101 protein-coding genes (2 of these 101 only partly in view) are annotated in these 115343 nt (G+C 71.7%); 61 read left to right on the top strand and 40 right to left on the bottom strand.

Annotated elements, in window-relative coordinates; all coding sequences use genetic code 11:
* On the top strand, window positions 1-582 hold the final stretch of the coding sequence (locus F4558_RS11965) for a glycoside hydrolase family 10 protein (protein WP_053653789.1). 828 nt of this gene lie to the left of the window's left edge; the window shows 582 of its 1410 coding nt (coding positions 829-1410); its start codon lies off the left edge, out of view; the stop codon is at window positions 580-582.
* A gap of 53 nt (window positions 583-635) precedes the next feature.
* Here F4558_RS11965 and F4558_RS11960 read toward each other — a convergent pair whose 3' ends face one another.
* From F4558_RS11960 to F4558_RS11925, 8 genes are all read right to left on the bottom strand, one after another.
* Window positions 636-2105: a hypothetical protein gene (locus tag F4558_RS11960; RefSeq protein WP_167944044.1), complete on the bottom strand. Its 1470-nt coding sequence runs from the start codon at window positions 2103-2105 to the stop codon at window positions 636-638.
* Window positions 2106-2122: 17 nt separating this feature from the next.
* Window positions 2123-2707 carry a hypothetical protein gene (locus tag F4558_RS11955; RefSeq protein WP_167944043.1) on the bottom strand — a complete coding sequence of 195 codons (585 nt, stop codon included), beginning with the start codon at window positions 2705-2707 and terminating at the stop codon, window positions 2123-2125.
* A 46-nt stretch (window positions 2708-2753) separates the two neighbouring features.
* Window positions 2754-3275, bottom strand: coding sequence for a hypothetical protein (locus F4558_RS11950; protein WP_053653794.1), 522 nt, complete (start codon window positions 3273-3275; stop codon window positions 2754-2756).
* A complete protein-coding gene (locus tag F4558_RS11945; RefSeq protein WP_053653796.1) occupies window positions 3272-3556 on the bottom strand; it encodes a hypothetical protein in 285 nt (94 codons plus the stop codon). The genes F4558_RS11950 and F4558_RS11945 overlap by 4 nt, the downstream gene beginning before the upstream one ends.
* A gap of 46 nt (window positions 3557-3602) precedes the next feature.
* A complete protein-coding gene (locus F4558_RS11940) occupies window positions 3603-6350 on the bottom strand; it encodes an AAA family ATPase (protein ID WP_167944042.1) in 2748 nt (915 codons plus the stop codon).
* Between the two features lie 88 nt (window positions 6351-6438).
* Entirely contained in the window at window positions 6439-7842 is a 1404-nt protein-coding gene (sthA, locus tag F4558_RS11935) for a Si-specific NAD(P)(+) transhydrogenase (RefSeq protein WP_053653800.1), read from the bottom strand.
* A gap of 107 nt (window positions 7843-7949) precedes the next feature.
* A complete protein-coding gene (locus tag F4558_RS11930; protein ID WP_053653802.1) occupies window positions 7950-8588 on the bottom strand; it encodes a response regulator in 639 nt (212 codons plus the stop codon).
* Window positions 8585-9784, bottom strand: a complete 1200-nt coding sequence (locus F4558_RS11925) for a sensor histidine kinase (protein ID WP_053653804.1) — start codon at window positions 9782-9784, stop codon at window positions 8585-8587. The genes F4558_RS11930 and F4558_RS11925 overlap by 4 nt, the downstream gene beginning before the upstream one ends.
* Window positions 9785-9930: 146 nt before the next feature.
* Between F4558_RS11925 and F4558_RS11920 the strand changes: the two genes are divergently transcribed.
* Complete coding sequence (locus tag F4558_RS11920; protein ID WP_053653806.1) at window positions 9931-10689, top strand: ABC transporter ATP-binding protein; 759 nt, start codon at window positions 9931-9933, stop codon at window positions 10687-10689.
* The gene (locus F4558_RS11915; protein WP_053653808.1) at window positions 10686-13217 is read left to right on the top strand and encodes an FtsX-like permease family protein; all 2532 of its coding nucleotides are present in this window, start codon (window positions 10686-10688) and stop codon (window positions 13215-13217) included. Before F4558_RS11920 ends, F4558_RS11915 begins: the two co-directional genes overlap by 4 nt.
* Before the next feature lie 55 nt (window positions 13218-13272).
* Here the strand turns inward: F4558_RS11915 and F4558_RS31235 are convergent, their stop codons facing one another.
* The gene (locus F4558_RS31235) at window positions 13273-13695 is read right to left on the bottom strand and encodes a DUF2000 domain-containing protein (protein WP_053653810.1); all 423 of its coding nucleotides are present in this window, start codon (window positions 13693-13695) and stop codon (window positions 13273-13275) included.
* A 49-nt stretch (window positions 13696-13744) separates the two neighbouring features.
* Between F4558_RS31235 and F4558_RS31230 the strand changes: the two genes are divergently transcribed.
* Window positions 13745-14548, top strand: a complete 804-nt coding sequence (locus F4558_RS31230; RefSeq protein WP_312877317.1) for a helix-turn-helix transcriptional regulator — start codon at window positions 13745-13747, stop codon at window positions 14546-14548.
* Window positions 14549-14593: 45 nt separating this feature from the next.
* Here the strand turns inward: F4558_RS31230 and F4558_RS11900 are convergent, their stop codons facing one another.
* Together F4558_RS11900 and F4558_RS11895 are read right to left on the bottom strand one after the other, a co-directional pair.
* Window positions 14594-15427 carry a helix-turn-helix transcriptional regulator gene (locus F4558_RS11900; protein WP_167944039.1) on the bottom strand — a complete coding sequence of 278 codons (834 nt, stop codon included), beginning with the start codon at window positions 15425-15427 and terminating at the stop codon, window positions 14594-14596.
* A 94-nt stretch (window positions 15428-15521) separates the two neighbouring features.
* Window positions 15522-16946: an aldehyde dehydrogenase family protein gene (locus F4558_RS11895; protein WP_167944038.1), complete on the bottom strand. Its 1425-nt coding sequence runs from the start codon at window positions 16944-16946 to the stop codon at window positions 15522-15524.
* Window positions 16947-17286: 340 nt separating this feature from the next.
* On the opposite strand from F4558_RS11895, the gene F4558_RS11890 reads away from it, so the two are divergent.
* Window positions 17287-18861, top strand: a complete 1575-nt coding sequence (locus F4558_RS11890; RefSeq protein ID WP_053653812.1) for a DHA2 family efflux MFS transporter permease subunit — start codon at window positions 17287-17289, stop codon at window positions 18859-18861.
* 58 nt (window positions 18862-18919) lie between these two features.
* On the opposite strand, the gene F4558_RS11885 is transcribed toward F4558_RS11890, so the two are convergent.
* Both F4558_RS11885 and F4558_RS11880 read right to left on the bottom strand, forming a co-directional pair.
* Entirely contained in the window at window positions 18920-19798 is an 879-nt protein-coding gene (locus F4558_RS11885) for an alpha/beta fold hydrolase (RefSeq protein WP_053653814.1), read from the bottom strand.
* A 113-nt stretch (window positions 19799-19911) separates the two neighbouring features.
* The gene (locus F4558_RS11880) at window positions 19912-20856 is read right to left on the bottom strand and encodes an RNA polymerase sigma factor (protein ID WP_167944037.1); all 945 of its coding nucleotides are present in this window, start codon (window positions 20854-20856) and stop codon (window positions 19912-19914) included.
* A gap of 193 nt (window positions 20857-21049) precedes the next feature.
* Between F4558_RS11880 and F4558_RS11875 the strand changes: the two genes are divergently transcribed.
* Both F4558_RS11875 and F4558_RS11870 read left to right on the top strand, forming a co-directional pair.
* Entirely contained in the window at window positions 21050-22210 is a 1161-nt protein-coding gene (locus F4558_RS11875) for a winged helix DNA-binding domain-containing protein (RefSeq protein WP_053653818.1), read from the top strand.
* 37 nt (window positions 22211-22247) lie between these two features.
* Complete coding sequence (locus F4558_RS11870) at window positions 22248-22994, top strand: YqjF family protein (protein ID WP_053653820.1); 747 nt, start codon at window positions 22248-22250, stop codon at window positions 22992-22994.
* 68 nt (window positions 22995-23062) lie between these two features.
* Here the strand turns inward: F4558_RS11870 and F4558_RS11865 are convergent, their stop codons facing one another.
* Window positions 23063-24040 (bottom strand): aldo/keto reductase, encoded by a 978-nt coding sequence (locus F4558_RS11865; protein ID WP_053653822.1) that lies wholly within the window; start codon window positions 24038-24040, stop codon window positions 23063-23065.
* A 106-nt stretch (window positions 24041-24146) separates the two neighbouring features.
* Between F4558_RS11865 and F4558_RS11860 the strand changes: the two genes are divergently transcribed.
* From F4558_RS11860 to F4558_RS11825, 8 genes are all read left to right on the top strand, one after another.
* On the top strand, window positions 24147-24497 hold the full coding sequence (locus F4558_RS11860) for an ArsR/SmtB family transcription factor (RefSeq protein ID WP_053653824.1): 351 nt from the start codon (window positions 24147-24149) through the stop codon (window positions 24495-24497).
* Window positions 24494-24976 carry an SRPBCC family protein gene (locus tag F4558_RS11855; RefSeq protein WP_053653826.1) on the top strand — a complete coding sequence of 161 codons (483 nt, stop codon included), beginning with the start codon at window positions 24494-24496 and terminating at the stop codon, window positions 24974-24976. The genes F4558_RS11860 and F4558_RS11855 overlap by 4 nt, the downstream gene beginning before the upstream one ends.
* 137 nt (window positions 24977-25113) lie before the next feature.
* Window positions 25114-26499, top strand: a complete 1386-nt coding sequence (locus F4558_RS11850; protein WP_053653828.1) for a cellulase family glycosylhydrolase — start codon at window positions 25114-25116, stop codon at window positions 26497-26499.
* A gap of 297 nt (window positions 26500-26796) precedes the next feature.
* Complete coding sequence (locus F4558_RS11845) at window positions 26797-29466, top strand: carboxylate--amine ligase/circularly permuted type 2 ATP-grasp protein (RefSeq protein WP_197281481.1); 2670 nt, start codon at window positions 26797-26799, stop codon at window positions 29464-29466.
* Window positions 29467-29562: 96 nt separating this feature from the next.
* Entirely contained in the window at window positions 29563-31341 is a 1779-nt protein-coding gene (locus F4558_RS11840; protein WP_053653830.1) for an N-acetylglutaminylglutamine amidotransferase, read from the top strand.
* On the top strand, window positions 31342-33186 hold the full coding sequence (locus tag F4558_RS11835) for a S9 family peptidase (protein ID WP_053653832.1): 1845 nt from the start codon (window positions 31342-31344) through the stop codon (window positions 33184-33186).
* Window positions 33187-33286: 100 nt separating this feature from the next.
* Complete coding sequence (locus F4558_RS11830) at window positions 33287-33841, top strand: hypothetical protein (protein WP_053653834.1); 555 nt, start codon at window positions 33287-33289, stop codon at window positions 33839-33841.
* 71 nt (window positions 33842-33912) lie between these two features.
* Window positions 33913-34467 carry a dihydrofolate reductase family protein gene (locus tag F4558_RS11825; protein ID WP_053653837.1) on the top strand — a complete coding sequence of 185 codons (555 nt, stop codon included), beginning with the start codon at window positions 33913-33915 and terminating at the stop codon, window positions 34465-34467.
* 8 nt (window positions 34468-34475) lie between these two features.
* Here the strand turns inward: F4558_RS11825 and F4558_RS11820 are convergent, their stop codons facing one another.
* Window positions 34476-37511 (bottom strand): AfsR/SARP family transcriptional regulator, encoded by a 3036-nt coding sequence (locus F4558_RS11820; RefSeq protein WP_209273262.1) that lies wholly within the window; start codon window positions 37509-37511, stop codon window positions 34476-34478.
* A gap of 354 nt (window positions 37512-37865) precedes the next feature.
* Here F4558_RS11820 and F4558_RS11815 point away from each other — a divergent pair, with 354 nt between their 5' ends.
* Window positions 37866-39719: a pectate lyase-like domain-containing protein gene (locus F4558_RS11815; protein WP_167944036.1), complete on the top strand. Its 1854-nt coding sequence runs from the start codon at window positions 37866-37868 to the stop codon at window positions 39717-39719.
* Between the two features lie 187 nt (window positions 39720-39906).
* Entirely contained in the window at window positions 39907-41490 is a 1584-nt protein-coding gene (locus F4558_RS11810; protein WP_312877316.1) for a glycoside hydrolase family 99 protein, read from the top strand.
* 158 nt (window positions 41491-41648) lie between these two features.
* Here F4558_RS11810 and F4558_RS11805 read toward each other — a convergent pair whose 3' ends face one another.
* A complete protein-coding gene (locus F4558_RS11805) occupies window positions 41649-42515 on the bottom strand; it encodes a metallophosphoesterase family protein (RefSeq protein ID WP_167944035.1) in 867 nt (288 codons plus the stop codon).
* A 139-nt stretch (window positions 42516-42654) separates the two neighbouring features.
* Here F4558_RS11805 and F4558_RS11800 point away from each other — a divergent pair, with 139 nt between their 5' ends.
* Window positions 42655-43506, top strand: a complete 852-nt coding sequence (locus tag F4558_RS11800) for an alpha/beta fold hydrolase (RefSeq protein ID WP_053659619.1) — start codon at window positions 42655-42657, stop codon at window positions 43504-43506.
* 106 nt (window positions 43507-43612) lie between these two features.
* On the opposite strand, the gene F4558_RS11795 is transcribed toward F4558_RS11800, so the two are convergent.
* The 5 genes from F4558_RS11795 to F4558_RS11775 are packed head-to-tail and all read right to left on the bottom strand — an operon-like array spanning window position 43613 to window position 48175.
* Window positions 43613-44242: a hypothetical protein gene (locus tag F4558_RS11795; protein ID WP_053659621.1), complete on the bottom strand. Its 630-nt coding sequence runs from the start codon at window positions 44240-44242 to the stop codon at window positions 43613-43615.
* Window positions 44239-45645 (bottom strand): selenium-binding family protein, encoded by a 1407-nt coding sequence (locus tag F4558_RS11790; RefSeq protein ID WP_167944034.1) that lies wholly within the window; start codon window positions 45643-45645, stop codon window positions 44239-44241. The genes F4558_RS11795 and F4558_RS11790 overlap by 4 nt, the downstream gene beginning before the upstream one ends.
* A 15-nt stretch (window positions 45646-45660) precedes the next feature.
* Window positions 45661-46392 (bottom strand): ABC transporter ATP-binding protein, encoded by a 732-nt coding sequence (locus tag F4558_RS11785; RefSeq protein WP_167944033.1) that lies wholly within the window; start codon window positions 46390-46392, stop codon window positions 45661-45663.
* Complete coding sequence (locus F4558_RS32125) at window positions 46365-47198, bottom strand: ABC transporter permease (protein WP_053659627.1); 834 nt, start codon at window positions 47196-47198, stop codon at window positions 46365-46367. The genes F4558_RS11785 and F4558_RS32125 overlap by 28 nt, the downstream gene beginning before the upstream one ends.
* Complete coding sequence (locus tag F4558_RS11775; RefSeq protein ID WP_053660027.1) at window positions 47195-48175, bottom strand: aliphatic sulfonate ABC transporter substrate-binding protein; 981 nt, start codon at window positions 48173-48175, stop codon at window positions 47195-47197. Before F4558_RS11775 ends, F4558_RS32125 begins: the two co-directional genes overlap by 4 nt.
* 180 nt (window positions 48176-48355) lie before the next feature.
* On the opposite strand from F4558_RS11775, the gene F4558_RS11770 reads away from it, so the two are divergent.
* Window positions 48356-49540 carry an LLM class flavin-dependent oxidoreductase gene (locus F4558_RS11770; protein WP_053659629.1) on the top strand — a complete coding sequence of 395 codons (1185 nt, stop codon included), beginning with the start codon at window positions 48356-48358 and terminating at the stop codon, window positions 49538-49540.
* A gap of 111 nt (window positions 49541-49651) precedes the next feature.
* Here F4558_RS11770 and F4558_RS11765 read toward each other — a convergent pair whose 3' ends face one another.
* The gene (locus F4558_RS11765; protein ID WP_053659631.1) at window positions 49652-50047 is read right to left on the bottom strand and encodes a hypothetical protein; all 396 of its coding nucleotides are present in this window, start codon (window positions 50045-50047) and stop codon (window positions 49652-49654) included.
* A gap of 334 nt (window positions 50048-50381) precedes the next feature.
* Between F4558_RS11765 and F4558_RS11760 the strand changes: the two genes are divergently transcribed.
* The 6 genes from F4558_RS11760 to F4558_RS11735 are packed head-to-tail and all read left to right on the top strand — an operon-like array spanning window position 50382 to window position 54932.
* Window positions 50382-50684, top strand: coding sequence for an urease subunit gamma (locus tag F4558_RS11760; RefSeq protein WP_167944032.1), 303 nt, complete (start codon window positions 50382-50384; stop codon window positions 50682-50684).
* Window positions 50681-51022, top strand: coding sequence for an urease subunit beta (locus F4558_RS11755; protein ID WP_053659635.1), 342 nt, complete (start codon window positions 50681-50683; stop codon window positions 51020-51022). The genes F4558_RS11760 and F4558_RS11755 overlap by 4 nt, the downstream gene beginning before the upstream one ends.
* Window positions 51019-52722, top strand: coding sequence for an urease subunit alpha (locus F4558_RS11750; protein WP_053660030.1), 1704 nt, complete (start codon window positions 51019-51021; stop codon window positions 52720-52722). Before F4558_RS11755 ends, F4558_RS11750 begins: the two co-directional genes overlap by 4 nt.
* Window positions 52722-53423, top strand: a complete 702-nt coding sequence (locus F4558_RS11745) for an urease accessory protein UreF (protein ID WP_053659637.1) — start codon at window positions 52722-52724, stop codon at window positions 53421-53423. The genes F4558_RS11750 and F4558_RS11745 overlap by 1 nt, the downstream gene beginning before the upstream one ends.
* A complete protein-coding gene (gene ureG / locus F4558_RS11740; protein ID WP_082377661.1) occupies window positions 53413-54177 on the top strand; it encodes an urease accessory protein UreG in 765 nt (254 codons plus the stop codon). The genes F4558_RS11745 and ureG overlap by 11 nt, the downstream gene beginning before the upstream one ends.
* A complete protein-coding gene (locus F4558_RS11735; protein WP_167944031.1) occupies window positions 54177-54932 on the top strand; it encodes an urease accessory protein UreD in 756 nt (251 codons plus the stop codon). Before ureG ends, F4558_RS11735 begins: the two co-directional genes overlap by 1 nt.
* 697 nt (window positions 54933-55629) lie before the next feature.
* On the opposite strand, the gene F4558_RS11730 is transcribed toward F4558_RS11735, so the two are convergent.
* Complete coding sequence (locus F4558_RS11730) at window positions 55630-56133, bottom strand: MarR family winged helix-turn-helix transcriptional regulator (RefSeq protein ID WP_082377662.1); 504 nt, start codon at window positions 56131-56133, stop codon at window positions 55630-55632.
* 96 nt (window positions 56134-56229) lie between these two features.
* Here F4558_RS11730 and F4558_RS11725 point away from each other — a divergent pair, with 96 nt between their 5' ends.
* From F4558_RS11725 to F4558_RS11695, 7 genes are all read left to right on the top strand, one after another.
* Window positions 56230-57312 (top strand): substrate-binding domain-containing protein, encoded by a 1083-nt coding sequence (locus F4558_RS11725; RefSeq protein ID WP_053660032.1) that lies wholly within the window; start codon window positions 56230-56232, stop codon window positions 57310-57312.
* Between the two features lie 505 nt (window positions 57313-57817).
* Window positions 57818-59062 carry an urea ABC transporter substrate-binding protein gene (gene urtA, locus F4558_RS11720; RefSeq protein ID WP_082377684.1) on the top strand — a complete coding sequence of 415 codons (1245 nt, stop codon included), beginning with the start codon at window positions 57818-57820 and terminating at the stop codon, window positions 59060-59062.
* Between the two features lie 75 nt (window positions 59063-59137).
* Complete coding sequence (urtB, locus tag F4558_RS11715; RefSeq protein ID WP_053660036.1) at window positions 59138-60025, top strand: urea ABC transporter permease subunit UrtB; 888 nt, start codon at window positions 59138-59140, stop codon at window positions 60023-60025.
* Window positions 60022-61209, top strand: a complete 1188-nt coding sequence (urtC, locus tag F4558_RS11710) for an urea ABC transporter permease subunit UrtC (protein WP_167944030.1) — start codon at window positions 60022-60024, stop codon at window positions 61207-61209. The genes urtB and urtC overlap by 4 nt, the downstream gene beginning before the upstream one ends.
* Window positions 61206-62039 carry an urea ABC transporter ATP-binding protein UrtD gene (urtD, locus tag F4558_RS11705; protein ID WP_245241307.1) on the top strand — a complete coding sequence of 278 codons (834 nt, stop codon included), beginning with the start codon at window positions 61206-61208 and terminating at the stop codon, window positions 62037-62039. The genes urtC and urtD overlap by 4 nt, the downstream gene beginning before the upstream one ends.
* Complete coding sequence (gene urtE, locus F4558_RS11700; RefSeq protein WP_053659644.1) at window positions 62039-62731, top strand: urea ABC transporter ATP-binding subunit UrtE; 693 nt, start codon at window positions 62039-62041, stop codon at window positions 62729-62731. The genes urtD and urtE overlap by 1 nt, the downstream gene beginning before the upstream one ends.
* 59 nt (window positions 62732-62790) lie before the next feature.
* On the top strand, window positions 62791-63276 hold the full coding sequence (locus tag F4558_RS11695) for a molybdenum cofactor biosysynthesis protein (RefSeq protein WP_053660040.1): 486 nt from the start codon (window positions 62791-62793) through the stop codon (window positions 63274-63276).
* 21 nt (window positions 63277-63297) lie between these two features.
* Here F4558_RS11695 and F4558_RS11690 read toward each other — a convergent pair whose 3' ends face one another.
* From F4558_RS11690 to F4558_RS11680, 3 genes are all read right to left on the bottom strand, one after another.
* On the bottom strand, window positions 63298-63675 hold the full coding sequence (locus F4558_RS11690) for a nuclear transport factor 2 family protein (protein ID WP_167944029.1): 378 nt from the start codon (window positions 63673-63675) through the stop codon (window positions 63298-63300).
* 138 nt (window positions 63676-63813) lie between these two features.
* Entirely contained in the window at window positions 63814-64245 is a 432-nt protein-coding gene (locus F4558_RS11685) for an ATP-binding protein (protein ID WP_167944028.1), read from the bottom strand.
* A gap of 107 nt (window positions 64246-64352) precedes the next feature.
* The gene (locus F4558_RS11680) at window positions 64353-65195 is read right to left on the bottom strand and encodes a copper resistance CopC family protein (RefSeq protein WP_167944027.1); all 843 of its coding nucleotides are present in this window, start codon (window positions 65193-65195) and stop codon (window positions 64353-64355) included.
* Window positions 65196-65294: 99 nt separating this feature from the next.
* Here F4558_RS11680 and F4558_RS11675 point away from each other — a divergent pair, with 99 nt between their 5' ends.
* From F4558_RS11675 to F4558_RS11660, 4 genes are all read left to right on the top strand, one after another.
* Window positions 65295-65762, top strand: a complete 468-nt coding sequence (locus tag F4558_RS11675) for a cupredoxin domain-containing protein (RefSeq protein ID WP_167944026.1) — start codon at window positions 65295-65297, stop codon at window positions 65760-65762.
* Between the two features lie 5 nt (window positions 65763-65767).
* Entirely contained in the window at window positions 65768-67156 is a 1389-nt protein-coding gene (locus F4558_RS11670; protein WP_167944025.1) for a hypothetical protein, read from the top strand.
* Between the two features lie 492 nt (window positions 67157-67648).
* Complete coding sequence (locus F4558_RS11665; RefSeq protein WP_167944024.1) at window positions 67649-69418, top strand: hypothetical protein; 1770 nt, start codon at window positions 67649-67651, stop codon at window positions 69416-69418.
* The gene (locus F4558_RS11660; RefSeq protein WP_157552919.1) at window positions 69409-69858 is read left to right on the top strand and encodes a hypothetical protein; all 450 of its coding nucleotides are present in this window, start codon (window positions 69409-69411) and stop codon (window positions 69856-69858) included. The genes F4558_RS11665 and F4558_RS11660 overlap by 10 nt, the downstream gene beginning before the upstream one ends.
* A gap of 475 nt (window positions 69859-70333) precedes the next feature.
* Here F4558_RS11660 and F4558_RS11650 read toward each other — a convergent pair whose 3' ends face one another.
* Window positions 70334-71974, bottom strand: coding sequence for a coiled-coil domain-containing protein (locus F4558_RS11650; RefSeq protein WP_053659659.1), 1641 nt, complete (start codon window positions 71972-71974; stop codon window positions 70334-70336).
* Window positions 71975-72124: 150 nt separating this feature from the next.
* Window positions 72125-73690 (bottom strand): bifunctional NAD(P)/FAD-dependent oxidoreductase/class I SAM-dependent methyltransferase, encoded by a 1566-nt coding sequence (locus F4558_RS32120; protein ID WP_167944023.1) that lies wholly within the window; start codon window positions 73688-73690, stop codon window positions 72125-72127.
* 75 nt (window positions 73691-73765) lie between these two features.
* Between F4558_RS32120 and F4558_RS11640 the strand changes: the two genes are divergently transcribed.
* On the top strand, window positions 73766-74359 hold the full coding sequence (locus F4558_RS11640; protein WP_167944022.1) for a helix-turn-helix domain-containing protein: 594 nt from the start codon (window positions 73766-73768) through the stop codon (window positions 74357-74359).
* 64 nt (window positions 74360-74423) lie between these two features.
* On the opposite strand, the gene F4558_RS32340 is transcribed toward F4558_RS11640, so the two are convergent.
* From F4558_RS32340 to F4558_RS11620, 4 genes are all read right to left on the bottom strand, one after another.
* Window positions 74424-77123 (bottom strand): CLIPPER-2 domain-containing protein, encoded by a 2700-nt coding sequence (locus tag F4558_RS32340; RefSeq protein WP_157552922.1) that lies wholly within the window; start codon window positions 77121-77123, stop codon window positions 74424-74426.
* Between the two features lie 104 nt (window positions 77124-77227).
* Window positions 77228-78130 carry an RNA polymerase sigma-70 factor gene (locus F4558_RS11630; RefSeq protein ID WP_053659665.1) on the bottom strand — a complete coding sequence of 301 codons (903 nt, stop codon included), beginning with the start codon at window positions 78128-78130 and terminating at the stop codon, window positions 77228-77230.
* Window positions 78131-78261: 131 nt separating this feature from the next.
* On the bottom strand, window positions 78262-80007 hold the full coding sequence (locus tag F4558_RS11625) for a sulfatase-like hydrolase/transferase (protein WP_167947392.1): 1746 nt from the start codon (window positions 80005-80007) through the stop codon (window positions 78262-78264).
* Window positions 80007-80933, bottom strand: coding sequence for a CDP-alcohol phosphatidyltransferase family protein (locus F4558_RS11620; protein ID WP_082377667.1), 927 nt, complete (start codon window positions 80931-80933; stop codon window positions 80007-80009). The genes F4558_RS11625 and F4558_RS11620 overlap by 1 nt, the downstream gene beginning before the upstream one ends.
* A gap of 93 nt (window positions 80934-81026) precedes the next feature.
* Between F4558_RS11620 and F4558_RS11615 the strand changes: the two genes are divergently transcribed.
* The 8 genes from F4558_RS11615 to F4558_RS11580 all read left to right on the top strand — a co-directional run bounded on the left by F4558_RS11615 (window position 81027) and on the right by F4558_RS11580 (window position 89814).
* Window positions 81027-82010 carry a zinc-dependent alcohol dehydrogenase gene (locus tag F4558_RS11615; RefSeq protein ID WP_167944021.1) on the top strand — a complete coding sequence of 328 codons (984 nt, stop codon included), beginning with the start codon at window positions 81027-81029 and terminating at the stop codon, window positions 82008-82010.
* A 2-nt stretch (window positions 82011-82012) separates the two neighbouring features.
* Entirely contained in the window at window positions 82013-82411 is a 399-nt protein-coding gene (locus F4558_RS11610) for a 6-pyruvoyl trahydropterin synthase family protein (protein WP_167944020.1), read from the top strand.
* A 56-nt stretch (window positions 82412-82467) separates the two neighbouring features.
* Window positions 82468-83514 (top strand): glycosyltransferase family 4 protein, encoded by a 1047-nt coding sequence (locus tag F4558_RS11605; RefSeq protein WP_167947390.1) that lies wholly within the window; start codon window positions 82468-82470, stop codon window positions 83512-83514.
* Window positions 83511-84326 (top strand): class I SAM-dependent methyltransferase, encoded by an 816-nt coding sequence (locus F4558_RS11600; RefSeq protein WP_167944019.1) that lies wholly within the window; start codon window positions 83511-83513, stop codon window positions 84324-84326. Before F4558_RS11605 ends, F4558_RS11600 begins: the two co-directional genes overlap by 4 nt.
* 64 nt (window positions 84327-84390) lie before the next feature.
* On the top strand, window positions 84391-85329 hold the full coding sequence (locus tag F4558_RS11595; RefSeq protein ID WP_053659674.1) for a lysylphosphatidylglycerol synthase transmembrane domain-containing protein: 939 nt from the start codon (window positions 84391-84393) through the stop codon (window positions 85327-85329).
* 58 nt (window positions 85330-85387) lie between these two features.
* Window positions 85388-86080, top strand: a complete 693-nt coding sequence (locus F4558_RS11590) for a GTP cyclohydrolase II (RefSeq protein ID WP_053659677.1) — start codon at window positions 85388-85390, stop codon at window positions 86078-86080.
* The gene (locus F4558_RS11585) at window positions 86077-86790 is read left to right on the top strand and encodes a RibD family protein (protein WP_053659679.1); all 714 of its coding nucleotides are present in this window, start codon (window positions 86077-86079) and stop codon (window positions 86788-86790) included. Before F4558_RS11590 ends, F4558_RS11585 begins: the two co-directional genes overlap by 4 nt.
* 225 nt (window positions 86791-87015) lie before the next feature.
* A complete protein-coding gene (locus F4558_RS11580; protein ID WP_167944018.1) occupies window positions 87016-89814 on the top strand; it encodes an Hsp70 family protein in 2799 nt (932 codons plus the stop codon).
* Between the two features lie 19 nt (window positions 89815-89833).
* Here F4558_RS11580 and F4558_RS11575 read toward each other — a convergent pair whose 3' ends face one another.
* Window positions 89834-90301, bottom strand: a complete 468-nt coding sequence (locus tag F4558_RS11575) for a Rieske (2Fe-2S) protein (RefSeq protein ID WP_231640193.1) — start codon at window positions 90299-90301, stop codon at window positions 89834-89836.
* Between the two features lie 147 nt (window positions 90302-90448).
* Between F4558_RS11575 and F4558_RS11570 the strand changes: the two genes are divergently transcribed.
* The 5 genes from F4558_RS11570 to F4558_RS11550 all read left to right on the top strand — a co-directional run bounded on the left by F4558_RS11570 (window position 90449) and on the right by F4558_RS11550 (window position 94552).
* The gene (locus F4558_RS11570; RefSeq protein ID WP_082377668.1) at window positions 90449-91021 is read left to right on the top strand and encodes a nucleosidase; all 573 of its coding nucleotides are present in this window, start codon (window positions 90449-90451) and stop codon (window positions 91019-91021) included.
* Window positions 91022-91225: 204 nt separating this feature from the next.
* Window positions 91226-92089, top strand: coding sequence for a S1 family peptidase (locus tag F4558_RS11565; protein ID WP_167944017.1), 864 nt, complete (start codon window positions 91226-91228; stop codon window positions 92087-92089).
* A gap of 94 nt (window positions 92090-92183) precedes the next feature.
* A complete protein-coding gene (locus F4558_RS11560) occupies window positions 92184-93200 on the top strand; it encodes a sugar kinase (protein WP_053659688.1) in 1017 nt (338 codons plus the stop codon).
* A gap of 3 nt (window positions 93201-93203) precedes the next feature.
* Window positions 93204-93947 carry an IclR family transcriptional regulator gene (locus F4558_RS11555; RefSeq protein WP_053659690.1) on the top strand — a complete coding sequence of 248 codons (744 nt, stop codon included), beginning with the start codon at window positions 93204-93206 and terminating at the stop codon, window positions 93945-93947.
* Entirely contained in the window at window positions 93944-94552 is a 609-nt protein-coding gene (locus F4558_RS11550; RefSeq protein ID WP_053659693.1) for a bifunctional 4-hydroxy-2-oxoglutarate aldolase/2-dehydro-3-deoxy-phosphogluconate aldolase, read from the top strand. The genes F4558_RS11555 and F4558_RS11550 overlap by 4 nt, the downstream gene beginning before the upstream one ends.
* A gap of 88 nt (window positions 94553-94640) precedes the next feature.
* Here the strand turns inward: F4558_RS11550 and F4558_RS11545 are convergent, their stop codons facing one another.
* The 5 genes from F4558_RS11545 to F4558_RS11525 are packed head-to-tail and all read right to left on the bottom strand — an operon-like array spanning window position 94641 to window position 100253.
* The gene (locus F4558_RS11545; protein ID WP_053659695.1) at window positions 94641-95216 is read right to left on the bottom strand and encodes a GNAT family N-acetyltransferase; all 576 of its coding nucleotides are present in this window, start codon (window positions 95214-95216) and stop codon (window positions 94641-94643) included.
* Complete coding sequence (locus F4558_RS11540) at window positions 95206-97275, bottom strand: penicillin acylase family protein (protein ID WP_167944016.1); 2070 nt, start codon at window positions 97273-97275, stop codon at window positions 95206-95208. The genes F4558_RS11545 and F4558_RS11540 overlap by 11 nt, the downstream gene beginning before the upstream one ends.
* Window positions 97272-98093, bottom strand: a complete 822-nt coding sequence (locus tag F4558_RS11535; protein ID WP_167944015.1) for an ABC transporter ATP-binding protein — start codon at window positions 98091-98093, stop codon at window positions 97272-97274. The genes F4558_RS11540 and F4558_RS11535 overlap by 4 nt, the downstream gene beginning before the upstream one ends.
* Before the next feature lie 29 nt (window positions 98094-98122).
* Entirely contained in the window at window positions 98123-99151 is a 1029-nt protein-coding gene (locus F4558_RS11530; RefSeq protein ID WP_167944014.1) for a FecCD family ABC transporter permease, read from the bottom strand.
* Window positions 99152-99206: 55 nt separating this feature from the next.
* On the bottom strand, window positions 99207-100253 hold the full coding sequence (locus F4558_RS11525) for a FecCD family ABC transporter permease (protein ID WP_053660052.1): 1047 nt from the start codon (window positions 100251-100253) through the stop codon (window positions 99207-99209).
* Between the two features lie 145 nt (window positions 100254-100398).
* Here F4558_RS11525 and F4558_RS11520 point away from each other — a divergent pair, with 145 nt between their 5' ends.
* The 7 genes from F4558_RS11520 to F4558_RS11490 all read left to right on the top strand — a co-directional run bounded on the left by F4558_RS11520 (window position 100399) and on the right by F4558_RS11490 (window position 109962).
* Window positions 100399-101430, top strand: coding sequence for an ABC transporter substrate-binding protein (locus F4558_RS11520; RefSeq protein WP_053659701.1), 1032 nt, complete (start codon window positions 100399-100401; stop codon window positions 101428-101430).
* A 111-nt stretch (window positions 101431-101541) separates the two neighbouring features.
* On the top strand, window positions 101542-103113 hold the full coding sequence (locus tag F4558_RS11515; RefSeq protein ID WP_167944013.1) for a pyridoxal phosphate-dependent decarboxylase family protein: 1572 nt from the start codon (window positions 101542-101544) through the stop codon (window positions 103111-103113).
* A gap of 67 nt (window positions 103114-103180) precedes the next feature.
* Window positions 103181-104461, top strand: a complete 1281-nt coding sequence (locus F4558_RS11510; RefSeq protein WP_167944012.1) for a lysine N(6)-hydroxylase/L-ornithine N(5)-oxygenase family protein — start codon at window positions 103181-103183, stop codon at window positions 104459-104461.
* On the top strand, window positions 104458-105036 hold the full coding sequence (locus F4558_RS11505; RefSeq protein ID WP_167944011.1) for a GNAT family N-acetyltransferase: 579 nt from the start codon (window positions 104458-104460) through the stop codon (window positions 105034-105036). The genes F4558_RS11510 and F4558_RS11505 overlap by 4 nt, the downstream gene beginning before the upstream one ends.
* Window positions 105033-106871 carry an IucA/IucC family protein gene (locus tag F4558_RS11500; RefSeq protein WP_376767514.1) on the top strand — a complete coding sequence of 613 codons (1839 nt, stop codon included), beginning with the start codon at window positions 105033-105035 and terminating at the stop codon, window positions 106869-106871. The genes F4558_RS11505 and F4558_RS11500 overlap by 4 nt, the downstream gene beginning before the upstream one ends.
* Window positions 106872-106905: 34 nt before the next feature.
* Window positions 106906-107406, top strand: coding sequence for an anthrone oxygenase family protein (locus F4558_RS11495; protein WP_167944010.1), 501 nt, complete (start codon window positions 106906-106908; stop codon window positions 107404-107406).
* Between the two features lie 222 nt (window positions 107407-107628).
* Window positions 107629-109962 carry a beta-L-arabinofuranosidase domain-containing protein gene (locus tag F4558_RS11490; RefSeq protein ID WP_167944009.1) on the top strand — a complete coding sequence of 778 codons (2334 nt, stop codon included), beginning with the start codon at window positions 107629-107631 and terminating at the stop codon, window positions 109960-109962.
* Window positions 109963-109980: 18 nt separating this feature from the next.
* On the opposite strand, the gene F4558_RS11485 is transcribed toward F4558_RS11490, so the two are convergent.
* Window positions 109981-110442: a MarR family winged helix-turn-helix transcriptional regulator gene (locus F4558_RS11485; RefSeq protein ID WP_053659709.1), complete on the bottom strand. Its 462-nt coding sequence runs from the start codon at window positions 110440-110442 to the stop codon at window positions 109981-109983.
* 145 nt (window positions 110443-110587) lie between these two features.
* Here F4558_RS11485 and F4558_RS11480 point away from each other — a divergent pair, with 145 nt between their 5' ends.
* Entirely contained in the window at window positions 110588-111148 is a 561-nt protein-coding gene (locus tag F4558_RS11480; RefSeq protein ID WP_167944008.1) for an NADPH-dependent FMN reductase, read from the top strand.
* 185 nt (window positions 111149-111333) lie between these two features.
* Complete coding sequence (locus F4558_RS11475) at window positions 111334-111996, top strand: fasciclin domain-containing protein (RefSeq protein ID WP_167944007.1); 663 nt, start codon at window positions 111334-111336, stop codon at window positions 111994-111996.
* A 101-nt stretch (window positions 111997-112097) separates the two neighbouring features.
* Here F4558_RS11475 and F4558_RS11470 read toward each other — a convergent pair whose 3' ends face one another.
* Entirely contained in the window at window positions 112098-113141 is a 1044-nt protein-coding gene (locus tag F4558_RS11470; protein WP_053659713.1) for a LacI family DNA-binding transcriptional regulator, read from the bottom strand.
* Between the two features lie 277 nt (window positions 113142-113418).
* On the opposite strand from F4558_RS11470, the gene F4558_RS11465 reads away from it, so the two are divergent.
* Together F4558_RS11465 and F4558_RS11460 are read left to right on the top strand one after the other, a co-directional pair.
* Window positions 113419-114522: a Gfo/Idh/MocA family protein gene (locus tag F4558_RS11465; protein ID WP_053660064.1), complete on the top strand. Its 1104-nt coding sequence runs from the start codon at window positions 113419-113421 to the stop codon at window positions 114520-114522.
* Window positions 114519-115343, top strand: the 5' portion of a protein-coding gene (locus tag F4558_RS11460) for a dihydrodipicolinate synthase family protein (RefSeq protein ID WP_167944006.1). Its footprint extends 330 nt past the window's final position; only the first 825 of its 1155 coding nucleotides appear in the window; it begins with the start codon at window positions 114519-114521; its stop codon lies off the right edge, out of view. Before F4558_RS11465 ends, F4558_RS11460 begins: the two co-directional genes overlap by 4 nt.

Below are 115343 nucleotides of genomic sequence, written 5' to 3'. Positions count from 1 at the left end.
GCTCCGGCGAACACCTACCGGGCAGTGGTCGAGGACTGCCTGGCCGTGCCCCGCTGCAACGGGATCACGGTGTGGGGTATCCGCGACAGTGACTCGTGGCGCTCCGAGCAGAGCCCGCTGCTGTTCACAAGCGGTGGTGCGAAGAAGGCGGCGTACGACGCGGTGCTCGCCGCGCTGAACGCCGGTGGCACCACCCCGCCGCCGACCACTCCGCCGCCGACGACCCCGCCGCCCACCACTCCGCCGCCCACGACCCCGCCGCCCACCACTCCGCCGCCGACGACCCCGCCGCCGACCGGTTCCTGCACCGCGACGGTGTCGGTGAACCAGTGGCAGGGCGGTTTCGTGGCCAACGTCCGGGTGACTGCGGGATCCTCGGCACTCAACTCCTGGGCGACGACGATCACGTTGCCGTCGGGCGCCGCGGTCACCAACGCCTGGAGCGCCAACCGCAGTGGTAACAGCGGCACGGTCCGCTTCACGAACGTCGACTACAACAGTCAGGTCGGCGCTGGGCAGACCATCGAGTTCGGCTTCCAGGGCACCGGCACCGCCGGCAACCTGAGCGCGACCTGCGCGTGAGGCTGACGTGACACCGGCCGGTGCGGAGGATCGTCCTCCGCACCGGCCACCGGTCAGCCTTTGCAGATCTTCTTGTCGGGCTGGACGTCAAGCTTGTCGAACACATTGTCGACTCGTCCGATGCCGGCACTTGCCGCGATCGGCCCCGCGTTGAACAGGTCCAGGAACTTGTTGATCACCCTCGCCAGGCCGCCGGGGATTGTGTAACCGACGCCGTAGTCCACGGACAGGCCGAGTTGGGTGCTGCGGCACAGCGCGAGCGGCGCTCCAAGAGCGGAACCGACAGTCAGCCCCGCAGAGGCGGTGACGATCGCGTACAACCCGGCCGTGAGACCGAACATACCGAGGCCGGCCCGGAATGCCGCCTGGTAGTAGATGATGATTCCGTTCACGCCGACCGACGGTCCGCTGATCGAGTCGGTGATGCTGTTGTGGACGGTGAGGTTCCAGGGCTTTGTGACGCCGAACGCGCCGTCGGCGTAACCGAAACCGACGGAGCCCCCCAGCGACCACTCGCCGGCCGCCTTGATGTTGCCGTCCTTGGCGCTGAAGGCCGTCTGTATCCCGATGACCTGGTTGGCGGTGACGGAGAACGGCACACCGAGGATCTCGCCCACCGGGACGCTGAAATCCAGCGGGATCGGGATGCGCTTGTTGATGTTCTGACCTCTGTCGGTTGCCCCCTTGATCTCGATCCGCAGCCCGACCATCCCGCTGACCCGTAGCTCCGCCCTCCGGATCGTGGCGCCGCGAATTTCGAGGTAGAACTGGGCCGTCGGGCTCTTCATCAGCAATGTCGCCAAGCCCACGATGCGGATCCCGCCGCCGTGATAGCTGAAGCGCGCGCCTACCGCGTTCACGCAACAGATCGACGTGACATCGAATCCGCCGATCCGCCGAACGCCCGAGAGGCCCGCAGGGGACATGTCGACACCACTGCCGACCGGTCGCACCCGAAACGTCGAGGAGGACGGCGTCGACGCCGCGGGCACAGCCGCTCCGCCACCCGACCCGCCATCCGCTGCGTCGTACTCGGCCCAGAAGGGCGTGCCAGCGTCGTACCGGACCGGTTTTTCCAGGGAGACCGGGCCGTCACTGGCGAAGGTCCCGTCCCGGATCACGTCGGTGATGTTCACCGGCCCGAGGGTCACCGCCAGGTCGTCGGCGTCGCGGCGCACGTCGAGCACCCGGCCCACCGCCCGCCCGGTGAGGAACATGACCTTCCCCCGGGCGAGCTTGTCGGCGCCACTGGCGCCGGGGTCGATGCGCCAGGTCAACGCGTCCTCGGAGAGCCCGCGCACCGACCCGCCACCGCCGCCCACGAACACCACGTCGGGCTGGTAGGTCACCTTCGGGTCGGGCGCGGGCGCCGCCCCGTACCGCTGGTCCTCAGCGGCGACGCCGGCCGGCGGGCGGGGTGGTTTCGGGCCGGCGTCACCCCGCTGGCAGGCTGCGAGAGGCACCAGGGTCACGGTGAGCAGCACGGCCACCGCCCGGCGGCGCCGCGACCCCGGTGCCACCACGTCGCCTCCTCCGCCGTTCAAAGGCGGCCGACGGCCGTGCGCGCCGCGGTCTCCAGAGCCGTGCGGTACGTCGCCGGGTCCTCGCTGCGGACCAGCCGGATGCAGGCCCACACCCCGCCCTTGCTGACGAAGACCGTGCCGTCCTCGGCGTACGCCTCATCGCCCGCACCGCTGATCGCAGTGAACTTGTGCCCGAGTTCGCGGTCGATGTCGAGGAACTTCTTCGCACCGTCACCGACGTACACCTCGACCTGCGCGGTCGGGCCGTTCGGCGCCCCCGTGTAGGTGCAGGTGTCCCGATCCTCCGGCTTCTCCGGCGGGTCCTGAAGGGCAGTGCCCGCCAACTTCTCCGCCTCCCCCTTCGTGACCAGTGCGCAGGCGTCGATCTTTGCCGCGGCCGGCGGCGCCTCCGCCGGCGGCGCCACGGCCGGGTCGTCCTCGGGAGTGGCCGCCACGCTCTCTCCCGCGCCGGCCGCCGGGGTACCACCGTCGTCAGTGCCGCCGAGCATCCCGCAGCCGCCGAGCGCGGTGAGCGTCGACACGGCGGCCACGGCGGCCAGGAGTTGGACACGCCGCCGCGTGCCGGTTCCGAGGTGAGTCATCGTGGCTCCACTTCCTGTCGCGGGGTCGGCCGGTCCTGGCTGTGCATCACAGCGGGAGGGCGTCGAGCACCTTGCGCAGCGTCGGCTCGTACCCGCCGGGGCTGGCACTGATCGCCTGGAAGCTGCTGAGGATCACGGTGTAGCTGCCCTTGTCGCTGACCACGACGGCCTCACCTTCGATGTCCTTCACGGCGAGGTACGCCTTGCGGCCCTTGTTGACGTCCTTCACCTCCCGGTAGACCTCGGTGGCGTTCTTGCGCTGGTAGTCGTAGGTGCTCTCACCGGCGAGCGGCGAGGCGGTGGTGATGGTGAGCGAGGCGACGCCCTTGCCGTCGCCGAACAGGCAGTTGCCCTGGTCCTCCATCGGTTGTCCGACGAGGTCGGAGACCTGGGCCGCGCTGAACGGGCACGCGGGCCGGGACACGTTGGGCAGGTCGGCGCCGCCGTCGACCTCGACGCCGGCCCCGGCGGCGGGATCGGCGTCGCCGGTGTCGTCGGGGCCGCAGGCGACGAGCGGAATCAGCAGCAGCGAGCACCACAGGGGTGCGATCAGTCGGCGCACAGTCATGCTTCCTTCACCTGTCGTGGGAGGTCCGGGTTGGTGGAGCTGAGCTGAGGTGGACGGATCCACCGGGCCGGAATCAGCCGGTCGACCCGCCACGCGCCGTCGGCGGCGGCCGCGGCCACCACCTCCGCGTCGGGGCCCTCGACCAGGGCGATCACGACGTTGTCTGTGGGCAACCGGATGGCGGCGACCAGCCGACAGCCCGGTGTGGTGATCTGCGGTGCGGCCGTGCCCGCCTCGGAGGAGCTGTCGTACTGCTCCAGGACGAACAGGTGATTGGCCATGAGCTGACGCTAGGTCGCGGCGGCCGGCGAGGAATCGGGCGTTTCCCTATGTTTGCGCGTCTGCCCTGGTCATCGCCGCACCCAGCTCGGCGCGCGTGGAGATGCCGAGCTTGCGGTACACGCGGGCCAGATTGGCCTCGACGGTCTTCGGGCTGACGAACAGCTCGTCGGCGATGGCGCGGTTGGTCCGGCCGCGCGCCGCCAGGCGGGCCACCCGCTCCTCGGTGGGGGTGAGGTGCCGGGGTGTCGGCGCGCGACCTCCGACGCGAGCCAGCTCCGCCCGGGCCCGCTCGGCGAACGCCGCAGCGCCGATCGCGCTGAACTCCGCCACCGCCACCTCCAGCGCCTGCCGCGCCGGCAGCTTGCGGCGGCACCGCCGGTACGCCATCCCGGCCACGAACAGGCAGCGGGCACGATCCAGCGGGAGAACATCCGGAGGTACGGCGTTCCGCGCTGCCGTCAACTCCTCGAGCGCCGGCCCGGGGTCACGGCCGGTGGCGCTGTCCAGCAGTACGCGGGCCCGTGCGGTGCCCAGGATCGTCCAGGGCCGCGGCAGCCGGCGGTGCCGGGCGTCCAGCCGGTGCAGCACCGCCGTAGCGCGGTCGAGTTCGCCGGCCCCGACACACGCCTCGATCCAGTCCGGTTCGAAGCGCATCGCGAGCGGCTCCACCAGGCCCTGCGCGTCGATAGTGGCGGCCAGGGCGGTGTACGCGGCGGCGGCCTCCGCCATCCGGCCTGCCGACAGGGCCACGAACCCGGCCAACTGCTGGTGGATGCGCCGGCACCAGTCGTCGTCCAGTTCCTCGGCGAGCCGCAGACCGGACTCGGCCACCCGGGCCGCCTCGGCCAGCCGGCCACGGTGAGCGTCCAGCAGGGCGGCCAGCCAGGTCTCGGCGACCAGACCGCTGCCGAGCTGGTCACCGAGATCCCGTGCGGCGGCGATGTGCCGTTGGGCCTCGTCCCACCGCCCGGCCAGCAACTCGGCCTCACCCAGGTGCGACAGCAACTCGTGTTGCAGGGGCTCGTCGCCGCGGGCCTCGGCCCGACCGAGCATCTGGCGCAGTCGACTGCGGGCACGCTCCGCGTCGTCCATCGACTTCCACCAGATCGCCGGCACCGTGCTCGCCAGCCACGACGGTTTGTCGCCCTCCAGGGCGAGAGCCCGCTCCAACAGGTCGGTGCGCGGCGCCCGCCCGAGGCGTACCTCCTGGAAGAAGAGCAGGACCAGCGCGGCGGCGAGCAGGTCGTGTTCGTCGTCGCGGCCGTCCAACAGCGCGGCGGCGGCCTCGGCGTGCGCCCGTGCCGGCTCGGTGTGGTCGTTGAAGACGGCCAGGTGGGCGTGGATGCGGCCGGCCAGTGCCGAGTCGGGCCGGGCCGCCGCCAGTGCTCGGGTGCCAAACTCCACGGCCGCCTGTCCGGCCTCGCCGGTGGACCAGGCGACGATGGCACGCAGCAGCAGCGACTCGGCGCGCAGGTCACCGGAGAAGTCGGCCGCCACCGCCTCGGCCGCCTGCCGGGCTGCCGGCAGGTCACCGCTGTCGAGCCTGCAGCGGGCCGCGGCGAGCCGCCGCTGGCCCAGCCGTACCCGATCGTCGACGGGAGTGAGCTGGCCGGCGCGGTCGTGCAGGTCGGCGGCGAGGTCGGGCGCTCCCCGGCTGTGCCACCGGTCGGCAGCGGCGGCGAGTGTGTCAGCGACCGCCGGGTCCGGTTCCGTTGTGCACAGCGCCAGGTGCCGGGCCCGCTCGTCCGGATCGGCCACCAGGTCGGCCAGCCTGTGGTGCAGCCGGCGGCGGACGCCCGGCGGGATGCCGGCGCGTACGGCGGCGGCGTGCACCGGGTGGGTGAACCGCACGCCCGTCGGTGTCACGACGACCAGCCCGGCCTCCTCGGGGGCGTCCAGCGCGGTGGCGGGCACCCCCGCCGTCGTCAGGTCGACAAGCGTGGGCACTGTCAGCAGCGCGGCCAGCCGTACCGCGTCACGACTGGCGGGGGACAACCCGGCGACGACGTCCGCGAGCAGGTGATGCATGGACGCGGCCACCGGCAGGTCGTCGCCGGGCGAGGGTTGGCGCGGCAGGCGTTGCATGGCGCGTACGACCTCGATGGTCAGCAGCGGATTGCCGCCGGCCTCCCGCGCCACCCGCACCAGCATGGGTCGGGAGAGCGTGACGCCCAACTGGTCGCGCAGGACGTGGTGCAGCGCGCCGACGTCGAGCGGCGGCAGCTCCACCCGTTCGAGCCGGCTGCCGTCGCGGCCCTCGTCGAGCCCGAGCGGCACGTCCTCGGGATCGCCCCGCCCGCGTCGGCGACTCACCAACACGCTCAGGCCCGCCACGCGCCGCAGCGCGTACCGCAACGCGCGTTCGCTCGGCCGGTCCAGCCAGGGCGCGTCGTCCACGGCCACCAGGACCGCCGGGTGGGCGTCCGGCGCCGTCGCTTCCAGCAGTGAGCGGGTCGCGGCCCCGACCACTCGCACGTCGACGGCCTCCCGGACGTCGCCGGCGAGGAGCACGACCTCGGCTGCGGTCCTCTGTGGCTCGGGCAGCGCGGCGACCCGGTCGGCGAGCGGGCGCAGCAGGTCGGCCAGGGCGGCGTACGGAAGCTCCGCCTCGGCCTCGGTGGGCGCGCAGCTCAGCACCAGCCAACCCGCCTGCCTGGCCTGCGCGACGAGCGCCCGCCAGAGTTCGGATTTGCCGATGCCGGCTGGCCCCTCCACCAGCACCGGCCCGGGGCGGCCCAGCTGCCGCCAGGCCCGGTCGAACACCTCGTCCCGCCCGACGATGGCGTGTCGCATGGGGAAATTCTGGCATCGGGGACAGCCGTCGGGGCATCCCGCCAACGGGTGATCGGGGATGGTCCGCAGGCCAGGTCGAAGGTGGAAACTAGCCGTCGATACGGGTGATGTTGCGGATCTTGTTGGACGCGTCCAGAGCGGCCACCTTGTACGCCTCGGCCAAGGTGGGATAGTTGAACACCGCGTCCACCAGGTAGTCGATAGTGCCACCGCACCCGATCACGGCCTGCCCGATGTGGACGATCTCGGTGGCGGCGGTGCCGAACACGTGCACCCCGAGCAGCCGTCCGTCGTCGGGGGAGACGAGCAGCTTCAACATCCCGTACGAGTCACCGACGATCTGGCCCCGGGCCAGCTCGCGGTAGCGGGCGATGCCCACCTCGAACGGCGTCGAGGCGTCGGTGAGCTGCGCCTCGGTCTGCCCGACGAAGCTGATCTCGGGGATGGTGTAGATGCCGATGGGTTGCAGGCCGTGCATCTCACGGATCGGCTCGCCGCAGGCGTGCTGCGCGGCCAGCCGGCCCTGCTCCATCGAGGTGGACGCAAGCGCCGGGAAGCCGATCACGTCGCCGACCGCGTAGATGTTGTCGACGGGGGTGCGGTAGTTGGCGTCGACAGCGATCCGGCCGCGTCGGTCCGCCTCCAAGCCGGCCGCCTCCAGGGCCAGGTCGTCGGTCTGGCCCTGCCGGCCGGCCGAGTACATCACCGTGTCGGCGACGATCTTCTTGCCGCTCTTGAGGATGCACAGCGCGGCCGTCTGGTGCTTTTCCACAGCGGCGACCTCCTCGCCGAAGCGGAACGCCACGGACAGGTCCCGCAGGTGGTATTTGAGCGACTCGACGACCTCCTCGTCGCAGAAGTCGAGCATCCGGTCGCGGCGCTCCACGACTGTCACCTTCGTGCCGAGCGCGGCGAACATCGACGCGTACTCCATGCCGATCACGCCGGCGCCGACCACCACCATGCTGCGGGGTACGGCCTGGAGGTTGATGACGCCGTCGGAGTCCACGATGGTGCGGTCGTCGAAGTCGACGCTGTCCGGGCGGGCCGGGCGGGTGCCCGCGGCGATGATGGCCTTGTCGAAGGTCACCTTGGACTCGCGGCCCGACCCGGCGTCCACCCAGATGGAGTGGGCGTCCGCGAAACGCCCCGTTCCGGTGATCATCGCGACGCGGTTGCGGGCGAGCTGGTTGCGGATGACGTCGGTCTGCCTGGTGATCACGTGCTGGGTCCGGGCGGCCAGGTCGCTTACCGTGATCTCCTCCTTGACCCGGTAGCTGCTGCCGTAGAGATCCCGCTGGCTCAGGCCGGTCAGATAGAGCACGGCCTCGCGCAGTGTCTTGGACGGCACGGTGCCGGTGTTGATGCACACCCCACCGATCATGTCGCGGCGGTCCACGATGCCGACCCGCCTGCCGAGCTTGGCGGCGGCGATCGCGGCCTTCTGACCGCTGGGTCCGGAACCCAGCACCAACAGGTCGTAGTCATACACGATCGCTAGCGTCCCAAGATGTCGTCGACCGCGCCAGAGCCGAGCGCCACTCATCCGCCGACGCGCGTCGGATCCGATGGTCCCGGCACGCTCGGCGGTCAAGGTCCTCAGCTGACGAGGCGGCGCTCCCAGGCCCAGGCGGCGATCTCGACCCGGTTGCGGGCCGGGAGTTTCATCTGGACGCTCGCCAGGTGGGTCTTGACAGTGCCGACGGCGATGAAGAGCTGTGCGGCGATCTCGGCGTTCGTCAGGCCTCGGGCGACGAGTTTCACGACGTCGAGTTCCCGAGGTGACAGCCCGGCGTCGTCGTGCGGGAACGCGGGCGGGCTGAGGTGCTCCAGCAGACGTACCGTGATGGACGGGCTGATCAGCGCGTCACCGGACACCGCCGCGCGGACCGCCTCCACGAGCAGCGCCGGGCCGGAGTCCTTGAGCAGGAAGCCGCAGGCGCCGTTGGAGAGCGCTGTGTGCACGTACTCGTCGAGGTCGAAGGTCGTCACCACGACGACCCGGATCGGATCGGCGACGCCCGGCCCGGCGAGCAGCCGCAGGGCTTCGAGGCCGTCGAGGCGGGGCATCCGGATGTCCAGCAGCACCACGTCCGGGCGCAGCCGTCGGGCCAACTCGACAGCCTCGACCCCGTCGGCGGCCTCGCCGACCACAGCCATGTCCGACTGCGCCCCGATGATCATGCCGAAGCCGGTCCGCACCATCGCCTGGTCGTCGGCGATGAGCACGCGGATCACCTGGTCACCGCCGGGCGCAGCGGGAACGCGGCGTCGAGCACCCAGCCACCGGCGACACCGGGCCCGGCGGTGATCGTGCCGCCGAGGGCGCGTACCCGCTCGGTGAGGCCGAGCAGCCCGAAGCCGTGCCCACGGGCCGGCGCGGTGCGTGGGGTCGCGCCGTCGTCGGCCACCCGGACCAGCAACCAGTCCGGTGTACGGCGCACCGACACGTCCACCGATCGCGCGTCCGGGGCGTGTTGGCGGGTGTTTGTCAGCCCCTCCATCACCACCCGGTACGCCGATGTCGACACCTCCACCGGCAGTCCCTCCAGGTCCCCGTCGACGTGTAGCCGTGCCGGCGCGCTCGCCGTGCCGTTGAAACCGGACAGCAGAGGCGCCAGGTCGGTCACGCCGGCCAGCGGGGCCAGCGGTGCGTCCGGCGGTGCGTCCGGGTTGCGCAGGATCCCCACCATCCTCCGCATCGAGGCCATCGTCTCGGCACCGGCCTGCTCGATCTGCTCCAGGGCGACGATCACCCGACGCGGGTCCTGCTCGGCGACGAACCGCGCACCCTGCGCCTGCACCACGATGCCTGTCACGTGGTGGGCGATGAAGTCGTGCAGGTCACGGGCGAACTCCGCACGCTGTTCGGCCCTGACCAGGGCGATCGCCCGGGCCCGACCGGCGGCGATCACCCGTAGATAGAGTCCCACCCCGGCGGCACCGACCGCCGCGAGCGCCTGGAGCAGTCCGAAGATCACGAGCAGGTTGTCGGTGCCGGCACGCAGTGGCATCGCCGCGACGGCGAGCCCGGCGGCCACCGCCGCCCACACGGCGAACCGGGGCGCGCCCCAGCGGCTCACCACGAAGACCACACCGATCAGCCCGGCCGACTCGGCCAGCCCCCAGGTGCGGGGAAACAGGACGCCACCGCCGGTGAGGACCACACCCCCTGCGGTCACTGCCAGTGAGGCGGCGGCGACTGCCAGGGCGGCCAGCGGCAACCGGCGGGAGCCCAGCCGGTGCACCGGAAGCCAGAGCGGCACCGTCGCGACCGCCAACCCCGTCGGCACCAGCATGACGAGGAGAGCGGCCGCTCCGAAGGCATCCGACATGGTGGCCGTGAGGTCGAAGAGAGCGAGCAGCCCGAAGACCAGGAGCCCGGTGGCTTGGGCCAGGCGTACCCACAAACGTCGAAGATCCGGGGCGCTCATGATGACCCAGCGTAGCCAGTCGGAAGGAGATGACAGATCAGCCGAAAGGTAGACCCGACGCCGCCGATACCCGGCTGCGGGCCGATGCGCCCACCCGCCCGTGACGGCGACGCTTCCGGTGTCACATTGCAGCCACTGGAGGAACGATGACAACCCACGCCCTACCGGAGACCAGCCACGCCGCGGTCGCCGCCGTCAACCTGGTGAAGGTGTACGGCAGCGGCGACACCGCCGTCCGCGCCCTGGACGGGGTGTCAGTGGGCTTCGGCCGGGCCGAGTTCACCGCGATCATGGGCGCGTCCGGGTCCGGCAAGTCGACGCTCATGCACTGCCTCGCCGGCCTGGACACGGCAACCTCCGGCCGGGTCCTGCTCGGCGGCACCGACCTCACCAGGCAGTCCGACCGTACGCTGACCCGGGTACGCCGCGACCGGATCGGGTTCGTCTTCCAGGCGTTCAACCTGCTGCCGCAGCTCACTGCCGCGCAGAACATCACCCTCCCTCTGGACCTCGCCGGCCGGGAGCCCGACCGTCAGCTCTTCGCGCACCTGGTGGGGGTGTTGGGTCTTGGCGACAGGCTCGGCCACCGACCCAGCGAACTGTCCGGCGGCCAGCAGCAGCGGGTGGCACTGGCCCGTGCACTCGTCGCACGCCCCGAGGTGGTGTTCGCCGACGAGCCGACCGGCAACCTCGACTCCCGATCCGGAGCGGAGGTGCTCGCCGTCCTGCGTGACTCCGTCCGCGACCTCGGACAGACAGTCGTGATGGTCACGCACGACCCGGTCGCCGCCGCGTACGCGGACCGGGTGGTGCTGCTCGCCGACGGCCGGCTCGCCGGTGAGATCGACAAGCCGAACCACGACTCGGTCACCGACGCGCTGCGTGATCTGGCGGCCCGCGCATGAGGGCGACAGTGCTGCGTACCCAGACGAGCGCCGCCGCCCGGCGGCCCGGCCGGCTGATCCTGACCGGCCTGGCGATCCTTGTCGCGTCGTTCGTCGTCTTCGGCACCGTGCTGGTGCAGGGGATCAGCGAACGGACAGTGCGGGACAACCTGAGCGGTACCCCGGCCGTCACCGACCTGGTGATCGGCAGCGTGAACCAGACTCCACCCACCGTCGCGGACCTGACGCGGATCCGCGCCGTGCCCGGTGTTGCCGAGGCGGTGGGCCGGGTGTCGATCGGGGTGGCCGTCGACAAGGCGTACCTCAACCTCCAGGCCGACCCGGGCGGCGGCCCGCTGAGCATCGTCACAGTCGTCGAGGGCAGCTACCCGGACCAGCCCGGCGAGATCGCGATCACCCCCCGTACCGCCCAGCGGGCCGGGCTCTCCGTCGGCAGCACCGTCAGTGGCGAGGGCGGCGAACTCACCGCGCCCGCCCGCCTCGTCGTGACCGGCATCGTGGACACCAACGCCGACTCCGGCTACGACGCGTACGCCCCGGAGGGCGCCGTGACCTCGTGGGGACGCCTGAGCGCGGTGGACCGCGTCGACGTGCGGGTCGCTCCCGGGGAGTCGACCGAGGCCGTCCACCAGCGGGTGACCGCGGCGGTCCCCGGCCAGCCGATCCGCACCGGCGACGAGGTACGCCAGGCGGAGGTCAACGCGGCGGTCGACGAGGTTGCGACGATCTTCATCCTGGTCGGCGTGTTCGTCGCGATCGCCGTCGTCGCGGCAGCGCTTGTGGTCACCTCCACCTTCCGCATCGTCTTCGCCCAGCGGATGCGGCAGCTCGCGCTGCTACGCGCTGTCGGCGCGAGTCGAGGCACCCTGGTCAGGGCGATGACCGCCGAGGGAGCCCTGACCGGGTTCGTCGCCGGCGTCGTCGGAGTCGGCAGTGCCCTCGCCCTCGGGTACGCGGTGCCGGCGATCCTGCGCTCCGCCGGCCACGACGTCTCGTCGCCGCCCCCACCACTGGTGGCTGCTGCCGCGGTGGTGCTCGGCGCCGTCCTGCTCACAGTCCTTGCCGTCCTGGCGCCGGCGCTGTCGGCCGCCCGTGTCTCCCCGCTGGAGGCGCTGCGGGCGGCGAGCACCACCGCCGGCCGGCGCGGTATCGGCGTCCTGCGCCTGGTGCTCGGGCTGCTCCTGGCCGTCGGTGCGGTAGTGGCAGCCGTCGCGACGATCAGCCAGTTGCCGAAGCCGGAGCAGACGACGTACGACCCGCTTCTGCCACTGCTCCTGCTTGTCGGGTCCGGCACGTTCGCGTTCTTCGCGCTCGTGGCCCTCGGGCCGCTGCTGGTGCGCCCGGTGCTGGCCGTGGTGGGCTGGCCGTTGCGCCAACTCGGGCCGCTCGGGCGGATGGCGGTAGGCGGGATCGGTGGTGCGCCGCGCCGGGCGGCAGCGGTCTCCGTCGTGGTAGCGCTCGGCGTGACACTGATCTCCGGAGTGGTGATCGGCGGCGCGTCGTTGCAGGTCCTCGCCGACCGCGAGATGGCGCTGTCGGCGCCCGCAGACTTCGAGGTCAACGGCGGCGGGGCGGCGCTGCCGGCGGACGTCGTGACCCGGGCCGAGGCGGCTGGCGGCGCGCTGGCGCGGGTGGTGCCGTACCGGCAGGTCGATGACGTCACACTGATGCGTGGCACCGACAAGCTGGGCGAAACCGAGTCCGGATACCCGGCCACCGACCTGGACCTGACGGGGTTGCCGACAAGCGGTGACCTGGACGTCGCCGAGGGCAGTCTCGCCGATCGCGGCCCCGGCAGGATCGTGCTCAACAAGTGGGTTGCCCGGGACTCCGGTCTGCGGGCCGGCGACACCGTCACCCTCGCCCTCGCGGCGCGCAGACTCGACGTACGGGTGGCGGCGGTCCTGCCCGGCGACGGCCCGCTGCACGCAGGTGTTCTCATCGACCCGGCCGATCTGGACCGGCTCGGCGTGCCGACCGCGTACACCGGTCTGCTGGCCGACGCGGCCGGGTCCGGTGAGGACGGTCGCACGGCCGGCGTACGGGCGCTGCGGGCAGCGATCGGCGACAGCGACAGCGTGGGCCTCGTGGTGCTCGCCGACGAGCGGGACCGCAACGACGAGGTGGTGCGCACCCTGGTCGGGATCGCTGTCGGCCTGGTCAGCCTGACCGTGCTGATCGCTGTCGTCGGCGTGGGCTCCACGACCGCGCTCTCGGTGGTCGAACGGGTACGCGAATCCGGGCTGCTCCGCGCGATCGGCCTGTCCCGCGCCGGTCTGCGCACGATGCTGACAGTGGAGTCCGGACTCTACGGGGTGATCGGTGCGACTATCGGCCTGCTGCTCGGCGTCCCGTACGCCTGGATAGCGGTCCAGTCCCTGGGGATCAACGCGCCGCTGACCGTACCGGTGCTGCCCCTGGTCGGGCTGTTCGTGACGCTTGTCGGGCTGACCGCGCTGGCCGGGGTCCTGCCGGCCCGGCGTGCGTCGCGGGTCAGCCCGGTGGTGGCGCTGGGGGCCGACGGCTGAGCCCGCCCCGCGGGCCGGCGCCGGGGACTCGGCGCCGGCCCGCGGCGGGGTGTGGTCAGGGATGCATGGTCGCGCCCTTGAGCACCTTGTCGACCACGGTGCGCGGCCCGTGCAGGGCCAGCCCCACCAGGTCGAGCTTCTCGCGGCCGACCGCCTGCACCGCGGCCCGGTTGTCCCGGTCGTTCCCGGTGGTGAAGAGCTCGTGCGTGAAGATCGACAGGCGTAGCCCGCGGGTGAGCGCGCGAGAGTGTGCACTGGTAAGCGTGGCCCGGTCACCGGCGAAGACCAGCACGGGCTGACGGAACATCGGCAGGTACCGGGTGTCGTCCGCGTCGCGGTACCCCTCGCCGAGCAACTCCGGCTCGGCGTTCGCGACGCCGCTGACCAGGAAGGCGGTGACGTTCAGCCGCTGCCAGCCGGCCAGGTCGTCGCGGAGCAGCACAGCGATCTTCGTGGGAAAGCGGATCGGTTCGGTCATGACGTCGAGCCTGCCCGCCCGGCACCGCCGGGTCTTGTACGTTCTTAGCGTGGCCACCCGGGCGGCAGGCTCCCACGTCAGCGCGTGGCGACCCGCCGTCGCCGGGGTCACCGAGGTCTTCCACGCCCACTTCGTGGACCACGCGTACCCGCTGCACACCCACGACGTGTGGACGCTGCTGATCGTCGACGACGGCGCGGTCCACTTCGACCTGGACCGGCACCACCACGGCGCGCTGCGGACGTCGGTCACCCTGCTCCCGCCGTACGTGGCGCACGACGGCCGCTCCGCCACACCGGACGGCTTTCGCAAGCGGGTCCTGTACCTCGACACCACGGCGCTCGACGCCGAGCTGGTCGGCCGGGCGGTCGACCGTCCGGACCTCGCCGATCCGCAGCTACGGCACCGCGTCCACCGCCTGCACGAGGTGCTCGCCGCTCCGGGCGACGAGTTCGAGGCCGACAGCCGGCTGGCGCTCATCCTGGACCGGCTGCGCCAACGGTTACGGCTGAACTCTCCGGCCGGCGCGCAGCCGGCGGCGCGTAGCCTCGCGACGCGGCTGCGTGAGCTGCTGGACGCCCGGACGGTCGAGGGCGTCACCCTGCGGGAGGCCGCCGAGCTGCTGCACGCCCACCCGACCCACCTGGTCCGTACGTTCACCCACGTGCACGGGCTGCCGCCGCACTCGTACCTGACCGGTCGCCGGGTCGAGCTGGCGCGTCGGCTGCTCCTCGCGGGGCAGCGGCCGGCCGAGGTCGCCGCCGCGACCGGGTTCTTCGACCAGGCTCACCTCACCCGGCACTTCCGGCGTCACCTGGGCGTCAGCCCGGCCCGGTACGGGTCGCCCCGGTGAACGGCCGCGCGCACGGCGACCGTCCGGCGCGTCGTGGACCGGGGGTCAGACGACCTGGGCGCCGATGACGGAGAGCAGCCGCAGTTTCTCGTCGCTCTCCGACCCGGGCACGGCCGTGAAGACCAGCAGCGTCTGGGACTGGTCGGGATCCACCAGGGTCTGACAGTGCAGCTCCAGTGCCCCGACCTCCGGGTGGAGGAAGCGCTTCGCCGGGCAGTAGCCGCCCGGCACCGGGTGCTCCTGCCACCGCCGGGTGAATTCCGGGCTCCGGGCCAGCAGGTCGTCGACGATCGTCGCCGCCCGTGAACCCCGGCCATCCCGGGTGTACGCCGCGTGCAGGTGCGCCACGAGGAGGCCGCTCTGCGTCTCGTGGTCCTGCGCCGGGTGCCGTTGCCGCACCCGGGGGTCGGTGAACCAGCGGTGGTGCGCGCTGCGCGCCAGCCCGGTGTGCCGGGTCTCGTCACCGAGCAGCGCGATCGCCGGCGCGGTCTGGGCCAGGGTCTCGCCGAGGTGGTTGACCACCTGGGCGGGGGTGTCCTGCAACCGGTCGAGGATCCGCATCATCCCCGGGTTGACGTGGTCGGCCCGGACCGACCGGTGCGGGACGGCGTGGCCGGCGAGCTGGAAGAGGTGGTCCCGCTCGGCCAGGGAGAGCCGCAGGCCCCGGGCCAGCGCGGCGAGCATATGGGCGGAGGGGTGCGGACCCCGCTGCTGCTCCAGCCGACTGTAGTAGTCGGTGGACATACCGCTCAACGTGGCGACTTCCTCGCGCCGCAACCCTCCGGTACGCCGGCGCTGGCCCCGGGGCAGCCCCACGTCCTCGGGCTGGAGCGCCTCGCGTCGGGTCCGCAGGAAACTGGCGAGTTCGGCGCGGTTCACGGCTGGCTTCTCCTTCACCCGGGCGGACCGGCGGGACCGGCACGTCGACTGCAACAGGCGTACCCCGGTGTGGTGTTCCGGGGTACCCGGCGACTCAGCGTTGGATGGACTTGATCTCCAGGAACTCCTCCAGACCGAAGCGGCCGAACTCCCGGCCGTTGCCGGACTGCCGGTAGCCGCCGAACGGCGCGAGCGGGTTCCAGTGGCCGGCGTTGACGTCTACCTGGCCCACGCGTAGCCGCCGGGCGACCGCCAGCGCGTGCTCCGGCTCTCCGAAGACGCCGCTGGTCAGCCCGTACAGCGTGCCGTTGGCGATAGCCACGGCCTCGTCCTCGTCGGCATACGGGATGATCGTCAGCACCGGGCCGAAGATCTCCTCCTGGGCGATCGCGGACGTCGGGTCGACGTCGGCGAAGATCGTCGGCTGGACGTAGGCGCCGTTCGGCAGGCCGGCGGGCCGGTCCGGGCCACCGAGCACGAGGCGGGCACCGTCGGCGATGCCCCGTTCGATGTACCCGAGCACCTTCTGGCGGTGCGCCTCGGACGCCATCGGCCCGATTCGGGTGGTCTCGTCGGTCGGGTCGCCGACGATGTGCTGCCGGGCCGCCTCGACGGCCAGTGCGACGACCTCGTCCTGCCGGGAGGCGGGCACCAGCATCCGGGGCCACGCGCCGCAGACCTGCCCGCCGTTGGCGAACGCCATCAGCATGCCCGTGGTGACCGCCGAGGGCAGGTCGGCGTCGTCGAGGATGATGGTCGCGCCCTTGCCGCCCAGTTCCAGCGTGACCCGCTTGACGGTCTGCGCCGCCACCTCGGAGATGTGTCGTCCGGCCCGGGTGGAGCCGGTAAAGGAGATCATGTCGATGTCCGGGTGGGCGGAGATCGCCTCACCGACAACCGCCCCGGTGCCGTACACCACGTTGAACACGCCCGCCGGTACGCCCGCCTCCGCGGCCACCTCGGCGAGGATCCGCGCGGTCAACGGGGCGTTCTCGGACGGCTTGAAGACCATCGTGTTGCCCCCGAGCAGCGCCGGCGCCAGCTTGGAGACGATCTGCTGCAGCGGGAAGTTCCACGGGGTGATCGCGCCGACCACGCCGATCGGCTCGCGGACGATCAGCGAGTTGCCGACCTCCTCGGTCCAGGCGAAGTCGTCGGCCAGGCCGGCCACGGACTCGATCACCGCGGCGGGGAAGGCGACCTGAGCGGTCCGGGACATCCCGATCGGGGAGCCCATCTCGGCGGTGATCACCGCCGCGATCTCCTCCTGGCGGGCGGCGAGGCCGGCGCCCAGGCGGCGCAGCACCTCGGCCCGCTGCGCCGGGGCGGTCGCCGCCCAGTCGGGGAAGGCCGCCCGGGCGGCGGCGACGGCCCGGTCGACGTCGGCGGCGGTGCCGGCCGGGGTTTCGGCGACGACGTCGCCGGTCGCCGGGTTCACGACGGGAAGGGTGCCGGCCGAGCCGGCGAGTGTCTCGCCACCGATCCAGTGGCCGGTGACGGTGTGGGTGGAAGTGGTCATGCACCGACCGTGACACCGGCCTGAACCCCCAACCAGGTGCGGTTGATCCACGGATTCGCGGTCCCTGGCTGAGCGCTTGGGCCTCGGGTCGCCTGCCGTTCGGTGCTGGCAGACGGCTCGATCGCCTCGCCAACTGATTGACACCCCGACAACCGGCCGTAATCGAACGGCCGAACGGATCCGTCACCGCTCGGCGTCACGAAACCCAGCGGCGCGACGTCACAACCGGCGGATAGTCTGCCTGCGCGCGTCGTCGTCCTGTTACGCCGCGCCCTGCGCCTGGTAGGCGCGGCACCGCCACCGCCGACCAACGCGTGTTCAACCGACCTCAGGAGAGTTTGTGACACAGCAATCCGTCGCGACCTCGGACAAGCTCGACGCCGCAGTTCTCAAGGTGGCAGGCGTCGTCGTCCTTGGCGCGATCATGTCGATCCTCGACGTGACGGTGGTCAGCGTGGCGCTGCCCACGTTCCAGAGCGAGTTCGACGCGACCTACGCGCGCGTCGCGTGGACGATGACCGGCTACACGCTGGCGCTGGCCACTGTGATCCCGCTCAGCGGGTGGGCAGCCGACCGGTTCGGCACCAAACGCCTCTACATGGTGGCGCTCGCGCTGTTCACCATCGGGTCCGGGCTGTGCGCCACCGCCGACTCGATCGGCGAACTGATCGCCTACCGCGTGCTGCAGGGTCTCGGCGGCGGCATGCTCATGCCGTTGGGCATGACCATCATGACCCGGGCGGCCGGCCCGCACCGGATCGGCCGCCTTATGGCAGTCCTCGGCATCCCGATGCTGCTCGGGCCGATCGGTGGCCCGATCCTCGGCGGCTGGCTGATCGACGTGGCGAGCTGGCACTGGATCTTCCTGATCAACCTGCCGATCGGTGTCGTCGCCCTGATCTATGCGCAGATGGCCCTGCCGAAGGACGCGCCCGAGCCGTCGGAGTCGTTCGACTTCCTCGGCATGCTGATGCTCTCGCCCGGCCTCGCCCTGTTCCTCTACGGCGTCTCGTCGCTGCCGGAGACGGGCACGTTCGCCGAAACCAAGGTGTGGGCGCCGATGCTCGTCGGCGGCGCGCTTGTGGTGGCGTTCGTGCTCTACTCCTTCAGGCCCCGGCACCCGCTGCTGGACCTGCGGCTGTTCCGCAACCGCAACCTGACGATCGCCTCGGTGACCCTGTTCGTGTTCATCATCGCGTTCATGGGCGCCGGCCTGTTGTTCCCGAGCTACTTCCTCCAGGTGCGCGGCGAGTCGACGCTGGCCGCCGGTCTGCTCATCGCACCCCAGGGGCTCGGCGCGATGATCACGATGCCGATCGCCGGGACGCTCGCCGACCGGGTGCCCATCGGCCGTACCGTGCCGTTCGCGCTGGCGCTGATCGTGATCGGGTTCTTCAGCTTCACGCAGGTCGACGCGCAGACCTCGTACTGGGTGCTCGGCGCGTCGCTGTTCGTGATGGGTCTGGGCATGGGCGGCACCATGATGCCGATCATGACGTCGGCGTTGCGGACGTTGCAGGCGCAGGAGGTGGCGCGTGGCTCGACGCTCGTCAACATCCTCCAGCAGATCGGCGGCTCGGTCGGCGCCGCCGTCATGTCGGTGATCCTCACCAACGAGCTGAACGGCTCCCGGCCGATCCCCGGGGCGGTGGACCCGAGCGGCGCTCCGCTCACCGAGGCGGGGCTGGCCATCGCCGCCCAGCAGCGGCCGGAGCTGCTCCAGCAGGTCGACCCGTCCATCATCGAGCGCGGGCTCGACTTCGCCGCGAAGTCGTTCGCCCACACGTTCTGGGTGGCGTTCGGGCTTGTGGTGCTCACGTTCATCCCGGCCGCCCTGCTGCCGCGTCGGCGTCAGCGGGCGCAACTCGACGACGAGCAGGGGGAGCAGGTCAAGACGCCTGTCATCATCCACTGAGCGACAGCACCGCCGCGCGCGACGCCCATCACGGTGTCGGGCGCGGCGGTGCGCCGTTTCAGCGGTGCAGCAGCTCCACCACAGCCTGAGCGAACTCCGCCGGCTGCTCGATGTGCCCGAAGTGCCCGCTGCGCTCCAGCAGCACCAGACGCGAATCCTTGAGCCCGTCGTGCAACTGCTCGGCCCAGCGTGGCCCGCAGATGAAGTCGTACGCGCCGACGATCACCACGACGGGCACGGTGATCTCACCGAGCCTGTCGCGTACGTCGAAGGGCGTGGGGTCCTGCGCGTCCGCAGGCGCCGCCGAGATCCGCACGGCGGCCTGGAACGGGGCGAACTCGTCCTGCCGGCCCCAGAAGTCCGCGAAGTAGGCAGGCACGGCGGCACGCAGCGCGGCGCCCAACGTCTCGTCGTCGGTGGCGCCGCCGATCTGCCCGAAGGCAGCCGGGATCGCCGCCGCCTCCGGCCGGTGCGGGTGCCGCAGCGGGTACGCGCCGAGGTTGGCCATCGCCTCGCCCCAGAACTCGGCGCCGGTGACCGGCGAGGTGTCGTACAGGGCGAGACCGGCGACCCGGTCCGGGTGCGCCAGCGCGTACCGCTGGACGACGAAGCCGCCGTGTGAGTGCCCGAGTAGGTGCACCCTGGGCTCGCCGAGGTCGTCGACGACGGCGGCGAGGAACCGGACGTACGTGTCGAGACGGTAGTCGGACGCGTCGTCGAGCCGCCCGGAGGCGCCCGTGCCGACCGGCTCGACGTACACCATCGTGAAGTGCTCTTCCAGGCGCGGCATCCGCAGGTAGGCCCACTCGATGCCGGGGCCGCCGGAGTGCGCCACGCAGATCGGGCCGGTGCCGGCGACGTGGTAGACCTGCCGGACGCCACCGACGCTGATCTCGTGGCGTGTGAGCGCGCCGACGTCGTGGCCTGTGGAACCCATGGAGTTTTCCCCGATCGATGAGCCGCGCGGCCGTGCCGACGCGGCAGGTGATGACTGGTCGCAGACCAGATGCGGGGGTCGGGCGGAAAGTTCGCCCGGTCGGGAAAACTTCCTCAGACAAGCGCCGGTGGGCGGGCCCCGCGCGCCGGGACGGGGTGGAAGAGGGTGAGCCGGCGCACCCGGCCCGCACGCAGCACCTGCAGCCACAGCGCACCGGGAGGGCAGTGCTCCGGGTCGTCCGGCGGGCTGATCAGGTCGGTCTCCCAGATCAGCACGTCACCGCTGGCCACCACGTTGCGCAGCCGCTGGCGTACCCCGGCGGTCAGGTCGCGGGTCATGCCGGCGACCGCGAGGTCACGGCCGCCGCGCCGGCCACCCGGCACGATCATCTCGGCGTCCGGCCACCAACTGTCCCGGACCACCTTGTCGAAGTCGCCGCGCATCGCCGTGGCGATCACGTCGCGGCCGTCGCGCCACCGGGCCTCGTTCGCGGCGGTGACGTCGGCATGCGCCGCGGTCGCCGCCGCTCGTAGACCGCCGGCGAGCGCCCGGCGCGCGTGGTTGAGGCGGCTGCGGACGGTGCCGACAGGCACGCCGCAGACAGCGGCGATCTGCTCGTACGAGGACGCGTCGCTGAAATACCGCAGGAGGGTGACGAGTCGATCAGTTTCGGACAACTGCCCGATGGCGTGCCACACCCAGTCGCGCATCGCTCCCCGGGCGAGTGCCTGCTCCGGGGTGGGCGTGTCGGAGGGGCCGGCGAACCACTCCGGCTCGGCCACCGGGACCGGGCGGGGCCGATGCAGTGCCGTCCGACTGTTGTTGCGGACGATCATGCGTAGCCACGGGCCGACGGCGGCCGGGTCGCGGACGTCACCGATGCGACGTAGCGCGACGACGACGGCGTCCTGGACCGCGTCCTCGGCGTCCGGACCGTAGCCGAGCACGCTCACCGCCACGGCCCGCATGGCTGCTTCGTGCCGGGCCAGCAGCGCGCCGAGCGCCGCCGCGTCGCCCGCCTGCGCGAGCAGGACCAGCTCCGCGTCACCCTGTGTCACGATCGCGCCCCCTGGCGTTCCGCTTGTGGCGTTCTGGGCGTTTTGGTCGGCCGCATCGCCCGTACCAGCGTACGGCGGGTGATGGTGCGCGGTCCGGGTCAGCTGGTGCCGGCCGGAAACTGACGTACCCCGGCCATAGCGTGGGCGTCATGGGGATCCGCGCCGACAGCCACGCCCACCGCGGGAGCCTGCGATGACCGACCTGAGCTGGGCGCAGGTGTCGGCCCGGCGTCTCGCCCGGCACGGGCTCTCGGCGCGGACGTCACCCGAGTCGCCACCGGGCGCCGAGGGCGTCGCCGATGTGGTGTCCGCGATGTGCGGCGCGCACGCCCAGGTCGCCTCCGCCGCCGAGCTGTCGATCGGGCTCCGGGTGCCTGGTGCCACCCGCGCCCTTGTGCGACAGGCGCTCTGGACGGACCGCACCCTGGTCAAGACCCGTGGACCGCGCGGGACTGTGCACCTGCTGGCCGCCGCGGACCTGCCGATGTGGATCGGCGCGCTCACCGCGATACCGCCTCCGTCGTGGGAGCAGAGCCGCCACCTGTTGACGCCCGAGCAGACCGGGCAGGTCCTCGCCGCCATCGGTGACGCGTTGGCCGAGGCCGAGTTGACCACCGCCGAGTTGACCGAGGAGATCGTCGCCCGCACCGGCCCGTGGGCCGGTGAGCGGGTCATGGAGGCATTCCAGGACCTGTGGCCGCGGTGGATGGCGGCGATGGCGACCGCCAGCCGGGCAGGGGTGATCTGCTTCGGCCCGACACGGGGTCGCGCCATCACCTACACCAGCCCGACGCGCTGGCTCCCCGGCTTCGCACCGATGGCCGGCCACGCCGCCCTGACCGATCTCGCCCGCCGATATCTGTTCGCCTACGGGCCAGCCACCCCGGCGCAGTTCGCCAAGTGGCTCGCGGCGCCGGTGCGGTGGGCGACGTCGCTGTTCGACTCCATCGACCTGGCCGAGGTGACAGTGGAGGGCGCGCAGGCATGGGTGGCCGCCAACGACACCGACTTCCCGACCGACCCGCCGTCCGGGTTGCGGCTCCTGCCCTACTTCGACGCGTACGCGGTTGGCTGCCATCCGCGCGAGCGGCTCTATCCGGGCGTCGCGGCCGAGCGGGCGCTGGCTCGTGGCCAGGCCGGCAACTTTCCGGTGCTGCTTGTCGACGGGGTGGTCTCGGGCGTGTGGCACCAACGCCGCTCCGGCCGCGCGATCCACGTCACTGTCGAGCCGTTGCAGGCACTCGACCCGGGTCGGCGGCGGGAGTTGGAGGACGAGGTCGATCGGGTCGGCCAGATCCTGGAGGGCAGGGCGGCGCTGACCATTGGCACGGTGAGCGTCGGCCCGCACGCCTGATGCCGGTCCCGCCCGAGCCCTGAGTCAGGATGGAAGCGTGGACATCGAGCCGGTCGACATCGCGCCCCGACAGTCGTTCCCGTGGGCGGTCCTACGGCAGCGCTGGGAGGACCTCACGTTCCTGCACTGGGCGGTCACCCCGGAGACCGTCGCGCCGCTGCTGCCCGTCGGGACCCGGCCGGACACCATCGACGGCGTCACCTACGTCGGTCTGATCGGCTTTCGGATGGTGGGGCTGGGCTTCGGCCGTGGGCCGGCGGTGCCGTACTTCGGCACGTTCTGGGAGACGAACGTCCGGCTCTACTCGGTCGACGCCAACGGACGGCGTGCTGTGGTGTTCCGGTCGCTTGACGCGTCCCGCCTCGTTCCCGTGCTTGTCGCCCAGGCGACGCTGCGCCTGCCGTACCTCTGGTCCTCGATGGGGGTGGACCGCGACGGTGACCGGCTCACCTACCGGTGCCGGCGACGTTGGCCCGGCCCGGCAGGCACGACGAGCCGGATGGTGGTTCGGGTGGGGGAGGCGATCGCCGAACCGACGCCGCTTGAGCATTTCGTCACGGCCCGTTGGGGGCTGCACACCCGGGCGTACGGGCGCACGCTGCACCTGCCGAACTGGCATCCGCGCTGGCCACTGCACCGCGCCGAACTGCTGCACCTTGACGACGAACTGGTCACCGCCGCCGGGCTGCCGACACCGGCCGGGCCTCCGGTCAGCGTGCTGTATTCCCCAGGCGTCGGCGTGCGGTTCGGCCCACCGGTGGACGCCGACGCCCGGCCCGCCTGACCACGGCGGGTCGGGCTGGTCGCGGACCAGTGTGGTCCGCGACCAGCCCGGCGTCAGGGCGGCGATGGTCAGTAGCGTCCACCCTCGGGCGCGGGCAGGGCGTCGAGGTCGGCCAGGTCCTCGGCGCTGAGCCGCACGTCGCCGGCCGCGCAGTTGTCCACAAGGTACTTCGGGGTCTTCGTGCCGGGGATCGGAATGACCTGCTCGCCCTGGGCGACCACCCACGCGAGAGCGACCTGCGCGGGGCTGAGCCCGGCCCGGTCGGCGATCTCGCGGACCCGGGCGACGATGGCCAGGTTGGCGCGCAGCGCGTCCTGTTGGAAACGCGGCAGGCCACGGCGGAAGTCGTCGGCGGGCAGGTCGTCGAAGGACGTGAACCGGCCGGTGAGGAAACCCCTGCCCAGCGGCGAGAACGGCAGGAACGCGATGCCCTGCTGCGCGCAGTACGGCAGCACCTCGGTCAACGGGTCACGGGTCCACAGCGACAATTCCGACTGCACCGACGCCACCGGGTGGACCGTCTGAGCCCGCACGATCTGCTCCACAGTCACCTCGGACAGGCCGATCTGCCGCGCCTTGCCCGCCGCGACGACCTCCGCCATCGCACCCCAGGACTCCTCGATGGGCACCTGCGGGTCGACGCGGTGCAGCTGGTAGAGGTCGACGTGGTCGGTGCCGAGCCGGCGCAGGCTGGCGTCGATCGCCACGCGGATGTGCTCCGGCCGGCCGTCGTTGCCGATCTTCGGTGAGTTGCCGGGGCCGCCGGTGGGGGAGGTGGTCACCAGGCCGACCTTGGTCGCCAGGACGGCCCGCTCCCGGTGGCCGCCGGCCAGCGCCCGCCCCACCAGATCCTCGTTCGTGTACGGCCCGTACACGTCGGACGTGTCGATAAGCGTGGCACCCAGGTCCAGCGCCTGTCGGATCACGGCGATCGACGTGTCGTCGTCGCGGGGACCGGTGATGTCGTATCCGTGGCTCATGCCCATGCACCCGAGGCCGATGACGCCGACCTCGGGTCCCGCACTGCCCAGCGTGGTGGTTCGCATACGCCCTACGCTACGACCGGTGCCGGCGTCCGGCGATCCGTGACCCGCCCCAGGTCGCAATACTTAGGCCTTGACCTAAGTAATGTCTCGGTGCATAGTTAGGCGCATGGCTAAGTATGCGGGGGAGGGCGGCAGCGTTCTCGACAGCGTGTTCCAGGCGTTGGCCGACCCCACCCGCCGCCAGGTCGTCGAGCGCCTCACCCAAGGGCCGGCCACGACCAGTGACCTGGCTCGTCCGTTCGACATGGCGCTGCCGTCGTTCACGCAGCACCTGCACGTCCTCGAACAGTCCGGTCTGGTGACGTCGGAGAAGACGGGCCGAGTTCGCACCTACCGGCTCGCGCCCCAGCCGCTGGAGCACCTCGACACCTGGCTCGCCGCGCAGCGCGCGCGATGGACCCGACGCCTCGACCAACTCGATTCGCTTCTCTACGACCTGAAGGAGCAAGAACGATGACCGTCTACACAGTGAATCCCGACCTCGATCTCGTCCTGGAGCGCACCGTCGACGTGCCGCCGGAGCTGGTCTGGCGGGCCTGGACCACGCCCGAGCTGATCATGCAGTGGTTCACCCCGAAGCCCTGGTCGACAGTCGCCTGCGAGATTGACCTGCGGCCCGGCGGCAGATTCGACACGACAATGCGCTCGCCCGAGGGCGAGGAGTACCCGAACAGCGGCTGCATCCTGGTGGTCGACGAGGGTTCGACGCTGGTCTTCACCTCCGGCCTGGGGCCCGGCTTCCGTCCGCAGATCGCCCAGGACGGCTTCCCGTTCACCGCTGTGGTGCGGATCGAGCCGGACGGCGCGGGCACGAAGTACACAGCCGTCGCGATCCACGCCGACGAGTCGGCGAAGAAGTCGCACGACGAGATGGGCTTCCACGAGGGATGGGGCGCTGCGCTGGACCAACTTGTCGATCTCATGAAGGTGCGCTGAGCGGCGCACACCGCTCAGCTGTCCCCGGCGAGCGGAAGACCGGCCGCACGCCTTGAACACATCGTGGAAGATCGATATTGTCGGCTCTGGCGCCGCCCCGCCTCAGACCATCACCGTCGATCCGAAGCGGGTTCAGCATGCGCACACTGAGACTTGTCACGTCGCTGGCCGTCGCCGGCCTGATAGCCGGCGCGGTGGCGATCGCGGCCACGCCGGCGAGTGCGGCGACCGCCGTGTTCTCCGTGACGAACAGTTGGGGCAGTGGCTACCAGGGTCAGGTCACTGTCACCAACAACACGTCGGCACAGATCACCAGCTGGCGCGTCGAGTTCGACCTGCCGGCCTCCTCCAGCATCAGCCAGTCGTGGAACGCGCAGCAGACGACCTCCGGCAGCCGCTACACCTTCACCAACCTGTCCTGGAACGGCACCCTGGCCGCCGGGGCGTCGACGGCGTTCGGCTTCCTCGTCGACGGCTCCGGCACCCCCGTCAACTGCACTGTCAACGGCGCGGCCTGCGCCGGCGGCCCGCCTCCGACGCCCACCACTCCCGCGCCGACCACTCCGGCGCCCACGACACCGCCACCGACCACCCCGCCGCCCACGAGTCCGCCGCCGACGACCGGCACGCCCGTCGAGCGGCACGGGCAGCTGCGGGTGTGCGGCACGACGATGTGCGACAAGTCCGGCGCGCGTGTGCAGTTGCGGGGCATCAGCAGCATGTGGCTCAACTGGGAGACTGCCCCGTACGCCGAGAACCTGTCCGCGCTGACCTGGATGCGCGACAACTGGAAGCTTCAGGTGATCCGCGCGGCGATGGGTGTGGAGCCGGCCGGCGCGTACCTCAGCGACCCGACCAGGGCGCGCAACCAGGTGGAGACCATCATCAACAACGCGGTCACCGCCGGGGTGTACGTGATCGTCGACTGGCACGCGCACGAGGCGCAGAACAACCAGTCGCAGGCGGTGGCCTTCTTCGGTGACCTGGCCCGCCGCTACGGCCACCTGCCGAACGTCATCTGGGAGCCCTACAACGAGCCGTTGCAGGTGAGCTGGACGAACGTCATCAAGCCGTACCACCAGGCGGTTGTCGCGGCGATCCGCGCCGCCGACCCGGACAACATCGTGGTGCTCGGCACCCCGACCTGGTCGCAGGACGTGGACGTCGCGGCGGCCAGCCCGGTGTCCGGCACCAACCTGATGTACACGCTGCACTTCTACTCGTGCACCCACGGCGCGTCGCTGCGCGCCAAGGGTGACGCGGCGATCCGGGCCGGCCTGGCGCTGTTCGTCACCGAGTGGGGTGCCAGCCACGCCGACGGTGGTCTCGACGGCCGGGCCTGCCTGCCGGAGGCGCAGTCCTGGATGGACTGGATGAAGGCGAACGGCATCTCCTGGACGGCCTGGAAGCTCGACGTCGGCACCGACACCACGAACCTGCTCAGCCCGGGTGCGCCGGTCACCGGCGGATGGGACAACTACCTGCACGGCCACGCGCCGTTCGTGGTCGCCAACATGAGGTGACCTCGGTCGCGATCAATCGCGATCGACGGCAGGAATCGTGCGACATGCCGGTGAGTCAGAGTGCTGACTCACCGGCATGTCCTTTGGACATAGCAGGCGTCGACCCGGGTGACACCCGATGGCCCGCGCGCGGGTGACACCCGATGGCCCGCGCGCGGGTGACACCCGATGGCCCGCGCGGCAGAGCGGCCCGGGCAGAACGGTGCGTCACCTTAACGCGCCGGAAACACTCCCGGTACCAATCCTGGGAACGCTCGTCGGACAAGTCGACACACCGATACGCGAACCGGGGTGACCATGGTCGAGAACACCACGAACGCGGCGACGTTCGACGGGCCGCTGGGCCGGTCCGGCAACGGCCGGGCGGTGCCCGCATCCCGCGCCCAGCCGGTCACGCCGGTCGACGACGCCGATCCGGCGGACCTCGCCACCATCGGTGTGGAGGAGGAGTTCCACGTCGTCGACCTGCACACCCGCGAGTTGGTGCCCCGGGCCGGGGAACTGCTCGACCGGCTGCCGGCCACGTCGTTCACCGCCGAACTGCACCGCAGCGTGGTGGAGACCAACACCGCCGTCTGCCGCACCTTGGACGAGATCCGTACCGAGCTGACCCGGCTGCGCCAGTCGGCCGTCCAGGTAGCCGACCGGGCCGGGCTGGGAATCGTGGCGGCAGGTACGGTGCCGCTGCGCGCCGACGGCGACCCGAGTGTCACCCCCACCTCCCGCTACCGGCGGATGCTCGACGAGTACCAGATGCTCGCCCGGGAGCAGTTGATCTGCGGCGCGCAGGTGCACGTCGGGGTGTCCGACCGGGATCTGGCGGTCGCCGTCACCCGCCGGGTCCAGCCGTGGCTGCCGCTGCTGCTCGCGCTGTCCACCAGTTCGCCGTACTGGATGGGTCAGGACAGCGGCTACGCAAGCGTCCGCTCGCTGGTGTGGCAACGCTGGCCCACGGCCGGCGACCCGGGCGAGGTGACAAGCGCTGCCGACCACGAGGCGCTTGTCGCCGAGCTGATCTCCTCGGAGACCATCACCGACCCCGCCATGATCTACTTCGACGTGCGGCCGTCGGCGCACGTGCCGACGGTGGAGCTGCGGATCACCGACGCCAACTCCGACGTGGACATCATCGTCCTGCTCACCGGCCTGTTCCGGGCGTTGGTCCGCCGGGAGGTCGCCGCGCTTCGCGCCGGCGTGGAGCGCACCGCCGTACGCCCGCCGGTGCTGCGCGCCGCCGTGTGGCGGGCCGCCCGCTCCGGGCTGGAGGGCGACCTGCTGGACCTGCCCCGCTCGGCCCGGCCGGTGCCGGCCGCCGAGGCGCTACGCCGCCTGGTGACCGACCTGCGCCCGCAGCTGGAGGCGACGGGAGATTGGGAACAGATAAGCGAGCTGACCCGCTACGCGCTGGCGCGCGGCAGCTCCGCCGCCAGGCAGCGACGGGCCTACGAGCGGCGCGGCCGACTGGCCGACGTGGTCGACCTGCTGCTCGACGAGACCCGGGGCCGGACCGGCGCCCCCGGCCCGGGTGCACCGCCACCGCCGGCCCTGCCCACGTACGTCGACGCCGGCGACGAGGTCTTCGGCCCGGACGGACCGGAGCCGGCGTACCGGCCGCTGCTCGCCGCCCTGCGCGGCCTGGGCACCGTCGGTCTGCGCCAACGCGAGCACGACCGCGACGAGGAGCAGCGTGCCCGGGGCGTGACCTTCAGCGTGGCCGGTGAGGCGAGCACCCGGCTCTTCCCGTTCGACCTGGTGCCCCGGGTCGTGCCCGCCGCCGACTGGAATGCGCTGCGCGCCGGCCTGGTGCAGCGCGCCCGCGCGCTCGACGCCTTCCTCCGCGACGTCTACGGCGAGCGGGCCGTCGTGGCCGACGGCGTGGTGCCGGCCTGGGTGGTGGAGTCCTCACCCGGCCTGCGACCCACCGGCGCGCTGATGGGTCGCCGCCGCACCCGCGCCCAGGTGTCCGGCACGGATCTGGTGCGCGACCCCGACGGCGGCTGGTACGTGCTGGAGGACAACCTGCGGGTTCCCTCGGGTCTCGGCTACGCGGTGCAGAACCGCAGGCTGACCCGGGCGGTGTTGCCGGAGCTGCCGGTGCCCGACGACCTGCTGCCCGCCGACGAGACACCTGCGATGCTGCACCGGGCGCTGCTCGCCGCCGCGCCAGCCGCCGCCGACGACCCCGCCGTGGTGGTGCTCAGCAGCGGCCCCGGCGACCCGGCGTGGTTCGAGCACCGGCTGCTCGCCGACGAGATGGGCGTGCCGCTGATCGGGAGCAGCGACCTGCTGGTGGAGGACGGCCGGGTGTGCCTGGTGCGCGAGGGCCGCCGCAGCCAGGTCGACGTGATCTACCTGCGGATGGACGAGGAGGCGCTGCTGCACGCGCCGGGCGCCGACGGGGTGCCGCTGGGCTGGCCACTGCTCGCCGCCGTGCACGCGGGGCGGCTCACCCTGGCCAACGCGCTCGGCAACGGCGTCGGCGACGACAAGGCCCTGTACGCGTACGTGCCGCGGCTCATCGAGTACTACCTGGGGGAGAAGGCGCTGCTCGCGGACGTGCCGACGTACCTGTGCGGGCTGCCCGAGCAGCGCGCCGACGTGCTGGGCCGGCTGGACGAGTTGGTGCTCAAGCCCGTCGACGGGTACGGCGGGGACCGCGTGGTGATCGGTCCGCGCGCCGAGGCGGAGGAGTTGGACGCCGTCCGGGAGCAGATCCTCGCCGCGCCGCACCGGTGGATCGCCCAGGAGGTGATCTCGCTGACCACCCACCCGGTGTTCGACGGCACCGCCCTCGCACCCCGGCACGTCGACCTGCGGGCGTTCGTCTTCCTCGGTGACACGGCCGAGGTGGCGCCGGTGGCGCTGACCCGGGTCGCGCCGGCCGGCAGCATGATCGTCAACTCGTCCCGTGGCGGTGGGTCGAAGGACACCTGGCTGCTCGGCGGAGCCGATCAACCACCCGCGTAACCCACGCTTGACCTTGATGTCATCGGGACGCAACCCGGCCAGCCAACCCTGGACCGGTCAGCGGCCCGAGCGACCCGAGCCGATGAGAGGTGAGCCATGTGCGGTATCGGAGGCGAGTTCCGCCTCGACGGGGCGCCGCCGGACATGGCGGCCGTCGAGCGGATGCTCCCCGCCCTCGCCTCCCGGGGGCCGGACGGCGAGGGGCGGTGGCGGCACGGGCCGGCGGCGCTCGTGCACCGCCGGCTGCGCATCATCGACCTGTCCGACGCCGGCGCCCAACCGATGGTCGACTCCGAGCTGGGCCTGGCCCTGGTCTTCAACGGCTGCATCTACAACTACCAGGAGCTGCGTGACGAGCTGACCGCCGCCGGCTACTCCTTCCGGTCCACCTCGGACACCGAGGTGATCCTCAAGGCGTACCACCGGTGGGGGACGGCGTGCGTCGAGCGGTTTTTTGGGATGTTCGCCTTCGCCCTGGTCGAGCTGACCACGTCCACGCTGGTGCTGGCCCGCGACCGGCTCGGCATCAAGCCGCTCTACCTCGCCGAGACGCCGGGCCGGATCCGCTTCGCCTCGACAGTGCCGGCGCTGCTGGCCGCCGGTGGCGTGGACACCGACCTCGACCCGGTGGCACTGCACCACTACATGAGCTTCCACTCGGTGGTGCCGCCGCCGCGCACCATCCTTGCCGGCGTCCGCAAACTGCCCCCGGCGACCGTACGCGTGATCACCGGCGACGGTCGCAGCACCGACACCGTCTACTGGCGGCCGGAGTTCACCCGCGCGGCCGCGCCGCCGATGTCCGCGGACGAGTGGCAGGAGCGGATCATGTCCGCGCTGCGCACCGCCGTACGTCGCCGGATGGTCGCCGACGTGCCTGTCGGCGTGCTCCTCTCCGGCGGCATCGACTCCAGCCTGATCGTCGCCCTGCTGGCCGAGCAGGGCCAGACCGGGCTGGCCACCTTCAGCATCGGGTTCGAGGCGAAGGCGGGGGAGAGCGGCGACGAGTTCCACTACTCCGACCTGGTGGCCCGCGAGTTCGGCACCGACCACCAGCAGATCCGCATCGGCGGCGACCGGTTCGTGCCGGCCGTGCACGCGGCCATCGGGGCGATGAGCGAGCCGATGGTCAGCCACGACTGCGTGGCGTTCCACCTGCTCTCCGAGGAGGTGTCGCAGCGGATCACTGTGGTGCAGTCCGGTCAGGGCGCCGACGAGATCTTCGCCGGCTACGACTGGTACCCACCGATGGCGAACGTGGCCCGCGAGGACGCCGTCGAGGCGTACGTCAGGGTGTTCTTCGACCGTCGCCACGACGCGCTCGCCGACCAGCTGGCGCCCGAGTGGATGCTCGACCACGACGCCAGCCTGGAGTTCGTCACCGCGCACTTCGCCGCGCCGGGCGCGGACACCGCGCTGGACGCGGCGCTGCGCCAGGACAGCCTGGTGATGCTCGTCGACGACCCGGTCAAGCGGGTGGACAACATGACGATGGCCTGGGGGCTGGAGGCGCGGGTGCCGTTCCTCGACCACGAGGTGGTCGAGCTGGCCGCCGCCTGCCCGCCGGCGTTGAAGCTGGCGCACGGCGGCAAGGGCGTGCTGAAGGCGGCGAGCCGGGGCATCGTCCCGGACGAGGTGATCGACCGCCCGAAGGGCTACTTTCCGGTCCCCGCGATCCGGCACCTCTCCGGCCCGCTGCTCGACGACGTCCGCGACGCGCTGACCGCGCGACAGGCACGCGAGCGGGGCCTGTTCCGCAAGGACTACCTGGAGGAGTTGCTGGACGCGCCGAACGCCCGGCGGACCACGTTGGGTTCGAACGCGCTCTGGCAGCTCGGGCTGCTGGAGCTCTGGTTGCAGCGGATCGGGGTTTAGATGAGGGCACGGACCGAGGCGCCGCGTACCACCCGCCGGGGCCGCCCGACCGGTCGCCGGCTGCTGCCGTCGCCACCGGTCGGCGAGGACTTCGCACCCGCGCCCTCCCCGGACGGCCTGCGGGTGGCGTTCCTGTCCGACCGGGCAGGGACGCCCGGCGTCTGGGTCCGCGACGTGGACGCCTCCGAAGCCGTCGCGGTGCCGACCGGCGACGAGCCGGTCCTGGCGGTGAGCTGGTCGCCGGACGGGCAGTGGCTTGCGTGCGTCGTCGCGCCCGGCGGAGCGCCCCGCACCGAGCTGTGGGTGCTGCGCCCCGACGGTACGCGCCGCCGGCAGGTCGCCGGCTTCGGCCGCCACTCGGCGTCCCTGTCCGGGTGGCTGCCCGGCGGCGCGCTGATGGCGGTCACCGAGACCGCAGAGCGGGGTACGGCGCTGCTGATCGACGCGGGGACCGGGCAGCGGCGGGTGCTTGTCGAGGACGACCTGCTCAGCCTGCTGGACGTCACAGCGGATGCCGGCGCCGCCCTGCTGCGCCGTGGCCCGCGCAACGCCCGCTGGCTGGAGATGCTGGACGTGGCGACCGGCGAGCGGCGGCGGCTGCTGCCGGACACCGGCCGGGGCAGCACCGACCAGGGCTGGTTCGGCCCGGACGGGACGAGCGTGCTGGCCCGCACCGACGTGTTCAGCGAACTGGCCGCGCTGGTGCGGGTCGACCTGACCCGGGACGAGCCGGCGCCGGTGCGGCTCGCCGGACGACCGGACGCCGAGCTGGAGTACGTCGCGGTCAGCGCCGACAGGCGTCGCGCAGCGCTGTTGTGGAACACCTACGGCGGGCGCAGCGAGCTGAGCCTGTTCGACCTTCCCGGCGGTGTGCAGCGGGCCGTCGCGGCGCCGGGGGAGGTGCTCGACGGCGCGGTCTTCGCCGCCGGAGGCGACCTGCTCTGCCTCACCGCGCAGGGGCCGGTGCAGCCCCGGGAGGTCTGGCTCGTCGACCCGGCGACAGCCGCGCCGCGTCCGCTGCGGCCGGACGCCGCCGCCACACGCGCCGGCGGTGGTGGAGTCGCGCCGCAGTTGGTGGACCTGCGGGCGCGCGACGGAATGCCGCTGTCCGGCTGGCTGTACCGGCCGCCCGGCCCCGGCCCCTGGCCGACGGCGATCAGCCTGCACGGTGGCCCGGAGGCGCAGGAACGCCCCTGCTACAACCCGCTGTTCCAGGCCCTCGTCGCGCAGGGCGTCGCGGTCTTCGCGCCGAACGTGCGCGGCTCGTCCGGCTTCGGGCGTACCTTCGTGGCCGCCGACAACCTCGCCGGCCGGTACGGCGCGATCGCCGACGTGGCGGCGTGCGCGGACTTCCTGCTCGACAGCGGCGTGGCCCGGCCGGGTCAGCTGGGCTGCCTGGGGCGCTCCTACGGTGGCTACCTGGTCCTCGCGGTGCTTGTGAACTTTCCCGGCCTGTTCGCCGCCGGGGTGGCCGAGTGTGGCATCTCCGACTTCCGGACGTTCTTCGCCGGCACGGAGCCGTGGATCGCCGCCGCCGCCGTCAGCAAGTACGGCGACCCGGTGCGCGACGCCGAGCTGCTGCGGGACCTGTCGCCGATGACCCACCTGGACCGCCTCGACGTGCCGGTGCTGCTCATCCACGGCGCCAACGACACGAACGTGCCGGCCGGCGAGTCGGCCCAGGTGGCGCAGGCCCTCGCCGCTCGCGGCGTCCCGTACGGGCATCTGGTCCTGGCCGGCGAGGGCCACGACTTCCTGGCCCGCGACAAGGCCGAGGCCGCCCGCACGGCCACCACCGCGTGGCTGGCCCAGCACCTCGCCGTCACCGCGACCGCTGTCGGCTGAGACGTCCGGGCACCTCGCCGCCATCGCGACGGTGGGCTGAGGCGTCCCAGCACCTCGCCGCGGCCGTGGCCGCACTCGGTCGAGGCGTTATCCTGCGCCGGTGGACGACACGGCGCAGGGCGAGCGGCTGGCCGCGGACCTGGGCCGTCAGCTTGCCGATCTGACGTTCGTCGACCTGGACACCGACGAGGTCACCGCACGGGTCATTGACGCGGTGGTGCGCTGGGCGCAGGCGCAGGGTTGGCGGGTCTACCGGCGGGCGCCAAGCGTGGTGCCGCTGCCGCCGCCCATGCAGGAGCGGCACTCCGTACTCGACGTGGCGTGCGCCCGCCCGGACGGCCCGCCGGTCGTCGTGGAGGTCGATCACACCGACCGGGCGCGGACGGTGCAGAAGCTGCGGGCGGAGGCGGACGCCGGGCGGATCCCCATCTGGGTGCGCTGGGGGGTCGGACGCTTCACCGCACCGCCACCGCCGGTGCGGATGGTGACAGTCGAGGTGACCCGGCGTGCCGGGCCGGCCGGGCGGGGACGCCTGCACAGCCGCACCAGCGACCGTCCCGCGCCGGCCCACTCCGCTGGCGGCGGCACGGCGGACACCCAGGCGCTGCCGATCCCGCTCACCGATCCGGTCGCCGACGCCGGTAAGGGCACCTGAAGCGAATCGTAAGCGCGGGCCGGCAGGCTCCTGGATGTCACCGGAGCACGACCGACAGCCAGGAGAATCCGATGCGCAAACTCATCAACTCGACCTACATCACCCTCGACGGCGTCATCGAGAACCCGACGTGGACCATGCCGTACTTCGACGAGGAGGCCGCCGCCTTCGCCGGTTCGCAGACGGACGAGGCCGACGCGATGCTGATGGGCCGGGTCACCTACGACGGCATGTCCGCCGCCTGGCCGCAGCGGGACGAGAGCGACCCGAGCACGGGTGCCGCCTACTTCAACAACGTCAAGAAGTACGTCGCCTCGACCACCCTCACCAACCCCACCTGGAACAACACGGAGGTGCTCCAGGGTGATCTGGTGCAGGAGGTCACCCGGCTCAAGGCCCAGGACGGGGGCGACATCATCCAGTACGGCTACGGCTCGGTCACCGCGCAGCTGGTCCACGCAGGGCTGGTGGACGAGGTCCGGTTCTGGATCTGCCCGGTGCTCCAGGGAGGCGCCAGCCTCACCGCCCCACTGAAGGACGTCCCGGTGTCCTTCGAGCTGATCGGCACCCGGGTGCACAGGAGCGGCGTCATCATCGCCACGTACCGACCGGGGACTGCCGCCTGACCGGCTGGTCAGAGCTGAGCGCGAGCCTCGCTCGGGCTCAGCTCCATGCCGTCGGCGACCAGGGCGTCGAAGCGTTCCCGCCCCAGGACGGACAGAAGGCGTTCGGCCACCCGGTCGATCTCGTCCCGTTCGGTGGGAGAGGCGGGAGACCGGGTGACCAGCCGGGCGGCGGCCGCCGCGCCGAGGAGCCGGGCGGCGGCCTCCGGTGAGCGGACCGCCGACGCCATCCCCTCCAGGGGACCGATCGTGTCCCGTGTCGACGCGATCGCCTCGGCGGCCGCGAACGCCTCGACGTGCAGGGCGAGTGCGCCGTCCGGGTCGCCGTCCTGTTCGACCGCGTAGCCCAGCTCGACAAGGACCAGCGGCAGGTACAACGCCGGGCAGGGCTCGGCGCGGCCCTGCTCGACGAGGTGGCTCAGGTGGGTGACGGCGACGTCGAGCTTGCCGTCGCGGCGGGCCGCCAGAGCGAGGCTCATCTGCGCGAAGACGATGGCGCTGGGCGTGGCCTGCTCCAGCGCCAACTGGTACGCGCGTTCGGCGAGTTCGCGGCCCTGCGCGTAGTCGCGGGTCTGCACCGCGAGCCAGGCCAGCCAGGACAGCGTGCTGCCCACCTGCGGCCACAGTGCCAGCTCCTCGGCCCAGCGCAACCCTTCCCGGTACAGGGCCGCGGCGCGTTCGTGCTCGCCGCGCATGTCCGCGAGCCCACCCACCCACTCGGTCGCAACGAGCCGTCCCCACCGGTCGCCGAGCTTCGCGAACAGCGCGGCGCTGCGGGTCGCGGCGCTCTCCAGTGCGCCCTGGTCACCCATCGCGTGCGCGATCCTGGCCCGGGAGCTGAGCACCGCTGCCTCGGTCCACGGATCGGCGACGGTGGTGGGCAGCAGCTCCGCCGCGAGGGTCAGGTCACTGTGGTCGATCACCGCGTTCGCCGCGAACCAGGCGGCCCGTTCGTCTGTCCCACCGGCCACCGCGGCGTGTACGTCGGCTGGTCGGATCTCGTCGCCCTGCAACAGCGCGAAGCCGACCCGCCAGGGCGCCGAGCGCGCCTCCTGCTCCTCGTCGCCGCGTGTGGCGAGCGCCCGCCGTGCCTCGGTGAACCGGCCGCGCAGGTACCAGTACCAGCTCAACGCGACAGCCAGGCGCAGCCCGCCGCCGTTGTCCAGCGCCGCGCGCAGGTTCGCAGTCTCGGCGTCCAGCACCGCAAGCCATCGCTGCTGCTCGGCACCGCGAAGCCCTGGGTCGGCGCGTTCGGCCAACCCGGTGTAATAGGCGGCGTGCCGTGCCCGGACCGCGTCGGCGTCGGCGAGGCGGTCCAGGCAGAACGCGGCCACCGATTCGAGCAGCCGGTAGCGCGGTGCCGCACCCGCATCGTCGAGCACCACGAGCGACCGGTCCACGAGTCGCGCCAGCGTGTCCAGGTCGCTCCCGCAGACCCGCTCGGCGGCCTCCGGCGTGCAGCCGTCGCCGAACACGGCGAGCCGGGCCAGGGCGAGCCGGTCCGCCTCGTCCAGGAGGTCCCAGCTCCAGCCGATGACGGCGGTCAGCGTCCGCTGCCGCGGCGGCACGTCCCGCTGCTGTGTGGCGAGCAGCCGGAACCGGTCGTCGAGCCGCTGCACCACGCCCCGCACGCCGAGCGCCCGTACCCGGGTCGCGGCCAGCTCAAGCGCCAGCGGCAGGCCGTCGAGACGGCGGCAGAGCTGGGCCACCGCCGGTGCCGTGCGCGCGTCGAGCCGGAATCCGCGCTGCTGCGCGGCGGCGCGGGCGGCGAACAACCGGGCCGCCGCCGAGCGCCGGACCGTGTCCAGGTCACCGTCGCCGGGCACGGACAACGGGGGTACGTCCCAGAGCAGCTCCCCGGTCAGCCCGAGCGGTTCTCGGCTGGTGGCCAGCACGCTCAGCCCGGGTACGGCGCGCAGCAGCCGGGCCACCAGCTCGGCGACCGGCTCGATGACGTGTTCGCAGTTGTCCAGCACGAGCAGCAGGTGCCGTTGCCGCAACGCCGCGACGAGCCTGTCGACGGCGGAGAGGTTGATGCCGGGGGACTCGCGCACGTCAAGCGCGCCGAGCACCCGTTCGGCGATGCCGAGGTCACCGGCGGGCAGTGGCGCCAGCTCGACCATGCGGACGCCACCGGGGACGGTACGGGCCGCTTCGATGGCGAGTCGCGTCTTGCCCACCCCGCCGGGCCCGACCAGCGTGACCAACCGTTGCCGGGGCAGCAGGGTCCGCAGCTCGGACAGCGCCTCGGCCCGTCCGATCAGCTCGTCGAGCTGGGCGGGGAGGTTGTCGCGGGTGGTCGTCGCCGTCGGTGGCGCGCTCAGGTCGGCGTCCTGTTCGAGGATGCGACGGTGCAGGGCGACAAGCTCCGGGGCAGGGTCCAGTCCCAGCTCGTCGGCGAGCCGGTCGCGCAGGTCGGTGTAGCTGTCCAGCGCCTCGGACTGGCGGCCGGCCGCGTACAGCGCCCGTAGCTGCACGGCCCGCAGGCCCTCGCGCAGCGGGTGCCGGGCGACCAGTTCGGCGAGGTCGGCGGCGACCAGGTCGTGCTCGCCGCGCGCCAGCCGGGCCTCGGCCCGCCGCTCGTGCACGGCGAGGCGCTGCTCGGCGAGACGGGTCGCTTCCGCCCGGACGAACTCGGCGTCGGCCACGTCCGCGTAGGCGTCGCCGCGCCACAGCGCGAGGGCCTCGGTGAGCCGGTCGACGTCGGTGCACCTGGCAAGTTCGCCGAACCTGTCGGCGTCGATCGCCTCGACCCGCAGCAGGTAGCCCGGTGGTCGGGACTCGACAAGGTCGCGGGCACCGGGCTCGGCGTCGTTGAGCGCCTTGCGCAGCTGGGACACCCGTACCTGGAGGGCGCCGGCGGGGTTGGCGGGGGAGTCCTCGCCCCACAGGTCGTCGATGAGCCGGTCCGCGGACACGACCCGGTTGCGGTTGGTCAGCAGGTCGGCCAGCAGGGCGCGCACCTTGGTGCCGGGTACCACCACCGGCTCGCCGGCGTCGGTGGTGACGGCGAGCGGCCCGAGCACCCCGAACTGCACGGCGGTCATCGTAACGTCGCCCTGCGGCCCCAAAAGCGCTCCCGACCCCCTCCCGACCCGCTCCCGACCCCTCCCGACCCGCTCCCGACCCGCTCCCGACCCCCTCCAACCCCGTCGATCATGGAGTTGTGGTGGTCGAAATACCGGCAGAAATCCACTAAGTCCCCCACCACAACTCCATGATCGACGAGCGGGCGGGGTGGGGCGGGGCGACGGGGGTGAGGTGGGGGCGAGGCGGGTTCCGGTGGCGATGGGGTGGGTGGGCTTGTGGGATGGCGTGACGGCTTGGGGGCGGGTAGAAACGGGGGCAAGAGAGCGCTCTCTTGCTGGGCGCCCGTCTGGCCAGTGGATTGGACGAACCGCATGACAAGCCCGTCCCGACGTACCCTCCTTCTCGCTCTGCTGGTGACAGCCGCCGTCACCATGACCAGCACCGCCGCCACCGCCGGTCGCCCCACGGGCGGCGCTCCCGACTTCGGACCCAACGTGACGATCTTCGACCCGGCCATGCCGGTCAGCGAGATCCAGCGGACCCTCGACGCGGCCCACGCCCGCCAGGTCGACAACGAGATGGGCACCGAGCGGCACGCGTACCTGTTCAAGCCCGGCACCTACGGCACTGCCGAGCGGCCGTTGCAGGCCAAGGTCGGCTACTACACCGAAGTGTCCGGCCTCGGGGCCTCGCCCACCGACGTCACAGTCAACGGCAAGCTGGAGGTCTACAACCGCTGCCTCGCCGACGGTGGCACCGGCAACTGCCTCGCGCTCGTCAACTTCTGGCGCACCCTGTCCAACCTGTCGCTCACCATTAACGCCGCGGGCCAGGACGACTGCCGGTCGACTGCGAACTTCTGGGCGGTGTCCCAGGCGGTGTCGATGCGCCGGCTCAACATCAACGGCGGCGGGCTGTCGTTGATGGACTACTGCACCGCCGGCCCGCAGTACGCAAGCGGCGGCTTCATCGCCGACTCGCGGCTGCCGGCCACCACGAACGGGTCCCAGCAGCAGTGGCTGACCCGCAACAGCGAGGTCGCCAGCTGGTCCAACGCCGTGTGGAACCAGGTCTTCGCGGGCGTGGAGGGCGCGCCCGACGACGCCACGTTCCCCGACCCGCCGTACACCACCCTCGACACCACGCCGCTGAGCCGGGAGAAGCCCTACCTGTTCGTCGACGGCAGGGGTCGCTACAACGTGCGAGTGCCCGCCGCGCAGCGCGACAGCCGTGGTGTCTCCTGGGCCGACGGCATGACGCCGGGCCGGACCATCGGCATCGGTGACTTCTTCATCGCGAAGCCGTCCGACCCGGTGCACGTGATCAACAGCCAGTTGGCGCGCGGTAAGCACCTGCTGCTCACCCCCGGCGTGTACGACATCGCCCGCAGCATCGAGATCCGCCGCGCCAACACAGTGGTGCTCGGCATCGGGCACGCCACGCTCACCGCCGTCAACGGCGCCGTCCCGCTGGACGTCGCAGGTGTCCCCGGCGTGATCGTCGCCGGTGTCACCATCGACGCCGGCACCGTCGAGTCACCGGTCCTGCTGCGTGTCGGTCGTCAGCACGGTCACCAGGCCAGCAGCCGCACCAACCCGACCACGCTGTCCGACGTGTACTTCCGTGTCGGCGGCCCGCACATCGGCCGGACCAACACCGCGCTGGAGGTCAACAGCGACAACGTGCTCATCGACCACACCTGGGTGTGGCGCGGCGACCACGGGGTCGAGGGCTTCACCGAGGGTGTCAACGGCGACACCGACCGCTGGCGCACCAACACCGGTCGCTACGGCGCCGTCATCAACGGCGACCACGTGACCGCCACCGGCCTGTTCGTCGAGCACTTCCAGCGCTACAACACGGTCTGGAACGGCGAGCACGGCACCACGATCCTCTACCAGAACGAGCTGCCGTACGACCCGCCGACGCAGGCCGACTGGATGAACGGCCGGGTCAAGGGGTGGGCCGGCTACAAGGTCGGCGACCGGGTACGCCACCACACCCTGTACGGCGGCGGGGTCTACGTCTTCAACCAGAACAACCCGTCGATCCGCACCGAGAACGGCTTCGAGGTGCCGAGGCGGCCGGGCGTGAAGCTGCACCACATCATGACCGTCAACCTCAGCGCCGGCACGATCGACCACGTGGTCAACGGAGTCGGCGAGGCTGCCGACATGACGAAGGTCGGTGCGCCGGTCTACATCGCGGAGTACCCCACCCCGTAACGGGCCCGCGTGCCGGAACGGGGGTCGGAGCCGCGGTGGCTCCGACCCCCGCCCCCGTCCGGCAGCTCGATTGAATCTTCCGCTTCACTGGCCGCAAATTGCAACGCCCAGTCAAACTCTTGCGGGTCGACATCCGTTGCTGCCACGATGACCGTCAATGCCTTCCGTCCCGAAGGAGTGGTCACCCATGGCGGTCTCCCGCCGCGGATTCGTCGGATCGGTGCTGGCCGGGTCCGCCCTCGCCGCCACCTCCACCACCGAACTGCTCGGCGCCCTGGCCCGACCCGCGTACGCCGCCAGCCCGGTGGGCGACGTCGTCGGCAAGGTGTCGGTCGGCTACCAGGGCTGGTTCAGCGCCCCCGGCGACTCCGCACCCATCGGCGGCTGGTGGCACTGGGGCCGGGACCGGTTCCAGCCCCCGTCACCTGCCAACACCACGATCGTGTCCTGGCCGGACATGCGCGAGTACACGCGTGGCTACCCCACCGCCTACCCGAACCTCGGCAACGGCTCGCCCGCCACCCTCTTCTCCTCCTACGACCAGCAGACAGTGGACACCCACTTCCGCTGGATGCAGGAGCACGGCTGCGACACCGCCGCGCTGCAACGGTTCAACCCGTTCGGCGACGAGGGCCCGACCCGCGACGCGATGACGCAGAAGGTCCGCTCCGCCGCCGAACGCCACGGCCGGAAGTTCTACATCATGTACGACGTCACCAGCTGGACGAACATGCAGTCGGAACTCAAGACCGACTGGACCACGAAGATGTCAGCGCACACCGCCTCCCCGGCGTACGCCCGGCAGAACGGCAGGCCGGTCGTCTGCATCTGGGGCTTCGGCTTCGACGACCCCGGGCGACCCTTCGCCCCGGCACCCTGCCTGGAGGTCGTCAACTGGTTCAAGGCGCAGGGCTGCTACGTCATCGGCGGAGTGCCGACCTACTGGCGGCAGGGCGTCAACGACTCGCGCGCCGGCTTCCTCGACGTCTACCACGCCTTCAACATGCTCTCGCCGTGGATGGTGGGCCGGACCGGCACCCTGGAAGGGCTCGACTGGTTCCACACCAACGTCAACGTGCCTGACCTCGCGGACTGCGCGGCGCGGGGCATCGACTACCAACCGTGCGTGATGCCCGGCGACCTCTCCTCGGGGCACCGCCGCCACGGGGACTTCTACTGGCGGCACCTCTACAACATGATCCGACTCGGTGCCCAGGGCCTCTACGTGTCCATGTTCGACGAGTACAACGAGGGCAACCAGATCGCCAAGACCTCCGAGACGCAGGCGACGACCCCCGCCGGGGCGGGCATCCGGTCACTGGACGAGGACGGCGTCGCCTGCTCCGCCGACTACTACCTGCGGATCACCGCCGACGGTGGCCGCATGCTCAAGGGCCAGATCGCGCTCACCCCCGTACGCCCGACGCCGCCGGTGCTCGGCGGCACGCCCCCGCCGCCCGGCGGTGACCTGGCCGCCGGCCGACCCACCGCCGAGAGCAGCCACACCCAGATCTACGGCTCCGGCAACGTGGTCGACGGTGACCCGAACAGCTACTGGGAGAGCGTCAACGGCGTCTTTCCGCAGTGGGTCCAGGTCGACCTGGGCGCGACGCGTACCGTCGGTCGGGTGGTGCTCAGGCTGCCGCCGTCGGCGGCCTGGGGCACCCGGACGCAGACCTCGCTGCGCACGGCAGCACCGACGGAACCAGCTTCGGCACGCTCGTCGCCGCGGCGGGCCGCACCTTCGACCCGGCCACCGGCAACCAGGTGACGCTCACCGTCGCCGCCGCGCAGACCCGCTACGTGCGGATCACCGTCACCGGCAACACCGGCTGGCCGGCCGGTCAACTCTCGGCTCTGGAGGTCTACGCCAGCTGAACCGTCGCAGGGGTGGCCACCGGCTCCGGCCGTTGGCCACCCGATGGCCCGTCAGCCTGTCGTCTGCCGCATCCGGCGCATGTCCTCCGCCGGGTCGATGGTGCGTACCGGGCGGGGCGTGGACCCGCGCCGACGCCACTCGCGCGGATAGCCCAACGAGACCTCCTCGAAACGCACACCGTCGTGGAAGGTCGTACGCGGAATGTGCAGGTGCCCGTAAACCATCGTGGACGCGCCGAAGCGCAGGTGCCAGTCGCGGGTGCGGACCGTGCCGCACCACTGGGCGAACTGCGGGTACCACAGCACGTCGGTGGGCTCGCGGACCAGCGGGTAGTGGTTGACAAGCACTGTCGGCAGCTCCGGGTCGAGCTCGGCTAACCGGCGTTCGGTCTCGGTGACCCGGGCGTCGCACCACGCCTCCCGACTCGGGTACGGGTCGGGGTGCAGCAGCGCCTCGTCGGTGCACACCACCCCGGCCGCGTACGCAAGGTCCAGTGACTCCTGCTTGGTGCGCGCCTCGGGCATCCGGAACGTGTAGTCGTACAGCACGAAGAGCGGGGCGATGGTGGCCGGACCGCCCGCGCCGTCCCACACCGGGTACGGATCCTCCGGCGTGACGATCCCCAGCCGCCGGCACAGCCGCACCAGCTCCTGGTAGCGGGCCTCGCCGCGCAACTGCACCGGGTCGTTGGGAGGCGTCCACAACTCGTGGTTGCCCGGCGCCCAGATCACCTTCGCGAAACGGCTGCTCAGCAGCCCGAGGGCCCATTCGATGTCGGCGTACCGCTCGGCCACGTCGCCGGCGACGATCAGCCAGTCGCCGTCGTGCTCCGGGCGTAGCTGCTGGACGAACTCCCGATTTTCCGGATAGCCGATGTGCAGGTCGCTGACAGCCCGTAGCCGAGGGGGAGGAGTCACCCCCCAACGCTAGGCCGCCCGGCGGGATCGGAAAACCCCTGTTCCTGCGACGTTGGGCGATCCATCGGTCCGCATATCCGGCGGCCTGACGGGAAAGCGCGGACGTCCGACAGCCCCGATCCGGAGCAGGAGACACAACATGCCTTTCATCACCGTAGGGACCGAAAACTCCGCGCCCATCGACCTGTACTACGAGGACCACGGATCCGGTCAGCCGGTGGTGCTGATCCACGGCTTCCCGTTCAACGGGGCGACGTGGGAAAAGGAGGTCACTCCGCTGCTCAACGCCGGATACCGGACCATCACCTACGACCGGCGCGGCTTCGGCAATTCGGCCCAACCGGCGTTCGGGTACGACTACAACACCTTCGCGGCGGACCTCGACGTGTTGATGACCGAACTGGACCTGCGGGACGCGATCCTTGTGGGCCACTCGATGGGCACCGGCGAGGTCGTCCGCTACCTGGGCAACTACGGCTCGCAGCGGGTGAGCAAGGCCGTGCTGCTGAGCCCGCTGCAACCGATGCTGGCCAAGGCCAAGGACAATCCGGAGGGCGTGGACACAAGCCTCTTCAAGGGCTTCCAGGACGCCATCATCAAGGACCGCTTCGCCTACCTCACCCAGTTCTGCGACGCGTTCTTCAACTACAGCGAGAACAAGGGCAAGCTGGTCAGCGACGAGGCGTACCGGGCGCACTGGCAGATCGGCGCGATGGGCTCGGCCAAGGCCACCCACGACAGCGTCGACGCCTGGCAGGAGGACTTCCGCGGCGACCTGCCGAAGATCGACGTGCCGGTGCTGATCGTCCAGGGCGACAAGGACAACGTGCTGCCGTACCCGGTCACCGGTCAGCGGCTCGCCCCGATGATGCCGACGGCCCAGCTCGTCACCCTCAAGGGCGCACCGCACGGTATCCCGTGGACGAACGCGGACGACGTCAACAAGGCGATCATGGCCTTCCTGAAGCAGCCGGCGAAGGCCCGCGCCTGACCGCTCCGGCTCGCTGACACCACGGCGGCGACGCAGCCGCCACGCCCGACCCGTGCTGGCCTCCGGCCGGCGCGGGTCGGGCCGCTTCGCGCCCAGAGGCTGGAGCTCACGCTCGAATCAGCGTGACCACCCCGGCTGCAACGAGCACACCGGCCCAGAGCCGGTCGACGTTGAACCACGCCCGGCGCAGCACCCCCACCCCGAACACCTGGTAGACAAGCACCGCGACGACCAGTGCGGTGCCGAGCATTGCCACTGTGTGCACCCCGGCCGCCGCCAGCCCGGGCAGCGCGCCCATCGGCGCGGCGGACAGGTGCCCGGCGTGGCCCCCGGCCGTGGGCTCGTGCACAAGCACCGGCAGCAGCATCAACCCCGCGCCGTGCGCCGACGACATGAGAAACGACCAGCCGGCGAGCTGCGCCGCTGACATCCGCATCCCCGCCCAGCGGAAGTGCCGCTCGGACAGCAACCGCCACAACCCGAAACCCACAAGGAGTACGCCGCCGGCAACCGCCAGGATGGTGCTCGCCGTCACCGAACGGGTCGCGGTGACCAGCGCGGCGACGATCCCCACCGAGGCCAGATGCCCCGCCGCGATGGGCGGCAGCGAGCGCAGCAGGGCCGTCCTGCTGCGCTCCTGGAGGCCGCGGGCCACCGCGAACAGCCAACCCATCGCCGGATTCAGGCCGTGGAACGCGCCGAGGGCGGCGAGCGTCACCCAGGTGCCGACGGTCACGGGAAGCAGTACGAGTCGGAGGATGCGTCCCCGCCCTGCAACCGCGTCTGGTGCACGCGCAGGCCACGGAACTCGTCGCCGTGCGGGAAGAACCTGACGTCCGGGGTGAGACCGCCGGCTTCCACGTCGACGTCCAGCTTGGCCAGCCAGGCGCCCACCCCGTCCGGATAGAACTGGTCGTCCCAGGCGCCGTAGAGGGAGTTGCTGACGTAGACCCGCCGGCCGTCCCGGCTCACCTCGACCATCTGCGGGCCGCCGGCCAACGCCTCGTCCGGCGCGGACGGGTGCGCAGTGCGGCGGACGATCCCGCCGAGGTGCACCGAGCCCCTCAGCACCGGGTGCAGCGGGTCGCTGACGTCGTACTGGCGCAGCTCCCCGGTGCCCCAGCAGGAGACGTACAGGAAACGGTCGTCGACGGACAGGTCGATGTCGGTCACCAGCGGCGGCACCGCGCCGAACGGCTTGAGCAGGTCGGGCAGGTCCGCGGGCTCGGCCGGTTCCGCCGGAATGTCGATCACCTTGGTGACCGCCCAGACGTCACCGTCGCGGTGCCACAGCCAGATCGAGGCGGACAGGTCCTCGACGCTGATCACCACCCCGACGAACCCGTACGACTTCGTCGGGTCGTGCGCCGGGCGTAGCTCCAGTGGCATCTGATACTGGTCGCCCAGGTCGACCCGCTGCACGTGCCGGCGCTTCGCGAGATCCCAGAAGTGGATGGCGTGACCGTAGCGCCGGCCCAGCAGCAGCTCACCGATGATGCCGTCCTCGATCATCGACGGGGTGCCCCACTCGCTTGTGACAAGCACGTCCTGGGTGAGGTGCCACCACATGTCGTACGCCAGGAACTGTGGCCCCCGGTCGGCCTCCCACGCCCCGCGTACCTCGAATGTGGTGTGGTCCAGGATGGCGATGCCGCCCGGACCCTCCGCGCCGTCCGCGCCGCCGAGAGCCGAGACGTAGATGCCGTCCGGGCCACAGTGCACCGTGTGCGGGCGGGAGTAGCCGGCGCGCTTGGCCAGCTCCTCCGGACCGATCACCTTCACCACCTGGGGTTGGCGCGGGTCGGGCTGGGTGTCGATGACGTGGATCCGCGACGAGCGCAGGCCGGGCACGATCAGGTAGCGCCGCTCGACGTGCGGGTGCGGGGCGGTCGGGCAGAGCGCACTGCTGCACGCGTTCCAACCGAAGTGGTGCAACTCGTCGCCCAGGTGCGGCAGGTCGGTCCAGCCGACGACCCGGCCGTAGTCGGGGGAGTCGGGGTCGGTGTCCAGCACCACTATCGCGTCAGGCCGGGTGGCTGTCCGGTCGAACGCCGCCACATAGGCGAGCTTCTCCGCGGGCGCGTTCACCGCCTCGCCGGGGGAGGGATAGAAGGTGGGGTCGGGGGTCCAGCGAGCCATCGAGGTCTCCGCTCGTCAGGTGGTGGGAACGCCGAGTTGGTCGAGCAGGTGCCGGCGCAGCGCGCCGAAGGCCGGGTCGTCCGGCGTACGGGTGGGTGCCAGGTCGACAGGCAGGTCCGCAGCGATGCGGCCCGTGTCCAGGAGCAGGATCCGGTCGGCGAGCAGCAGGGCCTCCTCCACGTCGTGGGTGACAAGCAGGGCAGCGAAACCGTGCTCGGCGCGCAGCCGGCGCAGCAGCATCTGCATCCGCAGGCGGGTCAGCGCGTCAAGGGCGCCGAACGGCTCGTCGAGCAGCAGCAGGTCCGGTTCGCGGACCAGCGCACGTGCGACGGCCACCCGCTGTGCCTGCCCACCGGACAACTCGGCAGGCCAGGCCCGGTGCCTGTCGGCCAGCCCGACCTCGGCGAGCGCCCGCTGGATGCGGCCGGCCGGATCGGGGCCGGACAAACCGAGCCCGACGTTCGCCGCGACCCGCTTCCACGGCAGCAGCCGGTGTTCCTGGAAGACCACTGCGGCGGTGCCGTGCACGGCGATCTCGCCGCCGGCCGCGCCGTCCAGCCCGGCGAGGATGCGCAGCAGCGTGCTCTTGCCCGAACCGCTGCCGCCCAGCAGGGCCACTACCTCGCCCCGCGCGATGCTCATATCGACCCCGGCCAGCACTGTCGTCGGCCCGAACGCGCGGCGGACCGCCCGGGCGGTGAGCACGGGCGCCGCACCGGTCAGGTGGCCCGCAGTCCGCGACGCCATGTCAACATCTTCCTCTCCGCAACACGCAGGGCAAGGTCGGATATCAGTCCGAGCAGGGCGTAGACGAGCAGGCCGAGCACCACCACATCGGTCTGGCTGAACTCGCGGGCCTCCATCATCAGGAAGCCGATTCCGGTCTGGGCGTTGACCTGTTCGCCGACGACGAGGCTGAGCCAGGCCGCGCCGATGGCCAGCCGCAGGCCGAGGAACAGCGCGGGCAACGCACCGGGCAGCACGACGTGGCGCAGTCGGGCGGCCTGGCCGAGCCCACAGGTACGGGCCGCCTCGACAAGCCGTTCGTCGATGTCCCGGATGCCGGCGTAGGTGTTGAAGTAGATCGGGAAGAACGCACCGAGGGCGACCAGACTGATCTTGAGCGGTTCGCCGATGCCGACCCAGATGATCAGCAGCGGGACCAGCCCCAGGTGCGGCAGCATTCGGCCCATCTGCACAGGCGGGTCCACAAGGTCGTCGCCGAGCCGCAGCAACCCCGCCACCGTGCCCAGGATCAACGCCAGCACGCCGCCGATCAGCAGCCCGACTCCGGCGCGGGTGAGCGAGTCCACCAGGTGTACGGCGAGCGTTCCGTCGCGGGTCAGCCGCCAGCCGGTGGCCAGCACCTCGCTCGGCGCGGGCAGCTTCTCAGGCGCCAGCAACCCGACCCGGGCCGCTGCCTCCCAGCCCAGCACCAGCACGACCGGGCTCACCAGCCGTCGCCACCGCCGGGCCGGCCGCTCACGGCGAGCCGCGACCGGCGCGGCGGCGGGGACCTCGGCGGGGGCCTCGACGAGAGTCGTACGGCTCACCGGAACACCTCGCTGAACCGGTCGTCGATCCGGGACCGCATGTCGACAGGGCCCGGGATGAGGCCCAGCGAGATGAAGCTGTCGGTGATCGCCTGGAGTTCGTCGCCGATGTCCGGGCCGACCGGGGCGAGCGGCTTGGCGCTGCGGGCGAGGGCGCGGCTGGTGACGTCCTCGGGGATCTTCAGCTCCGGCGCGAGGATGCGGGCCCGTTCCTGCGGGTTGGCGATGCCCCAGTCGGTCACCTCGCGGTACCGCTTGAGGAACGTGCGGATCTCGTCGGAGCGGTGTTCGACGGCGTCCGGTGCGGCCAGGACGTACTCGCGGTTGCTGGCCAGCCCCGTCGCGTCCGCGAGCACGCGGACCCCCGGCTGCTCGGCCAGGGCGAAGTACGGATCCCAGATCACCCAGGCGTCGACCTGCCCGTTGTCGAACGCGGGTCGGCCCTCGGCGGGTTTGAGGTACTTGACGTCGATGTCCTGCAACGTCATGTTGTTGGCCTCCAGCAGCCGGACCAGCAGCCAGTGCACGTTGGAGCCCTTGTTCAGGGCGACCCGCTTGCCCTTCAGGTCGGCGAAGGTGCGGTAGCCGCTGTCGGCCTTGACCAGCACGGCCTCACCCTGCGGGATCGGCGCGGAGGTGCCGATGACGGAGAACGGGATCTTGCCGGCCGCGGCGAAGACCGGTGGGGCCTCGCCGACCTGTCCGATGTCGATGGATCCGGCCTTGAGTGCCTCGGTGAGCGCCGGTCCGCTCTCGAACAGCGACCACTGCACTCCGGGGGTGGCGTCGCGCGCCTTGACCAGGCTCAGCCCGCCGAAGCGCTGGTAGCCGATGCGGAGCGTACCGGCGTCGTCCTTGGCGTCGGCGGACCCGCCGCAGGCGCTCAGGGCGGTCGTGGCGATCAGGGCCGCAGCCGTCAGGGCGGCCGTGACCAGCCTGCGGCGATGCAGGTGGCGGCTCGTCGAGGGGGTACGCATGGCGACTCCTTGGGTCGGGCAGGTGAACCGGGCCACGTCGACCGGTAGGGGTCGGGGCGGTCGGTAGCCTACTAACCCGATAGGTTTTATGGGTAGAGTGGCGGCGGGATCGTCCCAACCCTCAGGAGCGGCCCTCCCACCGCAGTGCCTACCGACCACGCACCGAAGGAAAGAGCCGAGATGACCCTCACCTTCCACTGGTTCCTGCCGACAAACGGCGACAGCAGGGACATCGTCGGCGGCGGACACGGCATGCCGTCCGGCACTGCCGGTCGTGCCCGACCAGCAAGCGTCGCCTACCTCGGGCAGATCGCCCGCACCGCCGAGCAGCTCGGCTTCGTCGGCGCGCTCACCCCGACCGGCGCGTGGTGCGAGGACGCCTGGCTGAGCACCGCGATGCTCACCGAGGTGACGGAACGGCTCAAGTTCCTTGTCGCCTTCCGACCGGGTCTGCTGGCACCCACCCTGGCCGCCCAGATGGCGTCCACCTTCCAGCGGCTGTCCCGGGGTCGGCTACTGCTCAACGTGGTCACCGGAGGCGAGTCCCAGGAGCAGCGGGCGTTCGGCGACTTCCTGGACAAGGACGCCCGGTACGCGCGGGCCGACGAGTTCCTGCACATCGTGCGCGGGCTGTGGCGAGGTGAGACAGTCGACCACACGGGCACCCACCTGCGCGTCGAGCAGGCGCGGCTGCACCGGCTGCCCGACCCGACGCCACCTGTCTACTTCGGTGGCTCGTCCGCCGCCGCACTGCCGGTGGCGGTACGGCACAGCGACGTCTACCTCACCTGGGGCGAACCGCCGGCCCAGGTCGCCGAGAAGCTCGACCGGGTACGGTCGCTCGCTGCCGCCGCTGGCCGTGAACTGCGCTTCGGCATCCGGCTGCACGTCATCGCCCGGGACACCGCGGACGAGGCGTGGGCGCAGGCCCGTCGCCTGCTCGACGGCATCGACGAGGCTGACATTCTGGCAGTGCAGAACGGGCTACGCCGCAGCGAATCCGAGGGGCAACGCCGGATGCTCGACCTGCACGGCGGCTCCCGCGACGGACTGGAGGTCGCACCCAACCTGTGGGCCGGCGTCGGGCTGGTCCGTGGCGGCGCCGGCACCGCGCTCGTGGGCAGCCACACCGAGATCGCCGATCGGATCGCCGAATACCACGCGCTCGGCATCGACGAGTTCATCCTCTCCGGTTATCCGCACCTGGAGGAGGCGTACTGGTTCGGCGAAGGTGTGCTGCCGATCCTGCACGAGCGCGGGCTGTGGCGGCACCCCGATGGTCAGCCGGCGACCGAGCACGTCGACGTCCCGTTCGCGGGAGCGCCCGGGCCGCGCCGCGAGCCGGAGCCCGCCGCGGCCCACTGATCCCATCGCGCTCTCGACTGCGGGTCAGGAGTCGTGGCCAGCAGACCCTGACGACGGGCATCCCAACGTCACGCCCGGCCGGGGCGACCCACGTCCCGGCCGGGCCGTGCCCTAGCGGTTCCGGCTGGCCAGCGCCCTGCCGATGCGCCGTCCCGCGAGGCTCACCACAGTGCTGCCGGCGGCCATGCCGACAAGCACCAGGAATCCACCGACCGCCCACAACCCGCTGTCGTCGGTCGACGCGGCCTGCCACGACCAGGCCACAGTGAAGGCGATCGTCATCACCGGCGCCACCAGCCACGGGCTCAGCCGCGTACCGGCCAGGGCGGCGAGCAGCACGAGCGTCAACACGCAGCCGATCACCTGCCACGGCTCGTACGGACCGCTCGTCGAGCTGGTCTCCGGGTCGACCGTGTACTCGGTGTCCCAGCCCAGCCAGAGCAGCCACACCCCGACCGTCGCCACCGCCAGGAACGCAGCGCCGAACAGTTTCTGATTACCCCTCATCGCCGTCACCGGGTGATCATCCCCTGCGCGTCTCCGGACACCCTGAGCACCCGTACCCACTGTCGCGGGCACGGCTGTGATCCCGAACGGACTGTTGCCCCGGCCCGTGGCGGTCCTCTACGGTCTGATCAAGCGGTGGGCGGTGCGGTCCGCATCCGACCGGAAGCCGCCGGGTGCTCGTCGCGCGGGCCGGGATGGTGGAGTCCCGGGTCACCCCGTCGGCAGCGGGCCAGGCGGTCGTGTGACTCCAGCTCGTACCCCGGGATGTTGCTGTCCCGGTGCGGCTCCCTGCGGAGCCGGCGAGCCGGGCACGCCGATCCCACCGGGAGATCCCGTGTTCCTCAGCCCGCACGAGCAGGACCGCCTGCTCGTCCACGTCGCGGCCGATGTCGCCCGCCGCCGCCGAGAGCGCGGCCTGCGACTCAACTACCCCGAGGCCGTCGCGCTCATCACCGCGTTCCTGCTCGAAGGCGCCCGCGACGGCCGGTCGGTGGTCGACCTCATGTCGGCCGGCCGGACCGTGCTCACCCGCGACGACGTCCAGGACGGCATCCCCGAGTTGCTGAGGGAGGTGCAGGTGGAGGCGACGTTCCCGGACGGCACCAAGCTCGTGACTGTGCACCACCCGATCCCGTGATCCCCGGGGAGATCCTGCCGGCCGACGGCCCGGTCGAGATCAACGCCGGCCGTCCGGTGACCACGCTGCTCGTGGTCAACACCGCCGACCGCCCGGTGCAGGTGGGCTCGCACTACCACTTCGCCGAGACCAACCCGGCGCTGACATTCGACCGGGACGCCGCCTGGGGGCAGCGGCTCGCCGTACCGGCAGGCACGTCGGTACGGTTCGAGCCGGGCGTCAGCCGCAGCGTGGACCTGGTGCCCCTCGGCGGCCTGCGCATCGTGCCGGGCCTGCGCGGGGAGTGCGCCGGGCCGCTGGACCAGGCCGCGCCGACGGCCGACGGGCCGGCGCGGTGAGCGCCGTGCGGCGGGACCGCTACATCGACCTGTACGGCCCCACCACCGGCGACCGCATCCGTCTCGCCGACACGAACCTGCTCATCGAGGTGGAGACCGACCACTGTGTCGGCGGCGACGAGGTGGTCTTCGGCGGAGGCAAGGTGATCCGCGAGTCGATGGGACAGTCCCGGACCACCCGCGCCGAGGGCGCTCTCGACACCGTCATCACCGGCGCCGTGGTGCTCGACCACTGGGGAGTCGTCAAGGCCGACGTCGGGCTGCGCGACGGCCGGATCGTCGCCCTCGGCCGTGCGGGCAACCCGGACACCATGCCCGGCGTCCATCCCGACCTGGTCATCGGTCCGGCCACCGAGGTGATCGCCGGCAACGGGCGGATCCTCACCGCCGGCGCCGTCGACACCCACGTGCACTTCATCTGCCCGCAGATCGTCACCGAGGCGCTGGCCAGCGGCATCACCACGCTCGTCGGCGGCGGTACAGGCCCCGCCGAGGGCACCCGGGCCACCACCGTCACCCCGAACGCGTGGCACCTGGCCCGGATGCACGAGGCGCTGGACACGCTGCCGGTGAACATTCTGCTGCTCGGCAAGGGCAACACCGTCTCCACCGAGGCGCTCTGGGAACAGTTGCGGGCCGGCGCGGGCGGTTTCAAGCTGCACGAGGACTGGGGCACCACTCCGGCGGCGATCGATGCCTGCCTACGGGTGGCCGACGCCTCCGGTGTCCAGGTGTCGATCCACACCGACACCCTCAACGAGGCCGGTTTCGTGGCCGACACCCTGCGTGCCATCGGCGGGCGGGCCATCCACTCGTACCACACCGAAGGTGCCGGAGGCGGGCACGCGCCGGACATCATCACCGTGGCCGGCGAGCCGAACGTGCTGCCGTCCTCGACGAACCCGACCCGGCCGTACACCCGTAACACCCTCGCCGAGCACCTGGACATGCTGATGGTCTGCCACCACCTCAATCCGTCGGTGCCGGAGGACCTGGCTTTCGCCGAGAGCCGGATCCGACCGTCCACGATGGCCGCCGAGGACCTGCTGCACGACCTCGGGGCGATCTCGATCATCGGCTCTGACGCCCAGGCAATGGGCCGGGTCGGCGAGGTGATCCTGCGGACCTGGCAGAGCGCGCACGTGATGAAGGAACGGGTGGGCGCCCTGCCCGGCGACGGCGCGGCCGACAATCACCGCGCCCGGCGGTACGTCGCGAAATACACGATCTGCGCGGCCATGGCCAACGGGCTGGAACGGGAGATCGGCTCCGTCGAGCCGGGCAAGCTCGCCGACCTGGTGCTCTGGGACCCGGCCTTCTTCGGGGTACGCCCACACCTGGTGATCAAAGGAGGCATGATCGCGTACGCACAGATGGGTGACGCCAACGCGTCGATCCCCACCCCGCAGCCCATGCTTCCGCGCCCGATGTTCGGGGCGTACGGGGCTGCCGCGGCGGCCACCAGCCTCACCTTCGTGGCCCCGGCCGCGCTCGACGCCGGGCTCCGCCTCGATGTGCGGCGGAGGGTGGTGCCCGTCGCCGACGTACGGTCCCGGGGCAAGGCCGACCTGCCGGAGAACAACGCGATGCCCCGGATCGAGGTGGAGCCGGACACGTTCACGGTCCGGATCGACGGTCAGGTGGTGGAACCGGACCCGGTGCCCCAACTGCCGATGGCCCAGCGGTACTTCCTGTTCTGATGGCGACGTCCAGCCTGCTCCTGCTGCTTGCCGACGGGCGCTTTCCGGCCGGCGCGCACGCGCACTCCGGCGGCCTGGAGGCGGCCGTCGCGGCGGGCCGGGTCGACGACCTGGCCTCGTTGGAGGCGTTCCTGATCGGCCGGCTGGCCACCGCCGGACTGGTCGGTGCGGCGTTCGCGGCGGCGGCGCACCGGGCGGCAGCGCCAGACGGCACCGGGGCGAATGAGCACGCCGGGGCCGCCCTGGCGCGGCTCGACGCCGAGCTGGACGCGCGGACCGCCTCCCCGGCGCTGCGCGCCGTGTCCCGCCGGCAGGGCCGGGCGCTGCTGCGCGCCGGGCGGGCGATCTGGCCGGACGCCGCGTTCGCCGACCTGCCCACCACCCCCGGCGGAGCGCACCAGCCGCTCGTCCTGGGGCTGCTCTGCGCCGCCGCCGGCCTCAGCCGCACCGAAACCGCGACCGTCGCCGCGTACGGCACGGTGACCGGTGCGGCGAGCGCTGGCGTACGCCTGCTCGGCCTCGACCCGTACCAGGTCCAGGCCCTGCTGGTCGGCCTCGCCGACGCCTGCGACGGCATCGCCGCCGACGCGGCGCGGGTCGCCGACGACCCACCGGAGCGGCTGCCGGCCGCGGCCGCTCCACTCGCCGACATCTCAGCCGAAGTCCATGCCACCTGGGAGGTGCGTCTCTTTGCGTCCTGACACCGCTGTACCCGCGTCCGCCGCCGAGCCGACCGCTGTGCCGCACGACGAGTCCGTTCCGCATACCCACCCGGAACCGGGGGTGGACCCGCACCCGCCGCTGGCGCGGGCCGGCCGGGCGCTGCGCGTCGGCATCGGTGGGCCGGTCGGCTCCGGCAAGACCGCCCTGGTGGCGGCGCTCTGCCGAGCCTTCGCCGGAGAGTTGCGACTCGGCGTGGTGACAAACGACATCTACACGACCGAGGACGCCGACTTTCTCAAGCGGGCCGGCGTGCTCGATCCGGAGCGCATCCGCGCCGTGGAGACCGGTTGCTGCCCCCACACGGCCATCCGCGACGACATCGGCGCCAACCTCGACGCCGTGGACGAACTGGCCGAGACCGTCGGCCCGCTGGACCTCGTGCTTGTGGAGAGCGGTGGCGACAACCTCACCGCCACCTTCAGCCGGGGCCTTGTCGACCGGCAGATCTTCGTGGTCGACGTGGCCGGCGGGGACAAGGTGCCGCGCAAGGGCGGACCGGGGGTCACCGCCGCCGACCTCCTGGTGATCAACAAGACCGACCTTGCGCAAATGGTGGGTGCCGACCTGGGGGTGATGGACCGGGACGCCCGCGCCCGACGCGGTGACCTGCCAACCCTGTTCCTGTCCATCGTGGCCGATCCAACGGCGGGCCGGGTCGCCGACTGGATCCGGCACGAACTGGCCCACCACGCGGCTCTGTACCCACTCGCCGTGTCGCCCGGCACGACCTGATGCGGGCGTCCGCCCGGCTGGTGGCCCGGGCCGACGGGCGGGGTGGCACGACCCTTGTCGAGGTGCACGGCGAGACGCCGCTGCTGCTGCGTCAGACCCCGGCCCGAAACGGCACCCCCACGGTGTACGTCGTGGGAGGCGCCGCCGGCCCGCTGGCCGGCGACGACCTCCGGTTGGACATCGAGGTGGGGGCCGAGGCGGCGGTACGGGTGCACTCGGTCGCCGCGTCGGTCGCCCTGCCCGGCCGTCCCGGTGCCGTGTCCTGGATGGTCGTGCGGGCGGCGGTGCACGCCGGCGCCACGCTGCACTGGTTGCCGGAGCAACTGGTCGCGGCGGCCGGTTGCGCGCACCTCGCCGAAGCCCACATCGACCTGGCCGCAGGGGCAAGCCTGCGCTGGCGCGACGAGTTGATCTGTGGCCGTTTCGGTGAGGCGCCCGGCAGCGCCGTCGTCCATACCCACGTCGACCACGACGGCCGGCCGCTGCTGCGGCAGTCGCTGGCCGTCGGGCCGCACGCGCCCGGCTGGGCCGGCCCGGCAGTGCTCGGCGGAGCGCAGGCCACCGGCTCGCTGCTGGTGGTCGACCCGTCGCGACCCGCCGAACCACCCCAGGTGCTTGCCGACGGAGCCGTCGTGCGACTGCCCCTCGCAGACGGGCCGGCAACACTGTGGACCGCGACCGCCCCGGACGCACACACCCTGCGCGCCCACCTGACCGTTGAGGCTCGCGCGCACGCGGCCGGGTGGGCTTGCTGAGGGCTGGTGCCACGGCGGCGGCAGAGACGGCATGGCGGCTGGGCGGCACGGGCCTCCCGGAGGGCGGCGTCCACCTCGTTGCGCCTCGGCGTCGGCGTGCGCGGCCCGCGGCGGACCTGTCGGCAGCGGCTTTGTCGCCGTCGGTCCCGTCGGCAGCGGTCCTGTCGCGGTGCCCGTCGAGGGCCGCCGGCTGTGACCGCGTGCCGGCAGGCATTGAGCGTGGCACGACGCCGGCGCGCCCGCGGCACTGACGGCAACGACCAGGGAACCACTGACGGCCGCGACCAAGGGGTGCAGTCGTCTCTGCTCGGGCAGGTTGGTCCGAAGCGTGATACCTGTGAGTCATCAAGATGACTCACAGGTATCACGCTCTAGAACCGCCCCGCCGAGGGCTGCTCCAGGGCGGCCCCCACCCATGGCTCGGACCCGCGCCCGCATCGCTGCTGGGACCCAGGTTCTCGGCATCGACCGGGACCCAGGTTTCGGCATCGACCGGCGCGTTCGTTGTGGCGGGATCGGCGCAGCACCCTCGCGGCTGCCTGGGGTGCCCGCGATGGCCTGGGAAGCGCGAGGGGCAGGCGGTGGCGGGCTCTGATGTGGCGCAGACACCGGGCTCTGATGTGGGGCAGGCGTCCGGCGTTCGTGTGAGCGCGGGTATCCGCCGGTGTGGGTACAGGCATCCGGGCGGAGGCGGAGGTCAGCGGTGCAGGCCCGCTGCGGTCGCGCGGTCGTGGTTGTGGTCGCGGTTGTGGTTGTGGTCGTGGCGGGAGGCCGGGTCGAGACGGTCGACCAGGGTGGCGAGCTGGTCGGTCAGGTCGGCCAGGTCGGTGGCGTCCCGGAGGCCCACCTCGGCGAGGTTGGCCCGGATCTGCTGGTCGATGCGCTCGTGCTCGCGGCGGCCCCGGGCCGTCAGGTACGCGCGGATCCGCCGGCGGTCCAGCACGTCTACGCGGCGGAAGACGAGGTTACGGTCGACGAGTTGATCGACAAGCTTGGTGAGGGTGCCGGGCGGCAGGAACGCCTCGGCGGACACCTCGCTCATCGGGTGGCCCTGACCGTCGGCGAGCAGGCAGAGCACCCGCCACGCCTCGATGGTCAGCCCGTCTTCGGCCAGGACGGCGCCCAACCGGCGGGAGAGCAGCCGTTCGGCGCGAGTGAGCGAGCGCAGCAGGTCGGCTGGCGCCCCGGGCACGTCTGACATGGATCTCCCTGGTCCGGTGGCCCTGCCATGCTACCGAGTCGTCCCGGTCAGTGGTGAGGTCTGGTCTTCCGACCAGGGCCGGGCAATCATGTGCTCATGTCCGCGCCGGCAGCGCCGTGGCTCACCGTCGATTCGGCCGTGGTCAGCATCGCGCTGGTGTACCCGATGCGTGGGCCGGCGGGAATGTTCGGCCCGACCTGTGAACTCTGCGCCCAACTGGCGGTCGAGGAGATCAACAGGTGTGGCGGGGTGCTGGGCCGGGAGGTGCGGCTCGTTCCGGTCGACGGCGGCGCCCCGCCCGTCCAGGTGGCCGCCGAGGTCGAGGCGCTCGTGTCGGTCGGTGCCGTGCAGGGCGTGACCGGATGGCACATCTCGTCGGTGCGCCAGGCGCTGGCGCCCAGGGTCGCGCACCGGGTGCCGTACGTCTACACAGCCCTGTACGAGGGCGGTGAGCGTACCGAAGGGGTCTTCCTCACCAGTGAGACGCCGGACGCCCAACTGTGGCCGGCCATGCGGTTGCTCGCAGGGGAGCAGGGCGTACGCCGCTGGTTCGTGGTGGGCAACGACTACGTGTGGCCCCGGCGTACCGCGCGGGCGGCCCAGCGGTACGCGCTGCGAGGTGGTGGTCAGGTGGTGGGACTGGGTTTCCTGCCGCTGGAGACGCACGACTTCGACGAGGTGCTGCGCCGCATCGAGCACAGCGACGCCGACGCGGTGCTGATGCTTCTCGTCGGCGCCGACGCGGTTCGTTTCAACAGGGCGTTCGCCCGGTCCGGTCTGGACCAGCGCTGCCTGCGCCTGAGCACCCTCATGGACGAGAACATGCTGCTGGCCAGCGGTGCCGGTGCGACTCGGCGGCTATACAGCACGGCGGGCTTCTTCGCCGGCCTGGTGACCCAGGAGAACCTCGACTTCCACGGGGAGTTCGCCCGTCGGTTCGGGGTGGAGGCGCCGCCGCTGGGCAGCCTGGGAGAGTCCTGTTACGAGGGTGTGATGCTGCTGGCCGCCCTCATCGGACAGGCACGGACCCTCGACGTGCGGGCGATAGAGACGGCGGCCGACGACGTGGCGTACCACGGGCCGCGTGGGCGGCTGCGGCTGCGGCAACGGCACGTGCGGCAGCGGATCTACCTGGCCGAGGCAGACGGGCTCGACTTCACGGTGCTCGCCCAGCTCTGACCGGTGCAGCACCCGGTCGGCGACGATCGGCGCCTGACGATCGCACCAGCGCGGCGCCGGTGCTTGACAGCGGCACCCGGCACGGCCCTAAGATGCTTCCTGTGTGAAGGATCTGGCTTGCGGGCCGGACCCCACAAATGTGCGCCCACCGCCGGCGGAATCGCCCGCCGACCATTGTGGTCGCACTGATCCGCAGATTCCTTTGACGGGCCGACATCGCTATTCAGCGCGGTGGCGGTCCGTTTTCGCGTATCCGTCGAGCGGTGGCGCGGAAACAGTCAATTAAGGACTGGGAAACCTTGACGCAATGATGCCGGTCGACGCTTTCGGTGCCCATATCCGAGCCGATGCCCGGTCGACGTCCACCCGCCGCACCAGACATCGCCCGCCTCAGCTCCACGGACCGCACCGCACCGTCAGGCACGACATCGACGCAGCCACGACCGCCCGGTCGATGGCGCCGAACGTCCATTCGCCACTTCACGTGCACCGCAGGGGAGAATTGATGTCACTATTCCGGGGCCGCCGCATCCTGGCGGGTGCCATGACCCTGGTCGCCGCGGCCGCGATGACCGCGTGCGGCAGCAAGACCAGCGACGAGGGCGGCGCGGCCGGCGTCAGCGCTGACATCTCCGGCGACACCGTCAAGGTGGGCCTGCTCAACTCGCTGTCCGGGACCATGGCGATCAGCGAGGTCACCGTCCGCGACTCCATCATGCTCGCCGTCGAGGAGATCAACGCCGCCGGCGGCGTCCTCGGCAAGAAGATCCAGCCGGTCGGCGAGGACGGCGGATCGGACTGGCCCACCTTCGCTGAAAAGGCCGAGAAACTCATCTCCGAGGATCGCGTCGCCGCCGTCTTCGGCTGCTGGACGTCGGCCAGCCGCAAGGCGGTCAAACCGGTGTTCGAGAAGAACAAGGCGCTGCTGTTCTATCCGGTGCAGTACGAGGGACTGGAGCAGTCGCCGTACATCTTCTACACCGGTGCGACGACGAACCAGCAGATCGTTCCCGGCCTCGACTACCTCAAGGCGCAGGGCGTCAAATCGGTCTACCTGGTCGGCAGCGACTACGTCTTTCCGCGTACGGCAAACAAAATCATCAAGGCGTACGCGACGGCGAACGGGATGAACGTGCTGGGCGAGGATTACGCCCCGCTGGGTTCGACCGAGTTCGGCACGATCGTCAACAAGGTCAAGTCCTCCGGTGCCGCCGCCGTTTTCAACACCCTGAACGGCGACAGCAATGTGGCCTTCTTCAAGGAGTACAAGTCGGCAGGCCTGACCGCAGCCGCGATGCCGGTGGTGTCGGTGTCGATCGCCGAGGAGGAGGTCAAGGGCATCGGCACGCAGTATCTCGAAGGCCAGTTGACCGCCTGGAACTACTACCAGACCACGCCCGGCGCGGCGAACGCGAAGTTTGTGGCCGCGTACAAGGCGAAGTACGGCGCGGACAAGCCGACAAGCGACCCGATGGAGGCCGCGTACGTCGGGGTGTACCTGTGGAAGGCGATGGTCGAGAAGGCCGGCGCGTTCGACGTGGAGAAGGTTCGTGCTGCATCCGACGGGATCACCTTCGACGCGCCCGAAGGTCTGGTCACCGTCGACGGGGAGACGCAGCACATCGCGAAGACCGCCCGGATCGGCAAGGTCGGTGCCGACGGTCTGATCACCGAGGTGTGGAACTCCGGCAAGCCGATCGAGCCGGACCCGTACCTCAAGAGCTACCCGTGGGCGAGCGGCCTGAGCTGACGATGCCGGCCCGGGCGGGCCGTGTTGCCGCGCGGCCCGCCCAGGCCACCCGACAAGCAGTTCGGAGTACGCACCGTGACAGTCCTCTTCGGTCAACTCTTCACAGGCATCAGCATCGGCGCGGTGCTGCTGCTCATCGCGCTCGGTCTGGCGCTGACGTTCGGGCAGATGAACGTGATCAACATGGCGCACGGCGAGTTCATCATGGCCGGCGCCTACACCACGTACGTGCTGCAACAGAGCATCACCGGCGCCGGGATGTCGCTGCTCATCGCGTTGCCGGTGGCGTTCGTGGTGGCCGGCGCCATGGGTGTGCTGCTGGAGATTCTGCTGATCCGCAGGCTTTACGCCCGTCCGCTGGACACCCTGCTGGTCACCTGGGGCGTGTCGCTGATGCTGCAACAGTTGGCCCGTGACGTCTTCGGCAGCCCGAACGTGCAGACCCGCGCGCCGGAGCTGCTCACCGGCAACGTGGCGCTGCCCGGCGGCCTGACCGTCGCCAACAACCGCCTTTTCATCCTCGCCCTGGCCCTGGCCGCCGTCGCTGCGCTCACACTGGCGCTGCGGCTCACCCCGCTCGGCCGTCGGATCCGCGCCGTCGTGCAGAACCGCGACCTCGCCGCCGTCTCGGGCATCCCCACCGCCCGGGTCGACCGGACGACCTTCTTCATCGGCTCCGGCCTGGCCGGGCTCGCCGGTGTGGCGCTCACCCTGCTCGGCCCGATCGGCCCGACGATGGGCACCAACCTGATCATCGACGCCTTCCTGGTCGTCGTGGTCGGCGGGATCGGTCAGCTCAAGGGCACCGTGATCGTCGCCTTCGCCCTCGGCGTGCTCCAGGCCACGGGGGAGTACCTGACCACCCTCAGCGTCGCCAAGGTGATCGTGTTCGTGGCGATCGTCGCGTTCCTCCAGTGGCGACCACAGGGCCTGTTCACTTTGCGGACCAGGAGCCTCGCATGACCGCCGTGACACCCGCCCGACCGGACACCGCCGTGCAACCGGCACCCGCCGGCGCCGTACCGCCGAACCCGCCCGGCGGCCGGTCGCGGCTACGGGCGGTGGCGGGCTTCGCGTTCGGCGCGGCGCTGCTGTTCGCCGTGGCGCCGCTGGTGCTGTCGGACTTCCGGTTGTCGCTGCTCGCCAAGTACCTCTGTGTGGCAATGGTCGCGGTCGGCATCGGGATCGCCTGGGGCCGGGGCGGGATGCTCACCCTCGGTCAGGGCGTCTTCTTCGGTCTCGGCGGCTACGCGATGGCCATGCATCTCAAGCTCGCCGACGCGGGTCCCGGTGGGATGCCCGACTTCATGCAGCTGTACGGGCAGCTCGACGAACTGCCGGTGTGGTGGCGGCCCTTCGCCAGCCCGTGGTTCGCGCTGCCGGCCACGGTGCTGCTGCCCATGGCTGTCGCGTTCGGGCTCGGCTCGCTGGTGTTCCGCCGACGGGTGCGGGGCGCGTACTTCGCCATCCTCAGCCAGGCCCTCGCCGCCGCCATGGTGATCCTGCTGATCGGCCAGCAGGGCACCACAGGCGGCACCAACGGGCTCACCGACATCGAGGGCTTCTTCGGCTACGACCTTGACGATCCGGTCAACCAGCGGATGGTCTACTTCATCATCGCCGGTGTCCTGCTGGCGCTGCTCGCGCTGGCCCGTCAACTCATCCACAGCCGCTACGGCGAGCTGCTGGTGGCGGTCCGCGACGGCGAGGAACGGGTCCGTTTCCTCGGCTACGACCCGGCGTCGGTCAAGCTCGTCGCGTACGTGGTGGCCGCAGGCATGGCGGGGTTGGCCGGGGCGCTGTTCGTGCCGGCGGTCGGCATCATCTCGCCGGCGCTGATCGGCATCGTCCCGTCGATCGAGTTCGTCATCGGGGTCGCTGTGGGTGGCCGGGCCACCCTGCTCGGCCCGGTTCTCGGCGCGGTCGCTGTGGCCTGGGCGCGTACCGCCCTCTCCGAGCGGTTCCCCGGCACCTGGACGTACCTGCAGGGGTTGCTGTTCGTGGTGGTTGTCGCGTTCCTTCCCGGCGGCCTGGCGTCGCTGTGGGCGCTGGCCCGCCGCCGCGACGGCGGCGCGCTACCGGGCCGGCGCACGTGGTCGCCGCTGCGTCGACGGCGGGCGGAGCGGACGGAGGTGCCGGTGGCATGAGCGAACGCACCGAGCGCAGGGAGGGCCGTGAGCGCGTGCCCAGCCAGCACAGCATGAGCGGCGAACGGTTGGACGGGTTGTCCGTCCGTGACCTACGGGTCAGCTTCGACGGGTTCACGGCCGTCGACGGTGTGTCGCTGGAGGTGCCCGCCGGTGACATCCGGTTCCTCATCGGGCCCAACGGTGCCGGCAAGACCACCCTCGTGGACGCGGTCACCGGCCTGGTCCGGGCCACCGGCTCGGTCCGGTTCGGCGACCAGGAACTGCTCGGCCGCCCGGTGCACAAGATCAGCCGGCTGGGCATCGGACGGACCTTTCAGACCTCGACGGTCTTCGAGGAGCTGACGGTGGTGCAGAACCTCGACATCGCCGCTGGCGCCCGGCGTAGCTGGGCGACACTGGTCCGCCGCCGCCGGAGCATTCCCGACGAGGTGGCCGCCGCTCTGGAGACGATCGGGCTGGCCGGGCGGGCCGACCAGCTCGCCGGGACGCTCGCGCACGGCCAGAAGCAGTGGTTGGAGATCGGCATGCTGCTGGTGCAGGACGCGCGGCTGCTGCTGCTCGATGAGCCCGTCGCCGGGATGAGCCACGAGGAACGCGACGCCACCGGCGCCCTGCTGGAGACGGTGAGCCGCGACCGCACTGTCGTCGTGATCGAGCACGACATGGACTTCCTGCGTCGGTTCGCCCGCAGCGTCACAGTGCTGCACGCCGGTCGGGTGCTCAGCGAGGGCACTGTGGCGCAGGTCCAGGCGGACCCGCGCGTACAGGAGGTCTACCTCGGCCACCCGGTCGACGCCGGGTCGGCCACCAGCGGTCTGGAGGCATGATGCTGACCCTGCGTGGGGTGCACGCCGGATACGGGCGCAGTCGGGTGCTGCACGGAGTCGACCTGGCCGTCCCGCCGGACGGGGTGGCCGCGGTGCTCGGGCACAACGGCGCCGGAAAGAGCACGCTGCTGCGGGTCGCAGCAGGCCTGCTGCGTCCGAGCGCCGGCACTGTCGAGCTCGACGGCGAGGACGTGACCCGCCTCGGGCCGCACGAGCGGGTGGCGCGCGGGATGGCGTACGTCCCGCAGGGCCAGCAGTGTTTTCCGCACCTGACGGCGGCGGAGAACCTGCGCCTGGTCGCCGACGGCCGGCGCGACGGTCCGGTGGCCACGGCGGAGGTGCTGGACCTGTTCCCAGCGTTGCGTCCACTCCTGCGTCGACGGGCCGGGCTGCTCTCCGGCGGTCAACGCCAGCAACTGGCAATCGCCCGCGCGCTGATCACCCGGCCGCGGCTGTTGATGCTCGACGAGCCGACCGAGGGCATCCAGCCGTCGGTCGTCGCGGAGATCCAGGAACGGATCGTCGAGTTGACCCGGCAACCCGGTTTCAGCGTGCTCCTCGTCGAGCAGCACCTGGGTTTCGCGTTGCGGGTGGCGAGCCGCTACCACGTGCTGGAGTCCGGCCGGGTCACCTCGCGCGGCGACGGCGGCGCTTCGGCGGAACGGGAGGTCCGGGCCGCACTGGCGGTCTGAGATGGCGGGGAACACCGAGCCGACCCGGGACGCGAGGTCTGGTTCGTAGAATGCGGGCCATGTCGCGGATCGTGGAGTTGCTGGCCTCACCGGTGCACCGCTTTGTGGGCCGGCCCGCCGATGGCCCGGCCCCGGCGCCACGCGGCGAACTGGTCGACGTCGTCCAGATCCAGGCTGGCCTCGGCATCGTGGGCGACCGCTACTTCGGAAAGCCGGCGCACCGCGACGCCAGCGTGACGATCATCGCCCAGGAGTCCCTGCCCGCCGGCATCGGCCTGGCACAGGTGCGGCGCAACATCCTCACCACGGGGCTCGCTGTGGACGAGATGATCGGAAAGGTGCTCGTCCTCGACTCCGGCGACGGCCCGGTCAGCCTGCGGGTCAACGGCGCCGCCCGCCCGTGCGCGTGGATGGACGTCACTGTCGGCCCCGGGGCGTGGAAGGCGCTGCGCACCACGGGTGGCGTCCGCTGCACACCTCTAAACGACGGCGTGCTGCGCGTCGGGCCGACCGTCGCCACCGTCGAACGGGCGCTCGCGTCCTAGCCCTCACGTCCACCGGCCGGGTCAGACGATGCCGATGTGGGCGGCGAGGACGCGCCACCCGTGCGGGTCGTCGTGGACCCACGTCCGGGTGTAGCGCAGACGCGCCGCGAACGGCTCACCGTCGATCACCCCTGCCACCCGGCCGAGGAAGAACGTCACACCGGTCGCCCCGACGACCAGCAGATCCAACCTCTCCTCGACCAGCTCCTCGATGACCGAGGTGCGGTCCCGGTGTGTGGCCAGGTCCTCCGACTTGGTGTACTGGCGACCGTCGGGACCGACAGCGATCAGCTGGTCGACGAGCAGTTGATCGAGGGCGGCGACGTCGCCGGCCCGCTGCGCGGCCTGCAGTGTGCGCTCGGCGTCGAGCAGTTCCGCCTCGCGTTCGCTGTCCGGCATGCTGCCATCCCTCCGGGTCTGCGTCCCCCGGCGCCGCCGTCCGGGCTGACCGCATTGTGGCAGCCTGCGCGGCCCGTACGCGGACGGATCGCCGCCGAACCCGCACCCCCGGTCGTACCCGTGCCGCCCGCGGCCGGCTCAGATGCCCAGCCGGATCCGCACCACGGTGCCCTCGGGGTCGCTGAGCACGGCCACCTCGTCGCAGACCTGCTCGACGATGGCGAGCCCTCGGCCGCGTACCGCGTCGGCGGCGGGCATGCCCCGACCGAACACCCGCACCGGCCCCTGGTCGACAACGTCGCAGACCAGGTGGCCCTCCTCCGCCCAGAGCCGCACCCGGCCCCCGCCGGTGGTGTGCTGCAACGTGTTCGTGGCCAACTCGCTCACCGCGAGCGTCAGCAGTTCCACCCGCTGCGGCGACAGCCCTCGCGCCAGCGCCTCGGCGTGCACGAACGTGCGCAACGCCCGCAGGTCGGTCGCCATCTCGTACGTCATGCTGTCGACGATCGGGGGAGCGGACTGCTCGGCCACGGTGCGGGTCTCCCGCCGGTCGGCCTCGAAGCGCGCCATGAGACAGCAGCACCTTCCTCGTCGCGAGAGCTGTTGTCGGCACATCATGTCATCCGGCGGTCGGCGGCTCGCTTCGTCCGTTCGGCGACGGTACGGGAGGCGGGTGTTCAGCCCTGCGGGCGGCCGCGGCGGGCCGGCTTGCGGCTCCCACCCGGGCGCTGTCGGGGCGCGTTGCCGGACCGCGACGGCGTGCGCTTCGTCGCCGCGCGCGGGCGGGCTGCGCCCTGTCGTGGTGAGGCCGGCTTGCGGCGGGCCGCCACGACGATGATCGCGCCGACGGCCACCACGACAGCGGCGGGCACCAGCCAGGGCGCGAGCCCGCCGTCCGGCTCGGACGCCTCCGGCTGCGCCGCCGGGGTGACAGCGGCGGCGGTCGCGGCCGGCACGGCGGACGCCGACGAATGACCTTCGACCTGTGCGAGCAGGGCGGGGGACGGTTCGTCGGTGGGGGGCGTCCAGCCGGCCGGTGCCGCCGTGCTCGGGCCCTGGTAGTCGAACGTCACTGCGCCCCGCACCGCCTCGCCGTCCGAGGCGACCGAGAGGTAACTGGCGGTGTACCTACCCTTCGCCGGCCAGTGCGCGACAGCCACCATGGCCGGGAAACCCGTGTGGTAGAGCCGTGGTTCGAAGACACCGTTGACCATGAAGTACTCCTGGACGGGCTTGTCCAGGCGCTTCGGCTCGCCGTTCGACCAGCCGTTGTCCACTCGGGTGCCGTTCGGGCCGGTGACGGTGAAGTGCGCGTTGTCGGCGGGCTTTTCGGTGAAGTACAAGCCGAGCTGGGCGAGCGGCTCCCGGACCACGGTGCCGGTCAACGGGGTGGAGGTGGCCAACTGACCGTGGGCGGACGCCGCGGAGGCGGGCCACAGCAGCGTCACCACAAGCATCGCGACCAGCGCCGCCGTGGCACGGCCCAGGACGTGACAGAAAGTGGCAGACCTCGATCGCATTCGTTCATCATGTCATTTCCCCGGTGCCGAACAAGACGTAGAGTTCACCTCCCCGACGATCATCTCCACCCCGTCCCCCGCGTCGTTCGGAGTCCGCCCGTGTTCGTTCGCGCCCCCGGTTCCCGCCTTCCCGCCCTCCTCGCCACCGGCCTGCTCACCACGCTGCTCGTCACGGGTTGCGGGCAGGACGACGACCCGTCCGTGGCCGCACCGTCGGCGGCACCGACGTCCGCCGCCGCACCGACCACCACCCCGACGGCGACGAACAGCCCCACTCCCAGCGCCAGCCCCAGCACACCAGCTGTCGACCGGGAGATCACCGTGACCATCGCCAAGCGGCGGGTCAACCCGCCGACCGGCCGGGTCACGGTGGGCAAGGGCGAGTCGATCCGGATCACCGTCACCTCGGACGTCGATGACGAGCTGCACGTGCACGGGTACGACCTGGGTGCCCGACTGCCGGCCGGCGTTGCAGGCTCGGTGGAGTTCCGCGCCGACAAGACAGGCCTGTTCGAGGTGGAGACGCACGACAGCGAGCTGGTGCTGTTCCAGCTCGTCGTGCGCTGAGCGGGATGAGCGGCGCTCCGTCGCTGCTGGCGCACGGCGTCGGCGGCCGTCAGGACCTGCCCATCACGCTGGGACAGCTCGTCGTCGCCGCGGCCCTGACCCTTGTCGTCACGTTCGTCGCGCTCGGCGTGCTCTGGCGCGAGCCCCGCCTGGACCGGGACGCGATCGGCGGCCGGCCGGTGCCGGGGTGGCTGGCCCGCCTCGTCGACGCCCCCGCGTTCCGGGCGGTGCTGCGCGGGCTGGGGCTGCTCGCCGCCGCCTGGTTCTGCGTGGGCCTGCTCGCCGGGCCGGACACCGCCGACAACCCGACGGCCGGTGCGCTCTACGTGCTGCTCTGGGTCGGGCTGGTGCCCGTCTCGTTGCTGATCGGCCCGGTCTGGCGTGCTGTCAACCCGTTGCGTACGGTCCACCTGCTCGTCGCGCTTGCCGTGCGGCGGGACCCCGAGCGTGGCATCCGCCAACTGCCGCCCGGCCTGGGCCTGTGGCCCGCCGCCGGCACCCTGCTCGGCTTCGTCTGGCTGGAACTGGTCGCCCCGGACCGGGCCACACTGCCGGTCATCGGCGCGTGGCTCGCCGGGTACGCCGTGCTCATGCTCGCCGGAGCGGCACTGTTCGGCGCGGGTTGGTTCGACCGGGCCGACCCGTTCGAGGTCTACAGCGCGCTTGTCGGCCGGCTCGCCCCGATCGGTCGGGCCGCCGACGGCGTGCTGGTGTGGCGCAATCCGCTGGACGGCATCGCCGGGCTTCGGCCCCGCCCCGGGCTGGTCGCCGTGGTTATCGTGCTGCTCGGCTCGACAATGTTCGACAGTCTCTCCAACGCCCCGGCCTGGCTGCGCTTCTCCCAGGAGAACGGCCTGCCCCCGGCGGTCACCGGCACCGCCGGGCTGGCCGTGGTCATCGGTGTCGTCGCCGTCGCGTACCTCGCCGCCGTGACCGCCGCCGCCCGCATCGGCCGGACCGGACAACCCGGTGACACGGTCCCGACCGACGGTCCGGCCTTTGCCGAGGGCGCGGGGTCGGTCCGGCGGGCGCCGGGGGAGATCGCCCACTCGATCGTGCCGATCGCTGTGGGTTACGTGGTGGCGCACTACTACTCGCTGCTGATCCTCGAAGGCCAGCGCACCGTCGCGCTGCTCTCCGACCCTCTGGACACCGGCGCGAACTGGCTGGGCACCGCGGGCTGGCAGCCGCACACCGGGCTTGTCACACCGTCCGGAGTGGCAAGTCTCCAGATCACCGTCATCATCCTCGGGCACCTGCTCGGGACGCTGCTCGCCCACGACCGCGCCCTGTACCTGTTTCCCCGGGCACGCGCGGTGGCGGGCCAACTCCCGCTGCTGGCGCTGATGGTCGCCTACACCGTCGCCGGCCTGCTGCTGCTCTACGCCGGCTAGGACCGGCCTTTCTGGGCGCGCCTTGATCGGCGTGATCCGCCGATTCTGGGTTGAGAATGGCGAGGTTTTGTGCCTTGTGGCTGAACGACGAGCGGCTGTCGCGCAAGTACGACCAGTGGCGACGTTGGTGCAACACTAGGTTTGATCAATTCACCTAACAGGGTCAACCGTGCCCGATCATGCCAAGGCCACCGAGCGGATGAGCTGCGTATGTCAGCCCGAATGGATGAGGTGGGCAAGCATTGGCATAACGATGCCATAACGGCAGCCGTCGATCGATGTTGGGCAACCGCAGATGGTGGTGCTCCACTATCGGTGGTTGACGTGCAGAATTGATTTGTAGAGCGGAATTGTTTCCCCAGCGGTCCGTCGCCATGTGGGGTCGACAGGTGCGCAGCCCTGTAGCAAAGTGTATTTCCCTGAGTACGCTTCGCTGTTGGCGGGTGGAGGGCGTGGTCCGTGCAGGAGCGACGTAGCACCCGAAAGACGTTGATGAACCTCGGCATCTTCATCGTGGCTCTACCTCTCGTGATGCTGGCAGGCAGCACGGGCTGGCTCCGGTACCGGTTTGAGGCGCGCGGGGGCTGGGTCGGCCAGCATGGAGACCTACTCGAAGCGGTCGCGCGTATTGTCTTCTTCCTCCTTGCGGCCGGCGTCGGAATATTGATCTTCAGGCGGCTGCGTGATCGGTTGAACCATGAGACCGTTGACCCTGAGCCGCCCGTCCAGCCAGATGTCGCGTGGCTACAGAGCCTGCAGAGTTCGGCGGCCAGCCGGATCACCGAGGATGACCGCAAGGCGATCGCGATGTTTGTGGAGTTGGTCGTCGACCCGGCCCGACGCCGTTCCCGTCTGACCGAGACCATCGATCTCGACGAACGAGCCGTGGTGCAGCAGGTCTCGATATCCTTCTCCCTGCCCGACGCCGACGATGGCGGCCGAATGCTGTACGTACCGGTCCTGCAACCGCTCAAGGGCGAGTTGGTGGACAACTTCCACCTTCGGTCCGCGCGAGGGGAATCGTTAACCACGATGTCGTACGAGGAATCCGTCCGGCTGGCGTCGGCCGGATTGCGGCTGCTGGTCGAGATGTCCGCCGGTCAGCAGCCCACTCCTGAGCACCGCATGCTCGAGGAGGTGGAACGCGCAGCGGAGCTTGCACTCCTGCAAATCGTGGCCACTCGCGGACCGATGAACAGCCAGATCGTCGATCGACGGATGGACGTCATCCTAGAGAAGATCAAATTCCGTGACGATGAGAGCCGGCAGCGGGTCCGGAAGTACGTCGCCGCGCTCAGTTCGTCGTACCCCATCGTCGCCGTCATCCCTACAGCCGACCTGTCCAGCGGCCGCCTCCTGCTCAAGTATGAGCGCACCTTCATCCCATCCTCGCTCGTGAGGGGGTGGGGGGGATTGCTCCGCCTCGGCCTTGGCCTCAAGCCCGATCAGGTGGCGGTCCCGGTGGAGTTGGCGCTTACCGCCGACAGTTACCACCTGAGGGTCAACGCACCGTCCAACAAGTACGTGCTCAAACAGTTCCTTCAGTGCCGCCACTGCCGTACGTTAGCGACACGGCGGTGGCGCGGTAGGCGTCCACACGGCCAGCAGGATGAGCACGACAAGAAGGGCCTCTGCGCGCACGAAACTGGTCCGACCGCCGAGGTGGACCACCACTTCCGGGTGCGTCGGAGGCGCGGGCAAAGCTTTGTCCATGTATATATGCGTGGTTATGCCCAGGAGTCACCGAAGATGCGGGACCTTCAGTTGATCGCCCGGTTCAAGGAGGTGCCGCCTGGTGCCAGAGGCCGCGCAGTGGTCACCGCAGTGGCGACGACGCTGCTCATCGCGGTTGCCGGGAACCTGATCACCAGCCCGCAGGGAGCTCAGGTGGGCGGTCTGCCGGCTCTGATGCTCGCGCTGCCCGCGGTTGCCGCGGGTTGGTTCGGGATGGCGTCGGACAACAACGCCCTCGTCGGAGGCTCAATGCTCGCACGCCTGTCCCTTATCGTCAGCGGTGCAGTCTCGGTGGTCGCGGTCATTCTTTACCTAGGCTCTCCGCCGCCGGCTTTGCCAGCCCCGCAGGGGAGCACCCTCGAACACCTCACGTTCGTTGGAATCACCGACTGGCGGTGGGTTGTGCTCTGCGTGATCTCAGCCCTGAACCTGACCTACGTCTCCTACCGCTTCACGCTGAAGCTCGTTCACTACAACGACCTGCTCAAGCGGGAAGACCTTGGCGCGGGGGAGTTCGCGTGGAGATGACGAAGAGAATTGGAGGAGCATTGGCACCATCGGACGAGCACGAGCCGCAGCCGGCGCAGCCTGAGCAGCGGTACGTGGTGGAGGACGCACTCTGGGTCGTGCCGTCCAGCAACTACGTCGATCCCTCACCCCCGTTGGAAACGAGCATCTTCGACGACCCGAATCGACTCGGCAACGCCTGGCTGCTCACCGTGTCAACTCTGAAGGCCGAGGCCCGGGAGTCGAAGGAGAAAAAGCGGCAGATCGAAGAGAAGGCGCGCGCACTGATCGAGGAGGCCGACCGGGCGGTCGTGCCGCCGAACGACCATCAGGCAGACAGATCGACCGAGGTCAGTCAGCCAATCACCAAGGCCAAGGGCGAGGGCCCCGATGGTCTGTTCGACCGACTCGACCGGCTCGCCCAGGCTGCCACCAAAAGGCTCACCCTCCGGCACGGGTGACGCCGGCCGTTGGAGTGGCCCGCTCCGAAGACCCATCAGGGCGCAGCCGAGGTCCCCGACCGGCACCGGCGCCGACGGCGGTTGTTTGACCTGGGCGAACAACGTCGGCTGGCTGGCCTTGACCAACACGTACCGGTGCCCGCCGGCAGCCGCTACGGCCCGGACGTGGGCGGCGCGTCCGCGAGGATCGCCACGCCTGCAGGACCATCCAACCGCACCTTGACCTGAGCCAGGACCGTATTGGTCGACGTGTCGTAGGTCGATAGCAAATGAACCCGCCACTCGGGCAGAACGGGCACCTCCTCCATGCCGTCGACAGCGATGACCCACCGAGCCGCGAGCGGCGCCACCGGTAGTCGGGAGCACAGCCAGTAAGCCGGGACCGCCGTCAACAGCCTGCCTAGGTAGGGACAGCGACTGCCGGCCCGACTCCGCGTGCGATCGCCGCGCGGGCCGGGCCGGGCCGTCATCGAGGTCAGTGCCGGCCGGCGCCGTTCTCGCTGACCGGCTGCCCGAACGGTAGGAACGGCACCGGAGTCGGGTCAGCGTCGAGCCGGCGCGGGAACGGGTCGTCACCGCCGTGTTCCCCGGAGACGACCGAACGCTCGGTGGACGGTGCCAGGTCCGCCCGTTCGTCCTCGGGCTGGTCGGGTGGCGCCTGGTCGTCGCCGGGCTGGTCGGTTCGCGTCTGGTCGCCGCCGGCCTCGTCGGTGTGTGACTGGTCGCCGTCGGCGCGGGCGTCATCGCCGTGGTCGCTCACCGGCCGGTCCGCCGAGGGACGGTCGGGAATCAACCGCTCGACAAGCGGATGACCGGCAACCGGCCGGTCAGCGTGCGGACGGGCGCCGACCATTGGGTACTCAGCGGTCTCCGTACCGCCGGCAGCGGCGGCCATCACGGCGGCGGCGGCCAGGTCGGCCACCCGCTTCGCCTCCCGCTGCACCCGGGCGCGGACGTCCTTGGCGTGCCGCTCGGCGGAGTCGCCGGCCCGGCGGGCCTCGTCCAGCCGGGCCGCCTCGGCGGTGAGGTCCCGGCGCACCTCGACGAGCCGCTGCTGCATGCGGGACAGCTCGTTCTCCAGGGTCTCGCCCTCGACACGGATCTCGGCGAGTTGCTGCTCGGCGGTCTCCAGCTCGGTGTGCAGCTGGGTCGACTCCCGCTGGCGCTCCTCGATTTCCTGCTGAAGCGCCGCGAGCTGCTCCCGGTGGCTGGCGGCCTGCTCGTCGGCGCGGTTACGCAGCTCGGTCACATGCTGCTGCGCCTCGGCCAGCAGCGACGCGATCTGCTGCTCGGTCGAGCTGCGCTGCTCGGCCAGTTCCTCCTGGGCGGCGGCCTTCAGCTCGGCGATCTCCTGCTCGGCGGCGCTGCGCCGCTCGGCGACCTCACGCTCCACCCCCGCCTGCCACTGGGCCATCTCCTGCTGGTTCTTGGCCCGAGCGGACTGGACCTCCTGCTGGATCTGGGTACGCGCCGACTTCATCAGGGCGTCGGCGGCCACCCGCGTCTGGTTGAGCTGCTGCGCGCTCTGTTCGGTGATGCGCTTCGCCTCGTGCTGCGCGCGTTCGTACGCGGCCTCACCGTCAGCGCGCAGCTGCTCCGCGCGTTCCCGGATCGTGGTCAGCTCCGCCTCGGCGACGCTGCGCCGCTCCTCGTACGCCTGCTCCTGCTCGGCGCGCCGCGCGGCCACCTCCTCGGACAGGTCCTGGCGTGCCTGCGCGGCCCGTTCGCGGGTGTCGGTGAGGATCCGCTCCGCCTCGGCGCGCAGCTCGTTCGCCCGGTCGGTGGCGGATTCGGTGATGAGAGCGGCCTGCTTCTCGGCGAGGGTCAGGATCTCACCGACCATCGGGCCCAGATCCTGGAACGACGCGCGGTCCACCTGCACCGGCTGCTCGTGCAGTTCGGCCAGTTCGGCACGCAGCCGCTGCACCTCGGCGGTCAGCTCCCGGACCCGCACGGCGGACCGCCCGTGCTCGCCGCTGAGCATCGCGATCTGACCATCGAGCTGCTCCAGGTGCCGGTCGACCTGGCGTTTGTCGTAGCCGCGCAGGGCGAGTTCGAAGGTCGGCCGAGAGGCCGCGTCGTCGCGTGCTGCGAGCGGCTCAGCGCCGATGGACATGCACCATCCTCCGTACGATCAAGGGGCACCGGGCCGGCGGTGCACCGCCGGCCCGGCCGCGAGTGTGGCGCAACGCTACCGCCGTACGCGCCCGGTGCGAAGGCCCGCCCCGACCCCGGTTTCCGGAGCTGCCCGTCCTCGGTGGATGGATCAGCGGCGGCGGGCCACGAGGACCGCGTCGTGGAAGGTGAGGTCCGGCTCCGGCCCGGGGCGACGCCGGGCCTCGGCGGTGAGGACGTCCCACTCGGCCGGGTCCAGCCCGGCTGCCACCTCCTCGGCGGTGTACATCATGTGCGGCATGTGCATGCGGTGCCCCGGGGTCCACAGGTCCGACGGGTGGTGCCCGACGATCAGCAGGACGCCACCGGGGGCCACCGCGGCGGCCAGCCGGGCGAACAGCTCCTGCCGGGGCTCCGGGGGCAGGTGCATGAACTGCGCCGACACCAGGTCGTACGCCTGCTCGGCCGGCGCCTTCTCGCGCAGGTCGGCGTGCGTGAACTCGATGCGGTCGGCGACGCCCACGGTCTCGGCGTGCTCGGCGGCCCGGGCCAGCGCCGTGGTCGAGATGTCCACAGCCGTCACCTGCCAGCCCCGCTCGGCCAGCCACAGCGCGTCGGCGCCCTCCCCGCAGCCGACGTCAAGTGCCCGACCGGATGGCAGGTCGGCGGCCTCGGCGACCAGTTGCGGGTTCGGCCGGCCGCTCCACATCGCCGGCTTCGACTGGTAGCGCTCCTCCCAGGCAGGCTCCTCCATGACGGTGGCGAGCATCTGCCGGTACGCGGTCACCGCGTCGCGGGTGTCCTCGGCGATCAGATCCGCGTTGACAGCCGCGCCAGCCGTCAGGCCCGCCGCGGCAGAGGTGATCACCTGCGCGCGGAAGTCGGCCACATTGCCGGCCACCCACACGCCCGGCACCGTCGTCGCCCCGGTGGCGTCGGCCGGGATCTGGGTGCCGATCACGTGCCCGCCGACCATCACCTCCTCCGGAGCCAGGCCCAGCGCGACGAGCAGGTCGGCGCGGGCGACGGTCCGGGGTGCAACCACTACCGCGTCCAGCGCCACCACCCGCCCGTCGGCGAGGCGTACGCCGGTGAGCGCGTCGTCGGTCACCTCCAGCGCGGCGACCGGCACCGGCACCACGGCGATGCCCCGTGCGGCGAGCCGTTCGGCCGTCTCCTCGTCCGGCGCGGGCGCGTCGTGCAGCAGGAGCAGCACCTCCGAGCTCCACTGTCGCCACATCTCGGCCTGGTGGACGGCCATCGGCCCGGTGGCCAGCACACCGATCCGTCGGTCCTGGACCTCCCAGCCGTGGCAGTACGGGCAGTGCAGCACGTCACGGCCCCACCGCTGCGCCACACCGGGCACGTCGGGCAGTTCGTCGACAAGCCCGGTGGCCACCAGCAGCCGGCGGGCCCGGACGGTGTCCTCGCCGTCGAGGTCGAGCAGGAACCCGTCGTCGTCCCGGGTGACGGCCGCCACCCGTCCGGCCCGGAACTGCCCGCCGTAGCTCGCCACCTCGGCGCGTCCGGCCGCGATCAGCTCGGCCGGCGGCGTCCCCTCGCGTCCCAGGTAGTTGTGGATGTGGTCGGCCGGCGCGTTGCGCGGCTCACCCGCGTCGATCACCAGTACCGACCGTCGCGCCCGGCTCAGCGCCAGAGCACCGCTGAGCCCTGCGGCGCCACCACCGACCACCACCACGTCATATGTCTCGCTCACCGGAATGTCCCCCTACTTGTCGGCTGAGCTCCACCATCCGCTCCCCCCGCCCGGACGGCAACTATCCTTGCCGTTATGGCAAACGAGGACAGTGTGGCGCTGGCCGCTGTCGGCCCCCGGCTACGCGCCCTGCGCCAGCAACGCGGGACGACCCTGACCCAGCTCGCCGAACTGACCGGCATCTCGGTGAGCACCCTCTCCCGGCTGGAATCCGGAAACCGCAAGCCCACCCTGGAGTTGCTGCTCCCGCTGGCCAGGGCCCACCAGGTGCCCCTGGACGAGCTGGTGGACTCTCCGGTCGCCGGCGACCCCCGCGTACGCCCCAAGCCGATCGTCCGGCACGGCATCACCTTCCTGCCGCTGACCCGCCGGCCGGGCGGCGTCCAGGCGTTCAAACTGATCTTCCCCCCGGACGCCTCCGCCGGTGAGCGGAACCAGCAGTCCCACGAGGGCTACGAGTGGCTCTACGTGCTCTCCGGCCGGCTACGCCTGCTGCTCGGCGAGAACGACCTGACGCTGACCGAGGGTGAGGTCGCCGAGTTCGACACCCGCATCCCGCACCGCATCCTCAACCCCGGTCCCGGCACGGCCGAGGCGCTCGTCCTGTTCGGGCCGCAGGGGGAGCGGCTGCACGTCCGCGCCCGCCCCGCCTCCGGCGAACAGCGGTAGTCGCTGGCAGGGCGCGAGGGCCGGACCGGTTCCCCTCCGGTCCGACCCCCGCGATCACCTCGCGCTACGCGCGGATCCTGCGTTGCCGGGCCACAAGCAGCAGCGCGGCCCCCAGCAGTACGGCCAGCACGCCGGCACCCATCCAGTTGACCGGAAGGGACTCACCGGTCACCGGGAGCATTCCCTTCACCCGGATGCTGATTGTCGACTCGGGCGACACCGGCGCCGGCCCCTGCGGCGGTGTGCCGGTGGCCGTCGCTGTGTTGCGTACCGAGCCGTTGCGGATGTCGGCCTTGCTGACCGTGTAGGTCGCCGTGCAGGTCACGACCGCACCTGCGGCCAGCGTGACGGATCCGTTGGGCGTCCGGTCCGGACCGCAGGTGATCGCGCCGAGGTTTGCCGACGACGCTGGCGGGGTCGGGGTGTCGGTGACCGTCACGTCGGTAAGCGTCACCTGCCCGGTGTTGGTGACCACGAACTGGAACGGCACCTCTTGGCCAGGTCGGGTGATCACGTGGGTGGTGCTGGACTTGACCACCGTGATCCCCGCGGCGCCCGGCCTGGCCGTCACCTCTGACGAGTCCGGCTCGGAGCGGACCGGGCCTGGCGGTTCCTGGCCGGGGGTGGTCGGCGGCGTACCGACCGCGACCGCCGTGTTGGTGATGCGTCCGGCTTCGACGTCGGCCGCGGTGACCGTGTAGCGCGACGTGCAGGTGACGCTCTCGCCAGGCGCGAGGGTGACGCTGCCGTTTGCCACCGGCGGAGTGCCGCAGGTGATCGTCCCGCGCGTACCGGTGCCGGAGAAGGCGGTCTCCTCGATCGTCACCGAGTTGAGTGTGGTGGTGCCGGTGTTGCTGACGACGAACCGGTACGTGACCACGTCACCTGCGGCGGACACCACTGTGGGCGTCACCGACTTGTCGATGGCGATGGCCGGGTGCGGAATCGGGATGTCCAGCGGCGACGGCGGCGAGACCGGCGACGGGCCGGACGGCGGTGTGCCGGTGACGGTGGCGACGTCGCGCAGCGACGAACCGGCGAAGTCCTCCTCGGTCACCGTGTAGGTCGCCCGGCACTGGACGGACTCACCCGGTGCCAGCACCACAGTGCCGTTCGGGACGTTCTGCGGCCCGCAGGTGATCGGTCCGAGCACACCACGCTCGGACGGCGGCAGCACTGTGTCGTTGACTGTGACGTTCCGGAGCGTGACGCTGCCGGTGTTGACCACCAGGAAGGTGTACGGAACCTCCTGGCCGACCGACGTGATGGACGTGGTGGTGGTCGACTTCACCACCGAGATGTCGGCGGTCAGCCCTTCGACAGGGATCGTCTCGGTGTCCGGTTCGGAGACGACCGGGGGACCGGTTGGTGGGGTGCCCTGCGCGGTGGCCGTGTCGGTGACGCTGCCGTTGTCCAGGTCTGCCTGGGTGACGGTGTAGGTGGCCGTGCACTCGGTCTGCGCTCCGGGCGCGAGCGTGGTGGCGGCGCAGGTGATCGGGCCGAGGTTGTCGTTCGACGACGGTGGGGTCTGCACGTCGGTGATCGTGACGCCGGTGAGCGGGACGCCGCCGGTGTTGATGACCAGGAACGTGTACGGCACCTGCTGGCCGACTGTGGTGATCGTCGTCGTGGTCGTCGACTTGATCAGGGCGATGTCGGCCGGGGCGGCTCCCTGGCAGGAGAGGGTGGTGCTGAACGGGAAGTAGTGGATCTCGCCGCCGCGGTGGTCCAGCGTGCGCGTGATGATGGTGCCCTCGGCGTTTGTGGCCGAGAGTTTGGTGAACGTGGCGTTGGGCGCGTAGATCGTTCCTTCCACGGTGGCCGCCTCCGGGGTGAGGGTGAGCGCGGTGGCGGTCGGGAAGTTGAACAGGATGTACGGTGCCTGCGGTCCACCGATCCCGGCGAAGTTCGGCGCGGTCCATTCGAAGGTGTCGCCGACCCCGCTGGTGTCCACGTTCACCAGCAGCGGCGTTGCCGCTGTGGGCGCGTCGGCGAAGGTCAGGACCGCGATGTTGGCGAGGTCGGTAGCGGTCAGGTCGAGCACGTTCGTCACGCCCGGCGTCAGCGTCACCACGGCGTTGCTGCCCGGCGGGATCGGTCTGGGCAGCACCTCGCCCTCGGGCGTACGTAGCACCACTGTGTTGTTGCAGGTGGCCAGCCCGCTGGAGGTGGCCCGGAAGGCGGCGAACGCCTCGGTGAAATTGATTGGTGACGTCGGCCCGACGCTGTCGACGGGTTGCCGGGTGACCAGCTCGACCCGGGGCGAGGCGTCGTAGTTGTCCGCCGGCAGGATCCGGGTGTTGACCTGGGCGCCGTTGTTGTCGATGTTGCGGACGAACGCGCCGGTGAGGTCGCCGACCTTGGCGTACCCGTTGTTGAGCACCTGGAGGCGCGTGCCGGGGATGCTGCCGGCGAAGTTGACCCGACCCCCCACGACGAGGGCGCTCGGGTTGGCGTCTCCCGGGACGACGAATGATCCGGCGGTGGCGGCGGCCACCTGGTAGTTGCCGAAGGTGAGGTCACCACCGGCGGCAAGGGTGCCTTCGTTCTCGCCGCTGCCCAGGTTCGCGTTGCCCTCGGTCATCACCCCGAAGCTGAGCGCCTCGGCGACCGGATCGAGCGGCCCGATGGCCGCGGCGACCGCCGCCTGATTGACCGGTCGCGGTGCGGCAACTGCCGGCACCGGCGGGCCGCTGACTGCCAGCAGGCCACCCACGGCGACAAGCGCCGCCATCCGCGACCCGCGGCTACCATGCCACGACATCCTCATCCTGACCCCCGTATTAGTTGCGCTAGGGGAGCCTAACGAGGCATTTGTCTATCTTTGGCAAGTTTGAGACAAATGTCAGGAGCGGGCTGGTCCGTCGGTCAGCGGCGCAGGGCGGTCTCCTGCCGCATGTGCGAGAGCTTCTCCGGATTGCGCACGGCGTACAGCTCGGTGATGAGCCCGTCGTCGATGCGCAGCGCGACGACCGCGTCGATCTCGCCGTCGAGTCGCAGAACCAACGCCGGATAGCCGTTGGCCTCGACCGGCTCCGCCGACAGGTCGGCGACCAGGTCCGGCCTCGCGGTCAGCAGGCGGGCCACCTTGACGGCTCCGGTGATCGGCCGCGGGATCGCCTGCCGGATCCCACCACCGTCGCCGATCAGCACGACGTCCGGTGCGAGGATGTCGAGCAGCCCCTGCAGGTCACCGGTCTCGACCGCCCGGCGGAACGCCTCGACCGCCTGTCGGGCCTCGGCCCGGGAAACGATCCCGCGCGGCCGACGCGCCGCGACATGTGCCTGCGCCCGGTGCGCGATCTGACGGACCGCCGCCGGACTCCTGTCGACGGCTTCGGCGATCTCGTCATAGGCCAGGTCGAACACCGTGCGCAGGAGGAACACGGCCCGCTCGGTGGGGCCGAGCGTCTCCAGCACCAGCAGCATCGCCATCGAGACGCTCTCGGCCAACTCGACGTCCTCGGCGACGTCGGGCGCTGTCAGCAGTGGCTCGGGAAGCCACGAGCCGACGTAGGACTCCCGGCGCCGGCCGAGGGTCCGCAGCCGGTTGAGCGACTGACGCGTGGTGATCCGGACGAGGTAGGCGCGCCGGTCCCGCACAGTGGAAAGGTCGACGTCCGCCCACCGCAGCCACGTCTCCTGGAGGACGTCCTCGGCGTCGGCGGCCGAGCCGAGCATCTCGTACGCCACAGTGAAGAGCAGGTTGCGGTGGTCGACGAACGCCTCGACGGCCGGGTCCGGACACTGCCCATCCGACGTGCTGGTCACGCGCGGCTCCTGTCTCCTCGATCGGGACGTCTCCGATAAGACACCGGTCCGCCGCCTTCTGTGACACCGTGCCCGCGCGGGGGAGGAGGCACCCGCGACACATCGACAGTCCTGCCGGCGTCCGGCCCAGGTCAGCGCGGCGCGGCGAGCGGCGGCGGCGAGGTCCCGAACGTGGTCAGGAAACGGTCGCGGAAGGTGTCCATCGGCCACACCGGAGCCTGCGGGCCGGGCCGTAACCCGTCCTGCCACTCCCAGCCCGCCACCCGGTCCAGCACGGCCCGATCCCGGGCGACGATGGTGATCGGCACGTCCCGGCTCGCGCCCTCGCCGGTGACCACCGGGGAGGGCTGGTGGTCACCGAGAAACACAAGCACCAAGTCGTCGTCCCCGTACGTCTGCACGTAGGAGATCAGCGTCTGAAGCGAGTAGGCGATCGCCTGCCGGTAGCCGGCGCGAGCCCGCCCGGTGTCCCGGTCGTCGGTCTCGCCGTCGTCGGCCGCGGCGGCGTCATTGTGGTAGACGGAGCCGTCGCCCACCTGGTCCCAGCCGATCATCTGAGGCACCGCCGTCCACGGCGAGTGGCTGGAGATCAGCGGGATCTGCGCCATGATCGGGCGGTCCGCCGCCGCCCGGACCTGCCGCTGGAAGAACGACAGCGTGTACTGGTCGGGCATCGGGGCGTAACTGAAATTCGGGCCCCGGTAGCCGAGCGCCTCGGCGTCGAAGTAGCGATCGTAGGAGAAGAAGCCCTGCTCCGGCCACGGCTGGGTGGCTGCCGGCAGCACCCCGACGGTCTGCCAGCCAGCCCTGCGGAACGCGCCGTTGAGGGTCAGCCGGTCACTGGCCAGCAGGGCGCGGTGCCGCTGCTCGTTGTCCGTCCACAGCCCGGACAGCAGTGTGTCGTGCGCCAACCAGCTGCCGCCGCCGAACGTGGGGGAGGTGAGGAAGCCGCTGCGGCTGCCGTACCCGGCCGCGCGTAGCGCCTCGGTCCCGGCGTCCAGGACCGCGTTGACCTGCGGCGCCAACTCCGGGTTCTCCACCGCGTCACGACCGTAGCTCTCCACGAACGCGAGGACGACGTCCTTGCCGCGCAGCCCGGTCAGCAACTGCTCACCCGGGACATCCCGGAACGGGTCGCTGCCGATCTTCGCGGTGAACCGCCCACTGTCGCGCAGCCGGTCGTCCACCTGGCGGGCGTGCGCGCCGACGAGCGCGGTGGCCCCGGCGTCGGCCACCGGCACGCCGGGCACGATCCGCACCTCGACCACGGCGCACGCCACCCATGCGACGGTGAAGGCCGCCACCACCCGCGTCGCCGCCCGCTCGTGACCCACCAGCAGCGCCGCGAACCGCCGCAGCGCCACTGTCACCACAAGCACCAGCACGACGATCACCAGCACGACGCCGACCGCCGCGCCGAGGGCGCCGGCCCGGCCGGCCGAGTCCCTGACGAAACCGAACGCGTCATCGAGCAGCAGCCAGTCCAGCACCAGGTCGAACGGCCGGTCGAGGGCCGTGCGGAAGCCCAGGTCGGCCAGCTTCACGACGGCCAGCAGGCCGAGCACCGGCCCGACCACGGCCACCACCGCCCGCCGGGGCCGCGTCGGCAGCGCCAGCAGAAGCGCGGCGAGGAGCAGCCCCTCCAGCGGGATGCGGACGAACGCGCCGGGAGTCAGCTCACTGAGCCGGTCCGGGCCGACAAGCACGCCGTACACAAGCAGAACCGCGACCGCCGCGCCGAGCGCCCGCCGCGTCCGGCCGCGACGGCCGTCGGACCCGGCCGGCACTTCTGGGGTACGCGGGGAGTCGTCGCCGGTGCGCGCGGGGCGCGGACGCGGCGGGACGGTCAGCCGGCGCAGCCGGTCGGGAAGGCGCATCATCGCGTCCAGTGTGCGGGGACCGTGGCGCCCGAGAGGGTGGCCATCGCGGGTACGGGCAGCAGCGGCGGCACGATGACAGGCGTCTGCCCGTCGGTCAGCGGCAGCGCCACCGGAGTGTGACCGGGCGCACGGGCCAGCGGCGTGGCCCCGGCCCGACCGGTGACCAGCCGCGCGGCCGGCGCGGGAGCCGGCGCCACAGCGACCCGGGGACGTGCCGCCGGCTGACGGCGGGACGTCGGGCGGCGTCGCCACAGCCAGGCCACGTCCCTGCCGAACGACTCGATCAGCAGCGCCAGCGCCGCCACCAGCACAAGCGTGGTCCACGACCGCGGCAGCACCTCCGCGGCGGCGACCGCCAACAGCACCCCCTGCGCGGCGGCCACCACCTTGCGCCAGAGGCGCGGCGGCAGCGACCCACCCAGCCAGGGCAGCACCGCGCTCGCCGCGACGAACACGTACCGCATCAGGCCGATGGCCAACACCCAACTACCGGCGGCCGGGGCGACGTACACGCTGAGCACCAGGATGAGGAACGCGTCGACCTCCATGTCGAAGCGCGCACCCAACGCGCTCACCGTGCCGGTGCGCCGCGCGACCTGGCCGTCCACCGCGTCCAGCAGCAGGGCCACCGCCGTCACAGTGACCAGCAGCCCCACCGGCGTGGGCCGGTCGAACGAGTCCACCACCAGCGCGGTGACGGCGCCGACCAGGACGGCCCGGGTCAGCGTCACCCGGTCGGCCGGGCCGAGACCTGACGCGCCGGACCGGCGCAGACCCCGGCTCAGGGCGAGACAGGTGACCGCCGCGTAGCCCAACCCGGCCAGCCAACCGGCCCCGGTCAGACCCACTGTGGCGGCGAGTGCTGCGAGCACGACCAGTTGGGCGGTGAGCCCGATCACCGGACCGCTTCGAACTGTGGGCACCGTACCTCCGTGTTTATGATCGACGACCCCGACAGGGAACACGGAAAACACGGCCGTTCGGTTCGGTCCAGAGCGAAGGTGAGGTGCGCGACGGTGATCCGCGAGGCGTACGCCTGCTGGGTGCGCGAGCCCGGCGTGGCGGAGATCCGGCCGCTGTCGCTGCCCGAACCGGGCCCCGACGAGGTGCTGGTACGGGCCCGTTACTCCGGCGTCAGCCGGGGCACCGAGACGCTTGTCTTCGCCGGCCGGGTGCCCCCCGACCAGTACGCCTCGATGCGCGCCCCGTTCCAGGAGGGCGACTTCCCCGGCCCGGTGAAGTACGGCTATCTCAACGTGGGCGTTGTCGAGCAGGGCCCGCCGGAGCTGCTCGGGCGTACCGTCTTCTGCCTGCACCCGCACCAGAGCGCGTACGTCGTGCCGGCCAGCGCAGTGGTGCCGGTGCCGGACGACGTGCCGCCGGCCCGCGCGGTGCTCGCCGGCACCGTGGAGACCGCTGTGAACGCGCTGTGGGACGCCGCGCCGCTGGTAGGCGACCGGGTCACGGTGATCGGCGCGGGCATGGTGGGCTGCTGCGTCGCGGCGCTGCTGGCCCGGTTCCCCGGGGTGCACGTCGAACTCGTCGACACCGACGCCCGGCGGGCCGGGGTGGCCGGGGCGCTCGGCGTCGGGTTCGCCAGGCCGGACGACGCGGCCGGTGACCGGGACCTGGTGGTGCACGCCAGCGCCACCGCCGCCGGGCTGCAACGCTCGCTTGACCTGCTCGCCCCGGAGGGCACCGTGGTGGAGCTGAGCTGGTACGGGGACCGCCCGGTGCAGGTGTCGCTGGGCGGGGCGTTCCACTCCGGACGGCTTACCGTACGCAGCAGCCAGGTCGGCATGGTGGCACCCGCGCGGCGGGGTCGCCGCAGCTACGCCGACCGGCTGGCCCTGGCCCTGGACCTGCTCGACGACCCTGCCTTCGACGCGCTGATCACCGGCGCGTCCCGGTTCGCGGAGCTGCCCGACGTGCTCGCCCGCCTGAGCACTGGCGAGTTGCCCGCGCTGTGCCATCTCATCACCTACGACGACGGGGAGTGACAGTGTTCAGCGTTACCGTTCGGGATCACATGATGATCGCCCACAGTTTCCGGGGCGAGGTGTTCGGCCCGGCCCAGCGCCTGCACGGCGCGACGTTCGTGGTGGACGCGACGTTCCGCCGGCCCGACCTGGACGCCGACGGCATCGTGGTCGACATCGGCCTGGCCACCGAGCAGTTGCGGGAGGTGGTCGGTGAGCTGTCCTACCGCAACCTCGACGACGAGCCCGCGTTCGCCGGGGTGAACACCACCACGGAGGTGCTGGCGCGTACCGTCGCCGACCGGCTGGCCGAGCGGGTGCACGCAGGCGCGCTGGGGGAAGGGGCACGTGCGCTGGTCGGCATCACCGTCACCCTGCACGAGTCACACGTCGCCTGGGCCAGCTACGAGCGGTCACTGTGATCGGTGCGGGCCGGGCGGCGTCGCACGACCGGCCCGCCGCCGACTCCGCACCAGCCCTGGATGAGCGCCGCCGGGTGGTGCACGTCGTGCTGCCCGGCGACATCGACGACCCGGCCACGCCCAGTGGTGGCAACTCCTACGACAGGCGGATCTGCGCGGGGCTCGACGAGCACGGCTGGTCGGTGCGCGAGCACCCGGTGCCGGGGGAGTGGCCGAATCCCGACGCGGGAGCCCGTACGGCGCTGGCCCGGCTGCTCGTCGATACGCCGGACGACGCAGTGGTGCTGCTCGACGGTCTGATCGCCTCGGCAGTGCCGGACCTGCTCGCCCCGCACACCCGACGACTGCGCCTTGTCGTCCTTGTGCACATGCCGCTTGACGACGAGGCCGAGGCCCGCGCGCTGGCCACCGCCCGCGCGGTGGTCACCACAAGCGAGTGGACCCGGCGCCGGCTGCTGACCCGTCACCGCCTGCCCGCCGACCGGGTCCGTGTCGCCCCGCCGGGGGTGACACCCGCGCCGGTGGCGACCGGCTCGCCGAGCGGGGACCGGCTGCTCTGCGTGGCGGCCGTCACCCACCACAAGGGGCACGACGTGCTTGTCGACGCCCTGACCACGATCGCCGGACGACGCTGGACACTTGTCTGTGCCGGCACGCTGACCCGGGAGCCTGACCTGGTACGCCTGCTGCGGGAGCGGCTCGCGGCGGCCGACCTCGACGACCGGGTCCGGCTGGCCGGTCCGCTGACCTCGGTGGCGCTGGACGCCGCGTACGCCGCCGCAGACCTGCTGGTGCTGCCGTCGCGCGGGGAGACGTACGGCATGGTCGTCACCGAGGCACTGGCGCGCGGCCTGCCGGTGCTCGGCACCGACGTCGGTGGCCTGCCGGAGGCGCTCGGTCACGCCCCCGACGGCATCCGGCCCGGAATGCTGGTGCCGCCGGACGACCCGGTCGCGCTGGCCGGCGCGCTGACGCGGTGGCTGGACGACGGACCGCTGCGGGACCGGCTGCGGCACGCCGCGCTCGCCCGGCGCGACACCCTTTCCGACTGGCCGGTGACCACCGCGCGCCTGGCCGCAGTGCTCGAGGAGGTGGCGGAGTGACCGCCGAGACCCTGCCGTTCGCCGACTGGCTGCGCCTGCGCGAGCCGGCCGACGCGGCAGCCCGCGCCGAGGACCTGGTGGACGCCGTCCGGCCCCGGCTGACCGGCGGCACCCCGACGCTCATCCACGACCTGGGCAGCGGCACCGGCTCGATGAGCCGCTGGCTGGCCGCCCGACTGCCAGGCCCGCAGCACTGGATCCTGCACGACCGCGACCCGGACCTGCTGGCCCGCGCCGCCGAGGGCATGGTCGGGGTGAGCGCCGCCGACGGCGCACCGGTCACAGTGGACACCCGCTGCGGCGACCTCACCCGGCTCACCACCACCGACCTGGCCGACGCCGCGTTGATCACCGCCTCCGCGCTGCTGGACATGCTGACCGCAGACGAGGTCGACCGGGTGGTGGACGCCTGCGTCGGCCGCCCGGCCCTGTTCGCGGTCTCGGTGACCGGGCTGGTTCGGTTCACACCGACCGACCCGCTGGACACCGTCGTCCAGGACGCGTTCAACGAGCACCAGCGGCGTACCGTCGACGGCCGGCGGCTGCTCGGCCCGGACGCCGCCGCGGCCACGGTCGCCGCGTTCACCAGGCGGGGCGTGACCGTGCGGGAGCGGCCCAGCCCGTGGCGGCTCGGCCCGGAGCAGGCCGACCTGACCGCCGAATGGTTCCGCGGCTGGCTGGGCGCCGCCTGCGAGCAGCGCCCCGACCTGGTCGGCCCGACGCAGGCGTACGCCCAACGCCGGCTGGCCGACGCGGCCGCCGGCAGGCTCGACGTGCTGGTCGAGCACTGTGATCTCCTCGCGGGCGGATGAACCGTCGACACCCTGGGTACGTGCACTAGGGCAAGTGGACGATCTTCAGGAAGGACCGGCGCCGATGGTGTGGGCCTGGGCACGAGTGGTCGGCGGGGTGGGTCTGCTCGCCGTCCTGCTGTGGCAGGTGGGCGGCGGTCCGTTCCTGGCCGGGGTGCGGCTGATCGACGCGCCGGCGCTGACCGCGGCACTGCTCATCGGCGTCCTCACGACGGTCTGCGCGGCATGGCGGTGGAGTCTCGTCGCGGGTGGCCTCGGTGTGCGGCTGCCGCTGGCGACCGCTGTCGCGCACTGCTACCGGGCGGTGTTCCTCAACGCGACGCTGCCCGGCGGTGTGCTCGGCGACGTCCACCGCGCGGTGCGCCACGGGCGCGACGCCGGCGACGTGAGCCGGGGCATCCGCGCTGTGGTCTGGGAACGTGCCGCCGGCCAGGTGGTGCTTGTGGGCGTCGCGCTCGTGGTGCTTGCGGCGTTCCCGTCGCCGGTGCGGCAGTACCTGCCGGTCGCCGCCGCGGTGTTGCTGACCGCCGGGTTGGCCGCCGTGCTGCTGGCTCGGGTCCTGCCCCGGACCGGCGGCTCGCGGTGGGCACGGGGTTTGCGCACTGCCGTCGCTGACGTGCGGTCCGGGCTCCTGTCCCGGCGGACCTGGCTCGGTGTGCTTGTCGCCTCCGCCGTCATGGTCGCCGGCCACCTGGCGACGTTCCTGGTGGCGGCACGTACCGCCGGCTCGGACGCCTCCCTGTCACGGCTGCTGCCGCTGACCCTGCTGGCCCTGCTCGCCATGGGTCTGCCGTTGAACGTCGCCGGTTTCGGCCCGCGCGAGGGGGTGGCTGCCTGGGTGTTCGGCGCGGCAGGTCTCAGCGCCGCCGAGGGCGTCGCGACCGCCACCGTCTACGGTGCCCTCGTCCTGGTGGCCAGCCTGCCCGGCGCCGCCGTTCTGCTTGCCCGCCGTGCCCGCAAGCCCACCACCGCACGGGAAGTCGTCACCAGTGACGGCTGTTGAACAGGTGGTGAGACGGTACCCGTCGCCGCGTGACGGTGACGCCGGACAAAGGAGTCCCATGCCCGAAGCACTGCCGGTCGCCACGATCCGTACCCAGGTCACGGTGCCTCTGGCGTTCCCTGACGGCTACGCCACGACGGTCCGCGTGTTCTCGTTCAAGGGCCTGGTCGACGGCCGGGAACATCTCGCCCTCGGCGTCGGTGACTGGGCCGGCGCGCTGGACCGGCTCGCCGCCGGTGGTGAGCCGCCGCTGGTCCGCCCGCACAGCGAGTGCCTGACCGGCGACGTGTTCGGCAGCCAGCGCTGCGACTGCGGGCCGCAGTTGCGCGAGGCGGTGCAGCGGATCGCCGAGACCGGCGGGTTCCTGCTGTACATGCGTCAGGAGGGCCGGGGTATCGGCCTGTACGCCAAGCTCGACGCGTACGCCCTTCAGGACGCCGGGTTGGACACCTACCAGGCGAACGTCGCGCTCGGCCGTGGCGAGGACGAACGTGACTACAGCGCGGCCGCGCAGATGCTCGCCACCCTCGGCGTACCGCGCGTCCGGCTGCTCAGCAACAACCCCGACAAGGCCGAGCAGTTGACCCGGCTGGGCGTGGCGGTCACCGAACGTGTCCCCACGAGCGTTTTCCTGTCCCCGGCAAACGCCGAATACCTGGCGGCGAAGGCGGCGAAGGCGGCCGAGATCGAGGCGGCGGAAGCAGCCGGGTCCGAGGCGGTCCTGACCCCTGACCGGCCCGTCTCCCGGTGAGCTGCCGGCCGGCGCCACCGCGGCCGTACGTGCTGCTGAGCTGCGCCACCTCCATCGACGGCTACATCGACGACGCCTCCGAACAGCGGCTCATGCTGTCCAACGACGACGACCTGGACCGTGTCGACGCCGTCCGTGCCTCCTGTGACGCGATCCTGGTCGGCGCCGCCACGGTCCGCCGCGACGATCCCCGCCTGCTGGTGCGCTCCGCGGCACGTCGCGCCGAGCGCGTGGCGTGTGGCCGGCCCGCCTCGCCGACGAAGGTGACGCTGACCGCCCGGGGGGACCTCGACCCGACCTCCCGGTTCTTCACCGCAGGCGATTCGGCCCGGCTCGTCTACTGCGCCACCGGCGCGGTGGAGAAGGCGCGGGAACGCCTCGGCCGGCTGGCGACAGTGGTGGACGCGAACGAGCCGGTCGACCCGGCCTGGGTCCTTGCCGACCTTGCCGACAGGGGCGTACGGCGGCTGATGGTGGAGGGCGGCGGGACTGTGCACGCCCAGTTCCTCACCGCCGGCCTCGCCGACGAGCTGCACCTGGTGGTCGCCCCGTTCTTCGTCGGTGACGGCCGGGCGCCCCGGTTCGTCGGTGAGGGACGTTTCCCCTGGCACCCGGGCCGTCGCGCCCGGCTGGCCGAGACCCGCCAGATCGGCGACGTGGTGCTGCTGCGCTACGCCCTCTCCGACCGCTGCGCCGACACCGACGGCTGACCGCATCGGGGCGCCCAGCCCGACGGCGCCCGGCCCGGGGCAGCCTCGCTGGAAGCCTGATGACTCTGAGGCATATTGATGCCTCAGAGTCATCACCCTCAATCGCGGGACCAGGGCCGTGTGCGGTCGACAAATGCGCGCTGCGCACCGTGTGATCAGCGCACCTGCGTCGGCTGCGTACCATGCGGGGCTGGGTTTCCTCGTCGCGGCGGAGGTATCGGGCAGATGGCAGGCCAGCACGACGGTTTCGCCCTCGGCGTCGACCTCGGCACCTCCAACACGGTCGCGGTGCTGCGCTGGCCGGACGGGCGGACCCGGCCACTGCTGATGGACGGGCAGCCGGTCAGCCCGTCCGGCGTGTACGCCGACCCGGACGGCACCCTGCACGCCGGCTGGGACGCCCGACGGTTGGCGCAGGCCGACCCGGCCCGGTTCGAGCCGAACCCGAAGCGCCGGGTGGACGAGCCGGCGGTGGTGCTCGGTGACCGCTCGTACCGCCCGGCCGACCTGCTCGCCGCGGTGCTGGCTGCCGTCGGGCGGGCCGCCGTCAACACGGTGGGCTTCCTGCCTCCGGCGGTGCTCACCTTCCCGGCGGCCTGGGACGCGACGCGGCGGCAGGTCCTCGCCGACGCGCTGTTGCAGGCCGGCTGGCCACCAGCCGCCGAGCACACCCTCGCCGGGCCGACGCCTCCGGGCACGCGGCTGCTGCGTGAGCCGGTGGCCGCCGCTCGCTACTACACGCAGGTGCTGCACCGGCCGGTGCCGGTCGGCGGCGCCATCGCGGTGTTCGACTTCGGTGGCGGGACACTCGACGTGGCGGTGCTGCGCAACGAGGGCGCCGACCCGTGGGGCGACTCGGGGTTCAGCGTGGTGGCCGACGGCGGCCTGCCCGACCTCGGTGGCCTGGATCTCGACGCGGCGCTGATGCGGCGGGTCGGTGAGCTGCTCGGCGAGCGGCACGCCGCGCAGTGGGCCCGGCTGGTCGGGCCGTCGGACCCGGCGCAGCGCCGTGACCAGGTCCGACTGTGGGACGAGGTCCGGGGCGCGAAGGAGACGTTGTCGCGGTCCACAGTGGCGCCGGTCGCGGTACCTGGGGTGCCCGAGGCGGTGCAGCTGACCCGGGCGGACGTCGAGCGGGCGGCCGCGCCGCTGCTGCAACGCGCGGTGGACCGTGCCCGGGAGGTCATCGCCGCCGCCGGGCTCAGCCCCGACCAACTCGCCGGGCTGTTCCTCGTCGGCGGCTCGTCGCGGATCCCGCTGGTGGCCCGCATGCTGCACGCCGAGTTGGGAGTGGCGCCGACGGTGCTGGACCAGCCGGAGCTACCGGTGGCCGAGGGCGCGCTGACGGATCTGCCGCTGCGTCGACAGTTGCCGACGCCGGCGTACGCGGGAGCACCCGTCGCCCCGCCGGTATCTCCCGTGCCGCCACCGATCGGCCCGCCGCCGGTGCCGTCGTCGCCCGCGTCGACCATGCCGTCGTCGCCCGCGCCCACCGCGCCGACCGTGCCGTCATCGCCCGGGCCCACGGCGCACACCGTGCCGTCACAGACCGGGCCGCCGGGGTGGCCGCCGCACGCGGGGCCGACCGTGCCCGGGCCGGCGGGCCTGCCCCGGACCCTTGTCGGTGGGAACGCCGGAACGCCGCCGCCTCCCTCGACCCCCCGGTCGTCCTGGCGTCGGGTGCGCTGGGTGGCGCTCGGCGCGGTGCTCGCCCTGGCCGGCGTGGTCACCGCGGCGACCCTCTACCTGACCCGAGACCGCTACCCGGACCTGGAGTTCGGGTCGCTGCGTGAGCTGGCGAGGCACCAGGCCGGCGCCGAGCGGCCGCGCGGAATGTGGACGGCGGTGCTCGACGACCGCGCCTACCTCGGCTACCCGCTGCCGGACAACCGGCTGGAGGTGGTCGCGGTCGACGCCGGCACAGGCGACCAGCTGTGGCGCAAACCGACGAACCTCACCGCCGACAGGTGGACGGGGCTGGTCGCCGTCCCGGGGGCGGTAGCGGTTCTCGCCGACGGCTCGGGTAGCACCCCTGGTGCGGTGGCGGTCCTCGACGGCAGCTCGGGCGCGCAGCGCTGGCAGCGGTCGATTCGAGGCGACGACGACGTCCACCTCTCCGGCGACATCGCTGTGCTTGTGGACCGCACCGCCGGTCAGCTGGTCGGTCTGCGCATGGGCGACGGCACCGAGAAGTGGAACACGCCGAGCCCCCGGGACCAGAGCGGCGGGTTCCGCACCGCCGTCCGGCCGGTGGGCAGCGACAAGGCCGCGAGCGGCCCGGCGTTCCTCGACGGTACGCCCCGCGACCCGTGGGCGGGCAAGGGGCGGCGGCTCGTGCAGATCGGCGCGGACCGCTCTGCGCGGCTGCTCGACGTGGCAACCGGCGCTGTGCTGCGCGAGTGGGGCAACGTCGCCGACCTCGACGACCTGGTGGTGGCGCACGAGGACCGGCTCTACGTGGCCGGCAACGAGGGTGGGTTCCAACTGCTTGCGTACGACCTGGGCTCCGACGCCGCCCCGGTGGTCCTCTACCGGGCCGACAACGACCAGCACCGGCCGAAAGGGCTGGTGGCCTGCGGCGAACGGCGGGCGTGCCTGGTGCAGGTGCAGAGCGGCGACGCCGAGCGCACCGAGGTGGTGGCGGCCACCGAGGGCGAGACAGCGGTCCGCTGGTCGGCGCCCGGCACCACAGCTCTGGTGCCTTTGGGCGAGCACATGCTCACCCAGCGGGAGTATCCGAAGCCGACCGTCACCCTCTACGACGCCGCCGGCAAGCCGCTGGCGCTGCGCGACCGCCCCGGCGTGGCAGCCCGGCTGGACGCCGGCAACCTGCTGGTGTTCGCCGAGGCGCCGAGCACGGTGGCGGACAACCGCAGCGTCGCCGGCGTGTGGGCCGGGTCGGGCGAGTTCGACGAGTTGGGGGAGCTGCGGGACGTCCGCAGCGCGTCCTGCTCCTGGAATACCCGGCTGATCGCCTGCGGCGCCGACAAGGACTTCGTGCTGTACCGCTTCATCGACGGCTGACCGCGTCGCCCCACAACAGTCAACCGCGGACGATGTTCGTGCCGTCGACCCGGATGGGAATTTCGGTGAGGCCCGTGGTGGCCGGGCCACCGAGGCGGGCGCCGTCGCCGACGGCGAACGTCGAGTTGTGCGCGGGGCAGGTGATCACCCCGTCGCGGGGAGCGCCGACGCGTACGCCCTGGTGCGGGCAGGTCGCGTCGTACGCAGTGAAGGTGCCGGCCTCGGGCTGCACGACGAGCACCCCGCCGACGAGCGTGCCACCGCCGACCGGCACGTCGCCGGTGCTGGCGAGCACCGCGCCAGGTTCGGCAGCCGGCTGAGGGGAGGATTCGTCGCCGGTGCCGCAGGCGCTCAGCACTCCGGCCGCGCCGATCGCTCCGGCACCGGTCAGCAGCGCCCGCCTGCTCAGGCACCAGCGCTTGTCGCGGAGGAACTCCTGCCCGTCGTACACCTCGTCACCTCTTTCGTCGGCGGACCGGACCGTCAAGGTCGTACGTCGCGGTGGTCCGCTGCGCCGGCCTGCCCCAGCCGGCTGGACGCGGGATGCGACGAAGCTGGACGTTGCCTGTACGCCGGCCGGTTCGCGCCCCGAGGCGATCGGCTGCCCCTGCGGCGGCGGCCGTACGATGCTCCGGTGAATCTTCGAGGTACGGTCCGGGCCGATCGTCCACTGGTGGTGCTCGCTGTCGGGGAGGAGGCCCGCTACCTGCCGCCCGACCTGCCGGTGCTGCTCACCGGGATCGGCAAGGTGAACGCCGCCAGCGCTGTCGCGACGGTGCTGGCCGTCGGGCCGCGCCCGAGCCTGCTGCTCAACCTGGGCACGGCCGGGGCGCTGCGCCCCGGCCTGGCCGGCATCCACGAGATCGCCACAGTGCTCCAGCACGACCTGGACACGACCCTGCTGCTCGCGCTCACCGGCGAGACCTACGGGGCGCCGCTGGCGTTGGCGACCGAGGGCGCGGTGCTGGCCACCGGCGACACGTTCGTTGCCGACGACGCCGCCCGGGACAGATTGGCGCAGCGTGCCGACCTGGTCGACATGGAGGGGTACGCGGTCGCGTGGGCCGCGGCGCAGGCCGGTGTGCCGTGCCGGCTCGTCAAGCAGGTGAGCGACGAGGCGGGGGAGGGTGCGGCCCGTACCTGGCAGGAGGCGGTGGACGCGTGCGCCCGGGACCTCGCCGAGTGGGCCGGTCGACACCTGGTCTGACCGTTGCGGTCAGGTGCCGGGCCCGCGTGCCTGCGCCGCGGTCTCTCCGGTGGTCATGCGGCCTCCCGTGTCTCCGGAATTATCGGCGGCGCCGGCACGGCCCGTCCGGGGATCGACGATTCCGGCCGGCCCGCTGTTGCCACGGCCACGGCTGCCGGGCGATGCTCGCTGTATCCACGTATCTCGATTTCTGCGGAGGCTCGGATGCGCCGCTCGCCGCTCGTCGCCGTCGTCCTGACCGCTCTCCTGCTCGGCGCGCCCGGCGTCGCGCGCGCCGCCGTCCCCGACCGTGCCGCCGTTCCCGACCGGGTGGGCGAGGCCGTCACCGCGCTCGCCGGCGTCCGTACGGCGGGCACCGCATGGGGATTCGACCCGGCCATCGGCCGAATGACCCTCACTGTCGACGACACCGTGACCGCCGCTGAGGTGGCGACGCTGCGGACGGTCGCCGACCGGACAGGCGTCCTGTTGCGCCGGGAACCCGGCACGCTGCGCACCCTGATCGCCGCCGGGCAGGGCATCTACGGCGGTGGTGCCAGGTGCTCGCTGGGCGCCAACGTGCGCAGCGGCAGCACCTACTACGTGGTCACGGCCGGGCACTGCGCCGCCGCCAGCACCTGGTACGCCGACAGCGCGCAGACCACAGTGCTCGGCACCCGCACCGCCACCAGTTACCCCGGCAACGACTACGGGCTGATCCGCTACACCAGCAGGATCGCCCACCCGAGCGCGATCTACACCTATCCGGGGCTGCTGACCGTCAACAGCTACGGCAATGCGTACGTGGGTCAGGCGGTCTGCCGCAGCGGGGCGACCACCGGGGTGCGGTGCGGCACCGTCACCGGGCTCAACCAGACCGTCAACTACGCCGGTGGCTCCGTCTCCGGCCTGATCCGGACCAACATCTGCGCCGAGCCGGGTGACAGTGGCGGGCCGCTCTACGTGGCGTCCACCGGCGTCATCCTGGGCATCCTCTCCGGCGGCAGCGGCAACTGCACCTCCGGCGGCGTCTCCTACTACCAGCCGATCTCGGAGGTGCTGGCGGCGTACGGGCTGACGCTGCCCTGACCATCGTTGCGATCAGCGCAACGGTTGCTCAGGCAGCGCAACGGGCCTAGGCTCGGCGGCACCCCGGACCCCTTCCGCGAGGACGTGTGCCCCCATGTCGACCGAGCCCCGACCCCATGACGCCGCAGTCCCGGCCGGCTCCCCGCCGGTCGAGGTGGTCACGGTGGGGGAGACGATGGTCGTGCTCTGCCCCGCGCCGGGCGAGCCGCTGGAGCACGCCGAGCGGGTCGCCCTCTCCGTCGGCGGCGCGGAGTCCAACGTGGCCGGCTACCTGGCCCGGCTGGGGCACGACGCGGCGTGGGTGAGCCGGGTCGGTGACGACCCGTTCGGCCGTGCGGTCGTACGGCACGTCGCTGCCGCAGGCGTCCACGTCGACCTGGTGACAGTGGACCCAACCGCCCCCACCGGCCTGTATGTCAAGGACCCAGGGCCGACGGCCACCGCCGTGCACTACTACCGGGCCGGCTCGGCGGCCTCCCGCATGGGCGCCGACGCGCTGGCCGACCCTCGGCTGACCGGCGCGCGGGTGCTGCACCTGTCCGGCATCACCCCGGCGCTCTCCGACTCGTGCCGGGCGCTTGTCGCGCACGCGGTCACCGACCGGCCGGTTCCGGGCGCGCTCGTCAGCTTCGACGTCAACCACCGGGCCCGGCTCTGGCCGGCCGAGCAGGCCGCGCCGGTGCTGCGGGACCTGGCCGACCGCAGTGACCTCGTCTTCGTCGGTCAGGACGAGGCAGAGGCACTGTGGGGCACCGGCGACCCGCTGTCCGTACGCCGGTTGCTGCCCGGTCCGCGGACTGTCGTCGTCAAGGACGGCGCGGTGGGCGCCACCGCCCTGCGTCACGACGCCGAACCGGTGTTCGTTGAGGCGCCCCGCGTGGCGGTGGTGGAACCGGTCGGCGCCGGTGACGCGTTCGCCGCCGGATACCTGGCCGGGGTGCTGCGCGGCCTCGACCCGGTCCGCCGGCTGCGCCTCGGGCACCTGGTCGCCGCGCAGGCGCTGGGCAGCAGCGGCGACAACGCGCCCGTGCCGCAGTGGTCGTGGTTCGACAGGCTGCTCGACGACCCCTGGTCGCCACCGGACCTGACCGGCGTACGGGCCGAGGGCTGAGGCGTGTCCGAGGGCGTCGACAGGGCGATGCGGGTGCTCGAACTGCTGGCACGTGAGCCGGCGCAGCTCGGCGCTGTGGCCACCGATCTGGGCGTGCACAAGTCCACAGCGCTGCGCCTGCTGCAGACCCTTGAGGCGGGCGGGTTCGCGCGGCGCAGCGACGGCGGCTGGGCCGTGGGCCTGCGTCTGATCGACCTCGCCCAGCAGGCACTGGACTCCCTGGACGTGCGCGCGGTGGCCCGTCCACACCTGGCGGCGCTCGGCCGCGACTGCGGGCACACCATCCACCTGGCCCAGCTCGTCGACGACGACCTTGTCTACGTGGACAAGATCGAGGCCCGTGGTCAGGTGCGGATGTACTCGCGGATCGGTCGCACCGCACCCTGGCACGCCAGCGGGGTGGGCAAGGTGGTGCTCGCGTACAGCCCGCAGTCCCGGCTGACCCGGCTGGTCGACGGTGCCGAGCTGCGCGCGTACACCCCGGCCACCATCTGTGAGCCGGCCGCCCTGCGGGCGGAGCTGGCGACCGTCGCGGAGCAGGGCTGGGCCGCTGACGACGGCGAGTTCGAAACGCTCATCACCTGCGTGGCGGCGCCCGTGCGGCAGGCCGACGGGTCGGTCACCGCGGCGGTGTCGGTGACCGCGCCGACGGTGGTGGCCACCCTCGCCGACCTGCGCGGGCTGCTGCCCCGCCTGCTCGATACCACCCGGCAGATCTCCCGCGACCTCGGATGGAGAACGCAATGACCATGACGGACTTCGACCACATCTTCGGCAGCGCCCGGGTGATGGCCATCCTGCGCGGGCTTCCGGTCGCCGAGACCGTCCGCCTCGCCGAGCGCGCCTGGGATCTCGGTATCGACGTGGTGGAGGTCCCGGTGGCCACGTCCGACGCGGTGCCGGCGCTGCGCGCCGCCGTCGAGGCGGGTCGGGAGCGTGGCCGGATCGTCGGCGCCGGCACCGTGCTCGACGAGTCGCAGGTCATCGCCGCGGCGGACGCGGGAGCCGCGTTCACCGTCGCGCCCGGCCTGGACCTCGCGGTCGCCGACGCCGCCGCCGCACGCGGCCTGCCGCACCTGCCCGGCGTGGCCACCCCGACCGAGGCGCAGCAGGCGCTGCGGCACGGCCTCACCTGGCTCAAGGCGTTCCCGGCCATCTCGCTCGGCCCGGCCTGGTTCAAGGCCATGGCCGGCCCGCTGCCGCAGTTGCGCTTCGTCGCCACCGGCGGCCTCGACGCCGGCAACGCCGCCCAGTTCCTGAACGCCGGCGTACGGGTGGCAGCCGTGGGCTCAGCCCTGACTGACGAAACCCAGCTGGACCAGTTGGCCAAGCTGGCAACGCACCCGTCCTGAAACCCCGCGCCGATCTTGCACTTGCTGCCCCGACGAAAGCCGCAAAACGGTACTCATGGGCGACCACAACTGCAAGATCGACGGGGTTTCAGCAGGGCCTGGCGGCGGGGCGGTTCAGGAAGAGCAGTCGGGCTTGCTTCTCCGGCAGGTCGATGAGAGGTCCGGGGCGGAAGCCGGTGCGTAGGAACCTGTTGATGGCGCGCTCGTTGCGGGCGTCCGGTTCGATCACGACCCGCAGCCGTGTCGGGTCGGCGAGGACGAAGTCCAGGATCGCCCCGAACAGCGCGCCCGTGAAGCCGGGCTCGACAGTTACCGGCGGCCCGATCAGCAGGTGCACGCCGACGTCGCCGGGGCGTACCTCGTAGCACTCGCCGACCGGGTCGGCCTCGGGCTGGTACGTCTGCGCCAGCGCGGCCGGCACACCGTCGCGGTGCACCAGGTACGCGTGGTGGGTGTCCAGCGAGTCGAGGTACGCGTAGATCTCGTGCACCCGCTCGCGGCTCGCGTCGAGCATCCCCCAGAACCGGGCGCGTTCCTGGGTGACCCAACCGTGCAGCAGGTCGGCGTCCTCGTCGGGTCGTACCGGCCGGATGGTGACCACCCCGAACCCGGGGACGTCCCGCCGGTAGTGGTGCCCGTCGACGGTGGAGGTGTCACTGCTCATCTGGCTCCTCGGTGAGTTCGGCCCAGTCGGTGGTCACCGGCAGCAGCTCACCGGCCAGCCACGCTGGGCTCTGGTCGTCGTGGTGCCTGTCGCCGGGCACCCCGCTGGCGCCCAGCGGGACCACCCAGCGGCTGTCCGCACGCCGCGCCAGGTCCCACACGAAACGCGCTGCGGGCCCCCGGAAGCACCGGTGTGTCACCCCGGGCACGCTTGACGTCGCCAGCACGCAGTCGTGGTCGCCGTCGAGCCGGGCGCCTGGTCCGGCCGCCTGGTCGGGCAGCGCCCGCCACGGCGTCAGCCGGTGCAGGTCCCCCCAGGGCACCGGCTGTTCGGCCGCGACCTCCTCGGCCGCCGCCCGGACCAGCGCCGCAACGTCCACGCCGGGCAGCGCGGTGCCGCCGAGCAGGTGCTCCAGCGCGTAACCCACCCTCGGCGTCAGTGCCAGCCAGGGCGCGAACACCTCGGGGTACGCGGGCGGGTCGGCGAGCGCGGCCAGCGCCGGATGGTCGGCGAACCGGCGGACGACGGCGGCCCGCAGTGTGGCGAAGTCCGCGGCGTCGGTGCTGTCGGCGCTCATCCGCCGGTCCCAGCGCAGCAGCCGGTCCCGCAGCGCGGCGGCGGTCGGGGCGAGCCCGGTCAGGTTCCGCAGCACCGTCAGGAGCGCGCCGGCCGACCCCAGGTACGTGTCGGTGTGCACAGCTGCCATCCGGTCGGCCGTCCAGCGTTGCCCGGCGTCGAGCAGTTCGCCGATCCGACGCGCGCGGTGCGGTGGGGCGAACTCGACCCCGAGCGGCGCGGCCAGCCCGCGTTCGTTGGCCATCACCGCCCGGCCGGTCACCTCGGCGCGGGGCATCGGGGTGTGCCAGCCCCGCCAGGCGTGGGTGGCCTCCCAGGCCGGGACCACCCGTCGGCAGTTGTCGGGATGCCGTACCGGCACGGCGCCGGCGACCCGGTGCAGCAGTCCGCCCGTCGTGTCGGCCGCCTGCACCACGTTCACCGGCTCCACCCAGCGCTCCACAGCCGCGTCCACGTCGGCCACCGTACGGGCGCGCAGCAGCGCCGGCAGGACCGCGAAGCCCAGCTCGGAGCGGACCCGGGGCGGATAGCGCAGGCTGATGCCCGTCTCGTCGTCCGGCCCGCCGACGATCAACGGTCCCCGGTCGGTCTCCACCACGTCCACCCGTACCGGCTCCGCACCGGCCACCTCGATCGTCTCGACATGGTGGTGGGCGTCCTGCCAGCCGTCCGGGCCGAGCGCCCGCACCCGGGTCCCGTCCCGGCGCAACCGTTCGGCGTACAGGTCCTGGTAGTCGGCCATCGCGTTGGTGATCGCCCATGCCACCGTCCCGGTGTGGCCGAAGTGGGCGATCCCCGGTACGCCGGGCACGGCCAGCCCCACCACGTCGTACTCCGGGCAGGCCAGCCGGATCTGCTGGTAGACGCCCGGATCCTCGATGAAGCGGTGCGGGTCGCCGGCGAGCAGGGCCGCGCCCGTGCCGGTGCGTTCGGGGGCCAGCAGCCACCCGTTGCTGCCGGCGACGGCCGGCCCGTCGATGGCGAACAGGTCGACGGACGCCGGGCCGAGCTTGCGTGCGACGTGCTCGCGCCAGAGCTTGCCGGGGAACCCGGCGAACAGGATGTGGTGGCCCAGCCACACAGCGAGCGGCGTCCACGGCTCCCACCGGCCGGGGGTCAGCCCGACCGCCGCGAACTCCGGTGCCCTGCCCGCCCCGGCGGCGAGGCCGTCGTTGACCCCGGTGACGTACGCGCCGACCCACTCGGCGGTCGCGGGGTCCAGCGCGGCGTGGCAGCGGCGGGCGGTGTCGGCGAGCCGGACCTGCCGGGCGAAGCGGTCCCAGGCGAGCGCGTCGGCGCCGAGGAACGCGGCGCTGGTGCCCTGTGCCCGGTGCCGTTCCACCTCGATCTGCCACGCCCGGTCGTACGCGGTGACGCGGCCCTGCGCCGCCGCGAGGGCGAGCGGGTCGTCGGCGCGAAGGTGCGGCACACCCCAGCTGTCGCGGAACCGCCTGGCGGGGCGCCGCCCACCGTCCTCGGTCACGCCAACCCCGGCACCGTCACGGCGGCCCGTCGGCGGGAGGCCGGAACGACGAGCGGGGTGCCGGTCTCCGGGTCGTCGATCACCTGGCAGGGCAGCCCGAACACCTCACCCACAAGGTCGGCGGTGACCACCGTTCGCGGGTCGCCGGCGGCCACCACCCGGCCGTCGCGCATGGCGATGAGATGGGTGGCGTAGCGGGCCGCGTGGTTCAGGTCGTGCAGCACCACGACAAGGGTGCGTCCCTGCTCCTCGTGCAGTTGGGCGCAGAGGTCCAGGATCTCGATCTGGTGGGCGATGTCGAGGTACGTGGTCGGCTCGTCGAGCAGCAGCAGCGGGGTCTGCTGGGCCAGCGCCATGGCGATCCAGACCCGCTGCCGTTGCCCGCCGGACAGCTCGTCGACGGGCCGGTCGGCGAGGTCGGCGACGCCGGTGGCGGCCATCGACTCGTCGACGATCCGCTCGTCCTCGCGCGACCACTGCCGCAGCAGCCCCTGGTGGGGGTAGCGGCCCCGGGCGACCAGCTCGGCGACGCTGATGCCGTCCGGCGCGATCGACGACTGCGGCAGCAGGCCGAGGGTGCGGGCCACCTTCCGGGCCGGCAGGTCGTGGATGTCCCGGCCGTCCAGCAGCACCGCTCCGGCACTCGGGCGCAGCATCCGCGACAGCGCGCGCAGCAGCGTCGACTTGCCGCAGGCGTTCGGGCCGATGATCACCGTGAACGACCTGTCGGGCACCTCCACCGTGAGGTTCTCGGCGATGGTGCGCCGGTCGTAGGCGAGCGTCAGCCCGGTGCCACCGAGGCGGGAACTGCCGTCCATGGATGCTCCTTCGAGGGCGTCGCGGGTGTTCACAGCCGACCCGCCCGGCGTTCGACGGCAAGCAGCCACACGAGGTAGCCGCCGCCGATCATCCCGGTCACCACGCCGACCGGGAGTTGGTGCCCGGTGAACGCGCGCTGCGCCAGCAGGTCGGCGCCGACCATCAGGGCCGCGCCGAGGGCCATCGACGGCAGCAGGTTCGGGCCGGGCGACCCGGTGAGCCGCTTGGCCAGGTGCGGCGCGACAAGCGCGAGGAAGGAGACCGGGCCGGCGGCGGCCGCCGAGAACGAGACGAGCAGCACCGCTGCGGCGAGCAGGACGAGACGTAGCCGGCGCACGGGCACCCCCAGGGCGCTTGCCGTGTCGTCGCCCAACTCCATCATGCGCAGGGCCGGGCCGCAGACGACGAGCACCAGCGGCGCCAGCACGGCGGTGACGGCGAGCAGCGGGCCGGCGTTGGCCCAGCCCCGCCCGTCCAGGCTGCCGGTGAGCCAGAGCACCGCGCGGGCGGCGTCCATCAGAGGGGCCCGGGTCAGCAGGTAGCCGTTGACACCCGTGAGGATCGCGGCGACGCCGATGCCGACAAGGATGAGCCGGAAGCCGTGCACGCCGCGTCGCCAGGCGAGCGTGTAGATCAGCAGGCCGGTGCAGAGCCCTCCGACGACCGCCGCGCCGGCCAGGGCCATGCTGCTGCCGCCGAGGACGACCACCACGAGCGCGCCTGTCGACGCGCCCTGGGTGAAGCCGAGCATGTCGGGGCTGCCCAGCGGGTTGCGGACAAGCGACTGGAAGATCGTGCCGGACAGGGCCAGCGCCGCGCCGACAAGCAGGGCGGTGACCAGCCGGGGCAGTCGCAGCTCGTTCACGATGAACTGCTCGGCGGGGGTGCCGCCACCGCCCAGGGTGCGCAGCACGTCGGCCGGACCCATCGGGTAGTCGCCGCTGCCCAGCGCGACCAGGCCGAGCCCGGCCGCGAGCACTGCGGCGCCCGCGCCGATGGCCAGCGCGCGGGGGCGGAACCGCAGGGACAACCCGCCGGGGGTACGGATGACAGTCATGTCGCCGCTCCGCTGCGCTCCGCGCTGGCGTGCCGCGCCGAAACGTTCAGCCCGCTCATGGGTGTGCCACCCGGGAACGGGTGACCAGCCAGAGGAAGAGCGGGCCGCCCAGCACCGCTGTCACCATGCCCACCTGGAGTTCACCGGGTCGGCCGAGCACCCGGCCCAGCACGTCGGCGCCGAGCAGCAGCACCGGCGCGAGCACCGCGCAGTACGGCAGGAGCCAGCGCAGATCGGGGCCGGTGAGGGCGCGTACCAGGTGGGGGACCAGCAGTCCGACGAACACGATCGGGCCACAGGCCGCGGTCGCCGCGCCGCAGAGCAGTGTGACAGCGACGATGACGGCCACCCGGATGAGCGCGGGTCGGGCGCCCAGCGCACGGGCGGCGTCGTCGCCGAGCGCGAGGGCGTTCAGCGGGCGGGCGGCGGCGAGGGCGACCAGCAGACCGACCACGATGAACGGTGCCACCCGGGTCACTGTCGCGGCGTCGGCGCTGGCCAGTGAGCCGACCGTCCAGAACCGCAGCCGGTCCAGTGAGGCGGTGTCCAGCATCATGACCGCGCTGACGTACGAGTAGAGAGTGGCGTTGAGTGCCGCGCCGGCAAGCGCGAGGCGGGCCGGGGTGGCGCCACGTCCGCCGCCGACGGCGTAGACCAGGGCGGTGACCGCCGCGGCGCCGGCAAGCGCGAACCAGACGTACCCGCCGATGGCGGTGACGCCCAGCAACGCTGCGGTGGCAACGGCGGCGGACGCGCCCGCGTTGATGCCGAGCAGCCCGGGGTCGGCAAGTGGGTTGCGGGTGAGGGCCTGCATCACCGCGCCGGCCATTCCGAGCGCCGCACCGGCAAGCAACCCGAGCAGGGTGCGGGGTAGGCGCATCTGGTGCACCACCGCGTATTCGGCGGCGTCGCGGTCAAGCAGCCCGGCCCAGACGTCGGCGAGCGGCAGGGACTTGGCGCCGACCCCGATGCTGAGCACCAGGACGACGCCGAGCAGCGCCACGGCGGCGATCAGGCCGGCGGCGCGTGCCGCCTGGCGGGAGCGCCGCGCCGGCTGCGGCGCGGTCGGTGATGCCGTCGACCCGGGCGCGGATGGCGCCAGGGTGCTGACGGACGGTGTGGCGTCCAGGGTGAACTCCGGGGGTGTGGCGACACGGCGTACCGCTGTTGACAATGTCCGAGGTTAGGCTAACCTAAGCCCGCTGTCCCGGTCGACCCCGGCCGTCCCTTGATCGAAAGACGACACCATGCCCGAATCTCTGTCCGCCCGTCGCCTGACCCGCCGTGGCCTGCTGGCCGCCGGAGGCGCCGCCACCCTTGCCGCTCTGCTCGCCGGCTGCGGCAAGGACGATGACGCGAAGCCCGCCGCCGGCAACACCGGTGGCCCCTGGTCGTTCACGGACGACCGCACCAAGAAGGTCGAGGCGGCGGCCCGCCCGGCACGCGTGGTGGCCTTCACCGGGGTGGCCGCGGCACTTGTCGATTTCGGTCTCGACAAGCAGATCGTCGGCGTGTTCGGTGAGACCAAGCGGGCCGACGGCACGACAGACCCGCAGGCGGGCGACCTGAACGTCGAGTCCGTGGAGATCCTGGGCAACGTGTGGGGCGAGTTCAGTGTGGAGAAGTACGCGGCCCTGCGCCCCGAACTGCTCGTCACGCACATGTACGACCCCGACGCCCTCTGGTACGTGCCGGACGAGAGCAAGGACAAGATCCTGCCGCTCGCGCCCAGCGTCGCGATCACCACGGCCCGGGTGCCGATGACCAAGCCCATCGAGCGGTACGCCGCCCTGGCCGAGTCGCTCGGCGCGGACCTGTCCGCCAAGAAGGTCACCGACGCGAAGACCCGCTTCGACGCCGCCGCCGAGAGCGTCCGCCAGGCCGTCAAGGCCAACCCCGGCATCAAGGTGATGGCCTGCTCCGGCAGCCCCGACCTGTTCTACGTCTCCAACCCCAAGGTGAGCACCGACCTCATGTACTTCGCCGAGCTGGGCGTCGACATCGTGGTGCCCACCAAGCTCGAATCCGGCGACTACTTCGAGGCGCTGAGCTGGGAGAACACCGGCAAGTTCCCAGCCGACCTGATCCTGCTTGACAACCGCAGCACCGCGCTTCAGCCCAAGGACCTGGCCGCCAAGCCCACCTGGGGTCAGCTGCCGGCGGTCAAGGCCAACCAGGTGACCCCGTGGGACGCGGTGCCCCGCTTCTCGTACGCAGGTGCCGCACCGCTGCTGGAGAACCTGGCCACCGCGATCAAGAACGCCAAGAAGGTCAGCTGACGCGACGGCGCGTCTGAGCGGCGACACAACCCATAAGGCAGTACGACCCCCGGCGCGGAACCGCGCCGGGGGAGGGTTCCGGCTGCCCATCGTCGAGAACGTGGAGGACACGTGACCGTGCCGACGTACCCCGCCGAGAGCATTCCGCCGGCAACGGCCACACAGTGGCCGGCCGCCGGGCCGCCGGGGACACTGGCCGGCGCGCGGGCGCAGCTGCTGCACGACGGCTCGGTCGAGCACTACCGGCGGACGATCGCCGACGGTGTCGACCGGGTCGTCCGGCGGGTGGCCACAGTGCAGCAGCCCGGTACCGGCGTCGCCCCCGCCGACCTGGCCCCCGTGGTCGACCGGGTCGACCTGGACCGGCCCCTCGGCGACGCGGGCGCGGCACTGGACGAGCTGGAGGACGTCTACCTGCGCGACACCGTGTGGTTCCACCACCCCCGCTATCTCGCCCACCTCAACTGCCCGGTGGTCATCCCGGCGTTGCTGGGCGAGGCGGTGCTCAGTGCGGTGAACTCCTCACTGGACACCTGGGACCAGAGTGCCGGCGCCACCCTCATCGAGCGACGCCTGATCGACTGGACCGCCGCCCGCGTCGGCCTCGGCCCGGACGCCGACGGCGTGTTCACAAGCGGTGGCAGCCAGTCGAACCTCCAGGCGCTGCTGCTGGCCCGGGAGGAGGCGTGCGCCGCTGCGCTCACCCCGGCGGCCCGCGCAGAGCTGCTGCCCCGGCTGCGCGTACTCACGTCCGCCGCCGGCCACTTCAGCGTGCAGAAGTCGGCAAAGCTGCTCGGCCTCGCCCCGGATGCCGTGGTCGCGGTCCCCACCGACGCGCGGCGGCGGATCCAGCCCGCCGCCGTCCGCGACGAGATCGCCCGATGCCGGCAGGCCGGGCAGGTGGTGATGGCCGTCGTCGGCACCGCGGGCACCACCGACTTCGGCTCCATCGACCCCCTCGCCGAGCTGGCTGGGATCTGCGCGGATGCCGGCGTGTGGCTGCACGTGGACGCCGCGTACGGCTGCGGTCTGCTCGTCTCACCGACGCGCCGGCACCTGCTCGACGGCATCGAGCGGGCCGACTCGGTGACTGTGGACTACCACAAGTCGTTCTTCCAGCCGGTCAGCTCCAGCGCGCTGCTGGTCCGCGACCGGCGGGTGCTGCGGCACGCCACCTACCACGCCGACTACCTCAACCCGGCTCGGATGGCCGAGCAGCGGATCCCCAACCAGGTCGACAAGAGCCTGCAGACCACCCGCCGCTTCGACGCGTTGAAGCTGTGGCTGACGCTGCGGGTGATGGGTCCGGACGCCCTCGGCGCGCTCTTCGACGAGGTGGTCGACAGGGCCGCGGACGCGTGGCAACTGGTAAGCGAGGATCCCCGCTTCGAGGTGGTGACGCGCTCCGAGTTGAGCACTGTCGTCTTCCGCTACCTGCCCACCGGCCCGGGTCGCGACCTGGCCGACGAGGCCAACCTGTACGCCCGGGAGGCGCTCGCCGCGTCCGGTGCCGCGCTCGTGGCGGGGACCCGTGTCGACGGCCGGCACTTCCTGAAGTTCACGCTGCTCAATCCGGCCACCACCGTCGACGATGTGGGCCACGTCCTCGAACTGATCGCCGCCCACGCCGGTCGGTACGTGGCCGAGCGTACCGCCGCCGACCTGGCCTGCCATGTCGGCTGACGCCGGCGCCGAGCAGGCTGCCGCGTCCACCCGACCCGTGACACCGCAACCGCGCCGGAAGGGCCGGATGTCCACCCATGACTTCGTCGCCATCGGGCTCGGCCCGTACAACCTGGGGTTGGCCTGTCTCACCGCGCCGATCGACGATCTGGACGGCGTGTTCCTGGAGGCCCGGCCCAGTCTGGCCTGGCACCCGGGCATGCTGCTGGAGTCGGCCCGGTTGCAGACCCCGTTCATCGCCGACCTGGTCAGCCTCGCCGACCCGACGTCGCCGTACTCCTTTCTCAACTATCTGAAGGAGATCGGCCGGCTCTACCCGTTCTACATCCGGGAGAGCTTCTATCCGTTGCGCAGCGAGTACGACGCGTACTGCCGGTGGGCGGCGGCGAAGCTGCCGAACCTGCGCTTCGGTCAGGCGGTGACCACAGTGGAGTACGACCCGGCCGACGAGCGGTACGTCGTGCGGGCCGACACCGGCGAGGGGGAGAGCGTCGAGTACCGCGCCCGGCACCTGGTGCTCGGCACGGGCACCCCACCGCACCTGCCGGCCGCCGTGGACGGACTGCCCGGCGACGCGGTGCACAACTCGCGCTACCTGGAGCACCGGGACGCGCTGCGCACCAAGCGCAGCATCACTGTGGTGGGCAGCGGGCAGAGCGCCGCCGAGATCTACCACGACCTGCTCGGCGACCTCGACCGGTACGGCTACCAGCTCAACTGGGTGACCCGCTCGCCGCGGTTCTTCCCCCTCGAATACACGAAGCTGACGCTGGAGATGACCTCACCGGACTACGTGGACTACTTCCACGCGCTGCCCGAGGACACCCGCTACCGGCTGGAGGCCGAGCAGAAGGGCCTGTTCAAGGGGATCAACGCCGACCTGATCAACGACATCTTCGACCTGCTGTACGCGCACAGCGTCGACGGTCCGGTGAACACCCGCCTGCTGACGAACACCGAGCTGGTCACCGCCGAGCACCACGACGGTGAGTACACGCTGGGGTTGCGGCACGTGGAGCAGGAACGGGACTTCACGCTGCGCACCGAGGGGCTGGTGCTTGCCACCGGCTACCACTACCGGGTGCCGGAGTTCCTCGCACCGGTGCGCGAGAGGATCCGCTGGGACGCGCACGGCCGTTTCGACGTGGCCCGCAACTACAGCATCGACCACACCGGGCGGGGCATCTTCCTGCAGAACGCCGGCACCCACACGCACAGCATCACCTCACCCGACCTGGGCATGGGCCCGTACCGCAACTCCTTCATCATTCGGGAGCTGCTCGGCCGGGAGCACTACCCGATCGAGAAGAGCATCACCTTCCAGGAATTCGGGGTGACGACGTCGTGACCACCGTCTTCACCCGCACCGACGGGCGGCTCGGCGAGTTCGCGCTGCGTACCCTCGATCCGGACGGTGACGCCGCGCTGCTGCACGCCTGGGTGACGAACCCGAAGGCCGCGTTCTGGCTGATGCAGGATGCCGACGAGGCGGCGGTGGCCACTGAGTACCGGCGCATCGCCGAGCACCCGCACCACGACGCGTACCTCGGGCTGTGGCGGGGGACGCCCGCCTTCCTTGCCGAGCGCTACGACCCGGCCCACGTCGAGCTGGTCGGGCTCTACGACAACCAGCCCGGCGACGTGGGCATGCATTTCCTCTGCGCGCCCACCGACGCCCCGGAGCACGGCTTCACCCGTGCGGTGATCACCACAGTGCTGGCGTGGCTCTTCGCCGACCCGTCGACCCGGCGGGTGGTGGTGGAGCCGGACGTACGCAACACCGCCGTGCACGCGCTGAACGCCGTCGTCGGCTTCGAGGTCGTCGGCCAGATCGCCAAGCCGGAGAAGGACGCGCTGCTCAGCGTCTGCACCAAGGCCCAGTTCCACGCCGCCGTCACCGAACTCGAAGGAGCCCAGGCGTGACCGCCACCGCCGTTCCCGCGTCACCGTCCGTGCCGGCCGTCGCCGCCGACCCGGTCGGGCACCTCACGCCGCAGCGCTGGGCGCGGGCCAACCGGCTGCTGGTCCGCAAGGCGCTCGCCGAGTTCACCCACGAGCGGCTGATCACGCCCCAGCCCGTGCCCGGCGACGACGACCGGCAGTGGTACGAGGTCCGCAGCGACGACGGCACTGTCACGTACCGGTTCGCCGCCCGGCTGCTCGCCCTGGAGCACTGGCAGGTCGACGCCGACAGCATCACCCGGCGGCGCGACGGCACCTCGCTGCCGCCCGACGCTGTGGATCTCATCGTCGAGCTGCGCGGCACCCTCGGACTCTCCACGGAGGTGCTGCCTGTCTACCTGGAGGAGATCACCTCCACGTTGGCCGGCAGCGCGTACAAGCTGGCCCAGGCCGGGCCGAGCGCCGCCGAACTGGCCGTGGCCGACTTCCAGACAATCGAGACGTCGATGACCGAGGGGCATCCCTGCTTCGTTGCCAACAACGGGCGACTCGGCTTCGGGGTCGACGAATACCACAGGTACGCCCCGGAGGCCGCCGCGCCGGTGCGCCTGGAGTGGTTGGCCGCGCACCGGGACCACTCGACGTTCAGCAGCGCCGCCGACCTCGACTACGACACGTTGATCGAGGGGGAGCTGGACCCGGAAACCCGAGCCCGGTTCGCCGCCACAATGGCCGGTCTCGGCCTGGACCTCGCCGACTACCACCTGATCCCGGCGCACCCGTGGCAGTGGTTCAACAAGCTGGCGGTCACGTTCGCCGGTGAGCTCGCCGAGCGCCGGCTTGTGCACCTCGGTCCCGGGCCGGACGAATACCTTGCCCAGCAGTCCATCCGTACGTTCTTCAACGTCACCGAGCCGCGCCGGCACTACGTCAAGACGGCGCTGTCGGTGCTCAACATGGGCTTCATGCGTGGGCTGTCCGCCGCGTACATGGCCGCCACCCCGGCGATCAACGACTGGCTGGCCGACCTGATCGCGGGCGACGAGGTGCTTGCCGGCACCGGGTTGACGGTGATCCGGGAGCGCGCCGCGGTGGGCTACCGGCACCGGCAGTACGAGGCGGCCACCGAACGCACCTCCCCGCACCGGAAGATGTTTGCCGCCCTGTGGCGGGAGAGCCCGGTGCCGGGCCTCGCGCCGGGGCGGCGACTGACCACGATGGCCGCGCTGCTGCACGTCGACGACGACGGCGGCTCGCTGGCGGCGTCCCTGATCGCCCGGTCGCAGTTGGCGCCCGAGGTGTGGCTGCGCCGCTACCTGGACGCCTACCTGACCCCGCTGCTGCACAGCTTCTACGCCCACGACCTCGCCTTCATGCCGCACGGCGAGAACGTCATCCTGGTCCTCGACGAGACCGACACCGTCGAGCGGGTGATCTTCAAGGACATCGCCGAGGAGATCGCGGTGATGAGCGCCGACGTCGTCCTGCCGGAGGCGGTGGAGCGCATCCGCGTCGAGGTGCCCGACGACACCAAGCTGCTGACGATCTTCACCGACGTGATCGACTGCTTCCTGCGGCACCTCAACGCGGTGCTCGTCGAGGCCGGAGTCCTGCCCGAGGACGACTTCTGGCGGACGGTCGCTGCCTGCGCGTCCGACTACTTCGACACCGTGCCGCACCTGGCCGAGCGGGTACGCCACTACGACCTGTTCGCACCGGAGTTCACGCTGTCCTGCCTCAACCGGCTGCAACTGCGGAACAACAAGCAGATGATCGACCTCGCCGACCCGTCGGCCGCGCTCCAGTTCGTCGGCACCCTTACCAACCCGTTGGCCGCCCACGCCAGACGCCGCTGACGCCGCCCGCGTCCGGTGGTGCACTGTGGTGGGCATGGGTTTCCTCCGTACCGCGAGCCTGCTCGCCGCCACCCTCACCACCGGTCTGACCGCCGGCCTGTTCACCGCGTTCGCCTACGCGGTGATGCCGGGTCTTCGCCGCACCGACGACCGCACGCTCGTGCTCGCCATGCAGCGGATCAACGAGTCCATCCTCAACGGGTGGTTCGCCATCTGCTTCGGTGGAGCACTGGTGTTCACGCTTCTGGCGGCGGCGCTGCACCTGGACGCCGGGCACCGGGCGGTGCTGCCGTGGATCGTCGCCGGGCTGCTGTCGTACCTGGTGGTGCTCGGCCTCACCGCAGTGGTGAACGTGCCACTCAACAACGTGCTGGCCCGGGCCGGGGACGTCGACCGGGTCGCTGATCCGGCGGCGCTCCGGGAGCGTTTCGAGACGCCCTGGGTACGCGCCAACGTGGTCCGCGCCGTCGCGTCGACCGGCGCGTTCGGGCTGCTCGCGTGGGCTCTGTTCGAGGCCGGGAGGCTGCCCGCCTGAGCCGCGGGTGTTATCGATAACAAGGTCGGCATCTGACGCGCCATCAGCGGTAACAGCGCTGATCAACGGACGAACCGCACTCATCGTCTTGAATGAAGGCGGTCATCGGCCGTAACATGCCGGACACGGATGTGAGCGCTAACGCTCGTGTCTGACCGCCCTGTCGAGCCCCGTCCCGCCCGGCTGTGCTCCGTCGCCTGTTGCGCTCTCCGTGGAGGTTCCATGTCACCCCTGCCCATCAGTCGCCGCCGCGTGCTGCAAGCCGCCGGCGCCACCGCCGTCATCTCCGCCACCGGCGGGACCGTCCTGAGCGCGGGCCCCGCCGCCGCTGCCGTCGTCCCGCCGGCGCGCGCCGACCTTGGCGTCGGGGCGTACCCCTTCGAACTCGGTCAGGTGCGACTGACCACCGGCCGCTGGCTGGACAACCAGAACCGCACCCTCAACTACCTGCGCTTCGTCGACGTCGACAGGCTGCTCTACAACTTCCGGGCCAACCACCGGCTGTCCACGAACGGCGCCGCCACCAACGGAGGCTGGGACGCGCCGTCGTTTCCGTTCCGGACCCACATGCAGGGGCACTTCCTGACCGCCTGGGCCCACGGCTACGCGGTGCTCGGCGACACCACCTGCCGGGACAAGGCGAACTACATGGTGGCCGAGATGGCCAAGTGCCAGGCGAACAACGGCGCTGCCGGGTTCGGCGCGGGCTACCTCTCCGGCTTCCCGGAGTCCGACTTCACCGCACTTGAGGCGCGGACGCTGTCCAACGGCAACGTGCCCTACTACTGCATCCACAAGACCCTCGCCGGGCTTCTTGACGTGTGGCGCTACACCGGCAACACGCAGGCGCGCTCGGTGCTGCTGGCACTGGCGGGCTGGGTCGACGCACGGACGAGCCGGTTGAGCTCCAGCCAGATGCAGTCGATGCTGGGCACCGAGTTCGGCGGCATGAACGAGGTGCTCACCGACATCTACCAGCAGACCGGCGACGCGCGGTGGCTCACCACCGCCCAGCGGTTCGACCACGCCTCCGTGTTCAATCCGCTCGCCGCCAACCAGGACCAGCTCAACGGACTGCACGCCAACACGCAGGTGCCCAAGTGGGTGGGCGCCGCACGGGAGTTCAAGGCCACCGGCACCACCCGGTACCGCGACATCGCCTCCAACGCCTGGAACATCACTGTCGGCGCGCACACGTACGTCATCGGCGGCAACAGCCAGGCGGAGCACTTCCGGGCGCCGAACGCCATCGCCGGCTACCTCAGCAACGACACCTGCGAGCAGTGCAACACCTACAACATGCTCAAGCTGACCCGGGAGCTGTGGCTGCTCGACCCCAACCGGACGGACTACTTCGACTTTTACGAGCGTGCCCTGATCAACCATCTGATCGGCGGCCAGAACCCCGCCGACAGCCACGGCCACATCACGTACTTCACGCCACTGCGGCCGGGCGGGCGTCGGGGCGTGGGTCCCGCGTGGGGCGGTGGCACCTGGAGCACCGACTACAACTCGTTCTGGTGTTGCCAGGGCACCGGCCTGGAGATCAACACGAAGCTGATGGACTCCATCTACTTCTACAACGGCACGACCCTGACGGTGAACCTGTTCGTGCCGTCGGTGCTGACCTGGTCGCAGCGGGGCGTCACTGTCACCCAGACCACCACCTATCCGGTGAGCGACTCCACCACGCTCACCCTGTCCGGCACGATGAGCGGCTCGTGGAGCATCAGGGTCCGCATCCCGGCGTGGACAAGCGGCGCGACGATCAGCGTCAACGGCGTGGCGCAGTCGGTGACCACCACACCCGGCAGCTACGCCACGATCACCCGGACCTGGGCCGCCGGTGACACCATCACTGTGCGCCTGCCCATGCGGGTGATCATGCGAGCCGCCAACGACAACGCGTCCGTCGCCGCCGTCACGTACGGGCCGAGCGTCCTCTGTGGCAACTACGGCAACACCACACTGAACGCGCTGCCGTCGCTCGCCGTCTCGTCCATCGCACGGACCAGCACCAGTTCGCTCGCGTTCACCGCCTCCGCGAACGGGGCGACAGTAAACCTCGGGCCGTTCCAGGACGCCCACGGCTTCAACTACACCGTCTACTGGAACACTTCGGGCAGCAGCGGCGGTGCCAGTCACCGGCTCGTCAACGTCGGCACCGGCCTGGTCCTCGGCATCCAGAACATGTCCACCGCCGACGGTGGGCTCGCCGTGCAGTGGGGTGACAGCGGCACCGCCGACCACAACTGGGTAGTGGTGACCGACGGCGACGCCGTCCGGTTCCGCAACGTCAACAGCGGCAAGGTCCTCGGTGTGGAGAACATGTCCACCGCCGACAACGCCCGCGTCCTCCAGTGGGCCGACAACGGCACCGCCGACCACAGGTGGATCCTGGTGAACAACGGGGACGGCACCTACAAGATCCGCAACGTCAACAGCGGCAAGCTGCTGGGCATCCTGAACGGGTCGACGGCATGGGGTGCGCAGGCCGTGCAGGACCCGGACAACGGCAGCGCCGACAACCGCTGGCGGCTCGTGCCCAACGCCTGACGAGGAGCCCGACCTGGCTCAGTCGGTCGTGCCGACCCGCTCGAACGCGCGGGCCAACTGAGCCAGGTCCAGGCCCTCGAAGTGCCGCAGGAACCGCCGGCGTACGGCCGCCAGATGGCTCGGCCAGGACTCCTGGAGGCGGGCCAGGCCCGCCTCGGTGAGGATGGCGTTCCAGCCGCGGGCGTCTTCCTCGCACCGTTCCCGCTTCACCAGGCCCTGGGTCTCCAGCCTGATCACGGTGCGGGTCATGCCGCTGAGCGAAAGGTGGCAGACCGAGGCGAGTTCGTGCATGCGCATCCGTCGTTCCGGGGCCTCGGAGAGGTTCATGAGCGCCGTGTACTCGGTCAGCGGCAGTTGGCGGTCGCTGACCATGTCGGCGTCGATAGTGCGGGGCAGCACGTACATCATCTGGCCCAGAGCGCGGACCAGGGCCTCCTCGTCGGGGCCGAGGGGACGTGGACGGGCAGGGCTCTCGTGCATTCCTTCAGCATAGTTGCTTGATTGAGCAAGTGCTCGCGCACCGTGTGACGACGGTCATGGTGGCTGTATTTGCTTGACGAAGCAAGTAATGGCTACGGTTCTCGACGGCACGCAGACCACGAACCTTCGGAAAGGCGCCAACACCATGACCAGGATCGGGATCATCCTCGGAAGCACCCGCCCGGGGCGTAACGGTGAAGCCGTGGCCCGCTGGGTCCTCGATGTCGCAAGGCAGCGCTCCGACGCGGAGTTCGAGCTGATCGACCTGCTCGACTACAAGCTGCCGCACCTCGACGAGGCATATCCGCCGGCGATGGGGCAGTACACCCAGCCGCACACCCTGCGCTGGGCTGAGACGATCGCGTCGTTCGACGGGTTCGTGATGGTCACCCCCGAGTACAACCACTCCACCTCGGGGGCGCTGAAGAACGCCATCGACTTCCTCTACGCCGAGTGGAACAACAAGGCCGTCGGCTTCGTCAGCTACGGCTCGGTCGGCGGCGCACGGGCCGTCGAGCACCTTCGCCTGATCGCCGGTGAGCTCCAGATGGCCGACGTACGCTCGCAGGTCGCTCTGTCGCTCTTCACCGACTTCGAGAACTTCAGCGTCTTCACGCCCAACCAGCACCAGATGGAGGCGCTCGGCGTGACCCTCGACCAGGTGGTGGCCTGGAGCAGCGCGCTCGCACCGCTGCGCCAGAGCTGACCCACGAGGCGGCCGCGGGATCCCGTCCCGCGGCCGCCTCAGCTCGACCCACCCGTTGATTCCGACCACCGTGACGGGGCAGGGGAACTTTTTCGGCCGTCGATGCATCCGGGCGACCTGCCTGGTGCGAAGCATGGATCGTGACGAGACGTCACGGATCCGACGCATCGACGAAAGGCCCGCTGATGAAGATCGCACGACTCGCCGCCAGGATGGCCGTGGGCGCCGTGGCCACCGCGCTGGCCACCACGGCTGTCGCCGTGCCGGCCGCTTCGGCGACCGGCAAGGCCAAGCCGCTCGGCACGACGTCCCTCGCCCAGGTGCTCACCAAGGACACCAGCGGCTTCGACCGCAACTCGCGGGACTTCGACGTGCTGACCGCCGCCGTGCTGGCCGTGCTGGAGGCCAAGCCCAACTCGCCGGTCAAGGTGCTCACCGACGGCACCGTCACCCTGACCGCGTTCATTCCGACCGACGCCGCGTTCCAGCAGTTGGTACGCGAGATCACGCAGGCCACGAAGCTGCCGAGTGAGAGCGCCGCGTTCAGCGCCGTCGCCGGCCTGGGCATCGACACCGTGGAGAACGTACTGCTCTACCACGTGGTGCCGGGCGCCACGATCGACCGTAAGACGGCGGTCCGGGCCGACGGCACGGACCTGACCACCGCGCTCGGCTCGACCGTCGAGGTCGACGTGCGCACCTACCTGTTCATCTTCCGTCAGGTGCGGCTTGTCGACGCCGACACCAACGACCGGGACGCCCGCGTCGTCACCTTCGACGTCAACAGGGGCAACCGGCAGATCGCGCACTCCGTGGACCGGGTGCTGCGCCCGATCGACCTGCCCTGATCGGGTTCGGGTGGCGTCCGACCACACGTCGGGCGTCACCCGCGCCGATCGTCAGCCCGTGCCGTTCGTCAAGGCGCGCCGATCGTCAAGCCTGGCGACCGTCAGGCTGCGCCGGCGGTGCCCCGATCGTGCTGCGGAGCGGGGCCGGCGGTGCCCCGACGGACCAGTTCGGCGGGGAGCACCTCGACCCGTGGCGTCGGCGTCTGCGCGCCGAGCACCATGGACATCGTCCGGACTCCCATGTCGACGAGCGGCAGTCGCACGGTGGTCAGTGCCGGAGTCACGTCCCGGGCGATGGGCATGTCGTCGAAGCCGACCACGGAGACCTGCTGCGGCACGGCCAGTGAGCGGGCCCGAAGGGTGGCGAGCGTGCCGATCGCCATCGAGTCGTTGAGCGCCACGATCGCTGTCAGGTCAGGGTCGGCGTCGAGCAGCCGGGCGGTTGCCTCGGCGCCACCGTCGCGGTCGAATTCGGCGTACCGGATGCGTCGTTCGGGAAGCTCGCGGCCCTGCTCGTCAAGGGCCTGCCGGAGCCCGGCGAGCCGGTCGGTGGTGGTGGTGAGGATGCGCGGACCGGCGACCACGCCGATCGCCCGGTGCCCCAGCTCGCACAGCTCCCGGCCGGCGAGGTAGCCGCCCGTCCGGTTGTCGGGCATCACCGCGTCGCCGAAGTGCTCGTGTCGACCGATCACCGCGACCCGCCCGCCGGTCGCCTCGTACGCGGCGAGTTTCTCGTTGAGCTGTCGGGTGAACGTGTCGTCGTGATAGCCGGAGCCGGCCAGGATCAGTGCCGCCACCTGGTGGCCGCGCAGCAGCTCCACATACTCCAGCTCGCGCTCCGGGTCGCGGTAGCTGTTGCAGATCATCAGCAGCCGGCCGCGGTCGGTGGCGACCCGTTGCAGTCCACGGGTGATCTCGGCGAAGTACGGGTCGGAGACGTCGTGCACGATCACGCCGACCGCGCTGCGGTGTGAACGGGCCAGCAGTTGCGCGTGGGCGTTCGGCACGTACTGCAACTCGGCGACGGCGGCGAGCACCCGTTCGCGCAGCTCGTCGGTGACCGGCTTGCTGCTGCCGTTGATCACGCGGGAGGCGGTGGCGGGCGAGACACCCGCGCGTCGTGCCACATCGGACAGCGTCGCCATGGCCGCCCCCTTGTTCTGTTGCCGGCGTTTCGCCGTGCCGGTCGAAACGCCACGGTACCGCGTTGAAAGCCCTTTCCCGCAGGCAGGTCCGAGAGGTGTGACGTGGGCCAAGGAAAGGCCTTGCCTGGCGTCTGCGGCCCGCCTACGCTTCCGGGAAAGCGTTTGCCTGACCGCCGCCCGGCAGGCTCCACTGCTGCTGCGCCGGGCCCAGAGGAGGTTCCGCGTGACCACGACCCGTAGGTCGATCGGCATCATCGTCAATGGTGTGACCGGCAGGATGGGCTACCGGCAGCACCTGGTCCGGTCGCTGCTTGCCATCCGTGAAGCCGGCGGCGTGGCGTTGGCCGACGGCACGACCATCTGGCCGGAACCCGTGCTGGTCGGGCGCAACGAGACCAAGCTGCGGGAACTCGCCCAGCGGCACGGCCTGACCGAGTGGAGCACCGACCTCACCTCAGCCCTGGCCCGCGACGACGTCGAGATCTACTTCGACTCCCAGGTCACCCAACAGCGGGAGAAGGCGATCCGCCAGGCCATCGAGGCCGGCAAGCACATCTACACGGAGAAGCCCCTCGCCGAGGACACCGCCGCCGCGCTCGACCTCGCGCGGGCCGCCGACGCCGCAGGCGTACGCACCGGCGTCGTCCAGGACAAACTCTTCCTTCCCGGCCTGCGCAAACTCAAGCGGCTCATCGACGGCGGCTTCTTCGGCCGGATCCTCTCGGTGCGGGGCGAGTTCGGCTACTGGGTCTTCGAGGGCGACTGGCAGCCCGCCCAACGTCCGTCGTGGAACTACCGGGCCGAGGACGGCGGCGGCATCGTCGTCGACATGTTCCCGCACTGGCACTACGTGCTGGAGGAGCTGTTCGGGCGGGTCAACGCCGTCTCCTGCGTCACCGCCACCCACGTGCCGGAGCGTGTCGACGAGGACGGCCGCGCCTACGCGGCCACCGCCGACGACGCGGCGTACGGCACCTTCGAACTCGACGGCGGCGTGATCGCGCAGATCAACTCGTCGTGGGCGGTGCGGGTGTACCGCGACGAACTCGTGGAGTTCCAGGTCGACGGCACCGAGGGCAGCGCTGTGGCCGGGCTGCGCCGCTGCCGGGCACAGCACCGGGCGGTGACGCCCAAGCCGGTGTGGAACCCGGACCTGCCGGTCACCGAGAACTTCCGGGCACAGTGGACCGAGGTGCCCGACAACGAGGAGTTCGACAACGGTTTCAAGGTGCAGTGGGAGGCGTTCCTGCGGCACGTCGTGGCGGGCGAGCCGTTCCGGTGGGACTTCCTTGCCGGGGCACGCGGCGTCCAGCTCGCCGAGCTGGGGCTGCGCTCCGCCCGCGAGGGCGTTCGTGTCGAGGTACCGGAGCTGCGCTCGTGACCGCGCCCGAGGTGGTGCTGCCCGGCGGACGCCGGCACCGACTGGCCGTCGGGGCCGGCTTCGACCGTCCGGCCACGCCCGCCGCCAGCCGGATCGCGTACGCCGCCGCCCACGTCGTCGCCGACCCGGGCGCGGAGAACGTGCCCGGTGCCCCGGCCGCCGTGGACTGGGACACCACCCTCGCGTTCCGGCGGCACCTGTGGTCGTACGGGCTCGGTGTCGCCGAAGCGATGGACACCGCCCAGCGGGGGATGGGGCTCGACTATCCGGCGACCCGGGAGCTGATCCGGCGCAGCGCCGCCGAGGCCCGCGCGGTGGGCGGGCGGATCGTCGCCGGGGTCGGCACGGACCAACTGCCCGCAGGCCCGGCCACCCTGGCCGCCGTGACCTCCGCGTACATCGAACAGCTCGGCGACGTCCGCGCGGCCGGCGCCCGGCCGGTGCTGATGTGCAGCCGGCACCTGGCCGCCGCCGCGCGCGGCCCGGAAGACTACCTGCGGGTGTACGACGAGCTGCTCACCGCGGCCGACGAGCCGGTGGTGCTGCACTGGCTGGGCTCGATGTTCGACCCGGCGCTGACCGGCTACTGGGGTGCCGATGATCTGGACCTGGCCGCCGACACGGTGATCGAGCTGATCAAGGTGCACCAGCCCAGGGTGGACGGCATCAAGGTGTCGCTGCTCGACGCGGGCCGGGAGATCGCACTCCGTCGCCGGTTGCCCGCCGGGGTACGCCTCTACACCGGCGACGACTTCCACTACCCGGAGCTGATCCGGGGTGACGACGTCGGCCACTCCGACGCGCTGCTCGGGGTGTTCGCG

Source organism: Micromonospora profundi (genome assembly GCF_011927785.1).
Lineage (GTDB): Bacteria > Actinomycetota > Actinomycetes > Mycobacteriales > Micromonosporaceae > Micromonospora > Micromonospora profundi.
This window is presented reverse-complemented; position numbering and strand designations above follow the sequence as displayed.

Excerpts from the sequence above, each read along its gene's own strand:
- F4558_RS32340 (WP_157552922.1), bottom strand. The coding sequence starts at position 77,123 with ATGTCGTGGCATGGTAGCCGCGGGTCGCGGATGGCGGCGCTTGTCGCC.
- F4558_RS11790 (WP_167944034.1), bottom strand. The coding sequence starts at position 45,645 with ATGGCTCGCTGGACCCCCGACCCCACCTTCTATCCCTCCCCCGGCGAG.
- F4558_RS11785 (WP_167944033.1), bottom strand. The coding sequence starts at position 46,392 with ATGGCGTCGCGGACTGCGGGCCACCTGACCGGTGCGGCGCCCGTGCTC.
- F4558_RS11695 (WP_053660040.1), top strand. The coding sequence starts at position 62,791 with ATGTCGCGGATCGTGGAGTTGCTGGCCTCACCGGTGCACCGCTTTGTG.
- F4558_RS11850 (WP_053653828.1), top strand. The coding sequence starts at position 25,114 with ATGCGCACACTGAGACTTGTCACGTCGCTGGCCGTCGCCGGCCTGATA.
- F4558_RS11470 (WP_053659713.1), bottom strand. The coding sequence starts at position 113,141 with ATGGCGACGCTGTCCGATGTGGCACGACGCGCGGGTGTCTCGCCCGCC.
- F4558_RS11955 (WP_167944043.1), bottom strand. The coding sequence starts at position 2,707 with ATGACTCACCTCGGAACCGGCACGCGGCGGCGTGTCCAACTCCTGGCC.
- F4558_RS11520 (WP_053659701.1), top strand. The coding sequence starts at position 100,399 with ATGCCCGAATCTCTGTCCGCCCGTCGCCTGACCCGCCGTGGCCTGCTG.
- F4558_RS11485 (WP_053659709.1), bottom strand. The coding sequence starts at position 110,442 with ATGCACGAGAGCCCTGCCCGTCCACGTCCCCTCGGCCCCGACGAGGAG.
- F4558_RS11925 (WP_053653804.1), bottom strand. The coding sequence starts at position 9,784 with ATGAGCGCCCCGGATCTTCGACGTTTGTGGGTACGCCTGGCCCAAGCC.
- F4558_RS11950 (WP_053653794.1), bottom strand. The coding sequence starts at position 3,275 with ATGACTGTGCGCCGACTGATCGCACCCCTGTGGTGCTCGCTGCTGCTG.
- F4558_RS11510 (WP_167944012.1), top strand. The coding sequence starts at position 103,181 with ATGTCCACCCATGACTTCGTCGCCATCGGGCTCGGCCCGTACAACCTG.
- F4558_RS11625 (WP_167947392.1), bottom strand. The coding sequence starts at position 80,007 with ATGCGCCTTCCCGACCGGCTGCGCCGGCTGACCGTCCCGCCGCGTCCG.
- F4558_RS11640 (WP_167944022.1), top strand. The coding sequence starts at position 73,766 with ATGGCAAACGAGGACAGTGTGGCGCTGGCCGCTGTCGGCCCCCGGCTA.
- F4558_RS11665 (WP_167944024.1), top strand. The coding sequence starts at position 67,649 with ATGAACCTCGGCATCTTCATCGTGGCTCTACCTCTCGTGATGCTGGCA.
- F4558_RS11680 (WP_167944027.1), bottom strand. The coding sequence starts at position 65,195 with ATGCGATCGAGGTCTGCCACTTTCTGTCACGTCCTGGGCCGTGCCACG.
- urtD (WP_245241307.1), top strand. The coding sequence starts at position 61,206 with ATGAGCGAACGCACCGAGCGCAGGGAGGGCCGTGAGCGCGTGCCCAGC.
- F4558_RS11745 (WP_053659637.1), top strand. The coding sequence starts at position 52,722 with ATGGCGACGTCCAGCCTGCTCCTGCTGCTTGCCGACGGGCGCTTTCCG.
- urtC (WP_167944030.1), top strand. The coding sequence starts at position 60,022 with ATGACCGCCGTGACACCCGCCCGACCGGACACCGCCGTGCAACCGGCA.
- F4558_RS11530 (WP_167944014.1), bottom strand. The coding sequence starts at position 99,151 with ATGACTGTCATCCGTACCCCCGGCGGGTTGTCCCTGCGGTTCCGCCCC.
- F4558_RS11775 (WP_053660027.1), bottom strand. The coding sequence starts at position 48,175 with ATGCGTACCCCCTCGACGAGCCGCCACCTGCATCGCCGCAGGCTGGTC.
- F4558_RS11480 (WP_167944008.1), top strand. The coding sequence starts at position 110,588 with ATGACCAGGATCGGGATCATCCTCGGAAGCACCCGCCCGGGGCGTAAC.
- F4558_RS11885 (WP_053653814.1), bottom strand. The coding sequence starts at position 19,798 with ATGGGTTCCACAGGCCACGACGTCGGCGCGCTCACACGCCACGAGATC.
- F4558_RS11855 (WP_053653826.1), top strand. The coding sequence starts at position 24,494 with ATGACCGTCTACACAGTGAATCCCGACCTCGATCTCGTCCTGGAGCGC.
- F4558_RS11895 (WP_167944038.1), bottom strand. The coding sequence starts at position 16,946 with ATGACCACTTCCACCCACACCGTCACCGGCCACTGGATCGGTGGCGAG.
- F4558_RS11550 (WP_053659693.1), top strand. The coding sequence starts at position 93,944 with ATGACCATGACGGACTTCGACCACATCTTCGGCAGCGCCCGGGTGATG.
- F4558_RS11825 (WP_053653837.1), top strand. The coding sequence starts at position 33,913 with ATGCGCAAACTCATCAACTCGACCTACATCACCCTCGACGGCGTCATC.
- F4558_RS11685 (WP_167944028.1), bottom strand. The coding sequence starts at position 64,245 with ATGGCGCGCTTCGAGGCCGACCGGCGGGAGACCCGCACCGTGGCCGAG.
- F4558_RS11835 (WP_053653832.1), top strand. The coding sequence starts at position 31,342 with ATGAGGGCACGGACCGAGGCGCCGCGTACCACCCGCCGGGGCCGCCCG.
- F4558_RS11565 (WP_167944017.1), top strand. The coding sequence starts at position 91,226 with ATGCGCCGCTCGCCGCTCGTCGCCGTCGTCCTGACCGCTCTCCTGCTC.
- urtE (WP_053659644.1), top strand. The coding sequence starts at position 62,039 with ATGCTGACCCTGCGTGGGGTGCACGCCGGATACGGGCGCAGTCGGGTG.
- F4558_RS11560 (WP_053659688.1), top strand. The coding sequence starts at position 92,184 with ATGTCGACCGAGCCCCGACCCCATGACGCCGCAGTCCCGGCCGGCTCC.
- F4558_RS11725 (WP_053660032.1), top strand. The coding sequence starts at position 56,230 with ATGTCCGCGCCGGCAGCGCCGTGGCTCACCGTCGATTCGGCCGTGGTC.
- F4558_RS11875 (WP_053653818.1), top strand. The coding sequence starts at position 21,050 with ATGACCGACCTGAGCTGGGCGCAGGTGTCGGCCCGGCGTCTCGCCCGG.
- F4558_RS11465 (WP_053660064.1), top strand. The coding sequence starts at position 113,419 with ATGGGCTACCGGCAGCACCTGGTCCGGTCGCTGCTTGCCATCCGTGAA.
- F4558_RS11860 (WP_053653824.1), top strand. The coding sequence starts at position 24,147 with ATGGCTAAGTATGCGGGGGAGGGCGGCAGCGTTCTCGACAGCGTGTTC.
- F4558_RS11690 (WP_167944029.1), bottom strand. The coding sequence starts at position 63,675 with ATGCCGGACAGCGAACGCGAGGCGGAACTGCTCGACGCCGAGCGCACA.
- F4558_RS11735 (WP_167944031.1), top strand. The coding sequence starts at position 54,177 with ATGCGGGCGTCCGCCCGGCTGGTGGCCCGGGCCGACGGGCGGGGTGGC.
- F4558_RS11770 (WP_053659629.1), top strand. The coding sequence starts at position 48,356 with ATGACCCTCACCTTCCACTGGTTCCTGCCGACAAACGGCGACAGCAGG.
- F4558_RS11820 (WP_209273262.1), bottom strand. The coding sequence starts at position 37,511 with ATGACCGCCGTGCAGTTCGGGGTGCTCGGGCCGCTCGCCGTCACCACC.
- F4558_RS11865 (WP_053653822.1), bottom strand. The coding sequence starts at position 24,040 with ATGCGAACCACCACGCTGGGCAGTGCGGGACCCGAGGTCGGCGTCATC.
- F4558_RS11800 (WP_053659619.1), top strand. The coding sequence starts at position 42,655 with ATGCCTTTCATCACCGTAGGGACCGAAAACTCCGCGCCCATCGACCTG.
- F4558_RS11845 (WP_197281481.1), top strand. The coding sequence starts at position 26,797 with ATGGTCGAGAACACCACGAACGCGGCGACGTTCGACGGGCCGCTGGGC.
- F4558_RS31235 (WP_053653810.1), bottom strand. The coding sequence starts at position 13,695 with ATGACCGAACCGATCCGCTTTCCCACGAAGATCGCTGTGCTGCTCCGC.
- urtA (WP_082377684.1), top strand. The coding sequence starts at position 57,818 with ATGTCACTATTCCGGGGCCGCCGCATCCTGGCGGGTGCCATGACCCTG.
- F4558_RS11840 (WP_053653830.1), top strand. The coding sequence starts at position 29,563 with ATGTGCGGTATCGGAGGCGAGTTCCGCCTCGACGGGGCGCCGCCGGAC.
- F4558_RS11590 (WP_053659677.1), top strand. The coding sequence starts at position 85,388 with ATGCCCGAAGCACTGCCGGTCGCCACGATCCGTACCCAGGTCACGGTG.
- F4558_RS11815 (WP_167944036.1), top strand. The coding sequence starts at position 37,866 with ATGACAAGCCCGTCCCGACGTACCCTCCTTCTCGCTCTGCTGGTGACA.
- F4558_RS11810 (WP_312877316.1), top strand. The coding sequence starts at position 39,907 with ATGGCGGTCTCCCGCCGCGGATTCGTCGGATCGGTGCTGGCCGGGTCC.
- F4558_RS11490 (WP_167944009.1), top strand. The coding sequence starts at position 107,629 with ATGTCACCCCTGCCCATCAGTCGCCGCCGCGTGCTGCAAGCCGCCGGC.
- F4558_RS11595 (WP_053659674.1), top strand. The coding sequence starts at position 84,391 with ATGGTGTGGGCCTGGGCACGAGTGGTCGGCGGGGTGGGTCTGCTCGCC.
- F4558_RS11475 (WP_167944007.1), top strand. The coding sequence starts at position 111,334 with ATGAAGATCGCACGACTCGCCGCCAGGATGGCCGTGGGCGCCGTGGCC.
- F4558_RS11650 (WP_053659659.1), bottom strand. The coding sequence starts at position 71,974 with ATGTCCATCGGCGCTGAGCCGCTCGCAGCACGCGACGACGCGGCCTCT.
- F4558_RS11765 (WP_053659631.1), bottom strand. The coding sequence starts at position 50,047 with ATGAGGGGTAATCAGAAACTGTTCGGCGCTGCGTTCCTGGCGGTGGCG.
- F4558_RS11580 (WP_167944018.1), top strand. The coding sequence starts at position 87,016 with ATGGCAGGCCAGCACGACGGTTTCGCCCTCGGCGTCGACCTCGGCACC.
- F4558_RS11945 (WP_053653796.1), bottom strand. The coding sequence starts at position 3,556 with ATGGCCAATCACCTGTTCGTCCTGGAGCAGTACGACAGCTCCTCCGAG.
- F4558_RS11940 (WP_167944042.1), bottom strand. The coding sequence starts at position 6,350 with ATGCGACACGCCATCGTCGGGCGGGACGAGGTGTTCGACCGGGCCTGG.
- F4558_RS11920 (WP_053653806.1), top strand. The coding sequence starts at position 9,931 with ATGACAACCCACGCCCTACCGGAGACCAGCCACGCCGCGGTCGCCGCC.
- F4558_RS11730 (WP_082377662.1), bottom strand. The coding sequence starts at position 56,133 with ATGTCAGACGTGCCCGGGGCGCCAGCCGACCTGCTGCGCTCGCTCACT.
- F4558_RS11535 (WP_167944015.1), bottom strand. The coding sequence starts at position 98,093 with ATGGACGGCAGTTCCCGCCTCGGTGGCACCGGGCTGACGCTCGCCTAC.
- F4558_RS11495 (WP_167944010.1), top strand. The coding sequence starts at position 106,906 with ATGGGTTTCCTCCGTACCGCGAGCCTGCTCGCCGCCACCCTCACCACC.
- F4558_RS11545 (WP_053659695.1), bottom strand. The coding sequence starts at position 95,216 with ATGAGCAGTGACACCTCCACCGTCGACGGGCACCACTACCGGCGGGAC.
- F4558_RS11670 (WP_167944025.1), top strand. The coding sequence starts at position 65,768 with ATGAGCGGCGCTCCGTCGCTGCTGGCGCACGGCGTCGGCGGCCGTCAG.
- F4558_RS11915 (WP_053653808.1), top strand. The coding sequence starts at position 10,686 with ATGAGGGCGACAGTGCTGCGTACCCAGACGAGCGCCGCCGCCCGGCGG.